Genomic DNA, 112734 nt, shown 5'->3' on the forward strand with positions numbered 1-112734 from the left:
ACCGACGACGCCGTCATGCCCACCGAACTCACCGCATAGCCTCAAACAAGAGATCACCGAGTGGCCGTCGATACACCACTCCAGCGGACGTGACCGGCCGCGGCACGCCGAACGGTCGCCCGATCCGCGAGCCGTGCGCGGTCGTGCCCCTTCTCGTGGCCTTCTCATGGTGCTGTCGAACACCGGCGGTCGGGTCGGTGGCCCTCGGCAGCGCGGGGCCCCTCGCGCCGAGCGCGTGACGATCCGTCGGATGAGCAACCGACTCGGCCCAGGTGACCTCACCGACCCACCGGAACGCGGCCCGGCCGGTGCCGACACCCTGACCGTGGACGTGAGGAACGCCCATGGCTCGCGTCACAGTGACACTCCGGCCGCGCACCCGCTCACCGCCGTGACCGGCGCCGGGCAGGCCGTCAGGCAGCTGCGAGCCCCAGACAGGACGAATGACGTCCTGCCTCACCGACTTGCCGACCCCGTTCGACCGGACCGGCCGGCACGAGGCATCCCCGCCGACTCCTCGTTGATCGTCGCTGGTCCGCTCCGCCGAGCGTCCGGGAGCGCCATCGACAACGCGTCGCACCTCGCCGTCACCGCAGTGTCAGACATCCGTTCCTGAGCGGCTGAGCGAGAGGCGTCCGCAGACCCGGGGCGGTTTGCCGAGGCTCGCCGGCCGCAGCCACTTCACGTCACATGCGGCATTCGATCGATGCAATTTGAATATGCGTGCCAGATGTTGAATCTCAGCGTCATTTCCTGCCGTATTTACGGCAGGACGGCAGGGAGAATATTGCCGCCGGCCCGGCGTCCGAGTAGCGTGTCCGGCGATAGCGCATGAGGAATTCTTCGCGATTCCGATGAATGCAATGTGTCGCGTATGACAGCACCAGGAAGTGGGCCATGGGCAACGTTCTTTTTGTGGTCACCGGCGCAAGCTACTGGACCCTGCGAGACGGCCATCGACATCCGACAGGGTATTGGGCTGAGGAGTTCGCGGCCCCCTACACCGTGTTCACCGAGGCCGGCCATCAGGTCACTGTGGCGACACCGGGCGGTGTCATTCCCACGGTGGACACCATGAGCCTGCAGCCTCGCATGACCGGCGGCGAGGAGAACATGTACGCGCTGACGGCCGTCCTTGAGGAGGCGGAGCAGCTGCGTCATCCGGTGGCCCTGAAGGACGTAAACCTCGAAGACTTCGACACCGTCTACTACCCAGGCGGGCATGGTCCGATGGAGGATCTCTCGGCCGATGCGGACTCCGGGCTCCTCCTGCGCAGGGCACTCGCTTCAGGCAAGCCGTTGGCCATCGTGTGCCATGCTCCCGCCGCGATCCTCGCGACGCGCGACGAGCACGGTGACACGCCGTTCGCGGGGTACCGGGTGGCCGGCTTCAGCAACGAGGAGGAGGCCGGAGTCGGGTTCGCCGACGAGGCGAAGTGGCTCCTTGAGGACGAGCTGAAGAAGCTGCCCATGGACTACTCGCGTGGACCTGCCTGGGAGCCGTACATCGTCGTGGACCGCAACCTCTACACGGGGCAGAACCCCGCGTCGTCGGGTCCCCTCGCGCAAGAAGTCGTGAAGGCCCTGTCGTGACATACCTCAACAACAGGGCGCGACTGTCGCCCACCGGAGGCACATCGTGAGCGAAACCTCTGGCCCCACGATCACCGGGGTCCATCACCTCTCCTTCACCGTCACCGATCTGGAACGCAGTCTGGACTGGTACCAGCGCCTGTTCGGGGCCGAGCGGGTGGACTACAAGTTCGTCCATCTCCACCGTGAGAGCACCGGTTACGGGATCCTTCTTGTGACGCCGGTGTCCGGAGTCGTGATCGGGCTCCATACGAACACGGGCAATCGGCACGAGGGCTTCGACGAGGCTCGCACCGGGTTGGATCACATCTCCCTCCAAGTCGGTTCGCGCGCCGACCTGGAGGCGTGGTCGACCTGGCTGGACGAACTGGGCATCGAGCACACGCCCATCAGGGACCAGACCGAGCCGTTCGTCTATTCGACGGTCGTCTTCCGTGACCCGGACGATATCCAGCTTGAGTTCGTGGCTGTCGGCTGAGAACCACAGCAAGAGCCGACCTTCGCGGAGAGCAGCGGCGTGGCCAACGATCTGTGAAGCTGCTCCGGGTAAGACCCATCGTCGATCGGACGGCCGCTGATCGGGCGGCCGCTCGAAGCGGTGCTGGATGCCGGCTTGGCTTCAGCACCGCTCACGAGCGCTCACGACCGAGGGGCGCCCAAGCCGGATGTGATCGAGTACTTGTCGCCGAGCGGCAAGGCTCTTGGATGCAGATGGGGGAGGAAGACGAGCCACCGCTCGTCGTCGTACCGCGGCTGCGGTTGGTCGTGGAATCACTGAGCTTCTTCGAGCTGGCCACCGATCAGGTGACGGTTCCGGAGCGCAACGAGCGAGGCCCCTGGGCTGTTGATCGAGATGCCTGACGTCTCAACAACGCTGCTCGGGGGCCTCGTTGGTCATCCATCCTGCCGCACTCGACCTGCCACATGCGCTCGTGGAGTGGGTGACGATGCCCGTCGTCAGTCGTGAGGGCGACCGTCGCTGCACGTTGCGCCCGTCCCAGCGTGCGATGGTGGCACGGGTGTGCCTGCGCGAACACACCACCCTTGCGAAGACCGCTGCCGGGTTCGGGATCAGTGAGTCCACCGCCCATGCCTACTTACACCAGCGCGGTCATCCACCTGGTCGCCGAGCGTGTGCCGGGTCTGTTGAAGGTCTTGCGCGAGACCGATGCGGACTTCGTCCTGCCGGACGGCACGGTCGCCGAGTGCGACCGGGTCGGCGACGGACGATCCGACTACTCCCACAAGCTCCGCCGGCACCGGGTGAATGTGCAGGCAGTCAGCGACCCGGACGGCCAGCTGCTCAGGAACTCCCCCTCACCGAGAAGTCCGTCAACCGGGCCCTGGCCGCGGCACGTGCACCGGTCGAACGCGGCGTCGCACACCTGAAGTCCTGGCAGATCTTCCGTAGATCCCGCTGCAGCCCCAACCGCATGACGTCAATCGCCAAAGCCGCCCTCACCCTGGAGCGGCAAACCTGAAGCTCAATGAGCCGAAACCATCGAGTCCCTGTCAGGAATGGGCCCGATCCCAGAAGCGGGATCCGTCGCCGTCGTCGGCGCCCCGTCCGGCTGCCGCGACGCCGGGCCGCACCGGCAACGGTCACTGGTCCGAACGCGGCCAACCGCCGCTGCTTGCGCCCCCTGTTCTCCCGCTCCGCGCGGTCGGTGACGAAGCGCCCTGAGCCGTCCCGGAGCCGCTTGCCCTGGATGGCGGCGCGAGGGCCTGATCCGCCTCCAGGCACTGCTCGCGCTCGCCCGGCGCTCGACGCGCTCTGGGCGATGCCGCGTGGCAAAGGGCCCTGTGACCCGCCCCACCAGTCACACTGGCGGCTTGACGCGAGCCAACAAGATCTTTCTTGGTCATCGGCGCCGGTGCCGCTCGGACGCTGCACCGACGTGATTACTGCTCCTGACTGGGCTTTGCTGTCCGTTCGGCCGATTCGAAGCGCCCGGGATCGGCGCACGGGCCACCGCCGCCATCGAATTCCAGGCAGCTCCGCTCAGGTTGCGGGGGTAAGCGGGGACTCCGTCCCGCGGCGTTCTGATGCCGACCTGCTGAGCTGCCGCCCTCCGATCTCGTGGATCCGATCCTCTGGCAGGCGTCGTGGGGTAAGTTGCAACTGCGTTCGCGTTTACCGCCGTTCTTTCCCCACGGCGGACTTCCCTCTCCCATTTATAGAGAGCGACAACGGCCCGCGCCTTCTCGGTACTCCTTGACTTAAGGAAACGTTTACGGAACCAGGATTCCTTCGCAGATATGTGGGCACGCACCATGTCGACAATACGATCTTCACGGGAGGGAGGAATGTCAAATATCGGCGGATCTCGCCTGACGCTTCCCTCAGGGGAGGGACCGTATGCATACCTGATTATGTCATCCTTAATTCTTTCGTCTGACGTCCTTCTTCCCCCTTCTCGATGACTTCCCCGCCCGATGTCTTCGACAAATCGTGATCCCTGCCCTGCAAGCCGCCCAGAATCGGCGGGCACAACACGTGTCTTCGAGGCCGGACCCGGCGGGACGGGTCGCTGACCTGACAACCCGGAAGAGACCAGCGGAGATGTCAAAGGTGCTGGACCATGTGACTCGGAGGCGGAAGGCATGGAAGATTCCGTGGACTGATCGACCGCCGTGAGGCGAATCGGCCGAGGGCTCTTTATTTCAGAACTATTTGCATCTGTTGGCACGCTCGGCGTGTCCCAATTGCCAGACTCAAGCGGTGCCGAACCCCGCATCTCGGCCTTCAGCTCGTTCGGCTTCGGAGGAGGCGGAGGCGGCGTCGAACCCCGCATCTCGGCCTTCAGCTCCTTCGGCTTCGGAGGAAGCGGAGGCGGAGGCGGCGACCAACCCCGCATCTCGGCCTTCAGCTCCTCCGGCTTCGGAGGAAGCGGAGGCGGAGGCGGCGACGAACCCCGAGGTTGAAGCGACGTCTCACCTGGCGTTGTCATGCTGTCTCTCCGAACAGTCCTTGCCGCTCTGGCGGCTGTGCCAATTGAGTTGACGTGTCGTTATGACTACGGCTTCGGACGGCGGACGGTTCTGATGAGTCGCGCACAAAACCGCAAGCCGGCATCGCAGGGTCCGTGGAACGGTCTCTGTTGCCGCAAGAAGATCACCCGCGCCGACGCACCGCACAAGTCAGTGCAGGAGCCCGTGCGCCAACCAGAGACTGACCTCGTGCGGGCGTCCTTCTCGGAACATCTCGGGAATGTCCCTGCCGCGTGCGATTGTCTCTCTGGCCAGCGTGGTCACGTCCGGCTCCCAGCCGTGGCCTCGCAGCCACTCGCCCGGCGACACATGCGGGCCGCCCTGGAAGAAGCTCACGATACGGCCGATGACGGCAGCCTCCACGTCATCGACCGTGGTCACGTCCTCCGGGCCCGGATTGCTCTCGAAGTACTCAAGTGCGATACGACTGCCCGGCGCGCTGAGGCTCGTCACGCTGTCGAGCAGGCGGGCGCAGTCCTCCGGCGCGAGGTACATGAACAGGCCCTCGACAATCCACATGGTCGGCCGCTCGGGGACGAAACCGGCCTCGCCCAGCTTCTCGCCCCAGTGACCGCGCAGGTCGGCGTCGACCGGACGGCGCTGACTGCCGGGCTTGAGCCGGGCACTCTCCAGCACTGACTCCTTGAACCGCAGCACGGGCTCCGTGTCGACCTCATACACCACTGTGTCGGCCGGCAGGCCCAGGCGGACGGCCCGTGAGTCCAGTCCGGCGGCGAGGATCACGACCTGGCGTATGCCGGCCGCGACGGCGGCGAGCGTGCGCTCGTCGTAGTAGCGTGTGCGGACCGCCAGGTAGGTCGCCAGCATGTACCAGGCCTCGGTGAGGTCACCGGTGTCGTCCTCGGGGCCCGTGGGCAACGCGTCGGGGTCCGTGCGGGCGGTGCGGCGCACCAGGTCGACCACCGCGGTGGCGAGCGGGTCGTCGAAGAGGCGGTCCTCCCGGAGGCTCTCGACGGCTCGCATGTGCGCCGTCAGCAGGGCCGTCCATCCGATGTCCGGCGGCAGCGTCTGTCCCCGGTCCTCATCGAGGTCTCCGGACTGTCGCGACACCTCATGTTGCTGCATGTTTCGTTCCATTCGTACGCGTGTTTCGACAGGGTCGTGAGCTTGCGCTCCGCCGGACCGGCGCCGGCTGTGGCGACCGGTCACTCGGTCACCGGAATCGATGCGGCGGCCCGACTCACCTGGGAAATTGCCACGGTGTACAGGATCAGACCGGCTGAGGTGAGCACGAAGCCGGCCCACACCGTGGAGAGCGTGCCCCACCCGGCGTCGAGCGTGAACGCGCCGCCGATCGCCCCCAGCGAGTTGGCCAGGTTCAGGGCCGCCAGATTGAGCGCACCCATCAGAGTCGGCGCGTCGGGCGCGAACCCGGTCAGACGGACCTGGACGGTGGGAATGGCGAACATCATGGTCGCACCGACGCCGAACAGGGCCGGCAGCAACAGGGCCACGTTGCTGCCGAAAAGGCCGATCAGCACCAGGAGCACGAGCACGCCGGCGTAGCCGCACACGATGCCGCGGCTCTCGAACCGGTCGGCGACTCGGCCGCCGAGGTAATTGCCGACGGTCATGCCGACGCCGAAGACGGTGAGCGCGATCGGGATGAGTGAGGCGTCCTGACCGGCCGCGTCCGTGACGAACGGGCCGATGAAGGTGTAGACGGCGAAGATGCTGGAGATGCCGAGAGCCGCGACGCCGACCATCAGCCACACCGCGGGCCGGCGGAGGGCGCCGAGCTCGCGGGCGACCGAGCCGCCTCGCAGGTCGTCGGTGCGGGGAACCCAGGCGAACAGCGCCAGGGCCGCCAGCACACCCAGCGCGACCACCGTCCAGTAGGTGGCCCGCCAGCCGGCCGTCTGCCCGATGTAGGTGCCCAGCGGTGCCCCGGCGATCGTCGCGATGGTCAGGCCGCCCATGACCGTCGCGAAGGCCTTCCCGCCCTTGCCCGGTCCGTACACGTAGCCGGCGACCACCGCACCTGCGCCGAAGTACGCGCCCTGCACGCTTCCGGTGATGAAGCGGAACACGACGAGCAGCACGATGTTCGGCGCCAGAGCGGAAAGCAGGTTGCCGGCCAGGAACAGTGCCATCAGCCCGAGCAGGAGGGAACGCCGGTTGACCCGTGCCGCGAGCAGGGTGATCGCCGGTGAACCGATCACGACACCGAACGCATAGGCGGTGATCGCATATGTGGCGACGGGCAGGGACACACCAAGGCTGGATGAGAAGAGCTGGATGATGCCGTTGCTGCCGAACTCACCGGTGCCGATCGCGAAGGTGCCCAGCGCCAGGGCGAAGAGGGTGTGTCCCCGATGCCGGATCGCTGTAGTGGCTGTGGTGTGACGGTGCTCCTCGGCCTTGCATTGCTGGTCATAGGCTGTCTGTTGCATGAGCGCACCGTAGTCGCGGCGAGTGGACGAACAGTTGACGAGCGGCTCTCCCCGTTCCCCGGGAGGATGTCCGCCAGAGCGGACCAGGCCCGCGCAACACCTGGGACGGTCATGTCGTGCCGACGTCTAGAAAGCATCCACTCGGCAGGAAGACGGCCTCTCTAGTGTGCCTGTCGGTGCGTGCGGGCGGTGCGTAGGCGCTTACGCGACTGGCCGCACCTGGGCACGGTGGGCGAGTGGGATACGGCCGAGCTGCCGCAGGCACCTTTGACTCCCCAACCCACGAAAGACGAGGCACGAGAATGACCGAGTTCACGACACCGGACGGCGCGAGAATCTTCTACAAGGACTGGGGCTCCGGACAGCCGATCGTCTTCAGTCACGGCTGGCCTCTGTCGTCCGACGACTGGGACGCCCAGATGCTCTTCTTCCTTCACCACGGGTTCCGCGTGATCGCCCATGACCGGCGTGGCCACGGGCGTTCCACCCAGGTCGACGGTGGCAACGACATGAACCACTACGCCGACGACCTGGCAACCCTCACCGAGCATCTGGACCTCCACGACGCCGTGCACGTCGGGCACTCGGCCGGCGGCGGCGAAGTCGCACGCTACATCGGTCGTCACGGTGAGAGCCGCGTTGCCAAGGTCGCGCTGATCGCGGCCGTGACCCCGTCGGTGATCCAGACGGCCGACAACCCGGCCGGCGTACCCAAGGCCGCCTTCGAAGGCCTGCAGGCCCAACTGGCGGGAAACCGCTCCGAGTTCTTCCGGGCCGTCCCGTCCGGACCGTTCTACAACTTCGACCAGCCGGGCGTCGAACCGTCCGAAGCGGTCATCGCCAACTGGTGGCGGCAGGGCATGATGGGCGGTGCCAAGGGTCAGTACGAGTGCGTCGACGCGTTCATCCACGAGGACTACACCGAGGACCTGAAGAAGATCAGCGTCCCGGTCCTGATCATGAACGGTGACGCCGATCAGATCGTCCCGTACGCCACGTCGGGCCCCCGTGCCGTCGGTCTTGTTCAGCACGGCGAACTGAAGACCTATGCGGGCCTGCCGCACGGTATGCCGACAACCCATGCGGACACCGTCAACAAGGACCTCCTGGCGTTCATCCAGTCCTGATCGTGCCCGGGCCATGCACAAGGAAGGAGTCGTAAGGACATGGGGAATCAGGACCTGCGGAAGGTCCTCGTCACGGGAGCCGGTACCGGCTTCGGTTACGAGGCCGCGATGCGCTTGGCCGAGAAGGGCTTCGACGTCATCGCCGCCGTCGAGATCTGGGCCCAGGTGCAGACCCTGAAATGGCATGCCGCCGAGCGGGGGGTCAAGCTGCGGGTGGAGAAGCTCGACGTGACCGATGACGGTGATCGCCGCAAGGCTCTCGGCTGGGGCGTGGAAATCCTGGTGAACAACGCCGGAGTCGGCGAAGGCGGCTCGACGGTCGACATTCCCGCGTCGAACATCCGGCACCAGTTCGAGGTCAACGTCACCGGGCCGCTGCTCCTCACTCAGGGCATCGCCAAGCAGATGGTCAAGCGCGGCACCGGGCGAATCGTATGGGTGTCGTCCCGGGAGGGCCTGAACGTCAACCCCTTCACCGGTGTCTACGCCGCTTCCAAACACGCGGTCGAGGCCATCGCCGAAACCATGGCCTATGAGCTGCAGGAGTACAACGTCGAGGTCGCGACGGTCAATCCGGGACCCTTTCTGACCGGCTTCAACGACCGGATGTTCCAGACGTGGGAAAGCTGGCAGGACGATCCCTCGCAGCGGCTCTTCGATTACTCCGAGCTCGCGTTCCCGCGGGCACAGTTCGATCCCGAGGCTGTCTACCGGACCCTGACGGCCGTGGCCGCCGGAGAGGTCAACCGTTTCCGCAATCTGGAACCGGCCTCGATGCTGGACGAGACCAAGCACCTCCAGCAGGTTCCCTGGGAGCGCACGGTCACCGATGGCCTCGGCACCCGGCACCCGGCCATCCAGCATTCCTATGAGATGCAGCCCGAGACCCCGGTCTCGGACTGATCGCTCTCCGGACACTTGCGAAGAGTCCGTCTGAGCGGCTTCAAGACGCAGTGCCGTCCCGTGCCTGAGGAGTTCCGCAGTGAACGCGAGAGCGTGCGGAGCCGTGGCCCGGGACGGCCGGCGCACATGAACGAGACCTCACAACGTGCGGAAGGGACACCCCGTGCCCATCAAACCGGGCATCCTGCAGGATCGTTACCGCAACCGCGGCACAGCGTTCTCACTGGCTGAGCGTGCGCAGCTCGGGATCACCGGTCGGCTGCCGGCCGCTGTGGAGAACCTGGACCAGCAGGCCGCGCGCGCTTACGCACAACTGCTGGACCAGCCCTCGGACCTGCACAAGTACATCTACCTCAACCGGGTTCACAACGAGAACCAGGTGCTGTATTACAAGCTGCTGAGCGACCGCATCGCCGAGTTGCTGCCGGTGGTCTACGACCCTACGGTGGGCGATGCCGTCCAGCAGTGGTCGACGGCCTTCCGCGACTCACGGGCGGTTTATCTGTCGGTCGACCGACCGGAGGACGTGCGGGCCTCCTTCGAGTCGCTCGGGCTCGGCGCGGACGAGGTCGACCTGATCGTGGTGTCCGACGCGCAGGCGATTCTGGGCATCGGCGACTGGGGCGTGAACGGCACCGAGATCTCTATCGGGAAACTCGCCGTCTACACGGCCGCGGCCGGCATCGACCCCGACCGGGTCATCGCCGTCAACCTGGACGTCGGCACGGACAACGAGCAGCTGCTCAACAGCCCGCGATACCTCGGGAACCGGCACGCGCGAGTGACCGGCAAGCGGTACGACGAGTTCATCGACCTGTACCTCCGGACGGTCTCGGAGCTCTTTCCGGACGCTCTGCTGCACTTCGAGGACTTCGGGCCGTCGAACGCACGGCGGATCCTGGTCGAGAACGCCGAGAACTACCGGATCTTCAACGACGACATGCAGGGCACGGGGGCCATCGTCATGGCCTCGGTGTTCTCGGCCCTGCAGGTGACGAAGGAACGATGGTCGCAGCAGCGGCTCGTGGTCTTCGGTGCCGGTACCGCGGGAACCGGCATGGCCGACCAGATCCACGCGGCGATGGTGCGCGACGGCGCGACACCCGAGCAGGCAACCAAGAACATCTGGCTGGTCGACGTCCACGGCCTGGTGACCGACGACATGCCCGACCTGCCGGACTACCAGCAGGTGTACGCACGATCCAAGTCGGACGTCACCACGTGGTCCGACGGTGAGATCGACCTTCTCACCACCGTCGAACGTGTCAGGCCGACCATCCTCATCGGCACCTCGACCGCCCACAACGCGTTCACCGAGGACGTCGTGCGCGCCTTGGCCGCGGGCGTCGAGCGTCCGATCCTGCTGCCGCTGTCGAACCCGACGAGCCGCATCGAGGTCATGCCGTCCGACGCGCTGCGGTGGTCCGAGGGAAGGGCCCTGATCGCCGTCGGCATCCCTGTACCGCCGGTGGAGTACAACGGCACCACCTACACGATCGGTCAGGCCAACAACGCGCTCCTCTATCCCGGGCTCGGACTCGGCACCATCGTCGCCGGTGCCCGTCACGTGACCGACAACATGCTGCTGGCCGCCGCCGAGGCGGTCGCCGGCCAGGTCGACATGTCGCGTCCGGGGGCGTCGCTCCTGCCTCCGGTCGCCGATCTGCGGGCATCCTCCGCGACGGTCGCGGTCGCCGTCGCCCGTGCCGCGGCGCTCGACGGCGTCGCGACGAAGTCCCACGCCGATCTGGTCCGGGCCGTCCAGGACGCCATGTGGGAACCGGTCTATCCCACCGACGTCGTGGCGGGACAGCCATGAGCGACGAAGCTCAGCCGGTACCGGCGATGAGGGACATCCCCATCGGGATCCGGGCGAGCGGAGGGCGGAGGGAATTCGACAGCATGGGCACCGTCGAGGTGCCGGGAGACCGCTACTGGGGGGCGCAGACGCAACGATCGCTCACGCACTTCTCCATCGGCGGCGACCGTATGCCCAAGGAGGTGTACCACGCCTACGGATACGTGAAGAAGGCGGCGGCGCTCGTGAACGCCGCCGCGGGCCGGCTGCCGACGTGGAAGCAGCAGGCCATCGTGCGGGCCGCGGAGGAAGCCATCTCAGGTGCGCTCGACGAGCACTTCCCCCTCTTCGTCTGGCAGACGGGGTCGGGCACCCAGAGCAACATGAACGTCAACGAGGTCCTCGCCAACCGTGCCTCGCAGTTGCTCGGCGGCACACCCGGGACCCAGAGGCCGGTCGCCCCCAACGACGACGTCAACATGGGGCAGTCGAGTAACGACAGCTTTCCGACGGCGATGCACATCGCCTCGGTGCAGGAGATCGACGACCATCTCCTGCCCCAGGTCCGTGAACTCATCGCCGCCATCGAGGCCAAGGCCGGCGCGTGGGCGGAGGTCGTCAAGATCGGCCGTACCCACCTTGAGGACGCGGTACCTCTGACGGTGGGCCAGGAGTGGTCCGGTTACGCCGCACAACTGCGTGCCTGCGTCGTGGACATCGAGCACAGCCGGGAGGAGCTGCTCGCCCTGGCCCTGGGCGGCACCGCCGTCGGTACGGGGCTGAACGCCCCAGAGGGCTTCAGCCGTGATGTCGCCGCCCAGATCGCCACGTTGACCGGCAAGCCGTTCGTCACAGCCGAGAACAAGTTCATGGCTCTCGGGTCGCTCGACGAGATGGTGCGGGCGCACGCGGCACTGCGCGGGCTGGCCGTCGCCCTGATGAAGATCGCCAACGACATGCGGTGGCTGGCCTCAGGCCCGCGTACCGGATTCGCCGAACTGCTGCTGCCGCAGAACGAGCCCGGCTCCTCGATCATGCCGGGCAAGGTCAACCCGACCCAGTGCGAGGCGATCGTCATGATCGCGATCCAGGTTCTCGGCAACGACTCCGCGGTGTCCTTCGCCGGCAGTCAGGGAAACTTCGAACTCAACGCGATGCGTCCGGTCATCATCAGCAACTTCCTGCACTCAGCGCGGATTCTCGCCGACGGCATGGAGAAGTTCCGGGTCTATTCCGTCAGCGGCACACGGCTCAACCGGAGCAAGATCGCGCAATACGTGAGCGAGAGCCTGATGCTGGTCACGGCACTGAGCCCGGTCATCGGCTACCAGAACGCCGCGCACATCGCCGAAACAGCACTCGCCAACGGCCAGACACTGAAGGAGGCGGCCCTGGCCAGCGGCCACGTCGACGAGAAAACGTTCGACTCTTTCGTCGACCCTCTCTCCATGGTCGGCCGCGGAGTTGCCGGCGCCTGATCCGCGGCTGCCGGCCTGACCTCTGCCCTGCAGAACCACCCGAAATGAACGAACTAGAAAGAGAGCAAACCGATGTCTGCACTGTCTCGTTTTCGTAGACCGCGTATGTTCATGGCCGCTGCGGCTGTCGCGGCATCGCTGACGTTCGTCGGTTCCACCCATGCGGGGGCGGTTGCCGCAGGGCCTGCTCACGGAGCCGGACCGATTCGATGCACGGCTCCGGGACACCAGCCGATCACCGTGGTGTTCGTGCACGGAGCGTGGGCGGACTCCTCCAGCTGGAACGGCGAACTCGCGGAACTGCAGCGCGCGGGATGCGCGGTACGCGCGGCGGACAACCCGGTCGAGAACCTCACCACCGACTCCGAGAAGGTCGCCGCCTTCGTGCGCACCATCCCCGGCCCGGTGCTGCTGGTCGGCCACTCCTACGGCGGGGCGGTGATCAGCAACGTCGCGGCAGAGGTCGACAACGTCGTGGGGCTCGTCTACGTCGACGCCGCCGCGCCGGCCGTCGGGGAGCCGCTGAGCGCGCTGGACGGGAGCACCTCGGTGATCGCCACGAAGCCCGCCTCCGAGCTCTTCGAGCAGGTTCCCGGGACACCGGACGGGAACACGAACCTGCTTCTCACACAGGACGCTTTCGTGAACTACTTCGGCAACGACCTGCCGAAGGCGCAGGCACGCCGGCTGTGGGCCTCCCAGACCATGGCCGCGACCCCGGCCATCGACACGCCTTCACGCTACGCCGCATGGCAGACCCTGCCGTCCTGGTACTTCATCTCCACCGGAGACCAGATCATCACTGCGGAGTCCGAACTCGCCATGGCACGTCGCGCACACTCGCACGTGACCGTCTTCCACGGCGGCTCCCACCTCACCCTCGTCTCGCATCCCAAGGCAGTGACGGCAGTAGTCGGCAAGGCGCTGTCGACATTGCTCGCCGCTGGCCGCTGACAGCTCTCCCGCGGTAGCGCGCAGAGGCAGCTCATGGCAGTGTCCGGTCCGCCCCTTCACTCGGATGAGCAGGTAGGGACCACAATCCCCTTACCACTGACTGCGCATAGTGATGCGGCGGACCGGAGCACTGTGGGCGGGTGCGCACCTGCGGCCGCTCGGGAAATGACCAGCACAGCAGTCCCGGGCGGCGACCAGATCGTGGGAGGCGGGTCGGGCAGCCCAAGCGTGGCCGCCGACGGGACGTGACCGCCACCGAGCGGGCGTTTGTCCACCCTGGTCGCCGACCGGGCACTGGCACCGTCTTCCAGGCGCACCGTCGTCGAGCAGATCACGAACGATGCGCACCGACGACGCGCGCAGATCGGCCGATGCGCCCGGTCCGACGGCCTGGAGAAGCAGGTGTTCGACGAGGTCGGCCGCCCTGCTCTCCCCCCCTCCGATCCGCGTCGCCGTGAACACCGACGCGCACCGGACGACGCTGACTTCCTGCGGGTCACCGGTCTGACCGAGCTCCCGACAAGACCTCCCGCTCGCCAAGCCGCAGATTCTCGCGCCGAAACAGACGGCCGCCGTCCAATACGCACCCCTCTGCCCCTGACGGCACCAGCGTCCGGAGAAACGCCCTGCAGGCCACCGAATCACATCGAGCCCGCGGTGCCCGCCGCAACTGGATCTGGACAGGCCAGAAACGGCATCACTTGAAGAAGCCAGTGACAGGCCTCACTTGTGGGTTCCGAACTTTGTCCCCGAAGAATGCATCAGAGACTCATAGAACATGGTGCCATTTTCAGCGAACTCGGCCGGGATGGAGTCAGGCGAATGATGTTTCGGAAGGCGAAGGCCTCGTATGCCGCACACCACGAAGTGCTCGTCCGCGCCCTTTACGATGCGCACGGCAAGGCCTTACTCGCCTACGCCAAGCGGCTGACAAACGACCAGTTGACTGCCGAGCAGATCACCCAGGAGACGCTGGTCCGTGCCTGGCGGCAAACCGAGCTCGCGGCCCTCCACAGCCGATCCCTGCGCGGTCGTCTCCTCACCATGGCACGGAATATCATCGCGGAACGCCACTCAGCGGAGGACACGAGTCCACTCCAGACCCCTCATGCGTCACGGCGGGCGGTGCCGTCTGTCTCCCGATGACACTTCAGGCAGGCTCGGCCGACAGCCGGATATGCGCATGCGGGGAGTGAGTGACGGTTGTCCGCCCTTCGGCATCTGCCGAGACCGGTCACGAAGGTGCGCAGGGCGGCCAGGTCTCCGCCCTGGACCGGCTGCCGGGATCCGACGGGAGTATCCGCCTCGACACCTGGAATGCTCAGCTCACGAGACAATCTGCTGGACGGCCGGCGAAGGGTATGGGCCCGATCAGCCGATCTCCGAGTCTGAAGTACCGTCACCGGCTGAGGTTGACCGCGACCGCGGTCACGACGTGTTGGACGTGAGCCTTGTTTTCGCGGCGGTAGCGGTACTGGCGCATGCCGTGGCCGTTGATGGGAGAGCGATTCCTGGGTCTGCCGTTCGGTCCGCGACGCGGACTGGACGTCGTAGAGATCGCGCGGTAATAAGGAGACCTTGCGGGCGTCGGTGCGGGTACAGGCAGCCTTCACCGGGGACTGCCGGCAGTCGTCCGGGGCAAACTCGACATTGACGTAGGGCGCAAGGGACAGCGGTGCCTACCAGCGGCGGTTCACCTTGCCCTGCGGGCAGGTGACCTGCTTGGCATTCCAGTCGATGGCAAGGGCTTCGCGACAGACCGTTGAGGTGGTCGCGCCCGCCGGGCGACCAACCTGCACGCCGCCCGCCTGAGCAGGGAAAACGAAGCGTCTATCCGACGCGATTGTCGTGATCAGCGGCTCCGGATTCCAAGATCCCCGACAGCGTCAGGCACTGAGCAGCCCTGCCGAGGTTGAAAAGAGATCCAGGTTGAAAAAGGCTCAATTAGCCGCTGCAAGGCCTACGCCAGCCGCGACTGATGATAACCAGTCTGCCGATTAGCGGCTTGCGGAGAACCAACTTGCTGATAGCCAGCCCGCGGATAACCGGCTTGCCAATAACCGGTTCGGTAGTCGGACCTGGGCGCGCTGTTCGGTACTGGCCGATACGCCGACGCGGCAGATATCGAGATGGCATTTCTTGGGTGCCACCTAGCAGCGCTACCAGGATGTACAGGATTCATATGGGCCGCCGCGGTGTGAGCCGCCATGGGCGCAGGAGCCGGGCGTAGCCGCGCCGGCGCAGAAAAGACGTTACTCAAGGCGGTCCTTTTGCTTTCTGCATCAGCCAAGCGTTCGCGCGGCCAGAACTCTGTCGAAAACCGTAGCGTATTTTCAGCTCCACTCTGAAGTCCAGGGCTGCGCAATAATCTCGCGCGATATCACAGCGTCATTCTCATTGTCAGTCCACTCGACCAATGGACGCATGTCGTTCGAATCCAGATATCGCATGAGTAGAACTGCTTTTCTCCACTCGCCTGACCGGGGGTCCTTCATCTGGACCAATTCACCCCTCTTGAATCCGTGCGGATATTCCACTCCCTGATACTTGCACCACAGGAAATGATCTGTCTCCGACAGGCATAATGTTCCGTCGACCGGCATCGGCATTTCCTTCTCCTTCGCATGTGAGACACCCTCACCTACACTACGAAGTCCATCCGCGAGGAGTTCACTCGCGCAGGGGACTGACAGAATATGACTCGCGGGTGAGCGAGGTCTTTCAGAGGGCCCTGAACGGGTGACGGATTCGATGCCGATGACGGCTGCCATGTGGGCGTGAGCGGTACCCAGGGGAGATGCCGTACCCCGCCTTGTCCACGGACTCGTGCAAGGCCGCCGTCAAGTCGAGGACCTTGCCTGCCGCCGACGTCCGCTCGGTGGGCCACATATCCGACTGCGTCCAGGCCGCGGTGGCCGGACCGAATCAGAGCTGAAGATCACTGGATGAACGAGCGCGTTTGTGAAGTCAGGACGGCGCGGCCGAACACCATGGCCACTGCGCTCAACCCGGCTGGTGGCACATCGTCTTCGTGCCGGATGCCGAACATCGAAGCATGGGGGGCTGGCTCGGTTAGGAACGAGCCAATCCCCCGTTCACTGTTCGCAGCGCCGCTGGACAGTCGTCTGTCCACAGGGAGTAAGCGGCGGCGAACAGGTGCAACCGGCCGGAGCACACCTTGAACGCTCCGCGTCCGGTCTTCCGCCGTCAGGTGCGGCGGAAGACTTGATGCTTCCGTGGCCCGGGCCTGGCGGCACCGGGCCACGGCGGTGTTCTTCCGCGCCACGAACGCCGAAGACCCCGGACGCCGGGGGACGCTGTCTTCACGTCGGGGGAAACGCTGCAGACAAGCAATCCGGCGTCTACCTCGTACTACGGGGCAGATGCGCGAGAAGTTCTCTGCCACGGGATGTTTTTCGATCCGTGCGGAACACGTCCTGGAGCACGGCCGGCCACGGTGGGTTCGGGACTTCCCGGAGCCCGCCGAACCTGCGTCGTCCTTGTCGGCTCGCCCTGCTGCTCATCCGCTCCGTGATCACCGCGTGGTTCCCCAGCGTGACGCCGGAGGAACATCATCTGCGTCGCGAGGCGGAGTTCGGGAGGTCAGGAAGGGGTGACCGATACGAACTTCTTACCCTGGTCGTTCTCGACCACGACTTCCTTGACCTGTTGCGGATCGATCGCGGCCGCGCCGTCCAGTCCTCCCTTACCGGCCGGCGGAAGTGTCGAAGCCCCGTCCTTTTCGGGGACCACCCAGCTCAGGGCCGTCTCCCGGTGCCCGTCTGTTGAGACCACGACGATCCGGCACCGTTCGCCTGCGGGCACCCCGAGTACAGCGGCGTTGACCTTGACGTAGTCCTGGGACGGAGTGAGCTGTATCCGCATGGACGCCTTCGTGGTGGAGTCCCTGGCGGACGCAACCCGCACACCGGCCGTGTTCGAAGTCGGCGGCGGGGCCGCCGCACTTGCCGTCGAACCGCTGCTCCCCACCATGAAACCGCCGAAGAAAAGCGCGGCCGCGGACGCGGCGACCCCCACACCCACGGCAACGAATCTGTGACGCCAAGCGCTGGCCTGCTCGGCGCGGACCTGCCGAAGGGTGCGCTGGAGAAGTAGTTCGCCGTCTTCGGGGGGACCTTCCAGGAACGCCTCGGGCGGCACTTCTCCGAGGGCCGCTTCCATCTCCTGCAATGCCGTGAGTTCCATCCGGCATTCCTCGCAGTCAACAAGGTGTTCGTCCAGTGCCAGGCGCTCGTCGATGCCGACGATGCCCAGCACGTACGCGCCGATTTTCTCGCCGCTCGGATGCTGTCGTGTGCTCATGCCGCCCCCACCTTTCGAGAGGTCAGGCCGTTGTCCGCGCCCGTGTTGGCGTTGCCGCCGTAGAGCTTGCGCAACGCCTTCAGCGCGTGGTGGGCCCGCGACTTGACGGTACCCTCCGGTATGCCCAGGCGTCCGGCCGCTTCCGCTGCTGTCCGGCCCCGATAGTAGATCTCGACCAGGACCTCGCGGTGCTCGGCCTTGAGCTGCTGCAGTGCTTCCAGCACGACTACCGAGTTGACGACTTTCTCAGCGTGGTCCTCAAGCAAGGGGGCCGGCGAGGCGGACTCGGCCACCTCACTGGGTCTCGCCGCCTTCGCCCGGTAGCGGTCGGTGGCGATGTTCCGGGCCACCGTGAGCAGCCAACCGCGCAGGGAGCCCTGCGGGTTGCTGATGACCTCCGGATGTTTCCACGCCCGGATCAGCGTCTCTTGCACAATGTCCTCCGCGGCTGCGCGGTCGCCGGTCAGTCGTGTCGCGTATGCCAACAAGGCGTTGCCGTGTTCCGCATACAGCGTGCGAATCAGGGCTTCATGGGTCGTGGCCTGTGGGCCATGAGACCTGAGGATCGCCATCTAGTCACTCCATCCCCGGGGGTTCACACGTCATACGCGGCACCGGATGAGGTCAGGTCTAATGGCGGTCAGTGATGTAGATCACATAAATTGAGCCGTCGATTGGGCTCCCCGGAAGGTCGAGGGTGGGTCGCTTCCGGGTGAGGGCCGCCTCGGCGATGCAGCTGGGCCCGAGGCCGAGACGAGCGAGCGCGATGAGCCGACCGGCAGCGAGCAGCGGAAGTTGCAGCGGGGGGACGGGGGAGACGGGCCGTAGCCACTTCTGGCGCTGCCCGGCGCGAGCGGCCGGTCGGCGTTGTGCCCCTCGCCGGTCGCAGCCGTTCCGTGTGAAGTGGCCGGGACAGCGCAACGCCGAACCCACAGCTGGATCACGATCGGCGGGCCGTCGACTGCGCTGCCGGGCACTGGGCACGCATGGGGTCCAGCCAAGGTGAGCTCAAAAGCCGCCACGGGATGATCTTGATCTTCTCGGCCTTGTCGCACTGGACGTGATCACGCGGGCGCGTGTGGCGCCTCTGTATGGGCTGGGCTTGTCGAGTGGGGTGGGGATGACCTCGATCGAGCGGACAGCGTATCCGCGGTTCAAACGGCTGATCACCGCGGGTGAGCTGCATGTGTTCTTCACGCCCAGCGAGGAGGAGCGGGCCTGGATTGAGGAGGTCACGGACTCCGACGAGCATCAGCTCGCGCTGCTGGTGGCTCTGAAGTCGTATCAACGGATGGGCTGCTTCCCCAAGGCGCACGACGTGCCGGACCAGGTGGTGGAGTTCGTGCGCCGGGCGGTGGAGCTGCCGGAGAGCACGCTGTCGGTGTATGCCTCTGGCCGCACGGCGGAGCGGTACCGGTCGTGGGTGCGTGAGCGGTGCGGGGTGCGCTACGACGGCCAGGCCGCCCGCAGGCTCGCGGAGGAGACGATGCGGGTGGCTGCGGCGTCGAAGAACAATCCGGCTGATCTGATCAACGTCGCGCTGGAGAAGCTGGTCGAGGCCAACTTGGAGATACCGCGGGTACCGGGATCCGTACAGTGGCCGCGCACGTGCCCGCTTGCGCCCCCGGTGAGCGGCCTGGCCGGATTTCTTGGCCTTCACCCCCGGTGTCGGCTGCGAGTGACCCTAACGAGCATGCCGGGTCGGCTGGGTCGCCCGTTCCAGGGCCCACGGTCAGGGCGCCTGCCTCTCGTAGATGTCGTGGCCCAAGGCCAGAAGCAGAGGCGAGGTGTCGTCCGGGGGCGCGGGGAAGTCGGCCACGGCAAGGTCGACCTGCTCTTCGCAGCCTCTCCGCGCGCACTCGCAGGAGAAGGGCAGCACGACATCCGACGTGTCCCCGAACGCCCGCGCCCACGAGCGGGTGAAAAAGGTCTGGTACTGAACGACGAAGGCACGGTTGGCGTAGCGGAGAAGCTGCCGCCGGTCCGACTGGCTTGTCGCCACCGGCCCGTGAGCGAGCACGTCGGCGAAGTGTCCTTCGACCTCCGTGACGACGTGCTCCAGACCGCACGAACCGTCGACCACCACGACCCGCCCCCCGAATTGCCTCACTCCGCCACGATCACTTGGCCCAGGTGCTGGTAGAACTCCCGCACGCCGGGGTACAGGTCACGCTCGTCGAGCCGGTCACGCTGCAGCTCTGGCGTCGGCACGAGCCATAGGGCCGGGCCGCTGCCAACCACCTCTGGCGTGATGGGTGTGCCCTCGGCAATCGTCAACGGCGCAGCAGGCAATGCCCGGAGGTCGTCTTGGACCATGGGGCCGCGCACGTGGTGCAAGGACATCGCGAGCCGGTCCTCCACGGGCGCTGACCAGCGGTCCGAGACCGGCATCTCCTCGTACCGGATCGCGGCTGGATGACCCGCGGCAATCGCCCGGTCGCGGTGTTCCCAGGTGTGAGTGTCGGCGTTGTACCAGCGCAGTCCGTGGCGCCGGGCGAGCAACCGGGCGACCTTGGTCTTGCCCACGCCAGGCGGCCCGCCCAGCCACATCACGGATTCCAGACTGTTCGTCACCTGCCGCTCCTGGAAGTGTCGGGCGAGGCCGTCGGCTGCCATCGCCAGCCAGCGACATGCAGCGTCTCCGCACGATCGATGACGATCTCCTGGCGCAGTCTCTTCTCCTCCTCGTCGTGGTAGGCCGCGGTGACGGTGTGCTGCCCGGGGTGCTTGCGGTAGAGCTCGCCCGGCTCGGGCTGCATCCATCCCCGGCTAACCGCCTCGCAGAACAGGAGGAGGGCGGCATCCTCGAAGGCCGGGATCGCGGGCCAGCCGCCCACTAGACGCACAAGGTCCGTACGGGCGGTCAACGTGGTACCCATCACCGGCAGTTCACCGCGCCTGGCACCGTCCAGGAGCGCCCGCTCCGGCAACAGCCCCGGGCCCGGGTCGTACGGACCTCGTTCCAGATGACCGTCAGCGTGGAGATCCAGGCACGGAGCAACCGTCCAGCCATAAGCCGGATTGGCCTCCAGAATCTCGATGTCGCGGGAGAGGGTCATCTGATCGGGCAGCAGATCGTCACAGTCGACGCAGCGCAGCAGCATTCCGGTGGCACGCGCCAACCCCAGCGTGCGGGCCTGTGCGGCGCCACCCCAGCGGCCGGCACCCTTGGAGATCCACGGTGCGTCCGGAACGGTTTCCAGCGGCCTACCCGTCCGCCCGTCCTCCTGCACCACCCACTCAAGCCGCCAGCCGGCAGGCAGCTTCTGCGCGCGCAGGCACTCGTATAGTTCGCATATATAGGCGCACCCGCTCTCGTGCACGGGCGTCAGAACAGTGATCGTAGGCATCAGAAAGCACAACGCGGACAAGGGGTGACTGGTTCAGCGGACAGCAGGATGCGAAGGGCGTGCCCGTCCCGGAGATCGCCAAGAAGCTGACCATCAAGACGGGCAAGAACGCAGGCCAACATCCCCCCGTCGCCTCCGTCTACCGGGCGCTCGCCGAAGCGGAGGAGACCGACGCACCGGCCGGGCCGGAGAGCGTCGCCCCGCGTCGGCCCACGAGGGTGGACCTCACCGGCCCCGGCAGCGGCACCGACCCCGAGCTGATGGACCGCCTCCAGCGGCAGGTCCTCGGCGGCGCCACCGACGAAGTGACGGTCACGCTCGTTGAGCAGACCGAGGACGGGACGGACGACGTCGTGGCGGCGCTGCTGGCGCAGGCCCGGCGCGAAGGGGAGGACACGTGATCCGGACACTGCACCGCACGAAGGGGCCGGGCGTGCTCGGAGCCGAAGGCCCCGGCCACAGCGGACCGTTCGGCCGTTGGCCCGAAGACAGTGAGGACCAGGACCCGGGCGAGCCCACCAGTAGGCCGATGCCTACCGCATCCTGACCAACCACCTACCTCGAGATCATCCCGTGGCGGCTTTTGGGCTCACCTTGGCTGGGCCCCGCATCCGTGGCTCCGGCACCGAAAGCGGTCCAGGACCACGGTTCACGCGCCGCAGGCACCGACACTCCTGAAGAGCCGGCTGTCGCTGAGTCGAAGCTCCGTTCCGGGTGGGCTCACACGGGGATGGAAGGGACCACCCGAAACGGCTCTTCACCCCATCATCACGTGTGTAGGCGCCGAACCGTTCACGTCGGATCACCCCGTCCCAGAAGTGCGCCTCTGACCTGGCATGATGCGCCAGAAGAAAGAGTCCGAGCGGACACACGTCGTAGGCGGTCGGCAGCCCGCACAACTAGCGAAGACCGGGCCGAGAACGCCGTCTGTCCAAGCTCGTTCACATACTTCACGCGAATGCCGGCGCCCCTGACTTCCCGTCACCACCGATAGAGAGACAAGGCCCCACGAAGCATCCACTCGACAGGAAGTCGCTCCCGCTACGGTCTCGGTCAGAACGTGTCGAGCGCACCTCTGAGACCGCGAGAACGGAAGCCCATGGGACCCGAATCCGAGCAGCGCCCCCGTCCTGCCGCTGATACCGAGCGGGCCGCCATGCCCCGGTCCTCTCCGCGCGGAGCACATGCCCGATATCTCGTTCGACCCAAGCACGGGCCGATCCTGGCCCGGCTGTACCTGCCCCCACAGAATGGCGGGAATCAGCTGCACTCGATGCGAGAGTGGGATTTCGGGCCGTTCTCCTACATCCGCAGCCTGCGGTTGGGGCCTGCAGCGGACCATCACGGTTTCCGCTGCCATGCGCGCGGCGGGCATGTGGGCAGCCTTCTCCACGCCACCCATTACTCGGACGAATTCTCCGGCGTCTCGGGCGGCGTCCCGGACAACGGTTCCGTGGTCGCACATTTCATCCGCTCGGGCTGGGCACGATTCGAGAACGAGACGACGTCCGTCACCCTCCGGCCCGGGCAAGTGGTGTTCAGGGACACTACGAAGCCCTGGCGATTCTGGTTCGGTCCAGCGACCAGGTCACGCACCGTGGTCGTGCCACTGGACCAACTCGTCCGCCACGCGGTGGTGCCGGGGAAACTGCCTGAGATCGTCGTGACGGACGCCCGTCTCGCCGAGGTCAGGCTGCTCACCGGGTTCCTGGATCTGGCAAGGGGTTTCGGGGACGACGCCCTTTCCCCTCTCGGGCGCAGCATCACCCAGGACGTTGGAATCCAGTTGCTGGCCGGCGCGATGGGCGCCGCACGGGCCGCCGATGCCGGCGAACACTCGAACGTGGTACTGGCTGCGGCCCGCCGGTTTATCGCCGAGCATCTCGACGACCCGAACCTCGCCCCGGCCGTGATCGCTCAGGGGGTGCATCTGTCGGTGCGGAGCCTGCACCGGGCGTTCGAAGACGCCGATGACTCCGTCATGGTGTATGTGCGTCGTCAACGCCTACGGCGGGCACGCATTGACCTGATGGCACCCGGCGAACGGGTGGCTGACGTCGCCGCGCGTTGGAGATTTTCGGACACGAGTCATTTCATCCGGCATTTCAAGGCGGCCTACGGCATCACACCAGCGGCGTTCATCAAGGAGAGGGGCCGACTCGGCGGCGGTACGGCGGCGAACGGTGCGGTTTCAGATCGTCGCAGCCTTGCGGAGTGACGATGGGGCGGTAGGCGGGAAGCCTCAGCAGGGCCTGAACGAGGAGATCCTGTCGTTCCAGTTCAGGACGCTGCCGCCCTTGATGAAGGTCACCTTCGTGAGGTCGCCCGCGGAATCCCCGGCGGGGAACACCACGTAGGAGCCCCCATAGTTGGTGTCCTCGTAGAAGCACATCTTGACGGGGACGGACTGGATCGACGATATCGCGTCGTTCCAGGAGCCGACGCCGACGGCGCTCGTCTTCAGATTGGAGATCGTGGTGGGTACATTCGCGCAATTCCCGTAGCCCGTGTCCCTGCAGACAGTGATGGCAGTGGCCGCACCGGCGGAGCCCGGAACAGCGAGGGTGATACCGGCAGCCATGACTCCGATTCCAGCCAGGGCAGACAATGTCGTCTTGATCTGCATTCTTCTTCCTTCGGTACTTGGTCTGTTGCCGCATCCGGATCGTAGAACTGATCCTTCGTTGCGCAGTGCCAGCTTGAATAGAATGCCGACGCCGCAACGTGGAACGTAGGTGCCTCAGTTCTCCACGACACCCTCTGACCGAGCTTCTACGGTATTGCTCACAGCGCCGTCCGACGCCACTCCGCAGATCAGTTGAATTACCGACACAATGGTCCGGGTCGGAAAAGTGCCATTTCCCCGCCAACCCGGCGGCGCTTGCGCTGAGCTCAGCCAGAGCAGGCCGGGCTGCAGACGAGTTCGGGCCGCACGCCGGGTTCAGTACGGGACGTGGCGCAGCGGACGTCCTTGGCCTTTGAGGATGCCCCGTTTGCTGCGCACGCGAATCGACCCGCATTCGACCCCACCGACTTGAGCACCACCGGCACTCCACGTTGACCTGCGCACATATCCATGCGAGGGAACCAAGGGTTGTACCAGCGGTTGTACGCGTACTCGTGCCCGGGGTGCGGTTCGACCATGGTGATGAGGGCGTGGCCCGGCCGGACGCCGTACGGCCCCACGGCGGCGAGTTCCGCGTACACCTGACTGCGCGTGTCGTTCTCCGTGTGCGTCGAGTCGCCTGTCATGACTCCGGTCTAGCTGACTCGGCGTCAGATTACGAGAGGGCGGCCGGGCCGGTCGACGTTGTGAAGATATTGTTTAACTAGCGTGAAATTGACGGGCGTTGTCGGCGCTGGCGAGAATGCGGATCACCTCGCTGTGACCAGAGCGAGTGCAGTGACGCGGGGTTGGGCCACGCCGTCTTCCGTTGGCCTGCGCACACCCCTCACGCACGTCCACCTCCCACACCTAGTTTCCGCAAGGGCACACCGTGACGCGCTTCTCACGCTCCAGAACGTCGGCCACCCTCGCCGCGACGGCCTTCCTCGCCGCCGCGCCCCTCGCCGGGGCCACGACCGCGAGCGCCACCACCGCGAGTGACTGCCAGACGGCCACCGTGCAGTACCGCATCGTCGACGCCGACGGAAACCCGGTCGGCGCCGACTGGACCTCCCAGGGCGGCTTCCACCAGTGGGACTCCGCCCCCGGCACGGTCGAGGTGCGCCTGGCCCCCGGGCAGAACGTCGGCGCCGGCTGCACGTACCCGGTGTCGCTGGCCGAGTACACCACCGAGGGCTCCAACTGGTACACCTCCGGCCACCAGACGCTCGTCGACCACGCCACCGTGTACCTCACCGCCGACGACGTCGCGGGCGGCGACGACGCCAAGCAGACCTGGCAGAAGCTGGCCGTGAAGAGCCCCGACTGCTACGGACAGATCGACCTGTACGGCGACGACGTCGTCTACGACGGCAAGTCGGGGGACGGGCACGGCCCCGCACCCTACGAACCCGGCAACGTCGTCACCCCGTACCACCTCATAGCCGCCTGGAACGGCGGCGACAAGGCGTGCACCCCCGACCAGCCGGAATCCCCCACGCCCTCCGCGTCGACACCGGCCAGCCAGCCGCCCGCCCCGGAGACCTCCGCGCCATCCACCCCGACGCCCTCCACCCCCGCGTCCTCCACCCCGCCGGCCTCCTCCTCCACCCCGCCCACCACGTCCCACGTGCCCCCGATGAAGACGCCGCCGCCCACCACCCCGGCACCCTCGCCCAGTACCAGTACCCCGCCGCTGGCCGAGACCGGTGCCAGTTCCTCGACACCTCTGATCGCCGGCGGCGCCGCCCTGGTGATCGCGCTCGGCGCCGGCACGCTCTTCGCCACCCGCCGGGCCCGCAAGTCCTGAGCCGCCCCGTAAGGCCGTGACCATCCGCCGGCTCCGCCCCCAGGGCGGAGCCGGCGCCGTTTTCCGGTCCGCCGTCCCTCCCCCCTTCCACCCTCCCGCACCCACCCCTACCCTGACGGACCGTCAGACACAGTGGGCGAACCGGAGGTCATCGATGTCGCTGCTCACAGGCAAGACCGTCGTCGTCTCGGGAGTCGGCGCCGGACTCGGACATCAGGTCGCGGCGGCCGTCGTACGGGACGGCGGGAACGCGGTACTGGGTGCGCGGACCGAGGCGAACCTCGCGAAGAGCGCGGCCGGGATCGATCCGGAGGGCACCCGGACCACGTACCGGCCCACCGACATCACCGACGAGAGCCAGTGCGAGGCGCTGGCCGCGCTGGCCCGGGAGCGGTTCGGCGGGATCGACGCGGTGATCCATGTCGCCGCCTGGGACTCCTACTTCGGCGGGGTCGAGGACGCGGACTTCGCGAGCTGGGCGTCGGTGATCGACGTGAACCTGCTGGGGACGCTGCGGATGACCCGGGCATGCCTGCCGGGGCTCAAGGAGGGGGGCGGCGCGGTCGTCTTCATCGGCACCCAGTCCGCCGTCGCCGCGCCCACCCAGGTGAAGCAGGCCGCGTACGCCGCCTCCAAGGGTGCGCTGACCAGCGCGATGTACTCGCTGGCGCGGGAGCTGGGGCCGTACCGGATCCGGGTCAACACCGTACTGCCGGGCTGGATGTGGGGGCCGCCGGTGCAGGCGTACGTCCAGTTCACCGCGCACACGGAAGGGGTGCCGGAGGACGAGGTGCTGGGCCGGCTGACCGGGCGGATGGCACTGCCCGAACTGGCGACGGACGGGGACGTGGCGGACGCGGCGGTGTTCCTGGCCTCGGATCGGGCGCGGGCCGTCACGGGCCAGTCGCTGCTGGTCAACGCGGGGGAGCTGATGCGCTGAGGGACTGGTTCCAGCCACTCCCACTGTTCATACTCATGAATCAAGGTCAGGAAGACGAACGATTTTACTCTCCCTTGACCTTACGCCCGCTTGTCGTGCCCGCGTAACGGAACCCACGATGAGCGGGCACTTCGCGGCCTTCCCCGTTCCCACTCCGCTTATGCGAAGTGCCAGCCAGCTGAGCGGAGTTCAGTAGGCGGACCCTGGAAGGGGGGCGCATGAACGGGCTCGACTGGGCCGTGCTCATCGGCTACTTCGGTGTGATGGTCGCGATCGGCGTCTGGTCGCACAAACGCGTGGACAACGTCAGTGACTTCTTCACCGCGGGCGGCAAGATGCCGTGGTGGCTGTCCGGCATCTCGCACCACATGTCGGGCTACAGCGCGGTGATGTTCACCGGGTACGCGGGCATCGCCTACACCTACGGCGTGACCTCGTTCGTCACCTGGTCCTTCCCGATCGCCCTCGGCATCGCGATCGGCTCGAAACTCTTCGCGCCGCGCATCAACCGCCTCCGCTCCCGCCTGCACGTGGCGTCCCCGCTCGAATACCTGAAGAACCGCTACAACCTCTCCACCCAGCAGGCGCTGGCCTGGTCCGGCATGCTGCTGAAGATCGTGGACGTGGCGGCGAAGTGGGCGGCGATCGCGACCCTGCTCTCCGTCTTCACCGGGGTGACCCTGAACCAGGGCATCCTCATCACCGGCGCGATCACCGCCGTCTACTGCACGATCGGCGGCCTGTGGGCGGACGCGCTCACGGAACTCGGCCAGTTCGCCATCCAGTTGCTGGCCGGCATCTCGATGTTCGTCGCCGTCGTCCTCAAGCTGAACGACAAGGGCATCGGCATCTTCGACGCCTTCGACCAGCCGGCCCTGCACGGCCACGACAAGCCGCTGGTCGGCCCCTACGGCACGGTCTTCCTGCTCGCCTTCCTCTTCATCAAGCTCTTCGAGTACAACGGCGGCATGCTCAACCAGGCCCAGCGCTACATGGCGACGGGCAGCCCGAAGGAGGCCGAGCGCGGCGCCCGCCTGTCCGCCGCCCTCTGGCTGGTCTGGCCGGTGGTCCTGTTCTTCCCCATGTGGATGTCGCCGCTCCTGGTCCACGCCCAGAAGCCGGACGGCTCCGACTCCTACGGCCTGATGACCGAACAGCTCCTGCCGCACGGTCTGCTGGGCCTGGTCATCGTCGGCTTCTTCTCCCACACGATGGCGATGTGCTCCTCCGACGCCAACGCCATCGCGGCCGTCTTCACCCGTGACGTGGCCCCGGTCCTCTCGCAGCGGGCGCGGGCCTGGGACCAGCGCTCGGGCCTGATCGCGGCCCGCATCACCACGGTCGTCTTCCTCGGCCTGTCCATGACGGTGGCCACCCAGGTCAACTCCCCCACCTTCAAGGACATCATCACCATCGTCATCAAGTGGGTGGCCGGCCTGATGGGCCCGATCGCGATCCCGATGATGCTGGGCCTGCTCCGCCCCTTCCGCCGCTCCGGCCCGACGGCCGCGCTCACCAGCTGGGCGGCGGGCCTGCTCGCCTTCTGGCTGGTCAACTACCCGATCAACTGGAACGTCGACGGCGGGGTCCCGCTCCAGTACCAGGTCTCGGTCCCGCTGGCCGTCTCCCTGGTCCTCTACATCCTCATCGGCTACCTGAAGCCGGAGGACACCCCGGAACGCCTGGCCATCATCGAGACCGTGAACACGGACGGGGACGGCGCGGCTGCCACCGCGGTGCCCGCCGGGGCCGGAGCGGGAGCCGGGGAGGGCGTGCCGGCACCGTAGGGGTACCGACGGAGGGCTCAGCCGCCCCGCGGATACCGCGCGAGCCACCCTGGAGCAGCACCCGCCGGGTTGTGCAGGGCCGGCCCCTGGGTCATCTCCATCGCGAAGTCGTCGGCGAGTTCGAGGACGGTCTGGCGGCCCTCCAGTTCGGCCACCCAGGCCGGCGGGAGGGCCGTCTCGCCGTGCAGGGCGCCGAGGAGGCCGCCGGTGAGGGCACCCGCGACGGCGGAGGGCCCGGCCTGGTTGACGGCGAGAGACAGCCCGTGCCGTACGTCCTCCCCCACCAGCGCGCAGTACACGGCCGCGGCCAGCATCCCGTCCGCCGCCCCGTCCCCGGTCAGCTCCTCGACCCGGGCCGGGGAGGGCATCCCCTGCCGTACGGCACCGAGCGCGTGCTGCAACGCGTCCGACACGGGCTGGTGCCCCGGCCGGGCGGCGAGCAGGGCGAGGGCCTGCTGGACCGACCCGTCGAGGGACTGGCCGCGCGCCAGTCCGTGCACGATCACCGCGTACGCACCGGCCGACAGACAGGCGGTCGGATGCCCGTGCGTCTGCGCCGAGCACTCCACGGCGAGCTGCACGACGAGCTGCGGCTCCCACCCGACGAGCAGCCCGAACGGCGCCGACCGCGCGACGGCCTCGGGCCCCATGTCATCCGGGTTCTTCGGCGCCTCCAGCGTCCCCATCCGCTCGTCCCCGAGCCCGAGCAGCAGCGACCGGGTCGGCTCCCGCCGCGCGTAGAGCCACTCCTCCCGCGCCAGCCACCCGTCCTCCGTCCGCCGCTCGTCCGGCCCCCAGTCCCGCTGGGTGGCCGCCCACCGCAGATAGGCCCGGTGCAGGTCGGTGGGCGGATGCCAGGCTCCGGTGTCCCTCCTCACCTGGGCCCTTATCAACCCGTCCACGGTGAAGAGAGTCAGCTGCGTGTGATGAGTGACGGTCCCGCGCCGCCCGTACCCGAACCCGAGATCGACCAGCCCCTCGGGCCCGTAGGCGGCCCGTATCTCCTCCAGCGTCAGCCCGTCCACCGGCCCGCCGAGCGCGTCCCCCACGGCCGTACCGAGGAGCGTCCCGCGCACCCGGCTCCGGAAGTCCTGCTGCTCGACACGGCCCCAGACGGCACCCGACGTCACACTCACCACCACGACCTCCTCACGGGCACCGTCCGTACATACGAGCGCACTGCACTGTAATCGACCGGGAACGGTCCGTTCAGGGGACAGTTAGGTATGCGAAGTGTGGGTTGTGTGGTCCCTAGTGGACGGTTTTCGGCCAGGCCAGATCGGACGAAGAGGTGACGCTGCGGCGACCCATCGGGGGGAGACTGGTGCTGCGGCAACAACTCGACCACCTGTTGGAAGTCGGCAAGTTGAGGCACGTCACGATCCAGGCGATGCCCACGGACCGCGAGGACCACGCGGGTATGGGCGGCTCGCTCCAGCTGGTGAAGCTCCGGGACGGCAAGACACTGCTGGGAGAACAGGCATGACCCCCACCGCGCTGAACTGGTTCAAGAGCAGCTACAGCAGCAACGACGGCCCCGAGTGCGTGGAAGTGGCCATATCCCCCGCCGACACCACCGTCCACGTCCGCGACTCCAAGGACAAGGAGGGCGCCCGCCTCGCCTTCGGGGAGTTCTCGTGGGCGGCTTTCGTCTGCGGTGTCCCTACACGTCCCCGCGCATGACCCGTTTGAGCTCGGCCAGACCTTCGCGGTAGGGCTGCATCGCCTCCTGGTACTCCTCGGACTCGGCGTCGAAGTCGCGGGTGGCGAGGGTGTCCCTCACCTGACGCAGCTGCTGCAGCACCGCTCGGGCGGCCACGGCCACCGGCTCGGACGCGATGATCTCCAGTTCGCTCAGCAACGACTTCGGGTCCGCGTGCTGGGGATCGTTGTGGAACGCTTGGTGAACGGCGAAGTCCCGACGTCCGCGCGACCCGGGCTGGAAGGCGGCGATGGTCATGCGGCTGTGGGTCCGCTCAAGGGCGTTGAGGTAGCGGACGTAGGTGCTGCGCCGGTGCTCGTCGCGACGGTGTGCGGCCTCGCGGCGGGAGCGGACCGAGTCGGTCATGAGCGTCGCGGCGATTCCGGACATCGCGCCGAGGACGGCGACCGCCAGCGTCCCCCACTGCTGCATACCGGCAGGGTACGGGCGCCCAGAAGGCGGGGTCCAGACTGCGCATCTTCCGTGTCCGGAAGGCGAGTTCAGGCATCTCCCATGCGCTGCCGGACCGCGGTCCGGTGGTCCAGGGCCCAGGGATACTCCGGGTTGAGCGCAAGGGCGCGGTCCAGGTCCGCGAGGGCCTCCTCGTGGCGGCCGAGGTTGGACAGGGACACGCCCCGGCTCGCGTAGGCCGACGCGTAGCCGGGGTCGAGTTCGAGGGCGCGGTCGTAGTCGGCCAGGGCCTCCTCGTCGCGGCCGTTGACGCGCAGCGCGTCGCCGCGTTCGCAGCGGCCCCAGGCCCAGTCGGGTTGCAGGGCGAGGGCGCGGTCGAGGTCGGCGAGGCGGCGGGGCTGGTCGCCGAGGCCGCGCCAGACGCGGGCGCGGCGGGCGAGGGCCCAGGCGTAGTCCGGCTTGAGTGCCAGCGCGCGGTCGAAGTCGGCGAGGGCGGCGTCGAGGTCGCCGTGGCGTTCGTGGGCGGCGCCTCGGGAGGCCCAGGCGAACTCGCTGGTGGGGTTGCGGACGATGCCCTCGCTCAGGTCGGCGACCGCCGCGTCGTGGTGGCGGGCCAGCCGGTGGTGCTCGCCGCGGAGGATGACGTTCCACGGGTTGTCCGGCTCCAGTTCGAGCACCCGGTCGAGGTCGGCGAGCGCGCCCCCGTAGTCGCCCGCTGCGCCCCGGGTGACGGCCCGGCCGCGGTGAGCCCGCACCAGGGAAGGGTCCAGGGCGAGGGCGCGGTCGTAGTCCTCCAGGGCCCGCTCGTGGTCGCCGTCCCGGGCGAGCGCGTCGGCGCGCAGCGCCCAGGCCGTCGCCCGCCACGGCTCGTCGCCGCGGGCGCGGCCGAGCAGCAGCCGGAGCAGTCCGGCGAGCCCGCCCCCGGCGAGCGCCCCGGAGAGGTCGCCGCCCCAGGGCCGTACGGCCTCGGCGTCGGCGTCCTCGCCCGCCTCGGTCAGGAGCCGCACCCAGGGCCGTACGGCGTCGTCGCCGTAGGCGCAGGCGGCGACGACATCGGCCAGAGCCCCGGAGAGCGCGGCGCGGGGTCTCGCGCACAGCAGGTGGTACGACTCGCCCAGCCGGAGTGCCCGCCAGCCCTCGTCCGCCCACAGCTCCTCCGGACGCAGGTCGGCCTCGGTCTCCGTGCGCCGCCTGCCGTACGACTCGGCGAGCCGGGTGTGCCGCTCGGCCCAGCCCTGAGGTGAGCGCAGTCGCTGGAGCCGGAGCATCGGCGCCCGTACGACGTCGTGGTACTGCAGCCGCCCCCCGCGCTCGCTGACGAACGGCATGCCCCGCAGCCATGCGAAGAGCGCGCCCGCCTGGTCCTCGGGGCAGTCCACGGCGGAGCGGAAGACATCCTCGTCGAGCCGCCGGGGCAGCGCGCACGCCAGCGCGGCCGCTCTCCGTACCGGGTCCCGCTCCCATTTCAGGAACCGGTCGACCGCCGTGGCGCTCGGGTCCCCCACCTCCCCGGGGCCGACGGGCCCGGACTCGGCCAGCGTGGAGACGAGCACGGGCAGCCCGCCCGTCAGCCGCAGGACCTCGGCGACCACCGGTTCGTCCCGCACCCCCTTGTCCGCGAGAAGCCCCCGGGCCTCCTCCTCCGTGAACGGGCCGAGCGGCAGGTCCGCCCTGAAGTCCGCGAAGCTGCCCCAGCGGGCCGTGTCGAAGGAGTGCTGGCCGGAGGTGACCACGACGACGTTGGCGGGGAGCGCGCCGTACCGGTCCGTGGTCATCACGTCGTGCAGCCAGGGGTCGAGGAACGGGCCGGTGCGCTCGTAGGTGTCGAGGAGCAGGACGATCCAGGGCACGGCGTCGGCCACGGCCGCCAGCTCCGTCAGGAGTACCGGGGTGAGCACCCGCTCGGGGGACAGCACCAGTTGGGCGTCCTCCTGGCTGCGGAACCGGGCCCGGAGCCGGTCGGCGCCCTGGGCGAGGCGGTCCGTGTCGAGGGCGACGGCGAAGGCACCGGCCACCGGGACCATCCCGAGCCCGACCTGCGCGGCCCGTGCCACGGCCAGGCTCCCCGCCGACGGCCCCTCCCGTTCCTCAGGGCCGCCCATCGCCAGGGCGGCCTCCGCCTCGTGCCGCCGTTCCCGGTGCGCGGCCAGCAGCCGCTCCAGCTCCCTGAACCGCCGCCCCTGCACGGCGAACTGACGTGCCATCACCGTCAGTGCCTCGGGCACGCCGGCCACGCCCTCGTCGACGTACGCGGTCAGCGCCCCGGCCTCCCGGGCGATCTGCTCCAACTCCCTTACCAGGCGGCTCTTCCCGACGCCGGCAATGCCGTGCACATGGAACAGGAACCGGTGCCGCTCGTCCTCCGGCGCCAGTTGGAGGTTGCGCCGGAACGCGGCCCGCTCCTCGGTCCGGCCGACGAACCCGGCCCTGCGGCGCCGCCCGATCAGCTCCTGCATCGACGGCCGTGTCGGCCCCATCCGTGCCTCCCCCGCAGTCGGCCCACGGTGAGTCTGGCAGAGACCGCTGGGCCCGGACGAAGCCGCCTGGATCACTGGCTGGTTCTGCCCTCTTGCCGAAGGCTTCCGATGACTCCTATTTTTTGAGCGACTGCTCAAACCGATCGTACGACGGTGCCGGGAGGGTCACCTCCCTCCTGGACGTCTTCAGACGAAAGAAGACGGCATGACCAGCGACAGACGTGCCTGGCTGCTCTTCGCGGGATGGTTTCTGACCGGAGCCTGCTACCTGCTCGCCCTCCTCACCGTGCTGTCGGTCGGGATCTTCGTCCTGCCGATCGCCGTGGCGGGCACGGTCGTACTGGCCACGCGCCGGGACGGCTCCCGGGGTCTGCCCGGCCTGCTGTCCGGTGCGAGCCTGCCGCTGTTCCTGCTCGCCTACCTCAACCGGCACGGCCCCGGCACCTACTGCACCGCCTCGGCCGGCGGCAGCAGTTGCACCGAGGGCCTGCTCGACCCGTGGCTGCTGCTGGCCGTCGGCCTGCTCGTCCTCGGCGCCGGACCCGCGCTGTTGCTCACGATCCGACGGCGGCCGGTGCACGGCTCCGCGCCGAGCCCCTCCCGGTAGCGGAGTCACCTGACATGCTGCACGCATGTCGACACCGACCCCGCAGCCGCATGCGTCCGTCGAGGCTCCCGGCCCCTCCGTCAACGGCCTGCGCCTGCGAGCGCGTCGGGTGAGCCGGGAGGTCCGTGACGGCGGACGGATACTGAACGACATATCCGTCGATGTCGCCCCGGGGCAGCTCACGGTGATCGCCGGGAGCAGCGGTGCGGGCAAGACCGTGCTGTTGCAGACGCTGGCCGGACTGAGCGCGCCGAGCGGCGGCGACGTGCTGCACGACGGGGCGCCCCCCGGGCCGCCCGGGCCGGACTTCGGGTTCGTCCCGCAGGAGGACATCATCCACCGCGAACTGCCGCTGCGCCGCACTCTGGTGTACGCGGCGGGTCTGCGGATGGCTCCGGGAACGCCGGCCGGGACCGTGCTGGAGACCGTCGACCGGGTACTGGTCACGCTCGGTCTGGCGGAGCGGGCGGAGACCCCCGTGCGCGCGCTGAGCGGCGGCGAACGCAAACGGGCCAGTATCGCGGTCGAGTTGCTCACCCGGCCCCGGGTGCTCTTCCTCGACGAGCCGACGTCCGGGCTCGACCCGGTCACCGGCGCGGCCCTGCTGCGCACCCTGCGGGCACTCGCCGAGGACGGCACCACCGTCGTGCTGACCACGCATGTCCTCGCCGATCTGCTCCGCGCCGACCAGGTCGTGTTCCTCTCCGCCGGTGGCGAGGTCGCGTACGCGGGCGACCCGGCCGCCCTGTTCGAGGCCTTCGGGGTCGGCACCGCGGAGGAGGTGTACGAGGCGGTGGCGGGCGGCGCACGCGTCGAACGGTCCGGAGGCGGCGACACCCCGGGGATTCCTGATGCCGTGTCACCGGCCGGGCGACCGAGGCGGGTCGGCGTCCTGCGCCAGTGGGCGCTGCTGACCCGGCGCGGTACCGCGCTGATGCTGCACAACCGGCTCTCGGTCGCCGTCCTCACGGGCTCGCCGGTGATGATCGTGGCGATGTTCGCGGTGCTGTTCCGGGCCGGCGCGTTCGATCCGGCGGCACCGGATCCGGGCTCCTCGGCGATGATCATGTTCTGGATCGCGTTCGGCGCGTTCTTCTTCGGGCTGACGTACGGCCTGCTCCAGATCTGCACCGAGCTGCCGGTCCTGCGCCGTGAGTGGCTCGCGGGGCTGCGGATCGGGCCCTACGTCGCCTCGAAGCTGACGACCATGCTGCCGGTGCTCGCGGTCGCGGACGGGCTGTTGCTGGTGGTGCTGCGTGCCCTCGACCGGCTGCCCGCGACGGGCTGGGACACGTACGGATCGCTGTTCGTGTCGAGCGTGCTGGCCTCGGCCGCCGCCCTCGCGCTGGGGCTGCTCGCGTCGGCGGCGGTGTCGGAGCCGGGGCAGGCCACGCTGATGCTGCCGTTGCTCTGCTTCCCCCAGGTGCTGTTCTCGGGCGCCTTCGTGCCCGTGCCCCGGATGACGGTGGCCGGGAAGGCGATCAGCTGGGCGATGACCAACCGGTGGGCGTTCGAGGCGCTGGGCAGCGGGGTGGGTCTCGAGTCGCTGTGGCGGGCGGGCGGCTCGCGGCTCGGTCCGCCGCTGCTGGCGTCTTACGGGGATTCGTTCGGGCATCCGGCGAGCCGCGGGTGGGTGATCCTGGCGGGCTTCACACTGGTGTTCCTGGCCTGGACGTGGGTGGTTCTGGCCCGCAAGTGCCGGGACGGGGCGGCGCGGAGCCGGGCGGGGCGGTGATCCCCCTTCTTGACGGCACCGGCTCAGCAGCTCTCCCGTGCGGCCAGCCCGGCCGCCGTCGGCACCCGGTCCCGGTAGGTGCCCGTCACGAACGCCAGGAACGCCTCGATGTCCCTGGGCTGGGACGACACGCCCAGGGAGACCCGGACGGCGCCCGCCGACGGCAGCTCCAGGAGCTCCAGGTACTCGTCCAGTGAGGCGACTTGTGTGTCGGCCGCCGAGCGCAGCCGGGTCAGGGGCAGGTCGAACGCCTCCTCTCCGGCGCCCGGATTGCAGAAGCAGCCCGTGCGCAGGGATATGCCGTGGGCGGCACTGTCGCGGGTGACGACGCGTTCGTCGACGACACGGCCGTCCGCGCCGAGCACGTTCAGCGCGACCGTGCCACCGCGGGCCGCGTCGGGGCGGTCGGTGCCGTACACCCGCACCAGCGGCGAGCCGTCGCTGTGCCGCAACGCCCGCAGACCGGTGAGCAGTTGGCCGGTGAGAGCGGTGACGTGGGCGTGTATGCGGTCCATGCCGATGCCGTCGATCCAGGCGAGTCCGGCGGTCACGTCCGGCAGCGACAGGAAGTTGACCGTGCCGTCCTCGAAGGCGGCCTCGTCGGCGGCGAGTACGTGCCACTGGGCCTGGGCGCTGACGGCGTAGATGGTGCCGCCCGAGAACCAGGGGCGGCGCAGCCTGGCGAGGGCCGCGCGGCGGGCGATCAGGCTGCCGACGCCGGTGGGATGCCCGAAGACCTTGTACCAGCTGACGGCGGTGAAGTCCGGGTGGTGGCGGCTCAGGTCAAGGACGTTGGTCGGGGCGAAGGCCGCCGCGTCGAGCAGGACGTCGTAGCCGTGCGCCCGGGCGGCGGCGATCCAGTCCAGTGAGTGCTGGACGCCGGTGAAGTTGCTCTGCGCCGGATAGGCGAGCAGGCCGCCGGCGCCTTTGCCCGGGCCGGGCGGGGACAGGGCGGCGAGCAGCCGCCGCTCGTCGATGTGCAGGCCCGGTACGTACACGGTCGCGGCACCCCGCGCCCGTGCGTACTCCCGGAGGCCGTTGACCGAGTTGTGGTTGTCGAGCGACATCACGAGCCGGCTGCCGCCCGTGAAGGGGTACGCCTCGCCGACCAGCCGCAGGGCACCGGTCGCGTTGGGGGTGAAGATCACGGCGTATTCGCCGGGGTCGGCGTTGAAGTGGCGGAGCACCGCCTGCCGGGCCTCGTCCAGCAGGAGCCCGGAGGCGCGGGAGGCGGGGCTCTCGGAGTGCGGGTTGCCGAACAGTCCGCCGGTGATCCGCCGGGCGCTGCCCATGACGAGCGAGCGCGGGGGGAGTCCGGCGCCGGTGTGGTCGAGGTAGGTGTGTCCGCCCTCGTCGAGGTAGCCGAACTCGCGCGTCCGCAACTCCGCGAAGCCGTCGGCGTTTTCCGCGTCGCGCATGCGTCCGCCGACGTCTGCCGTATCCATGTGGACCCCCCTCGCATGAACCTTCGGCAACGGTATCCGCGTACGAGCGGTTCGCCGCCGCGGCACGACGTCGGCCCGCCCGGAAACAGCTGAACAGGGGCTGTGGACGGCCGGGTTGGGAAGGAACGGTGCCGGGGAAGGGAGATGGCATGTCCACCTCCCACGCGCCTCGTGCGCTTCCGCTTGCCGCTGCCGTCCTGACCGGAACGGTCGCCCTCTACATCGCCCTGGTCGCTTTCGGGAACATCACCGACTTCGGCACCAACCAGGCCTTCGTCCAGCATGTGCTGGCCATGGACACGACGTTCAAGGACGACGACCTGATGTGGCGGGCCGTCACGGACAAGGGGCTGGAGAACACCGCCTACGTCCTCATCATCGCGTGGGAGACGCTGGCCGCGCTGGTGCTGATCGCCGGTACCTGGCTCTGGGTACGCCGTGACGACGTCCGCGCGCGGCGCGTCTCCACCTACGGTCTGCTGATGCTCGTCCTCCTCTTCGGTGCCGGGTTCATCGGGATCGGCGGCGAGTGGTTCTCCATGTGGCAGTCCAAGACCTGGAACGGGCTGGAGGCGGCGACCCGGGTGCTGGTGCTGACGGGGCTCGCGCTCGTGGTCGTCCAGTTGAGCCCCTCGGATCAGGAGGGATAGGGCGCCGCCTCGCGGGCCGCGCGGAGGGCGGCCGTCCACCAGGACAGCTGGTCGAGGAGGGTCCTGGCGTAGCCGGGGGCCGCTGGATCGAGGGGGCGGCCGTCCTGCCACGCGGAGAAGTAGTTCGGGAAGGCCAGGCCGTCCCGGACGGTCACCGCGTGCAACTCCGTGAGCACGTTCTCCAGATGGAGCACCGCGTGTCTGCCGCCGGCCGCGCCGCCGTAGCTGGCGAACGCGACCGGCTTCGCCGTCCACTGGGTGAAGTGCCAGTCGACGGCTGCCTTCAGCGACGCCGGGTAGCTGTGGTTGTACTCGGGGGTGACGATGACGAACGCGTCCGCCATCGCCAGGGCCCTCGTCAGTGCGCTCATTCCGGCGGGGCGGGGGTAGGCGTCGCCCGCGTGCTTCGGTGACTCCGCCGGCAACGTCAGCGGGATCTCGTACGCCGCCAGATCGACGACCTCCACGTCGAAGTCACCGTGCGCGACCGCCTGTTCGGCCACCCAGTCGGCGACCACCCGGCCGAACCGGCCCTCCCGGACGCTGCCCACCAGAATCACCAGCCTGTGCGTGTTGTTGTCCATGGCCGTCAGCCTGCGACCGCGGCACCGGCGCAGCCAGACCGGGCTCAGGCTGGCCCCCGCAGGGCCACGCTGAGGGAACTCCGGTCCGCCTATCCTCGGTCGCATGGGGACACCGTTGGGGGACTTCGTCCGGGCGAAGCGGGACAGTATCCAGCCGGAGGCGCTGGGGTTGCCGGAGCGTGGGCGGCGCCGGTCGCCGGGGCTGCGGCGGGTCGACCTCGCCAACCGGGCCGGGGTGAGCGTGGAGTACCTGACGCGCATCGAGCAGGGCCGGGACCGCAATCCGTCGGTGGCCGTCGTCAACGCCCTGGCGGACGCGCTCAGCCTCGATCCCGCCGAGCGGGCCCATCTGCGCTACCTCGCGAAGATCACCGGCGGTGAGTGCGTCGCGCATCCGCGGCCGGCGCCGCCGCGGCGCGCGGTGCGGCCGGCCGTCCTGGAGACCCTCCGCCTCCTCGAACCCGGCCTCGCCCTGGTCACCAACCGGCTCGGTGACATCCTCGCCCGCACCGGTGCGTACGAGGCGGTGATGGGCGGGACGGGGCTCCTGGACGCCGAGGTGCCCAATCTCACCCGGTACGTCTTCACCGACCCCCGCGCGCGGGAGCTCTTCGCCGACTGGGACGCCGTCGCCGACGAGCAGGCCTTCGACCTGTGGCTCGGGCCCTCGGTGGAGAACAGCGAGTGGTTCACGGCGGAGCTGGCACCCGCCGCCGGGGCCGACTTCACCCGGCGGATCAACCGGCACGTGGTTCCGGCCCGTGGGGTCCTGCGGCTGCGGCATCCGTCGGGGGCCGGGCTTCGGCTGCGGCGCGAGACGCTCGATGTCACCGAGGACGCGCAGCAGCTGGTCGTACTCCATCCCGCCGACGCGGAGACGGCCGAGGCCGTCGAGCGGCTCCGGCGGCCTCAGCGGCTCCGTGCCATCTCCTGACGGTTGTCCGGTCACCGCCACGCCAGGCGGCTACCTGACCACCGTCACCTTGGTGTCCGGCTCCGTACCGAACGTCCACAGGGCCGCGCCGTCCGCCGTGTGCATCCGGATGCCGCTGGTCTGCTTGCCGGCGGCGGGCGGCGGGGAGGAGCCGTCGACCGCGTTGGAGAAGGCGATCGACAGCCCCGATTTGGCCGCGAAGTAGAGGATGTGCTCGATCTGGACGCCGTCCGACCCGGTCGTGGCCGCCAGGGTCTTGGAGATCGTGTAGGTGCCGGGATCGGGGCTGACCGTCCCCGGCCACACCGTGAACGTGCGGGTCGCCTTGTCGCTCGCGTCGACCGTCCACACCCGCTTGGCGCCCAGCGAGTAGACGATACGGCGGCCGGTGCCGGAAGCCGCCGGCACGGCGGGGGCCCTCGTCGGCGCCGGTGACGTGGAGGGGTGGGCGCCCGCCGACGCGCTCGCCGACGGGCGGACCGCGGCGGCCGTGGGGTGCGGCCCCTTGTCGGCCTGTACGGCGAGGAGGACGACGGCCACCGTCGCCCCCGCCGTCAGACCGGTGACCCACACCCAGGAGGGCAGCAGTCGGGCAGCCACGGGTACGCATCTCCTCCGCTGTGAGCGCTCTGAGGCCCCCTGCCTGTTCGCACAGGGGTCGGATCATCGTACTGTGCGCCGCCCGCCCGCCCGACGGCTCAGTCCAGCACCGGCAGCAGCTCCGGCAGGTGCCCGTCGGAGGCCTCCGCCGCCCGCTGCCGCTCCTCGGAGACCGGCCCGTACAGCGTCGTACGCGGCCTCGCCGGGCGCCCGGCGGCCTCGGCCACGGCGACGAGGTCGCGGACCGACTTGTACGAGCCGTACGACGACCCCGCCATCCGCGAGATGGTCTCCTCCATCAGCGTCCCGCCGAGGTCGTTGGCTCCCGAGCGGAGCATCTCCGCCGCGCCCTCCGTGCCCAGTTTCACCCAGCTTGTCTGGATGTTCGGGATGTAGGGGTGGAGGAGGAGACGGGCCATCGCCGTCACCGCCCGGTTGTCGCGCATCGTCGGGCCCGGCCGGGAGATGCCCGCCAGGTAGACGGGTGCGTTGGTGTGGATGAAGGGCAGCGTCACGAACTCCGTGAAGCCGCCGGTGCGCTGCTGGATGCCGGCCAGGGTGCGCAGGTGGCCCAGCCAGTGCCGGGGCTGGTCGACATGGCCGTACATCATGGTGGAGGAGGACCGGATGCCCACCTCGTGCGCGGTGGTGATCACCTCGATCCAGGTGGCGGCGGGCAGCTTGCCCTTGGTGAGGACCCAGCGGACCTCGTCGTCGAGGATCTCCGCCGCCGTCCCCGGGATCGTGTCAAGCCCCGCCTCCTTCGCCGCGGTCAGCCACTCGCGGATCGACATGCCGGTGCGGGTGGCGCCGTTGACCACCTCCATCGGCGAGAAGGCGTGCACGTGCATGCCGGGGACGCGTTCCTTGACCGCCTTCGCGATGTCGAAGTACGCCGTGCCGGGCAGGTCGGGGTGGATGCCGCCCTGCATGCAGACCTCGACCGCGCCGACGTCCCACGCCTGCTGCGCCCGGTCGGCGACCTGGTCCAGGGAGAGCGTGTAGGCGTCCGCGTCCGTGCGGCGTTGCGCGAAGGCGCAGAAACGGCAGCCGGTGTAGCAGACGTTGGTGAAGTTGATGTTGCGGGTGACGATGTAGGTGACGTCGTCGCCGACGGCGGACTTCCGTACGTCGTCGGCGATCCCGGTCAGCGCGTCCAGCGCCGGGCCGTCCGCGTGGAACAGGGCGAGGGCCTCGGCGTCCGTCAGCCTGGTGGGGTCGTCGGCCGCGGTCGCCAGGGCCGCGCGCACGTCCGTGTCGATGCGCTCCGGCGCCATCCCGGGGGCGGCCGCCTCCCGCAGCGCGCCCCAGTCGCCGTACACCTCGTCGAAGTCGTCGCGCCGGTCGGTCGTACGGCCCTCGGAATCGATGGCGGTGTGCAGATCGGTACGGCCGGAGGCGACGAAGACCTCCTCCGGCTCCTGCCAGGAATGCCCTTCGACCACCGCGTCCGGCACCGCGAGGCCCGTCTCCGGGTCCGCCAGCGCGGCCACGTGCGGGCGCAGCCGCGGGTCCAGCCAGGGCTCGCCGCGGCGGACGAACTCCGGGTACACACAGAGCCGTTCCCGCAGCTCGAAGCCCGCGGCCGCCGACTTCTCGGCCAGCTCCTCGATCTGCGGCCACGGCCGCTCGGGGTTGACGTGGTCGATGGTGAGCGGCGACACCCCGCCCCAGTCGTCGATACCGGCCGCGATCAGCCGCTCGTACTCGCTGTCGACGAGGTTGGGCGGGGCCTGGATGTTGCCCGCCGGCCCCATGACCAGCCGGGCCACGGCCACGGCGGCCACCAGCTCGTCCAGTTCGGCGTCCGGCATGCCGCGCATCGCCGTGTCCGGCTTGGCGCGGAAGTTCTGGATGATCAGCTCCTGGACACCGTGGTACGACCGGGCCACGCGCCGCAGCGCGAAGAGGGACTCGGCCCGCTCCTCGTACGTCTCGCCGATGCCGATCAGGATCCCCGAGGTGAACGGCACGGAGGAGCGGCCGGCGTCCTCGAGGACCCGCAGCCGGACGGCGGGTTCCTTGTCCGGGGAGCCGTGGTGCGGCCCGCCGGGCTCGGACCACAGCCGGGTCGCGGTCGTCTCCAGCATCATCCCCATGCTCGGCGCGACCGGCTTCAGCCGCTGGAAGTCGGTCCAGGACATCACCCCGGGGTTGAGGTGCGGCAGCAGGCCGGTCTCCTCCAGGATGCGGATGGAGATGGCCCGGACGTAGGCGATCGTGTCGTCGTAACCGTGCGCGTCGAGCCACTCGCGCGCCTCCGGCCAGCGGTCCTCGGGCTTGTCGCCGAGGGTGATCAGGGCTTCCTTGCAGCCGAGGGCCGCTCCCTTGCGGGCGACGTCGAGGACCTCGTCCGGGGACATGAACATCCCGTGCCCGGCCCGGCGGAGCTTGCCGGGGACGGTGACGAACGTGCAGTAGTGGCACTTGTCGCGGCACAGGCGGGTGAGGGGGATGAAGACGCTCTTCGAGTACGTGATGACACCGGGCCGGCCGGCCTCTTCCAGTCCGGCGTCGCGGACCCGGGCGGCGGACGCGGCGAGGTCGTCCAGGGCCGCACCGCGCGCCTGGAGCAGGACGGCGGCCTCGGAGACGTCGAGGGCGACGCCGTCCCGGGCGCGTTTGAGGGCGCGACGCATGGAGTTCTCGGTGGGGCCGGTTCCGGGGGTCGCGGAAGTCGTCATTCTTTGAGCATACGTTCGGGTTCGGCGGGGTCAGTGAGGGCTGCGGTGCGTGGGTACGTGCCGGTGCGGTGTGGCTGGTCGTGCGGTTCCCCGCGCCCCTTCATTCAGGGGCGCGGGGATCTGCGCGACCAGCCACGACGCACCCGCACCCGGAGACTCGGCGCACCCCCCTCACAGGTACTCCCCGTACGCGTCCAGCGCCCCCAGCACCTCCGCCTCCCCCGCCGGAGGCAACTGCACCACGACCTCCTCGATGCCCAGCTCGGCATAGTGCGCGAGCTTTCCGGCGCTCGGGAAGACGGCGTACGGCACCACCTGAAGCGCCGCCGGGTCACGTCCCGCCTCGGCCCACACGCCGCGGAGCACCGGCAGCGACTCGGTGAGCCCGCGCCCCCCGATCGGCATCCACCCGTCCGCGTACTCGGCGATGTGCGCGAACAGCTTCGGCCCCGCCGACCCGCCGACCAGCGTGCGCGGCCCGGCGACCGGCCCGCGTGGCTTCTGGACGGGCTTGGGGTACGCGGACGACGCCCGTACGCTCCCGAACTCCCCCTCGTAGGCGGTGGGTTCGTCCGCCCACAGGGCCCGCATCAGGGCCATCCGGTCCCGGGTCAGCTCCCGCCGCGACCGCCACCGCACCCCGTGGTCCGCGGCCTCCTCCACGTTCCAGCCGAAGCCGACGCCGAGCGTGAAGCGGCCGCCGGACAGGTGGTCGAGGGTGGCGATCTGCTTGGCGAGGTCGATCGGATCGTGCTGGGCGACCAGGGTGATGCCGGTGCCGAGGCCGAGGTCCTCGGTGACGGCGGCGGCCTGGCCGAGGGCGACGAAGGGGTCGAGGGTACGGCCGTACTCGCGGGGCAGGTCGCCGCCCGCCGGGTACGGGGTGGTCCGCTCGACGGGGATGTGCGTGTGCTCGGGCAGGTACAGCCCGGCGAACCCGCGTGCCTCCAGCTCACGGGCGAGCCGGACGGGGGCGATGGTCTCGTCGGTGAGGAAGATCGTGACGGCTATGCGCATGCCCCATCAGTACCGGGAGTGGCTCGATATGTCCATACCGACTGGTCGGCATCACACGCCCCGCCTTTCACACGGCTATGCACATGACAGACGGACGCCTGTGGATTCCCTCTCCTTCCGTGGGAGTTCACGTCCGGACGGGAGAGTGAGCGGCATGTGTGAGGACACGCACGGCATCGGCAGACGCGCGCTGATCGTGACGGGCGCGGCCACAGCCCTTACGTTGGGAAGCGTGAGCTTCGCGGCGGCGGACGGTCAGGACCAGGGGACCCGGAAGACGGCGACCGTGAGCGGCACCCTGCCGCCCGGCTGCCCGGACTTCGTGTACGTACCGGTCGAAGTGCCCACCGGCGTACGGGAGATCAAGGTCTCCTACACCTACGACAGGCCGAGCGTCCCGGCCGGCACCACGGGCAACGCGCTCGACATCGGCCTCTTCGACCAGCACGGCACCGAACTGGGCGGCAAGGGCTTCCGGGGCTGGTCCGGCGGCGCCCGCACGGAGTTCTTCGTCCGCGCCGACGACGCGACCCCCGGCTACATCCCCGGCCCGGTCGCCCCCGGCACCTGGTTCGTCGCCCTCGGCCCCTACACGGTGGCCCCGCAGGGCCTGTCGTACGAGCTGACGATCACGCTCACGTACGGCGAACCCGGCACCCCCGTCCGCCCCGTCTACCCCCCGTCCCGGGCCAAGGGCCGCGGCCGGGACTGGTACCGCGGCGACTGCCACCTGCACTCCTGGTACTCCGACGGCCGCCGCACCCCCGCCGAGATCGCGGCCCTCGCCCGCGCCGCCGGCCTGGACTTCATCAACTCCTCCGAGCACAACACCCACTCGTCGCACGCCCACTGGGCGGACCAGGCCGGCGACGACCTGCTGATCATGCTGGGTGAGGAGATCACGACGCGGAACGGCCACGTCGTCGCCCTCGGCACCGACCCGGGCACCTTCGTCGACTGGCGCTACCGGGCCAGGGACAACCGCTTCGGCCACTTCGCCCAGCAGATCCACAAGGCCGGCGGTCTCGTCGTACCCGCACATCCGCACGCCACGTGCGTGGGCTGCGCCTGGAAGTTCGGGTTCGGGGACGCGGACGCCGTCGAGGTCTGGAACGGGCCGTACACCCCCGACGACGAGGTCGCCCTCGCCGCCTGGGACGCCACGCTCGTCGCCTCGGTACGGAACAACCGGCAGTGGCTGCCCGGCATGGGCAACAGCGACGCCCACCGTGACCCGGACGCCGTCGGCTCACCCCAGACCGTCGTCCTCGCCGACGACCTGAGCCGCGAGGCGATCCAGGCGGGCCTGCGCGCGGGCCGCTCCTACATCGCCGAGTCGAAGAACGTGACGCTGAGCTTCACGGCGACGGGCGGCCGCGGGGAGCGGGCGGGCATCGGCGAACGCCTGGCCGTCGCCGCCGACACCCCGGTCACCGTCCGCCTGGAGGCCTCCGGCGTCCCCCGCTGCACGGTCCGCTTCATCACCGACGAGGGCGTCCTGCTCACCAGCGACCCGCTCCCGGTGGCCGGCTCGGGCGTGGTGGAGTGGCAGACGACCCCGTCGTACGCCGCCTACGTCCGCGCGGAGATCCGCCACGAAACAGCGGCGGGCCCGGTCCCCGGCGCCCTGGCGGCCCTCACCAACCCGATCTTCCTGGGGCGGTGAGGCCGCAGCGCCCCTTGGGGGCGCGGGGAACTGCGCGACCAGCCACGACGGCGCCGCAGACGACAGACGGCAGACGGCAGACGGCAGACGGCAGACGGCAGACGGCAGACGGCAGACGGCAGACGGCACATCGCGGCGCCCCCAAGCGGAGCGCTCAGCCGCGGCCGTCCCGTCCGCGCTCGCTGCGCCGCAGTGCGCGCCGCAGTTCGCGGCGCTGCTTTCCCGGCAGGGTGGCGGCCAGTTCGCCCACCGGGGAGACGTCGTGGCAGGCACCGTCCCGGCCGCCCCGGCACCACCACACCGGCGGGCCGGCCGCGTCCGTCGCACCCCCGTACCAGTCGTCGGCGGTCCCCGCGGGACGCGAATGCATGCCGAGCCTGTGTTCCCCGCAGACCGGCCAGACCTGCCAGAGCAGCTCCATGACGGTCTCCTGCGCCGCCTCCGCGACCACGGTCAGCACGGTCATCTCGTCGTCCGGCTCCAGCGGGTCGTCCTCCTCGGGGTCCCACGCGTTCACCGCGTTGCCGTGCCAACGGCCGTCGGGCATCGCCACGTAGACCCGCCCCCTGTCGACCCCGCCCGGGGGAGGAGACTGCCCGGGCGGGTCGACCAGCAGTATCAGCGGGTCCTGCCCCGGCAGGGTCGCCGTCAGGTCGCGGTTGACCACGGCGAGCGCGGCCTCCAGTTTCGGCCACTCACCGGGCTCGACCGGCCTGGGTTCCGGGAGCTGTGGCCGGTCGTGGCCAGGACCGATGCGGGAGTACGAGAAGTGGTTCACCGGCGCATCGTGCCATCCGCGCCGAAACTCGCGTGCCCCGGCCGCCGAACCTCTCTACGCTTCCCGCCATGGACAGCACCTGGGCCCCGGGTCTCGTCAACGTCGTGGACGTCGAAGCGACCTGCTGGGCCGGTGCCCCGCCGCCCGGCGAGGTCAGCGAGATCATCGAGGTCGGGCTGACCGTCGTCGACCTGGCGGCCGGTGAGCGACTCGCGCGGCACCGGATCCTGGTGCGGCCCGCCCGGTCCACGGTCAGCGAGTTCTGCACGGAGCTGACCGGCCTCACCCAGCCCGAGGTCGACCGGGGGGTCACCTTCGCCGAGGCGTGCCGGCTGCTGGCGGCCGAGCATGGCGCGGGCGCCCGGCCCTGGGCCAGCTGGGGCGACTACGACCGCCACCAGTTCACCCGGCAGTGCCAGGCCACCAGGACGCCCTACCCCTTCAGCCGCCGGCACACCAATGCCAAGGCCGCCTTCACCGAGGCGCACGGTCTGCGCAAGCGCCCCGGCATGGCACAGGCCCTGGAGATCGCCGGCCTGCGGCTCGAAGGCCGGCACCACCGGGGCGAGGACGACGCCTGGAACATCGCGGCCCTCGTGCTGCACCTCTCCGCACAGGGCCGCTGGCCGGCCCCGGCGGAACACCTCGCCTGACGCCATGGGGGAACTGACGGAGCTCGCGGAGTGGGTCGCGCTGATCGACGCGTGCGTCGAGCCCATCGCCCGGAGGCCGGTGGATCTCGCGGACCCCGACTGGGTGCGGAAGATGCGGGAGGGCCCGCATCCGCTGGACGAGGCGGGGATCCGCCCGGAAGCCGAGGCCGCGCTGCGGGACATCCTCACCCGCTACGAGGCGGGCGACGACGGCGTCCGGACCGCCCTGCGAGCCCTCCTGGAGCGGTGTCACCATTTCACCTGGGCGACGGCACTTCCCGCCGAGCCGACGCCCCAGAGCTTCCGGCAGCGGCTGCTGCAGCTGTCGGCCGAGGACCAGGTCCCCGACCCCCGGGACATGATGCTCACCCTGCACGACCTGTGCGGCCAGGCCCGGGACGCCGGGGTCGACATCCGGCCGCTCCTGCTGGAGGTGGCCGAACTCTCCAGCGACGCCGACAAGTACGGCATGGGTTCCACCCGGCACATCCTGCTCCGGGCGGCGGGACGGGAACCCTGCGGGCTCTGGTGAGAGGAACCGATCAGTCCACGACCTGCGGATCACGGAAGTAGTACACGACGGTCACGCCCATCCCCGGCGTGTGCGTGTAGACGACCGTGATCGCCTCTGCGGAGTCCCGGGCAAGCGGGGTGGTGTACGTGTACTCCACGGACGGAGGCCGCCACCCGGGGATCTCGCGGCCGGTCGCCGGGTTCCGGGCGATGGCGGCGAGCGCCTCCCGGACCGCTTCCCGCTCCCCCTCCGTCAGGTCACCGAACGCCTTCCTCGCGGGCTCGGCCTCCTCCAGTGGGACTTCTTTCACCCGTCGCCACCTGCGGCTCGCGCGTCTTCCAGAGCCGTCATGATCTCGGCCGAGTTCCTGATCAGGACGCGGTGCCGAAAGGCGCGGACCACCGCCGCCGCGCCTGCGAAGTCATTGGTCGGGGAGGCTCCTACGGCCGCCGCCAACTCCGCTTCGAAGCGCTCGCGATCGCCCGGGAAGCCGTAGCGGCTGAGCGCGCTGCGCAGGTCGTCCACGGTCCGGATCTCCGGAAGGGGCATCGCTCCCCAGCCGTGCTCGGGCTGTGCGCTCATGATCAGCTCCTGAGGGACGGACATCGCTCCAGCTCCCAGTATGGCCCTGGTCACCACGCCGCCGCCCCGGCTCCGCACTCCGCCCACATCAGCTTGCCGCCCTTCGAGGTGCCCAGCTCACGGAGCACCGACGCGCCCCACCTGTCCGCGCACGCCCGCACCAGGGGCAGTCCGCGGCCGTGCTCGGCGTCGGGTGGGGGCGGTGGGGCGGGGGCGGTCGAGAAGCCGGGCGGGACGTGCGGGTCCGTGTCCCATACGGTCACGCGGAGGCGGCCGGTGTCGGCCGAGCGGAGCCGGAGGGCATACGGCCCCTTCGTGTGGCAGTGCGCGTTGGCCAGGAGCTCCGCCGCCACCAGCTCCGCGGTCGGGGCCAGCTCCGGGATCCCGTGCGCGGCGAGGACCAGTCTCAGGGTGCCCCGTGCGATACGCGGTGCGCGTGGATCGTGCGGAAGGTGCAGGGTGTACGCCCAGGGCGGGGATACGGTGGCCATGGGAAGTCTCCGGTCGCAGAGGGGAGTTCGACAGGTGCCTGGTGTCTGTGCCGTGGCGTCCCACGGTGCGCTTCCAGGCGCGGCGCCTGGGAACGACGATAGGGGCTCCGCAAAGCAGCTTTGCGAGCTTTCGAAGGATCTCCGTCTCATCTCCCTCGTGTGAGTGACAAGCCCGCTGTACGCCCGCTAGGAGGAAGCACTCATGACGCCAAGGCCCGCGCCGACGGCCCGACGCGTCCGGCTCGCCACCGAGCTGCGCAAACTCCGGGAGCGGGCGGGCCTGACCTCCACCGAGGCGGCCCAGATGCTCGGTACCAGCTCGGGTCAACTCAGCAATGTGGAGTCGGCCAGGTTCGGAGTGAGCCCCGACCGCGTCCGGGCGATGGCCAACCTCTACTCGTGCACGAACCAGCCCTACGTCGACGCCCTCACCGACATGGCCGCGGAGAAGACACGCGGCTGGTGGTGGGAGACGTACCGCGAGGTGCTTCCCTCCGGGCTACTCACCCTCGCCGAACTGGAACACCACGCGACAGCTGTCCGTACCGCCTTCACCGCTCACATCCCGGGCATGCTCCAGACCGCCGAGCACGCCCGGGAGATCTTCAGCAAGGCGATCCCGGCCCCTACCCCGCCGGAAGTCGAGCACCGCGTCTCACACCGCATCAAACGTCAGGACGTGGTGTTCCGGGAGGACCCGAATCCGTACAGCACCGTCATCCACGAAGCCGCCCTGCACATGCGGGTGGGGGGCCGGAGGGTAGCCCGCGACCAGCTCAAGCACCTGATCAGCATGAGCCTGCGGGAGCACATCACCCTTCGGGTGCTTCCCTTCGACGTCGGAGCCTTCCCGGGATCAGGCCAGTCCATCAACTACCTGTGCGGGCCCGTGGCGGAGCTGGACACCGTACAACTCGACCAGTTCCACGGTCCCGTTCTGCTGGACGCCGAGGCCCACCTGGAGAAGTACCGACGCCTCCTGGACGTCGTCGAAGCCACCGCCCTCAGCCCTGAGAAGTCCCGCGACCTGATCCACGCCATCATCCAGAACATGTGAGGAGCCGGCATGCCCACACACCCCTGGCGGAAGTCGTCCTACTGCCAAGAAGGAGAGGCCTGCGTCCACATATCCACCGACCCCGGCTCCCCCGCCCTCGTCCGCATAGCCGACGCCGCCCCGCCCCGGAGCGTCCTCACCGTCGGCGCCAAGGCCTTCGGCGGTCTTCTCGACATGCTGAAGTCGTCCGGCGGGCGGTGACCGCGCCGGCCGCCGGATGACCGCGGCCGGCGGGGCGACCCCCTGCGCGGTCAGCGCACCGGCAGGGACCGGGTGTGCTCGATGCGGACGGCGTCCAGGGCACGCGGGTTCAGGCCGAGCAGCCGCAGCATCGTCGGCGCGATCTGCGTGGTCCGCACCGGGGCGTCGACGCGCACGGAGTGCGGGGTGCCGGCGCCGTAGACGACGAGCGGCACGTCACGGTCGTCGGCGGCTGCTCCGCCGTGCTCGGCGATCTTGCTCTTGCCGCCGGTGTAGACCACGCCGTACCGGCTGATGCCGAACACGTCGGGCACGCGCGAGTCGCCGGGCCGGGCGTGGAAGTACCGGGCGGCCTCCGTACCGGCGTACACGGTCTTCAGGCCGCTCGCCGTGAACGGCTTGGCCGCTCCGTCGATACCGTTGCCGGTGCCCGATTGGGCGAGCAGGTAGGCCTTGGCGAACTCGGTGGCGGCCTGGGAACGGTCGTTGAGCCACAGCAGCATGGCGTCGTCGTCCACGGCGTGGGCGACCAGGTCACCGGCGCCCGGGTGGGCGTCCTTCCAGGCGGCGTTCAGCCCGTCGAGCAGCGGCCCGTCGTCGATGCGGGTCAACGCCTTCGGGTCGGTGGGCGACTGGCCGTGCTTGGCGGACAGGATGACGGTCGTGCTGCCGTCGAGGCCCTGCTTGTGGATCTCGTCGAGGAACGTCCCGACCTCCCGGTCGACGAAGGCGAGGTTCTTCGCGAGCAGCGGGCCGGGGATGCCGGGCGTGGTGTAACCACCCGCCAGGCCGTCGGAGGCGGGGAGCTTCTGGGCGGTGGACACGGACTGGAAGTTCATCCCGAAGACCGCCGGGACGCCGGTCCTGCGGGCGCCGCTGTGGTCGTACCCGTCGATCTCGTCGAGGACCGCCTTCACCTTGTACGCGTCGTACTGCTCGGTGGCCGCGTTGTCCTTCGTCCAGTCCTGGCCGGCCGGGTAGCCGATGGCCTGGCTGTTGATCTCGGGGGCGAACAGGTCCTGGATGCCGTCGCCGGACGGCCCGTCGAGGATTTCGTAGGCGACGTGCTTGTCCGACCACGCGGTACGCAGCCCCGCCTTGCGGGCGACGTCGAAGACCGTGTTCACCTTGAGGTAGGAGTGCGGGTAGACCGGCTTGCAGGTCTTCGGGTCGACGGGCAGCTTCGCCGGGTCGATGAGGGCGGCGGCGTCACCGGTCATGTTCAGGATGCTGCCGGGCAGGCCGGACAGGCCCTGGCCCGCGTCGAGGGAGTTCTGGTTCTTGTCGAGGTCCTCGGTGAGGTCGACCTCGGCGCCCGGCCTGACGCCCGCGCAGTCGGTGGTGCCGGCCGGGAGCAGGGCGTTGCTGTAGGTGTCGTCGTAGTAGACCCCCGTGACGCCGGGGTCGCCGCCGGTCAGCTGGCCCACCATGCCGGGGAAGGAGTCGGACGGGACGGTGGTTCTGGCGTGGGTGTACTCCACGCCCCCGCCGGCCAGGCGGGCGAGCGCGGACCGCGGGTGCCGGGCCACGTACCAGGCCAGGTCGGACTGGTGCAGGCCGTCGACCGACAGCAGCAGGACGTGCCGGGAGCGGGACGCTGGGGAGGCCGAGGCGGGACCTGCTGTCGCGGCGGTCAGACCGCCGACGGCGGCGAGCGCGGCGGCGGCGGCCGCGACAGGACGGAGGGGGTGTCGGAACACGGTGGTTCTCCTCGAAACTGTGCGGAGCTTGTGACCCTGCGGGTGACGCACCGACATTCGAAGAGGAGAACGTGTACGGAACCGGACCTGCGTGCCCGATTCTGTCAAAGAACGTCATGTCGGCGCGCAAAGCCCACCGACCGGGTCACGAACTCCGACGACCTGTAGCCCACCTCGGAAACAGAGGAACGATGTCCGACCGCAGATTCCGGATCACCACAGCCTTCCAGCGGCATGTCGCCAACCCGCTGAGCCGCCTCATGCCCTTCCAGACGCTGCTGGAGACCACCGGGCGGGTGTCCGGGCAGGCCCGGCGGACGCCGTTGGGCGGGCGGCGGGTCGGGGACTCGTTCTGGCTGGTGTCGGAGTTCGGGACGAAGTCGCAGTACGTGCGGAACATCCAGGCCGATCCGCGGGTCCGGGTGCGGATCGGCGGGCGGTGGCACTCCGGCACCGCCCACCTGCTCCCCGACGACGACCCGGTCGCCCGGCTGCGCACCCTGCCCAAGGGCAACAGCATGGCCGTGAAGGCCCTGGGCACACAGCTCCTGACGATCCGGGTCGATCTCACCGGCTGACCGGGCGCGCCCCGAACGGAAGCGCCCCGAAGGGGCGCGGGGAACTGCGCGACCAGCCACGACGGCGCCGCAGTCGGCTGACGGCAGACGGCACGTCGCGGCGCCCCCAAGCGGAGCGCTCAGCTCGCCTTGTAGAACGCGTACGTCGCCGCGTACGGCACCGAGACCTGGTCCGTACCGGTGCACGCCGCCGCCGGGGCCACGCCGCCCTCCGTGTCCAGGCGCTGGACGTAGGTGACGCCCTCGAACGTGCCGGCGCCGCGGGTGGCCGTGGCCTTCAGGAGCAGCTCGGGTACGGCACCGTCCTTCGCGGAGGTGGCGACCGCGGAGGCGTTGACCGCGCTGCCGTCGACCGTGGAGACCCAGACCGGGCCACGGGAGTGCAGGGCGACCGGGCGGTGGGCGCGGTCCCGCTTGTCGGAGAGGGTGGCGGCGGGCTCCAGGAGCTTCCAGGCGCCGTCCGTGCAGGTGTAGGTCTGCACGCCGTGCGCGGAGTAGACGCCGGTCAGCTTGTTGCCGTCGGGGACGGCGAGCGCGGCGGGGGCGTGGACGGCCGGGAGGCGGGCGGGCTGCGCGGAGTAGGCCTGGACGGCGGTCGTACCCGCCAGCGTTGCGGCGGCCGCGGCGGCGACGGCCGTGGTGGTCAGGGCGATCTTCTTGGCGAGCTTCATGGAGTGGGCTCCAAGGATGTCGTGCGTGTTCCGGGACGGGAGAGCGGCCGGACATCGACGATCCGGAAACCGGCCGTCCCCCTTGTCATGTCCGGACGCTACGGATCCGCCACCGCCTGCGGAGCCGATTGCCCGATCCCTGCCCGCACGGGACACCACGACGATCCCCAAAGGGCAAGTGAACAGCCCTGGTCGACACCTCACCCCGGCCAGACGATCGCCTGCACCTCGCTGTAGGCGTGCAGGGCGTAGGAGCCCACGTCCCGGCCGACCCCGCTCTTCTTGAAGCCCCCGAAGGGTGCCTCCATGTTGCGGCCCACCGTGTTGATGCCGACCCCGCCCGCCCGCAGCCGCCGGGCCACCCGGAAGGCCCGGGCCATGTCCCCGGACCAGACGTAGTCGATGAGGCCGTAGTCGGAGTCGTTGGCGAGGGCGATGCCCTCCTCCTCGTCGTCGAAGGGGACGACGGAGACGACCGGCCCGAAGATCTCCTCCCGCGCCACCCGCATGTCGTTCGTGCAGTCGGCGAGGACGGTGGGCGGCACGTAGAACCCCCGCTCCAGCGGCGGGCGTTCGCCGCCGGCCACCACCGTCGCGCCCTCCTTCCTGCCGAGTTCGACGTACGACTCGACGCGCGCCCGGTGCTCGGCGGTGATCAACGGCCCGACCACCGTGTCCGGCGCGGCCGGGTCGCCCACCCTCAACCGCCCCGCGTACGCGGCCAGTCCGTCCACCAGCCGGTCGTACAGTCCGCGCTGCACCAGCACCCTCGTCGGCGCCGTACAGATCTGCCCGCTGTAGAAGGAGAAGGTGGTGCCGATCCCGGCCACCGCCGAGCCGACGTCCGCGTCCTCGAGGACGACCGCCGCGCCCTTGCCGCCCAGCTCCATCAACTGGCGTTTCATGTCCCGCCCGCACACCTCCGCGATGCGCTGTCCGACGGCCGTGGACCCGGTGAAGCTCACCATGTCGACGTCGGGGGAGGCCACGGCCGCCTCGCCGACGGCGGTGGACCGTCCGGAGACGACGTTCACCACGCCCGGCGGGGCGCCCGCCGCCTCCAGCGCCTCCGCCATCCGGTAGACGGAGAGCGGGTCCTGCGGGGCCGGTTTCACCACCACCGTGTTGCCCATCGCCAGCGCCGGAGCGACCTTGCCGGCCGGGTTGGCCCACGGGTTGTTGTACGAGGTGATGCAGCTGACCACCCCGACCGGCTGGCGCACGGCGAGCGCGCCCATCACGCCCGCCTTCCCCATCGGCCCGGCCTCGTTGATCTGCGGCGGGATCGCCCACTCCGCTGGCTCGGCGGTCGCGTACCGGCGGAACCGGGCCACCGCCACCCCCACCTGCATCGCCCGCGAGGTGGCGGTGGTCGCGCCCGTCTCGGCGCGGGCCAGGTCCGCGTACGCGCCCAGCTGCCCGCGGATGAGGTCGGCGGCCCGGCCGAGCACCGCCGCCCGCTCCCCCGCCGGCGTCCGCGACCAGCCCTCGAAGGCCTCCCGGGCCGCCGCACAGGCGGCCAGCACCTGGTCGGGGGAGGCCTCGGGGGCCCGGCCGACGGTCTCCTCCGTCGCGGGGTCGACGACCTCGTAGTACCCGTCGTCGGGCGCCACCCACCGGCCCCCGACGAACAGCCGCTGCCCGTCCGCCGCGGCGCTCGCCTCGCTCACCGGGTGCTCACCGTCCTGGTGTCCCGCCCGGAGCGCAGCACCCTGCCCGGTACGGCCCCGCTCACCACGTCGTCCCGGATGGCCTCGACGCCGTTGACCCAGACCGCCCGCACCCCGATCGCCTTCGCGTCCAGGCGCGGACTGTCTCCCGGCAGGTCGTGCACCAGGGTGGCCTGGCCGGCGGCGATCCGCTCCGGGTCGAAGAGCACGAGGTCCGCATGCCAGCCCTCCGCGATCCGCCCCCGCTCCCGCAGCCCGAAGAGCCGGGCGGGATCGTCGGTCAGCATCTTCACGGCCTGTTCCAGGCCGAGCAGCTTGCGGCCGCGCAGGCAGTCGCCGATGAAGCGGGTGGTGTACGGCGCCCCGCACATCCGGTCCAGATGCGCCCCCGCGTCGGACCCGCCGAGCATGACGTCCTCGTGCTGCCAGGTCTCGGCGCGCAGCGCCCAGGAGGCCGGGTCGTTGTCGGTGGGCATGGGCCACAGGACCGTACGGAGGCCGTCGGCGGCGCAGATCTCGACCAGGGTGTGGAAGGGGTCCTGGCCCCGCTCCTGTGCTATGTCACGTACCACCCGGCCCGACAGCCCGGCGTTCGCCTCGCTGTACGTGTCCCCGATGACGTACCGCCCGAAGTTCGCCAGCCGCCGGAAGACCCCGGCCTCCTTGGACTGGGCGCGCGCCAGCATCTCCGCCCGTACGTCCGGATCGCGCAGCTTCTCGATCCGCTCCGGGACCGGCAGCCCGAGTACGGGCCCCCACCCGGGGATGAGGTTCAGCGCGCAGAAGGTCCCGAGCGACATGTTCATGGGCGTCAGGATCGGCATGGTCAGCGCCACGACCCTGCCGCCCGCCTTCCGCGCCCGCTCGCTCGCCCGGAGCTGTCGCGGCACCCGCTCCGGCACGGCCGCGTCCACGGTCAGCACGTTCCAGTTCAGGGGCCGCCCGGCCACCGCGCTCATCTCGGCGAACAGTTCGATCTCGGCGTCGCTGAACTGGTCGAGGCAGCCGGCGACGATCGCCTCGATCTGCGTCCCCTCGTGCTCCCCGACGGCCTTCGACAGGGCCAGCAGCTCGGCGGGGAGCGCGTGCCGCGAGGCGACCGGCTGCCCGTCGCCGTCGGAGTGGGTGCTGGACTGGGTGGTGGAGAAGCCCCACGCCCCCGCGTCCATGGCCTCGTGCAGCAGCCGGACGATCTCGGCGAGCTGCTCCTCACTCGGCTGCCCGCCCACCGCATCCGCCCCCATCACGTACCGGCGCAGCGCACAGTGCCCCACCATGAACCCGGCGTTGACGGCGATCCGCCCTTCGAGCGCGTCCAGGTACTCCCCGAAGGAGTTCCAGCTCCAGGGCGCCCCCTCCTCCAGGGCGACCAGCGACATGCCCTCGACCTTGGACATCATGCGGCGGGTGTAGTCGGCGTCGCCGGGGCGGGCGGGGTTGAGCGGGGCGAGGGTGAAACCGCAGTTGCCTGCCGCGACCGTGGTCACCCCGTGGTTCAACGAAGGTGTCGCGTACGGGTCCCAGAAGAGCTGGGCGTCGTAGTGCGTGTGCGGATCGACGAACCCGGGCGCGAGGACGAGCCCGGCGGCGTCCTCACTCGTACGGGACTCCTCGGCGACGGACCCGATGACGGCGATCCGACCGTCACGGATACCGACGTCGGCGGTGAAGACGGGCGCGCCGGTGCCGTCCACGACGGTCGCACCCTTGATGACATGATCAAGCATGGGGCTCCCTTTCCAAGGCGGGCACCTGCCCTACCCGAAGGGGCGCGGGGAACTGCGCGACCAGCCACAACGCACCCGCACCCCGCAACGGCGACTACGCGGCACCCCGGAATCGGGTCGTCCGGTGCACAGGATCCGTGTCGATCTTCGGAATCACGTGCTCCCCGATCAGCCGAATCGTCTGCAGCGTCTCCTCCTTCGGCACCCCCACCGGCAACCCGAAGCTCAGCTGATCCGCCCCGGCCTGCTCCCACCGCTTGCACTGCCGCAGCACCTCGTCGGGGTCACCGCAGATCAGCAGCTCCTCCTCGACCAGCAGCTCCACGAACTCCGGCGTGTACTCCGGCAGCGTCTCCGGCCACACCGGGAACCCCTCGGGCCGCGGGAAGGTGTCGTGGTACCGGAACACCAGGGACGGCAGGTAGTGCAGCCCGCCGGACGCGGCGATCCGGATCGCCTCGTCGTGCGTGGGCGCGCAGATCGCCGTCGTCGTCACCATGACGTTGTCGTTGACGAAGTCCCCGACCGGCTCGGCGTTCACGATCGCGGTCTTGTACTGCTCGAGGACCCACTCCATGTCGGAGACCTTCTGGATGCTGAACCCGAGCACCCCGAGCCCCTTCTTCGCCGCCATGGCGTACGACGGCGGCGACCCGGCCGCGTACCACATCGCGGGGTGCGACTTGCCGTACGGCTTCGGCAGCACCTTGCGCGGCGGCAGCTGCCAGTGCTTGCCCTGGAAGCCGACGTACTCGTCCTGGAGCCACATCTTGGGGAACTCGGCGATGGTCTCCTCCCAGATCTCCTTGGTGTAGTTCATGTCGGTCACACCGGGGATGAACCCGAGGATCTCGTGGGAGCCTGCGCCGCGTCCGCTGCCGAACTCGAAGCGGTTGCCGGTGAGATGGTCGAGCATGGCGACCTTCTCGGCCACCTTGACGGGGTGGTTGACCTGGGCGAGGGGGTTGAAGATCCCGGAGCCGAGGTGGATCCGCTCGGTGGCGTGGGCGAGGTAGCCCAGGTAGACGTCGTTGGCGGAGAGGTGGGAGTACTCGTCGAGGAAGTGGTGCTCGGAGGCCCAGGCGTACTTGAAGCCGGACTGGTCCGCCTGGATGACGTACTCGGTCTCCTCCATCAGTGCCTTGTGCTCGGCCAGCGGGTCGGTCTCGGCTCGCTTGCCCACGTATCCCTGTACAAAGAGCCCGAATTCCAAGGCGGTTCACCGTCCCATATTTCCTGACGCTCCGTCAGATACCGTTCGTTGGCCGACTGTCGCACCGGCCGCCTCCACCGTCAATAGCTGACGAGCCGTCAGATGACGCTGACCCCCGCCAGCCATCCCCCGTCGATCACGAACGGCTGCCCGGTGATGTACGAGGAGTCGTCCGAGGTCAGGAAGAGCGCCAGCCTGGCCACCTCCTCCGCCCGGCCGATCCGGCCCAGCGGCACGAGCTTGCGGTACAGCTCGTCCAGCGCGCGGCTCGTCTCCGCCGGGTCGGCGGTGGGGTCGAGCCGCGCCGGGTTGGACATCGCGGTGTCGATGGCGCCCGGGCAGATCGCGTTGACGCGTATCCGCCGGTCGGCGAGTTCCAGCGCGGCGACCCGGGTGAGCCCGAGCACCGCGTGCTTGGTGGCCGCGTAGGTGCCCACCGCGGCCATCCCGGTCAGCGCGGTGTAGGAGGCGGTGTTGACGATGGTCCCGCCGTCGTCGAGCTCGGGCGCCACCGTCTTCATGCCCAGGAAGCAGCCGACCTGGTTGACCTGCACGACCTGCATGAACTCGTCGAGAGGCGTGTCCACGAGCGCGTTGAAGCGCAGGATGCCGGCGTTGTTCACCAGCCCGTCGAGACGGCCGTACGCCCTCTTCGCGGCGGCGACGGCGGCCTGCCACTCCTCCTCCGCCCCCACGTCCAGGTGGACGTAGTGCGCCCCGATCTCCTTGGCGAGGGCCTCGCCCAGGTCGTCCAGCACGTCGGCGACGACGACTCTCGCGCCCTCCGCGACGAAGAGCCGCGCCTCCTGCTCGCCCTGTCCGCGCGCCGCCCCGGTGACGATGACGACCCGCCCGTCCAGCTTGCCCATGCCACTCCCTCAGGTCAGAAGGGGCGCGACGTCCGCCCCGAACGCCTCGATCTGGTCGATGAGTTCGGCCCGGCTCCGGCTGCGGAACCGCACCTGGATCTGGTGCACGCCCATCGCGCCGTACGCCCGCAGCGACTCGGCGAGGGCCGCCGGGGCACCGCTGAGGGTGCGGCGGCCGACCTCCCAGCCGGGCGTGCCGACGTACAGCGGCTCGGTGATCGCGCCGACCGTGATCGGCTCCTCGACGCCCGCCTCCGCGCGCAGCCGCAGCAGCCGTTCGATCTGGGCCGGGAGCCGGTCGCGCGGGTCGCCCTGCGGCAGCCAGCCGTCCCCCTTGAGCGCGGCCCGCCGTACCGCGGCCGGCGACGACCCGCCGACCCAGACCGGCACCCGTTGCTGCGCGGGCCGGGGCCGCTGCCCGAGCCCTTCGAAGTCGTAGAACTTCCCGTGATGGGCGGGGAACTCGTCCGCCCCCAGAGCCGCCCGCAACGCGTCGATCGCCTCGTCCAGCACGGCCCCGCGCTGCCCGAACTCCACCCCCAGCACCTCGAACTCCTCCCGCACGTGCCCGGCGCCGACACCGAGGACCAGGCGGCCGCCGGAGAGGTGGTCGAGGGTCGCGTACTGCTTGGCGGAGAGGAGCGGGTGGCGCAGCCCGACGACGGCGACGTGGCTGAGCAGCCGGACCCGTTCGGTCACCGCGGCCAGGTGGGCGAGGGTCGCCACCGGGTCGTACCAGACCGTGCTCATGGCCTCGGCCAGCCGGTGCGGAATCGCCACGTGGTCGCAGACGGCGAGGTAGGCGAAGCCGGCCCGGTCGACGGCCCGCGCGATCTCGACCAGGTCCGCGGCGCCCGCCCCGGCCTCCCAGCCCTCGGCGTAGATCGTGGACTGGGACTGGACCGGGAGCTGGATGCCGTGGTCGAGGGTCACCGGGGACCGCCCCAGAGGCCGTCCGCCGTCAGCCCCAGCAGCTCGATCGCGTTCCCGCGGACGATCCGCTCGACCACGTCGCCGGCCAGGTGGCCCATCTGGGACTCGCCGACCTCCCTCGACTTCGGCCAGGTGGAGTCGGAGTGCGGGTAGTCGGTCTCGTAGAGCACGTTGCCCAGACCGATGGCGTCGAGGTTCTTCAGGCCGAAGGCGTCGTCGAAGAAGCAGCCGTAGACGTGCTCGGCGAAGAGCTCGGACGGCGGCCGGTGCACCTTGTCGGCGACTCCGCCCCAGCCCCGGTTCTCCTCCCACACGACGTCGGCGCGCTCCAGGATGTAGGGGATCCAGCCGATCTGGCCCTCGGCGTACATCACCTTCAGGTTCGGGAAGCGCTCGAACTTGCCGCTCATCAGCCAGTCGACCATCGAGAAGCAGCAGTTGGCGAAGGTGATGGTGGAGCCGACGGCGGGCGGCGCGTCGGCCGAGGTGGAGGGCATCCGGCTGCTGGAGCCGATGTGCATGGCGACGACCGTGCCGGTCTCGTCGCAGGCGGCCAGGAAGGGGTCCCAGTCGTCGGTGTGGACGGAGGGCAGCCCGAGGTGCGGGGGTATCTCGGAGAAGGCGACGGCGCGGACGCCGCGGGCCGCGTTGCGGCGGACTTCGCGCGCCGCCAGCCCGGCGTCCCACAGGGGGATGAGGATGAGCGGGATGAGCCGCCCCTGGGCCTGCGGGCCGCACCACTCCTCCACCATCCAGTCGTTGTAGGCCTGGACACAGAGCAGGGCCAGCTCGCGGTCCCCGGCCTCGGTGAAGGTCTGCCCGCAGAAGCGGGGGAAGGTCGGGAAGCAGAGCGCGGACTGGACGTGGTTGACGTCCATGTCGGCGAGCCGCTGCGGCACGTCGTACGACCCCGCCCGCATCTGCTCGTACGTGATCACTTCGAGCTTGATCTCGTCACGGGAGTAGCCGACGGCGGTGTCGAGGCGGGTGAGGGGGCGGTGCAGGTCCTCGTAGATCCACCAGTCGCCGATGGGGCCGTCCTCGCCCGGCCTGCCCATGACCGGCTTGAACCGGCCGCCGAGGAAGCTCATGTCCTTCAGCGGGGCCCGGACGATGCGCGGGCCGACGTCCAGGTACTTCTTCGGGAGGCGGGACTGCCAGACGTCCGGCGGCTCCACGGTGTGGTCGTCGACGGAGATGATCAGCGGAAAGGTGCCGTCCTGGGTGTCCATGGCGCTCACGGTAGCGCCGATCTGACGAACCGTCAGCTATGGGGGTGACGGTTCGTCAGGCCGGTGCGGCGCACTCGGTCTCCGCGTTCGCCGAACCCGGCACGGAGGACGCCGACCGACCCGCGGAAACGTTCCGCCAGGAGTCGGGCCTGCTGGCGGCGGCCGTCGCCGTGTGAAGGCCGTGTGGACCACCGCGTGTCGCCCTGTGATCGGCGTCTCCCCAGGCTGACGCAACCCGCCCGGACAAGGCAGACTGACGGGGTGAAGCGGGATGTCTAGGGGGACGGGCATGGACGGTGGACCGCGGGTGCCGGAGCAGCGGCGCGCCTCCTCCTCGGCGGAGGCCGCGGCGTTGCGCTTCAGTGTGCTCGGTCCGGTGCGCGCCTGGCGCGCCGGGGAGCCGCTCAACACCGGCTCCCCGCAGCAACGCGCCCTGCTTGCGGCCCTGTTGCTGCGCGAGGGCCGGACGGCGACCGCGGCGGAGCTGATCGACGCGCTGTGGGGCCCCGAGCCGCCGTCGCAGGCGCTGGCGGCGGTGCGCACGTACGCGTCCCGGCTGCGCAAGATCCTGGACCCCGGGGTCCTGGTCAGCGAGTCCGGCGGCTACGCGGTGCGCGGGCTGGGCGAGGGCGCCCTGGACGTGGCGGCGGCGCAGGACCTGGCTGCGGTGGCCGAGAAGGCGCGCGGCGCCGGGGACCTGGGGCAGGCCCGGGAGGCGCTGAACCGGACGCTCGCCCTGTGGGACGGAGAACCACTGGCCGGGGTGCCGGGCCCGTACGCCGACGCCCAGCGCACCCGGCTGGAGGAGTGGCGGCTCCAACTCCTCGAATCCCGCCTGGACATGGACCTGGAGCTGGGCTGCCACGCGGAGGCCGTCTCGGAGCTGACGGCACTCACCGCGGCCCACCCCCTGCGCGAACGCCTCCGCGAACTCCTCATGCTCGCCCTGTACCGCAGCGGCCGGCAGGCGGAGGCCCTCGCGGTGTACGCGGACACCCGCCGCCTGCTCGCCGAGGAACTCGGCGTCGACCCGCGCTCGGGCCTGCGCGACCTCCAGCAGCGGATCCTCCAGGCCGACCCGGCCCTGGCCGAGCCCTCCTCCCCCGCTCCGGAAACCCCGTCCGTCCTCGTCCGTCCCGCCCAGCTCCCGGCGACGGTCCCCGACTTCACCGGCCGCTCCGCCTTCGTCACCGAGCTGAGCGAGGTGCTGGCGTCGGCGGAGGGCCGGGTGATGGCCGTATCGGCGCTGGCGGGCATCGGAGGCGTCGGCAAGACGACCCTCGCCGTCCATGTGGCCCACCAGGCCCGGTCGGCCTTCCCTGACGGGCAGTTGTACGTCGATCTGCAGGGCGCGGGCACCCGGGCCGCGGAACCGGAGACGGTGCTCGGCGCCTTCCTGCGCGCCCTGGGCACGGCCGACTCCGCGATCCCGGACTCGCTGGAGGAGCGGGCGGCGCTGTACCGGTCCGTGCTGGACGGACGGCGGGTGCTGGTCCTGCTGGACAACGCGCGGGACGCGGCGCAGGTACGGCCGCTGCTGCCGGGCACGGAGGGCTGCGCGGCGCTGGTGACGTCCAGGGTGCGGATGGTCGACCTGGCGGGTGCCCACCTGGTGGACCTGGACGTGATGTCCCCGGACGAGGCGTTGCAGCTGTTCACGAAGATCGTCGGTGCGGAGCGGGTGGCCGCCGAGCGCGAGGCCGCCCTGGACGTGGTCGCGGCCTGCGGCTTCCTCCCGCTGGCGATCCGCATCGCGGCCTCCCGGCTGGCGGGCCGCCGCACCTGGACGGTCTCCGTGCTCGCGGCCAAGCTCGCCGACGAACGCCGCCGCCTGGACGAGCTCCAGGCCGGAGACCTGGCGGTGAAGGCGACCTTCGAACTGGGCTACGGCGCCCTGGACCCGGCCCAGGCGCGCGCCTTCCGCCTCCTCGGCCTGGCCGACGGGCCGGACATCTCGCTGGCCGCGGCCGCCGCGATGCTGGACCTCTCCCAGGAGGACACCGAGGACCTCCTGGAGGCCCTCGTCGACACCTCGCTCCTGGAGTCCGCGGCTCCCGGCCGCTACCGCTACCACGATCTCGTCCGCCTCTACGCGCGTGCGTGCGCGGAGCGGGACGAGTGGCCGCCCAGCGAACGGGCCGCGGCGCTCTCCCGGCTGCTGGACTTCTACCTGGCGACGGCCGCCGGGGTCTACGCCCTGGAGCGGCCCGGCGACCGGTTGGTGGACCACCTGGCCACCCCCCTGCGCCCCGGTCTGGTCTTCGCGGACCGACACCGCGCGCAGGACTGGCTGTACGCGGAGGCGGTGTCCCTGCTGGCGTGCGTACGGCAGTCGGCGGGCTCCGGGCTCCTCGCGCGCGCCGTCGACGTGCTGTGGGCCGCCGTGGACCTGGCCGAGTCCGGCACCAACTCCAAGGAGTACGCCGGTGTCGCGGCGTCCCTGTGCACGGCGGCGCGCCGCGCCGAGGACCCGCGCGCCGAGGCCCGGGCCCTGATCACCCTGGCCTACGCGCACAGCGTCACCGGCCGGTTCGACCTGGCCGACGAGGAGGCCGGCCGGGCCCGGGAGCTGACCACCGCGTCCGTCGACCCGCTGGCGAGCTGCTGGTCGTCCAACATCCTCGGAGTGATCGCGGTCTACCAGAGCCGCCACGACGACGGCGAGGCCCACCTCAACCAGGCGATCGAGAACTTCCGCGCCTGCGACGACCGCCCCGGCGAGGCGAGTGCCCTGTGCAACCTGTCCCGTGTCCACCTGGCCACCGGGCGCACCGAGAGCGCGGTGACGCTGGCCCGGCAGGGCACGGAGATGTACGACGCCATGGGGCACGCCCTGAAGGGCGCCAACGGCCGCTACGCCCTCGGCCTCGCCCTGACCAAGCACGGTGCGCTCACCGAGGCGACCGCCCGGCTGCAGGAGGCTCTGGAGGTGTTCCGGGACAGCCGCCAGCGCCTGTGGGAGGGCATGTCGCTGTTCCGGCTCGCCGAGGTCGATCTGGCCGCCGGGCATCCGGGGCAGGCAGCCTCCAGCGCCGAGGCCGCGCTGACCGTGCTGCGTGGCATCGGCGGTGACTGGCGGCGGGCCAACGTGCTGGTCGTCCTCGGGCAGGCGCTGAGCGGCATCGCGCAGCCCGGCCGGGCCCAGGTCTGCTGGCGCGAGGCACTGGACCTGTTCGAGGCGCTCGGCGCCCCGGAGGCGGACCAGGTCCGTGCCCTCCTCCAGCCGCTCGCGATGGCGTAACCCGGACCGGCCCCGCCGCCCGGGCCCCGGCGGCCGGACGGGCGGACACGGCCGCGCGGACGTTCATCGTTCGTTTATCGCCGTCCGTCACTCTCGTGGTGTCGTTCCGCCGCGTCGGGGGGCAGACGGGACGACCTGGACCGTTGCACTACGGTGAGCGGTCACGACGCCTGTCCGGCGGATCTCGGGGGAACCGCCGGACGGGCGGTCTATTTCAGGGCACCGAACTGTCAGGGGAGGCAGTGAACATGAGCGACGGCAACAGCACCGACAACATCCACGCGACGGGCACCGAGGACGAGACGACCGTCACCACGGACAACATCCACGCGACGAGCGAGCCGCTGGCGACGGGGAACCCGTTCAAGGCGGACGAGGAGGTGGTGGAGGCCGGCACGGGAACCGTCCACGCCGACAACATCCACGCCACGGGCGAGACCGCCTGACAGGACCACATCGGGACGGGGATCGGCCGCGGCGGCGCGGAGGGGGAGCCGTCGCGGCCGGGGTGTGTCCGGGCAGCCGCCCGCCTAACCGGCCCGCAGCTCCCCCTTCACCACCTTCCCGCTCGCGTTCCGCGGCAGTTCCGCCACGAACTCCACCGTCCGCGGCACCTTGTAGTTCGCCATCTCGCGGCGCGCCCAGGCGATCAGGTCGTCGGCCGTCAGTACGGCCCCCGCCCGCCGCACCACGAACGCCTTGCCGACCTCGCCGAGCCGCCCGTCCGGTACGCCGATCACCGCCACGTCCGCCACCTCCGGGTGCAGGCCCAGCAGTTGCTCTATCTCCGCCGGGTAGGCGTTGAAGCCGCCGACGATGAACATGTCCTTCAGGCGGTCGGTGATGCGGAGGTTGCCGGCCGGGTCCAGGACGCCGACGTCGCCGGTGCGCAGCCAGCCGTCCGCCGTCAGCGTCTCGGCGGTGGCCGCCGGGTCCTCGAAGTAGCCGCGCATGACGTTGAAGCCGCGGACCAGCACCTCCCCGGTCTCGTCCACCCGCACCTCGGTGCCGGGTATCGCACGCCCCGACGTCGACGCGATCACCGTCGGGTCGTCGCCCCGGCGGCACATGGTGACGATCCCGCTCGCCTCGGAGAGGCCGTAGGCGGTCAGGACCGTCTCGACGCCGAGTTCGCCGCGCAGCTGTTCGACGAGGAGCAGGGGTACGACGGCCGCTCCCGTCACCACCAGGCGCAGGGCGGAGAGGTCGTGCGCGTCCCGCGCGGGGTGGTCGAGGAGGGACTGGTGGAGGGTCGGCGGGCCGGGCAGCACGGACACCCGCTCCGCCGCCACGTTGGCCAGGACCGTCGCCACGTCGAAGACCGGCTGCGGGATCATCGTCGCCCCGCGCATCAGGCACGCGATCACCCCGGCCTTGTAGCCGAAGGTGTGGAAGAAGGGGTTGACGATCAGGTAGCGGTCGCCGGTGCGCAGGCCCGCCAGGTCCGCCCAGATCTCGTACGCCCGCAGGGTCTGGGCGTGGGTGATCATCGCACCCTTGGGACGGCCGGTCGTACCGGACGTGAAGATGATGTCGGAGAGGCAGGATCCGTCCAACCCGGCCGAACGGGACGCGACTTCACCGGCGCCGACCCCCTCGCCCGCCGCCAGGAAGTCCTTCCAGGTGCGGAAGCCGACGGGTGCGTCCTCCGACAGCACCACCACGTCCCGGAGGGACGGCAGCCCCGGAAGGGGGCCGCTCCCGCCGCCCTCGCCCGCCGCCCTCCGCAGCGACGCCACGTACGACGTGCCCAGGAACGTCCCCGTCACGAACAGCAGCCGCGCCCCGCTCCTGCGCAGCACGTCCGCCGCCTCCGCGCCCTTGAAGCGGGTGTTCAGCGGGACCAGGACCCCGCCGGCCGACACCGCGCCCAGCGCCGCGACGATCCAGTCCAGGGAGTTCGGGGCCCAGATCCCGACGCGGTCGCCCGCCTCGACGCCGGCGGCCAGGCAGGCGGCCGCCGCCCGTTCCACCCGGGCGCCCAGTTCGGCGTACGAGATCCGGGTGCGGCCGTCCACCACCGCCTCCACGTCCGCGTACCGCTCCGCCGCCGACCGCACCAGACCCGGCACGGTCTCCCACTCCATGTCACCGCGCACAACCGGCCTCCCCGGACGCATAGCTGACTGACCGTCAGATTAGCTGTAGCCTGACGACCTGTCAGCAAACCCCGACAGCCGTGGAGGTACGGGCACATGGCCGGTCTCAGAGGCGTCAAGGACGCCACCGCCATCGTCGGGATCGGGCAGACCCCCTTCGCCAAACGCCTCGACGAGGACGAGAAGACCCTCGCCTGCCGGGCCGTCCTCGCCGCCCTCGACGACGCCGGCATCGCACCGGGCGAGGTCGACGCCCTCGCCTCCTTCACCATGGAGGAGACCGACGAGGTGGAGCTGGCCAAGTCGGTCGGCTTCGGCGACCTGACCTTCTTCAGCAAGGTGGGATACGGCGGGGGCGGCTCCTGCGCCACGGTCGCGCACCTCGCCGCCGCGATAGCCAGTGGGCAGGCGAGCGTGGGCGTGGCATGGCGGTCGCGGAAGCGAGGCTCCGGCCCCCGGCCCTGGACCAACACCACCGTCCAGCTCCCGACCCCCGCCCAGTGGACCCGGCCCTCCGGGCTGCTCCGGCCCGCCGACGAGATAGCCATGCTCACCCGCCGCTACATGCACGAGTACGGCGCGACCCGCGACCACCTCTTCAACGTGGCCCTCGCCTGCCGCAACCGCGCCAACCAGAACCCGGCCGCCGTCATGTACGACCGCCCCCTCACCCGCGAGATGTACATGACCTCGCGGTGGATCAGCGAGCCCCTCTGCCTCTTCGACAACTGCCTGGAGACGGACGGCGCGCTGGCCTGTGTGGTGGTGAGCAGGGAGCGGGCCAGGGACTGCCGGCGCAGGCCCGTCTACATCCACTCGGCCGCCCAGGGCCTCCCCGCCCAGCACCACGGCATGGTCAACTACTGGAACGACGACCCCCTCACCGGCCCCGCCTGGACCGCCGCCCGCCATCTGTGGAAGCACGCCGACCTCACCCCCGACGACGTCGACGTCGCCCAGATCTACGACGCCTTCACCGCCCTGATCCCGCTCTCCCTGGAGGGCTACGGCTTCTGCGGGAGAGGGGAGGGCGGGGCGTTCACCGAGCAGGGCGCCCTGGAGATCGGCGGCCGGCTGCCCGTCAACACCGGGGGCGGCGGGCTCTCCGAGGCCTACGTCCACGGCTTCAACCTCATCACCGAGGGCGTCAAACAGCTGCGCGGCACCAGTACCGCCCAGGTGCCGGACGCCGCCACCTGCCTGGTCACCGCCGGCGAGGGCGTCCCCACCTCCGCCCTCCTCCTCACCAACCGGAGCTGAGATGCTGCGACCGGTCACCGACACCGACGGCGCGCCCTTCTGGGAGTACGCGGCCCGCGGCGAACTCCGCGTCCAGGCCTGCGCCGACTGCGGCGAACCCCGCTTCCCGCCCCGCCCCTGCTGCCCGCACTGCCAGTCCTTCGCGAGCGAGTGGCGGCCGACGAGCGGGCGGGGCCGGATCTGGTCGTACGTCGTCCCGCACCCGCCGCTGCTGCCGGAGTACGCGGCCCAGGCGCCGTACAACGTGGTGGTCGTGGAGCTCGACGACGCGCCCCGGGTACGGATGGTGGGCAACGTGGTGAGCGCAGCAGGGGCGCCGCTCGACTCCCTGCCCCTGGACCGGATCCGGATCGGCGCCCGGGTGCAGGCGGTCTTCGCGGACGGTCTGCCGCAGTGGGTCCTGGAGCGGCCGTGAGCCTGCGGCTGGAGGCGGACAAGGAGAGCGGGGTCGCCGTCGTCACCCTCGACCGGCCCGAGCGGCTCAACGCCATCGACCTCGCGACGGCCGGTGAACTCTCGGCCACCTGGCGGGTGTTGCGCTTCGACGACGCCGTACGGGCCGTCGTGCTCACCGGGGCCGGCGGGCGCGCCTTCAGCACCGGGCTCGACCGGGACGCCGTCGTGCCGCAGCCGTCCTCGCCGTACAGCCAGGACGATCCGCTGATCGCCGTCGGGCCGAAGTCGAACGACCTGTGGAAGCCGGTGATCGCCGCGGTGGCCGGGATGGCCTGCGGAGGTGCCTTCTACCTCCTCGGCGAGTGCGACTTCGTCGTCGCCGACGAGACCGCGGCCTTCTTCGACCCGCACACCTCCTACGGCATGGTCAGCGCGTACGAGTCGGTGCTGATGGCGCAGCGGATGCCGTACGGGGAGGTGGCCCGGATGGTGCTCATGGGCAACGCCGAGCGGGTGGGGGTGCGCAGGGCGTACGAGGTGGGGCTGGTGTCCGAAGTGACGGCCGCCGGGGAGGCGTTGGCGGCGGCCGTGCGGTGCGCGACCGTGATCGCCGGGTATCCGACGGAGGGGGTGCAGGGCAGCGTGCGGGCGCTGTGGGCGGCGAAGGGGGCGGACCGGGAGCGGGGGTGGGCCCAGGCCCCGCACCTGATCACGCTGGGCAACCTGCCGGACGAGCGGCAGGCGGAGCTGTTCGGCAACCGGGCGCGTACGGCGCCGCGCACCCGCTGAACCGCCGCGTGGCGGCGTCCGGCACTCGGGCGTAACGTTCGCTGCGGGAGCCGACTCCCACCCCGAGCGACGGCCGCCGTGCGCAGCCCTTCCGTGCGACTACTGGCGCGACGGCCGTCCCGGGTTCGACCGGGGGAGCGGCTGCATGTACGTGGGGGCTTGTCGCGCAGTTCCCCGCCCCCCTCAGGGGGCGCTGATGCAGCGCCCCTGTTTTCAGGGGCGCGGGGGACTGCGCGATCAGCCCCCACGGCGCCGCAGTGGCCCTACGACGCGCGCCCCCGCTGCGCTCACGCGGTGCGGGCCGTCCCCGTCCCCTTCTCGGCGTCCAGGGCGTACACGCACCGGTCCTTGCTGCACGCGTACACGACCCCGTCCCGCACCACCGGCGACCCGGTGATCTCCCCGCCGGTGGCGAGCTTCCACCGCAGCCGGCCGTCGTCGGCCTTCAGCGTGTACAACAGGTGGTCCGTCGAACCGAAGTGGATGCGGCCCTCGGCCACCGCCGGCGCGCCCACGACGTCGCCGCCCGCCTGGAAGCGCCACTTGGGGGTGCCGGTGACCGCGTCCAGGGTGTACAGCCCCTTGCCGCTGCCGACGTGGACGTGGCCGGCGGCGACGAGGACCGGCTCGATCGAGGCGCGGGCCTCCGTCGCGATGCGCCAGCGGTCGCGGCCGTCGGTGGCGTCGAGGGCGTACACGGTGCCGAGGTAGTCCGCGAGGTAGATGCCGCCCCCGGTGACGGCGGGCCCGGGGACGTGGGCGGGCGGGGAGAGGAAGACGGCCGGCGCCTCGAAGTGCCAGCGGACGCGGCCGCTCGCGGTGTCGAGGGCGATGACGCGGGTGCCCGCGGAGGCGTACACGAAGCCGTCGTCGGCGTGGGTGAGACGGACCGGGACGCCGCCGCAGGAGGCCGCGTCGCCGATGGGGTAGGACCAGCGTTCGTCGCCGGTACGCGCGTCCAGCGCCCGCAGGCGCGCGTCCTGCCAGACGTACACCGTGCCGTCGTGCAGGGAGGGGCCGGACTCGGGGGCCTCGAAGTCGGTCTGGGCGCCGGACAGCTCCCAGAGCTTCTGCCCGCTGGAGGCCTCCCAGGCCTGGACGCCGCCGCCCCGGGTGCCGGTGACGAGGGTGCCGCGGTCGGCCTTGAGCGAGTACACCCAGGCGTCCGTGGACAGCCGCCACAGGTCGCCGCCCTCCCGGGCCTCCAGCGCGAACAGGGTGGGGCCGTCGGAGGCGTGGATACGGCCGTCCGCGACCGCCATGGACCAGGCGACGTCCCGCGTCTTGAAGCGGCGGCGGCCGGTGGCCACGTCGAGGGCGTGCACCTCGAAGGAGGTGACGTAGACGAGGTCGCCGTCGACGGCCGGGGTGCCCCAGACGTCGTTGGACATCCGGAACCGCCAGGGCCGCCAGCCGGAGGCCGTCTCCGGGGGCAGGGCCGGGGCCGCCGGTACGGCGGGGTCGGCGCCGTTGACGCCGGGGTGCGGGCGGGACCAGCTGGCCACCAGGCCGGCCTCGGGCGGAGGGGCCTTCACGGCGGCGGCACGGGCGTCGGCGACCCGCGGCCCGGGGCCGATCGGCACCGGGGCGCCGGCGAGGCGGACCGGCCCGGTGTCGGGGCCGGGGGCGCCGACGGGGACCGGGGCCGGGACCACGGGGTCGTAGGAGGGCGGCGGCGGGACCGCGAGGCGGCCGGCGCTGCGGGCGCCGGCCGGGCCGGCGGAGGGTTTCACGGCCGGGCGGCCGCCGCGGCGGGACTCGATCAGCCCGACCGCCTTCTCGGGCAGCCAGGCGGACGCCGTACCGCTGTCGTCGGAGCCGGAGCCGAACAGGTGGGGGGCGAGCTGGGCCTGGAGGTCGGCCGGGTTGGGGCGGGCGGTGGCCTCCATCTGCATGCAGGACTCGATGAGGGGGCGCAGTTCGTCCGGGAGGCCTTCGAGGTCCGGGCCCTCGCGGAGCAGCATGAAGACGGTCTCGACCGGGTTGGCGCCGTGGAAGGGCGGGTGGCCGGTGGCGGCGAAGACGAGCATGGAGCCGAGGGAGAAGACGTCGCTCGCGCCGGTGACGCTGCGGGAGTCCTTGGCCTGCTCCGGGGACATGTAGGCGGGGGTACCGACCGCGACGTTCGTCATCGTCAGCCGGGTGTTCGAGACGCCGGAGGCGATGCCGAAGTCGATCACCCGGGGGCCGTCCTCGACCACGAGGACGTTGGACGGCTTGAGATCGCGGTGGACCAGTCCGGCGCCGTGGATCGACTGGAGCGCCTCGGCGACGCCCGCGGCGAGCCAGCGGACCGCCTGGGCCGGGAGCGGCCCGCAGTCGTTCACTATCTCCTCGAGGGAGGGCGCCGGCACGTACGCGGTCGCGAGCCACGGCACCGCGGCGCGCGGGTCGGCGTCGACGACGGCCGCCGTGTAGAAGCCGGAGACCGCGCGGGCCGCCTCCACCTCGCGGGTGAAGCGGACCCGGAACAGCTGGTCCTCGGCGAGCTCGGTCCGTACCGTCTTGATCGCCACGCGCCGCCCGGACGCCGAGCGCGCCAGATAGACCAGCCCCATGCCGCCGGCCCCCAGCCGTCCCAGCACCTCGAACGGCCCGATCCGCCGCGGATCGTGCTGCGTCAGCTGATCCACCACTTGCCTGCCACCTCCCCGTACGGGCCCCGTCCACCCACATATGTACGCGACCCCGTGCAGCGTCTCACCACCGCACCGCCATGGCGGCACGCACCCCGATTCTTCCTGGCCCGGGCACAGGTTGCGAACCCGGCGACCAATCGGGGTGTCTCATGACAAAGTGAGACATTTGTCCGCCAAGAGCCGCCCGTTTCCGGCCTCAGCGTTCCAGCAGCGCGAAGAACGCCCCCTGATTGTCGGTCACGACGGCCACTTTTCCGTACGACGTCTCGAAGGGCGGCGCCTGGACCCGGCCGCCCAGCTGCTGCACGGCCCCGGCCGCGGCCGCCACGTGCCCGGTGCGGAAGTGGACGACGAACTGGGAGGGCATCCCGGCCGCGAACACCTCGGTCACCGGGGCGCGGCCGAAGTCCGGGGCGGCGCCGGTGCCGAAGAGCGCGCCGGTGAAGAGGCGGCCGTAGAAGGTGTTCGCCGCCTCGATGTCGTTGGTGTAGAGCTGCGCCCAGGCGAAGGTGCCGGGGGCGTGCCGGACGCCGAAGCCGGGGTGTGCCGCGGCCTGCCAGAGGCCGAAGACCGCGCCCGTGGGGTCGGCGGCCAGGGCGGCGGTGCCGAGGTCGCGGACGGGCACGGGGTCGTTGACGATCTGGCCGCCGGCGGCGACGATCCGGCGGGCGAGGTCCCGGATGTCGGGGGCCGCGAAGTACACCGTCCAGACGGTGGGCATCCGGCCGTCCCGCTTCCGTGCCAGCCTGGCGACGGCGGCGCCGCCCAGCCGGGCCCACACGGCCTGCGGACCGGCGTCCTCGAAGGTCCACCCGAAGAGCCCGCCGTAGAACCGCTTGCCCGCCTCGACGTCGGGGAGCTGCACGTCCACCCAGCAGGGGACGCCCTCCGCGTATCCGGATGCCCTGTTTTCGGCCATGTCGTCAAAGTAACCGCCCGGCCCGCAGCGCGCAGACCAGCCGCACCGGCCCCTATACACCCGTGCACCCCATTTGCAGTCGGCCGAATCGCGCTCCGATCACCCCTCGGTAAGCTGACGGCATGACAGGACAAGTGCGTACCGTCGACGGCCGCGTGGCCGGCCGGCGTGGGCAGGCGACCCGGCAGAAGCTGCTCGACTGCCTCAGCGAGATGCTCAGCTCCTCCCCTTACCGGGACGTCAAGGTCATCGATGTCGCCCGGAAAGCGGGCACTTCGCCCGCGACCTTCTACCAGTACTTCCCGGACGTCGAGGGCGCCGTCCTGGAGATCGCCGAGCACATGGCCACGGAGGGCGGTCAGTTGACCGAGCTGCTGGCCGGACGCTCCTGGGTCGGCAAGGCCGGCTGGGCGACCGCACAGGAACTCGTCGACGGTTTCCTGGAGTTCTGGCGCAAGAACGACGCGATCCTGCGCGTGGTCGACCTCGGGGCGGCCGAGGGGGACAAACGGTTCTACAAGATCCGTATGAAGATCCTGAACTCGGTGAACAACTCCCTGACCGACTCCATCGCGGAGTTGCAGTCCAAGGGCAGGGTCGACAAGGACGTGAACCCGGCCGCCGTGGCCGGTTCGCTGGTCGCCATGCTCGCGGCCGTCGCCGCGCACCAGAAGGGTTTCCAGACCTGGGGCGTGAAGCAGGCCGAACTCAAGCCGAACCTCGCGCTGTTGGTGCATCTGGGCGTGACCGGGAAGAAGCCCACGAAGTAGCCCGCGCCCCGGGTCCTGTCTGGCAGGCGGTGGTTCACGTGCAGCGGTGAACCACCGCCTGTCGTCCTACGCCGGCAACGGCCGGTCCCGCACCACGTGCTTCATCACCAGCGTCGAGGTGAGGCGCTGCACGCCCGGCAGGGTCGCGAGCCGCTCGTCGTAGAGCCGCTGGAAGGCGGCGAGGTCGGCGGTGGCCACCCGCAGCAGGTAGTCGGGCTCGCCGAACAGCCGCTGTGCGTCCAGCACATGGGGGATCTCCACGAGCGCCCGCTCGAAGTCGGCGACCGTGTCCCGGTCTTCCTGCCGCATGGACACGAAGACCAGCGCCTCGAAGGTCAGCCCCACGGCGGCCGGGTCCACCACCGCCCGGTACCCGCTGATCGCCCCCGCCCGCTCCAGCTCGCGCAGCCGCCGGTGGCACGGCGAGACGCTCAGCCGCACCCGCCCGGCCAGCTCGGTCACGGTCAGCCGCCCGTCCTGCTGAAGCTCGGCAAGGATTTTCCGATCCACGTCGTCCATGAGCAAGATTCTCCCCCCAAACCGGCACTCCCGAGCAAATTTTGGGAACTCTTTCGAGCCTGTCACACTCTCATGTCCCTTTCCATGGACACCGGACGCCTCCTCTCCTTCCTCGCCGTCGACCTGCTGCTGGTGTGCGTGCCGGGCGCCGACTGGGCGTACGTGATCGCCGCCGGGGTGCGCGGCCGCTCGGTGCCGCGCGCGGTGGCGGGCCTGGTCGCCGGGTACGCGCTGCACACCGCGCCGGCGGTCGCGGGGCTCGCGGTGCTGGTCGCCCGGTCGCCGCAGCTGCTCACGGCCCTGACCGTGGCAGGCACCGGATACCTGCTGTGGCTGGGCTGGGGCGTGCTGCGCCGCCCGATGGTCCCGCAGGAGGCGGAGGAGGAGGCGGCGGACGGGCCGCAGGGCTTCTGGCGGGGCGCCGCGATCAGCGGCCTGAACCCGAAGGCGCTGCTGCTCTACCTCTCGGTACTCCCCCGGTTCCTGGTCACGACGGGCGCCCACCTCCCCGTGGCCGCCCAGACCGCCGTGCTCGGCGCCCTGCACATGGCCGCCTGCGCGGCCGTCTACCTGGCGGTCGGCGCCCTCTCCCGCGCCCTGCTGTCCGCCCGCCCCCGGGCCGCCCGCGCGGTGACCCGGACCTCGGGGGCGGCGATGCTGGGCATCGGGGCGCTGCTGCTGGGGGAGCGGCTGTTCTGAGCGCTCAGCCGCTCCCCGGTTCGTCAGCGGCGGTCCAGTGCGGTGGTCGACTGGGCGGCCAGGTCGGCGGGCACGCTCGTCCTGGTCGTGCAGGGGGCGCCCGCGCCGGGGGCGGTGGCGGTGTCCGGGTATGCGCAGACGGTGCGTTCGGTGCCGGTGCCGGGGTCCTTCTGGCCGAAGGACTCGGGGGCGCGGCCGTGCTCGGTCCACGCCTCCAGGGCGTCCAGGAGCCGCGACCGCGCGTCGGTGGTGCCGGTGAGGTCCGGCTCGGTGTGGCCGACGCCCGGGAAGTAGAAGGTGCGGACGAAGGAGCGGGTGCCCCGGACGCCGTAACGGTCGTACAGGCGCTGCTGGTAGTTGTAGGAGTTGAACGGCAGGATCAGGGGGTCGTTCGTCCCCGTGTAGGAGAGGATCTTGCCGTTGTTCTTCCGGACCTTGGACAGGTCGGTGCTGTCGGTGGCGGCGGTCTTCTCGAACTTGCGGTACGACGCCTCGAAGAACCGCGGGAAGTTCTCCATGGTCAGGTTCCTGCGCCAGTCGTAGGCCGGATCCTGCTCCAGCCAGTTGCGGAGGTAGGTCTCGATCAACGGGCTCATGGTGTTCCCGCCGGGCAGCAGGACCGAGAAGGTGGTGCCCCGGGTGATGCCGCCCCACAGCCAGTTGCCGTGGGCGTCGCGCGGGCCGTCCCAGATGAGGTCGACGGCCTCGGCCTCCCGGGCGGTGAGTCCCGTGACCTCGCGGGCGTCGAAGGCGCAGCGGCGGGGGTCGGCGACGACCCCGTCGGTGACGCCGTCCTCGGGGTCGCAGGCGGCGACGGCGGCGGCGTTCGCGGCGTCGCTCTTTGCGGGTGACAGGCCGCCGGGGCCGAGGAGTTCGTTGACGACGACCGCGGGCCAGGCCTCGCCGATGATGAACCGGTTCCAGTTGACCGCCGGGTAGCCGAGCAGGAAGCCGTCGTACTCGTCGCCGTACTTCTGGGCCATCTCCCAGCCCTGCCGGCCGCCGGTGGAGCCGCCGACCCAGTAGTTCCGCTGCGCGGCCCGGCCGTAGTAGCTCTTCGCGAGGGAGAGCGCCCAGACCGTCTGCTCGTGCAGGCTGCGGTCGATGAAGTCGTCGACCTGCGGGGTGTTCAGCTCGCCCGAGGGGGACAGCACGAAGCCGCCGCCGGCCTCGCCGCAGCCGGGCTGTGCGTTGGCCTCGCCGGTCCTCGGATCGGTCGCGTCGCACCAGGCGGAGCTGTGGCCGGTGTCGGTGACCGAACCGACCTCGCCGCGCCGGACCGGCACGCCGAGGTCGCCGAGGTCACCGCCGTACCCGCCGCCGCCGACGTTCAGGACCCGGCCGTTCCAGGCGCCCGTGTAGGTGCCGCCCGCTCCGGCGTCGGCGGTGCTGAGCGGGAGGGTGACGCGGACGTTGATCGCCCGGGTGGGTACGAGGTCGACCTGGCAGTAGGCCGGGAGCGTCGCGGTGGCGGGCACGAGCTCGGAGCTGATGCTCTTGACGTGGGAGTGCGCGAGCACCGTCCGCGCGAGGCCGGCACAGCGGGGGCCGGCCTCGGCGCCGGCCGGCTGCACGGCGAGCGCGGACACCGCCACCGTCACGGCGGCCACGAGGCAGGCCGCCGGCCGCAGGGACGCGAGCGGATCACGTGTGTTCATTCGTCGGCCTTTCGGGGTCGGGAATGCGCAACGCGTCATCCCAGCCTCCGGCCGCCCGACGGCGGAGCGCGGGTGCCGCTCCGCGGAACGGCCGACGTGAACACCGACGGCCGTACGGCACGGGGGGGGAGTCCCTCGGCCGCGGGTGCGTGGGGGCTCCTCGCGCAGTTCCCCGCGCCCCTGAAAGCAGGGGGCGCTGCAGTGCGCGCCCCTTTAGGGGCGCTGGGGGTACCCCCGGCCGAAGGCTGGGGGAGGAACTGCGCGACCGGCCACGACGGCGCCGCGGACGGCAGACGGGGGATCGCGGCACAGCCGCGGAGCGCTTTACCTCCGGGTCAGGCGGAAGATACGGATCTCCCGGTCCACCCGCTCCTGGTAGGCGGCGTACGGCGGCCAGAACACCAGGAGCCGGTGCCAGGCGTCCGCCCGTTCCGCCCCCTCCAGCAGGCGCGCGGTGACCGGGATGTCGCGGCCCTTCCAGCTGATCTCGGCGTCGGGATGGTGGAGGAGGTTGTACGTCCAGGCGGGATGGCCGGTGCGGCCGAAGTTGGAGCCGACGAGGAGCCAGCCTTCGCCCTCGGGCATGCACGCCAGCGGCGTACGGCGGGGCCGGCCGCTGCGTGCGCCGGTGGAGGTGAGGATCACCCCGGGCAGCATCTGGGCGCTGAGCAGCACCCGGCCCCGGCTGAGCCGGTGCACGGCCCGGTCCAGGGCCGGGACCACGTGCGGGGCCACCTTGGCGAACCCCCGGGTGGCGGACACCCTCTGTACCAGCCGTTCGCCGATCACACCGCCACCTCCGCGCGCTCGAACAGCCCGGCCGAGTCGGCCGCGTGCGCGCGCAGCCGGTGGCCCGGCCCGAACAGCAGCTCGTCCCCGGCGGCCCGCTTGAAGTACAGGTGCGCCTCGTGCTCCCAGGTGAACCCGATCCCGCCGTGCAGCTGGATCCCCTCCCCGGCGGCGGTCCGCAGCGCCTCCAGCGCCTGGGCGAGCGCCAGCCCGCCCACCGGTTCCCCGTGGACGGTCGCCCAGGCCGCATAGTAGGCCGCCGACCGGGCCGCCCGCACCGCCACGTACACGTCGGCCAGCCGGTGCTTGACCGCCTGGAAGGACCCGATCGCCCGCCCGAACTGCTCCCGCTGCTTCACGTACTCCACGGTCCGCTCCAGCGCCCGGTCCGCGGCTCCCACGGCCTCGGCCGCGAGCACCGCGGCCACGAAGTCGCCGAGGTCGGCGAGGGCGGCCCGGACGTCTGTCTCCTCGTCGGGGCCCAGCAACTCGGCCTCCACATCGCGCAGTTGTACCCGGCCCTGGCCGCGGGTGGCGTCGAGACTGGTCCGCCGGGTCCGTACGACCCCGGCCGCGTCGCCCGCCACCAGGAAGAGGAGGACGCGCGAGCGGGCGTACCCGCCGGTGTGCGCGGGGACGAGCAGCAACCCGGCGCCGTGCCCGTCCAGCACCTGGTCGGCCTCCCCGTACAGCCGCCACCGGTCCCCCGTGCGCCGCGCCTGGACGCCCCCGGCCCGCCCGCCGCCGGCCCAGTCGGCGCCGCCCGGCCCGGTGAGCGCGAGGGCGGTGCCGAGCCGGGTGCCGGGGACGGCGAGGGCGGCGGTGAGGCCGCCGTCGGCGATCCTCGGGAGCAGTTCGGCGCGCTGGGCGTCGGTGCCGAGGGCGAGCAGCAGCGGGGCGCCGAGGACGGCGGTGGCGAGGAACGGGGTGGGGGCCAGGGCCCGCCCCAGCTCCTCCGCGGCGAGGGCGACTTCCGTGCGCGTGCAACCGGCGCCGCCGTACGCCTCGGGGAGGGCGAGGCCGGGCAGGCCGAGCTGTTCGCCGAGGGCGGTCCACAGGCCGGGGTCGTACCCCTCCGGCCTGTCGACGGCGGCCCGCACGTCCTCCGTACCGCAGCGCTTGTGGAGCAGTTCACGCAGGGCGCGCCGGATCTCGTCCTGCTCGTCGGTGAAGCGGGCGTCCATGACCGTACCTCCTGACGATCTGACGGCCCGTCATGCTAGGGGCGTCGGATGCAGATGCACAGGGGCGGGGTCCAGCCTATCTGATGTACCGTCAGATTCATGACTGGACCCCGCAAGGTCGCCGTGGTCGGTGTGGCCCTTTCCGACTGCGGCCGGGTGGACGAGGCCACCCCCTACGCCCTGCACGCCCAGGCGGCCCGGCGCGCGCTGGCCGACGCGGGCCTCGCCCGGGAGTCGGTGGACGGCTTCGCCTCGGCGGGGCTGGGCACCCTGGCGCCCGTGGAGGTGGCCGAGTACCTGGGCCTGCGCCCCACCTGGGCCGACTCCACCTCCGTCGGCGGCTCGACCTGGGAGGTCATGGCGGCCCACGCGGCCGACGCGATCGCCGCGGGCCACGCCAACGCGGTCCTGCTGGTGTACGGCTCGACGGCCCGCGCCGACATCCGGGCGGGGCGGCGCACCGGGAACCTGTCCTTCGGCGCCCGCGGCCCCCTGCAGTTCGAGGTCCCCTACGGCCACACCCTCATCGCCAAGTACGCGATGGCCGCCCGCCGCCACATGATCGAACACGGCACCACCATCGAGCAGTTGGCCGAGGTCGCGGTGCAGGCACGGGCCAACGCGGCACTGAACCCGGACGCGATGTTCCGCACCCCGATCACCGTCGACGAGGTCCTGTCCGGCCCGATGATCGCCGACCCGTTCACCAAACTGCACTGCTGCATCCGCTCGGACGGCGGCGCGGCGGTCCTGCTGGCGGCCGAGGAGTACGTACAGGACTGCCGGACCGCCCCGGTGTGGGTCCTCGGCACGGGCGAGTGCCTCTCCCACGCCACGATGTCGGAATGGGAGGACTTCACGGTGTCCCCGGCGGCGACGAGCGGTCAACTCGCTTTCCGGCGAGCCGGGGTGACGCCCGCCGACATCGATTTCGCCGAGATCTACGACGCGTTCACCTACATGACCCTCGTCACCCTGGAGGACCTCGGCTTCTGTGCGAAGGGCGAGGGCGGGGCGTTCGTGGAGAAGGGACGGCTGCGGGTCGCGGGCGGGGAGCTCCCGGTGAACACGGACGGCGGCGGCCTGTCGGCCCAACACCCCGGGATGCGCGGGCTGTTCCTCCTGGTGGAGGCGGTACGGCAGCTGCGCGGCGAGGCCGGGGACCGGCAGGTGCGGCGGGCGGACGGGGGGCTGCCGGAGCTGGGGGTGGCGTCGGGGACGGGGGGCTGGTTCTGCTCGTCGGGAACGGCGGTCCTGGGGCGGGGATAGCCGCGAAGGCGGTCCCTCTCCGGTCGGCGGCAACTTTTCGCGCGACGGCGGCAACCTCTTCCGCCCCGGTGGCAACTGTCATACCGGAAGCTTCGATGTTCGAAGGACGTGCACCGCCGAATCGCGTAAGGATCCCTCCGTGGCCTCCTCCTCACATCGCCGCCGCGCGCAGCCGAAGCCGGACCGGGACTTCGCATGGCGCCCGGTCCGCGGCCCGTTGCTCGCGGTGGCCGCCGTCGCCGCCGTCGCCCTGGTCGTGACCCTGGTCGTGGCCTTCCGCCCCGGCGCCGCAGCCGACGCCACCGGGCAGGACCGGGCGGTCTCCGGAGCCGCGTCGGACGCCGTGACGAGCGCGGCGGCGACCCCGAAGGCCCCGTCGCGGAAACCGTCCGCGACACCCACGCCGACCCCCACGCCGAGCGGGCACACCACCCCGACGGCATCCGCGTCCGCACCGGCGGCCCCGTCCGCCGCCCCGGCCCGGCGCTCGGCAACCGGTGCCTCCTCCGCCACCACCACGGCCCCCGCGGCCGGCCGGATCCGCCCCGGCACCACCTACCAGGGCGTCGCCACCTCCTACGACGTCGGCAACGGCGACGGCGCCTGCTCCTACGGCCCGACCTCCGACGTGATGACCGCGGCCATGAACACCGCGGACTACGAGACGGCGAAGGCCTGCGGCGCGTACGTGTCCGTCCGCGCGGCGAGCGGTACGGCCATCACCGTACGGATCACCAACGAGTGCCCGGCACCCTGCGCGGTCGGCCAACTCGACCTCAGCCACCAGGCGTTCGCGAAGCTGGCCCCGCTGTCGGCGGGCCGGATCGCGATCACCTGGAGCCTGCTGAGCCCGGCCACCTCCGACACCGTCTCGATCCGCTACAAGACCGGTTCCACCCAGTACTGGTGCGGCATCCAGGCGATCGGCCACCGCAACCCGCTGGCCCGCCTGGAGGTCCGCACCGGCGGCGGCTGGCTGGCGCTGACCCGCACCGCCTACAACTACTTCCTCTCCGAACAGGGCACCGGCTGCGGCGGCGAGATCCGCCTCACCGACATCTACGGCGAACAACTCACCGTCCCGGCCCTCGCCGTACGCCCGGACGTGGTCCAACGAACCGGGGTCCAGTTCACCCGCCACTGAAGCGCCCCGAAGGGGCGCAGCACCCGACCGACGACCCGCCCCCCGGCGACCCGTCCAGCGAAGCGTCTAGCGGGCCGGCACGATGCGGTGGCCCCGCCTGGGTTCGGGTCCGTCGAGGAGTGCGACGCCGATGTGGTGGCGGCTGCGCACCCACGCCGTGGGCGTCATGACGAGCCCGACGACCGCGACGAGCACGCTGGCCGAGAAGAGGGCCGGCAGCGCCCTGCCGCCCTCGTGGACCGCATAGCCGAGGGCGGCGACGGAGACGAGCAGGGAGAACCCCGAAACCGCCGCCCACCCGTTCCGCACCCGCCGGGTGCGCGCGTGGTCGGCGACCTCGGCGAGGACGGCCGCCGTACAGACGGGACACTCCAGCTCGACCCGGTCCCGCCCCTCGGCCGGCCGCACCAGCCGAAAGTCGCGGGCGGCCCAGGTGACGGCCCGTGTCCTGCGCCGTCCGGCATCGCCGTTTAGGTGGCGTACGGCCACTTTCACGGTCTTCGGTCCCCTCATGCCGGACAGTGTGGGGCCGGGGCACAGGTGTTCGCAGCGGTTCGCCCGGTTGTGCTCCGGGGTTTGGCCGCGAGGCCCCGGGACCACCGCACGAGGTCGCTGATGACACGGTTGCGGGAGGTACCGAGTGATACTCGGCACATGGCAGCAACGGATCTTCACGCGCTCCTGAAGTCGCTCCGCGTCTGGCACCCGGAGGCCACGGAGCTACGGCCCTTCGACCCGGCGGCGGCTCCGGCGGAACCGCTCCCCCTCTTCACCACGTGGTTCGCGGAGGCGGTGGCGGCCGGGCAGCCGGAGCCGCACACCGTGTCGCTGGCGACGTCGGACGAGGAGGGCCGGGCGGACGTACGGATCGTGATGCTGCACGGCGCGGACGCGCACGGCTGGTCCTTCGCGTCGCACGCGACCAGCCGCAAGGGACACCAGCTGAGCGCCCGCCCGTACGCGGCCCTGGCCTTCTACTGGCCGGTGCTGGGCCGCCAGGTCCGGCTCCGCGGCCCGGTCACCGCGGCTCCCGCGGAGGAGAGCCAGGCCGACCTGCACGCCCGTTCGACGGGCGCCCTGGCGGCGGCCCTCACCGGCCGCCAGAGCAGCCCCCTGTCCTCGCTGGAGGAACTGCGCACGGAGTCGGAGGCGGCCTGGCGACGCGCCCACGCCGACCCGGCCGCCCCGTCCCCGACCTGGACCCTCTACCACCTGCGCCCCGACGAGGCGGAGTTCTTCCAGGGCGACCCGGACCGCCGTCACGTCCGCCTCCGGTACGTGGCGGAGCCGGACGGCGGATGGCGCAGGGAACTGCTGTGGCCGTGAGCGCCGGCGCTCGGGCCGCGAGGCCCCGCAGACGGCAGACGGCAGACCACGGCACCCCCACCGGATCGCTCAGGCCCCCACCCCGAAGTCGTACACCGCCCAGTCGGCCACCTCCCGGTAGCCGATCCGCTGGTAGAGCGCGTTGCTCGTCGGGTTCGCGAGGTCCGCGAAGAGCAGCACCTCGGCGGCGCCCGCGGCCAGCGCCGCCCGGCCCACCTCCGTCGTCACCGCACCGGCGTACCCGCGGCCGCGCAGCTCCGGCGGCGTGTAGACCGGCGCGACCCGGACCTGGCCGGCGACCGCCAGGGTCACGCCGGCCATGGAGACGGGGGTGCCGTCGGGTGTCTCCCAGAGGGTGACGCCGCCGTACGAGAGCCGGAAGTCGGCCCACTCCGCGGCGTCCCGGCCGGCCCGCAGGCCCGCGTCGGCCACGAACCCCTCGTACCAGCGGACCAGCAGCTCCCGGTCGGACGCGCCGGCCGGCCGCGCCCGGCCCTCCGGCGCCGGGGAGGGTGGCGTCAACCCGGCCAGCCGGTACAGGCGTTGCAGCTCGTGCAGCTTTCCCGGCACCCCCGTCCGGCGTTCCCACTCCGCCACGAACGCCTCCGCCGTGGCGCGCTCGGCGGAGATCCCGGACACCGGGTGGCCGAGGGCGAGCAGCCGCTCGACCAGCGCCTCGGTCTCGTCGGCCGCGAGGCGGGTGACGTGCAACGCGTACGGGGGCGTGTGGAGCAGCGCCGCGGCCACCCCGCCGTCGCCGCGGGTCAGGAAACCGAAGAACGGGGGGTCGTCGCCGTACGCCTGCGGGCCCCGCAGCCGGAGCTGCGCCGTCACCGTGAGGTGAACGGTGTACAGGTCCGGGCGGGAGTGCAGGAAGTCACGGGCACGGGCGAGGAATTCGTCGACGTCGGCGGTGAAGTGCCAGGCGGGGGCGGGGGATTCGGGGGCCATGGTCGATGGTGGCCGCGGATCGCCGTGCTCCGCACGCGAATTAATCCCGTGCCGGGGACCGGGGCGGGGCCGCGAGCGGGGTCCGGTCCACGTCCGGGCTCGGGTCCGTGGCCAGGCGGGCGTGCAGGTGTACGTCGCGGAAGGCGTCCTGCCGGCCGGCCTCGAACATCGCGCCCCGCAGCGTCCCCTCGTAGCCGTAGCCGCACGTCAGGGCTATTCGGCAGGACGCGTCATGACCGAGGGCGTGGCCCAGTTCGAGGCGGTGGAGGTCCAGTCCGGCGAAGGCCCAGTCCGTCGCCAGGGCCAGGGCGCGGGTGGCGACCCGGCGGCCCCGGGCCTCGGGCAGCACCCAGTAGCCGACCCGGGCGGTCCGGAACGTGTGGTCGATCATGTTGACGCCGACATGGCCGAGGGTCGTACCGCTCTCCGCGTCCGTGATCCGGAACGGCTCGCAGGTGGCGTCCGCCGCCTGCCTGCGCAGGACCGCGCGGGCACCCGCGAGGTCGCTCACCAGGGTGAGCGGGGTGTTCCAGCGACGGAAGTCCGGGTCGGTACGGGACCGTAGCCACGCCTCGACCTGCGCCTCCGCGTCCGGGTCCCAGCGGTCGAGCCGCAGACCGTGACCGTGCGGGGTGGCGTCCGGGCGGCGGGCGGCGGGCTGTTCGTCGGTGAGGGCCATGGGGCCATTCAAACGCGTGCGCCGGGCGAGACCCCAGCGGGTTGCCTCGCACGGCCCGGCCGGCCTCAGCGCGGCGGGGCCGGTGCCGGGCGGAACACCGGTGCCCCCTCCCGGAAGGCGACCTCCAGTTCCAGCCCGGCGCGCAGGGCCCCCGGGTCGGCGGCCACCAGTTCCGTCATCATGCGCGGGCCCTCGGTGAGGTCGACCACGGCGGGCACGTACGGGACGCGGTCACCGAAGGGCGGGAGGTCGTTGCGGTGGACGACGGACCAGGTGTAGAGGGTCGCGCGGCCGGTGGCCCGCTCCCAGGTGACGTCCTCGCTCCAGCAGTGCGGGCAGAACTCCCGGGGGTAGTGGTGGGCCCGGCCGCAGGAGCCGCAGCGGCGGAGCAGCAGCCGGCCCTCGGCCGCCGCCTCCCAGTAGGGGCGGGTGAAGGCGTCCGGTTCGGGGCGGTCGTACCGCGGGGGCCGGCTGCGTATGCCGTCGGAACTCGTCGCGTCCATGAATCTGACGTTACGTCAGATCCTGAAGCGCAGCCCAGTCCCGGATGGGCAAAACCTGTGCGTTTCCCGTGACCCTGTGGGCCCCCCGTGAGATCCCGGGAAATTGTTGACGATTTTGTCGCAGCGAGATTACGTTCGCAGCCGCAAGGCCAAGGAGCCCGATACGAGAGGCAGCAACGTGAAGCACAGGGCAGTCAAGCGCAGGACCGTGGTCATGGGGATCGGCGCCACGGCCGGTGTCGCGGCAGTCGGCGGTGTCGCCCTCAGCGCGCAGGCGTCGAGCAGGTCCTCCTCGTCCTCGGACTCCCTGACGTTCGACCCGGACGGGTACGCCAAGCTGACGACGACGATCACGGACACCGAGGGCACCGAGCACGATGTGACCTACCACTTCTGGAAGGCGATCACCTACGTCGCCAACCCGGTGGACGCCACCTACCAGTCCCTGATCGTCAGCGCCCCGGTCGAGATCGACGGCACGGCGGTCGACCCGACGAACGCCCCGATCCTGCTCGCCAACTCCATCGGCGGGTACATGCCCTCCTCCGTGGCCGACGCCACCGAGGTCGGCGGCGGCGGTTCCGCGACGGGCGGCGGCGCGGCGCCGAGCGGTGCGCCCACCGGCGCGGCCCCCAGCTCCTCCGCGGGCACGGCCTCCAACGCCAACGGCAACACCAACGCCACCGGCGGCGCCACCGCCGGCAACCAACTGCTCGCGCTGGCCGCCGGGTACGTCGTGATCGAGCCCGGCGCCCGCGGCCGTACCCTCAAGAACTCCGACGGCGAGTACTACGGCACCGCCCCGGCCGCGATCGTCGACCTCAAGGCCGCCGTCCGGTACATCAGGGCGAACAAGGGCCTGATCCCCGGCGACGTCGAGCGAATCGTTTCTGCAGGCACCAGTGCGGGCGGCGCCCTCTCCTCGCTGCTCGGCGCGTCCGGCGACAGCCCGATCTACGACAAGTACCTGAGGGAACTCGGCGCGGCCGACGCCTCCGACGCGATCTTCGCGGTCGGCGCCTGGTGCCCGATCACCGACCTGGAGCACGCCGACGGCGCCTACGAGTGGAACTGGGGCACCAACGACCTCTCCACCGGCAAGCAGGTCGACCAGTCCGTCTCCAAGGACCTGAAGGCGCAGTTCGCCGAGTACCAGGCGGGCCTGAAGCTGCGCGGTCTGGACGGCTTCGGCCCGCTGACCGCCCGCAACTACGACGACTACCTGGTCGAGCAGTACCTGCGGCCGTCCGCCACGAAGTACCTCGCCGCCCTCTCGGACTCGGACCGGGAGACGTACCTGGCGAAGAACACCTTCATCACCTGGTCCGGCGGGAGGGCCGCCTTCGGCTGGGACGACTTCCTCACCCACGTCGGCGCCCGCAAGAAGGACACCCCGGCCTTCGACGCCTTCGACCTGTCGGCCGGCGAGAACAATGAATTCGGAGCGGGTACGACCGAGACCCGCCACTTCACGGCGTACGGCGCGAAGAATGACACCACCGGACTCAGCACCAAGCGGGTCGCCGCCGACATCCCCGAGAAGCTGAACCTCATGAACCCGATGTACCACCTGGTGGAGAAGGTCAACGACCGCCGCTCCAAGCACTGGTGGATCCGCCTCGGCACCAGCGACTCCGACACCTCGCACGTCATCTCCGCGAACCTGGCGGCCCGCCTGGACAACCTCGGCGACGACGTCAACCACCTCTACTACTGGGACGAGGGTCATGGCGCCAACACCGACCCGGGCGACTTCATCACCTGGATCGCCACGGTGACGGGCTACGGCAAGAACAAGAAGGGCAAGCGGAATTAACAGGCCGCCGCGGAAGTAAGAAGCTCTCACCATCGTGATGGCGCTCTCGAAGCCGCGATAGCCTCCCCGAACGCGGTGGCCTTTTTCCCGTCTGTCCAAGGACACCGCCCACCCGTGACGTCGGGCCCAAGCGCACCGGGGCCCGACGTCACGGGTCTTTCTCATTTCCACCCCATGAGCACCGGATGAGGTGGGCTACGTCACAAGCCCCACTCACTTCTCCTACGGGTGTGATCAATCCGCAACCAATTCCGGTCTTGACCGAGACCCATCAACGTGAAGCGTGATTACGCTCCCGCTCATGGCCGCATTTCCCCCCACCGTTTCGCCCGTCTACGTCATCGGCGCAGGCCCCGGAGGGCTCGCCGCCGCGTACGCGCTGCGGGTCCGGGGCATCCGTGCCGTGATCCTGGAGAAGTCGGACGACGTCGGCGCGTCCTGGCGCCGCCACTACGACCGCCTCCACCTCCACACCACCCGGCGCCTGTCCGCGCTCCCCGGGCTGCCCGTGCCGCGCCGCTTCGGCCGCTGGGTCTCCCGTGACGACGTGGTGCGCTACCTGGAGAAGTACGCCGAGCACCACGAGCTGGAGATCGTCACCGGCGTCGAGGTGTCCCGCGTGGAACGCTCCCCCGACGGCGACGGCTGGCTGCTGCACGCCTCCGGCGGACGGGAGCTGACCGGCTCCGCGGTGGTGGTCGCCACCGGCTTCAACCACACCCCGCGCATCCCCGACTGGCCGGGCCGGGACGGCTTCCGCGGCGAGTTCCTGCACGCCGGGGCGTACCGCAACGCCGAGCCCTTCGCCGGCCGGGACGTCCTCGTCGTCGGCCCGGGCAACACCGGCGCCGAGATCGCCGTGGACCTGACCGAGGGCGGCGCCTCGCGGGTGCGGCTGGCGGTCCGCACGGTCCCGCACATCGTGCGCCGCTCCACCGCCGGCTGGGCGGCCCAGTACAACTCCATCCTGGTACGACGGCTCCCGACCGCCTTCGTCGACCGGCTGGCCCGCACCATGGCCAAGGTCAGCGTGCCCGACCTGGCCGCGCACGGCCTGCCCCGCCCCGACAGCGGCCTCTACAGCCGGGTGAAGCAGGGCGCCATCCCGGTCCTGGACGTCGGGCTCATCGAGGCGGTGCGCCGGGGGAAGGTCGAGATCGTGGCCGCCGTCGACGGTTTCGCGGACGGCGAGGTCGCCCTCGCCGACGGCACCCGCATCTCCCCCGACGCGGTGATCGCCGCGACCGGATACGTCCGCGGCCTGGAGGACCTGGTCGGCCACCTCGGCGTGCTCGACGACCGCGGCCGCCCGGTCGCCCACGGCCCGCGCAGCCCGAAGAACGCCCCCGGCCTCTACTTCACCGGCTACACCAACCCCATCAGCGGCAACATCCGCGAGATGGCCATCGACGCGGAGAGGATCGCGAGGGCGGTCGCCAGGGCGGCCGCGAGGACGACCGCCGAGCGGCAGCGGCAGGCCCGGTCCGAGCGGCAGCCGACGGCGTAGGCAGCACGGTCGCGGGCGGCGTGCGTTGAGCGGCCGGGGGCGGCGTGCGCCGAGCGGCCGGGGGCGGCATGGATAGCCCCAACCTCCTTGCACAGCAACCCCGTTGCGCGTGTGACGCATGCGACGTGTGCCGTTTGTTACCGGCGGTAGCATCCCGCCCGTGCCCGGGACCAGAATGTGAGCCCTGCTCAACTTTCCGGTTCCACCCCTCTCGCCCAGCACGGAGGACGCACGTGGCACGTGAAAGACAGCTCTCCCGCCGGACCTCCCCGCGGCTCTCCCGCCGTTCCCTCCTCGGCAGTGCCGCCGCCGGGGCCGTCGGCCTCACCGCGGTCTCCGCGGGCACCGCCTCGGCCGCCGCGTCCCGGACCGTCGACGTCGCGATCGTCGGCGGCGGCATCGCCGGGCTCACCGCGGCCCGCGACCTGGTGGCCGGCGGCAGGTCGGTGGCCGTACTGGAGGCCCGGGACCGGGTCGGCGGCCGGGTGGTGAACCTGAAGCTGGCCAACGGCGGCTTCACCGAGGGCGGCGGTGAGTTCATCGGCCCCACCCAGAACCGCATCAAGGCCCTCGCCGACTCCCTGGGCGTGGCCACCTTCACCACGTACAACACGGGGAACAACCTCCTCTACAAGGACGGCAAGCGCACCCCGTACGACACCAGCGGCCTGCTCGGCTCGGTCCCGCCGGTGGACGCGGCAGGGCTCGCCAACGCGGCGATCGTGCAGTCGGAGCTGGACAGCATGGCCGCGCAGGTCCCGGTGGACGCGCCGTGGACGGCCGCCAAGGCCGCCGAGTGGGACAAGCAGACCTTCGAGAGCTGGCTGAACGCCAACGCGGTCATCCCCTCCGCCAAGTTCCTGCTGGACCTGGCGTGCACGTCGATCTTCTCGGCCCAGCCCCGCGAGCTCTCCCTGCTCTACGTCCTCTACTACATCGCCGCCGCCGGGGACGAGTCGAACGCCGGCACCCTGGAACGCCTCACCGACACGGCGGGCGGCGCCCAGGAGTCCCGCTTCGTCGGCGGCAGCCAGCAGGTCCCGATCAAGCTCGCCGCGACCCTCGGCGACCGGGTGGTGCTGAGCGCGCCGGTGCGCTCGATCGCCAAGTCCGGCGGCGCGTACGTCGTCACGGCCGACGGCATCACCGTCAACGCGACCCGGGTCGTGGTCGCCCTGCCGCCCCCGCTGGCCGCCCGCATCACCTACGACCCGCTGCTCCCGGCCGCCCGCGACCAGCTAACCCAGCGGATGCCTATGGGCTCGATCGGCAAGGCCGTCGCCGTCTACGACACCCCGTTCTGGCGGGCCGACGGCCTCAACGGGCAGGCGGTCAGCGACTCCGGAGTGGTCCGCTCGACCTTCGACAACTCCCCGCCGGACGGCTCCTACGGCGCGCTGATGGGCTTCATCGAGGCCGACGAGATGCGGGCGCACGACGCGGCGGGCGAGGCCGACGTCAGGACCGCCGTACTGGCCGACTACGCCAACTACTTCGGGGACAAGGCCAAATCCCCCACTTCCTTCGTGCTGCAGCGCTGGGACAATGAGAGCTTCTCGCGGGGCGGCCCGGTGGCCTACGCGCCGCCCGGGGTGCTGACCGGGTACGGGGCCGCGCTGCGCGAGCCGGCGGGCGGGATCCACTGGGCCGGGACGGAGACGTCGACGTTCTGGACCGGGTTCATGGACGGGGCGGTGCGGTCGGGCGAGCGGGTGGCGAAGGAGGTGCTGGCCGCCCTCGGCTGAGAAGAAGAGCTGCTTCGGCGCTCAACTTTGCGTGCAGACCAGTTCCTGACGCAGCGTCAGTTCAGTAATCTGACACTGCGTCAGGTAATTGTGCTGTCACACAGGAGCGGGCGGAACGATGCTTGGATCAACCCACGGCACCCTCACCACCGACTCCCGCCGGGCCCGGGTCATCGCCTGCGGTGAGCAGCGTCCCGGTCCCGCCGTCCACGGCCGTACGGCCGACTCGGGCGACGCGGACGCGCTGGACGTCAGCGGACGGCCGCTGTACGCGGACGTACCGGATCTGGACAGGTTCTTCCGCCCCGAGTCCGTCGCCGTGATCGGCGCCTCGGACGCCGAGGGGCGGCCCAACACCGGCATCACCCGGCAGCTCCTCGACTGGGCCGGGCGGGTCGGGGCCCGGGTGCACCCGGTGCATCCGACCCGGCCGTCGGTCTTCGGCATCGACTGCGTGCCCTCCGTCGCCGACCTGCCCGAGCAGGTCGACCTCGCCGTGCTGCTGGTGGCCGACCCGCTGCCGGTGATCGAGGAACTGGCCGAGGCGAAGGTGCGGTTCGCCGTGGCCTTCGCCTCCGGGTTCGCCGAGACCGGCGAGGAGGGCGCGGCGGCGCAGACCCGCCTGGCGGCGGCCGTACGGCGCTCCGGGCCACGGCTGCTCGGCCCGAACACCAACCTGAACGCCTTCGAGCGGTTCCGCGACGACCTGGACGGCCCGGCGATCGCGCTGATCACCCAGTCGGGACACCAGGGCCGGCCCGTCTTCGCCGCCCAGGAACTCGGCATCCGGCTCTCGCACTGGGCGCCGACCGGCAACGAGGCCGACCTGGAGACCGCCGACTTCATCTCCTACTTCGCCGAACGCCCCGAGGTCGGCGCCATCGCCTGCTACGTCGAGGGTCTCAAGGACGGCCGCGCCTTCCTGCTCGCCGCCGACCGCGCGGCCCGCCGCCGGGTGCCGGTGGTCGCCGTGAAGGTCGGCCGCACCGAGGCCGGCGCCCGCACCGCCGCCTCCCACACCGGCAAGCTGACCGGCGCGGACGACGTGGTCGACGCGGCGCTGCGCCAGTACGGCGTGATCCGCGTCGACGGCCTCGACGAACTCCAGGACACCGCCGCCCTGCTGGCCCGGGCGCGGGCGCCGCGCGCCGACGGGGTGGTCGTCTACTCGATCTCGGGCGGCACCGGTGCGCACGTCGCCGACCTGGCCGCCGGCCTGGGACTGAAGCTGCCGGTGCTGTCCGAGGCCCGGCAGGCCGAGCTGCACCAGTGGATACCGGAGTACCTGAGCGTGGCCAACCCGGTCGACAACGGCGGGCACCCGGTGGGCGACTGGCGCGGCCGGAAGATCATCGACGCGATCCTCGCCGACCCGGAGGTCGGGGTGCTGGTCTGCCCGATCACCGGGCCCTTCCCGCCGCTCAGCGACAAGCTGGTCCGGGACCTGGTCGACGCGGCCGAGGCGAGCGACAAGCTGGTGTGCGTGGTGTGGGGCTCGCCGGTCGGCACCGAGCCCGCCTACCGCGAGGTCCTGCTCGGCTCCTCCCGGGTGGCCACCTTCCGCACGGTCGGCAACTGCCTCACCGCCGTCCGCGCCTACCTCGACCACCACCGCTTCGTGAGCGACTACCGCTCCCCCTTCGACGAGGCGCCGCGCACCCCGTCCCCCTCCTACCGCAAGGCGCTCGCGCTGATGCGGCCGGGCCGGCAGCTGAGCGAGCACGCGGCGAAGCAGCTGCTGCGCGCGTACGGCATCCGGGTGCCGCGCGAGCAGCTGGTGACCAGCGCGGCGGCGGCCGTGCGCGCGGCCGGACTGGTCGGCTACCCGGTGGTGATGAAGGCGTCCGGCGGCCAGATCGCCCACAAGACGGAGCTGGGCCTGGTGAAGATCGGCCTGACCTCGGCCAGCCAGGTGCGGGACGCGTACCGCGACCTGACGGACATCGCCCGCTACGAGGGGGTCGCCCTGGACGGCGTACTGGTCTGCCAGATGGTGGAGCGAGGCGTGGAGATGGTCGTCGGGGTCACCCACGACGACCTGTTCGGGCCGACGGTGACCGTGGGGCTCGGCGGGGTCCTGGTGGAGGTCCTGCACGACGCCGCCGTACGGGTTCCGCCGTTCGGCGAGGACCAGGCCCGGGACATGCTCGCGGAGCTGCGCGGGCGGCCCCTGCTGGACGGGGTCCGGGGCCAGCCGCCGGCCGATCTCGAAGCCCTCGTCGAGGTGATCCTCCGGGTCCAGCGGATGGCCCTGGAACTCGGCGACCAGCTCGCCGAGCTCGACATCAACCCGCTGATGGTGCTGGAGCAGGGCCAGGGCGCGGTGGCGCTGGACGCGCTGGCGGTGTGCCGCTGATGGACACCGTCCGGTACGTGACGGCGGAACGGGTGGCCCACCTCACCCTCGACCGCCCCGACGCGCTCAACGCCCTCACCCCCGACCAGCGCGACCACGTCATCCACCTCCTCGGCGAGGCCTCGGCGGACCCGGGGATCGGCGCGGTGGTCGTCACCGGCACCGGTCGCGGTTTCTGCGCGGGCGCCGACCTGCGCGGCAGCGGCGGCACGGCCGAGCGCGTGCCGGGTGACGTGGCCCGCACCATCCGGCTCGGCGCCCAGCGGCTCGTCGCCGCCGTCCTCGACTGCGAGAAGCCGGTGATCGCGGCCGTCAACGGCACCGCCGCCGGTCTGGGCGCGCACCTCGCGCTCGCCTGCGACCTGGTCCTGGCCGCCGAATCGGCGCGTTTCATCGAGGTGTTCGTGCGGCGCGGCCTGGTCCCCGACGGCGGCGGCGCCTACCTGCTCCCCCGCCTGATCGGCCCGCACCGTGCGAAGGAGCTGATGTTCTTCGGCGACGCGCTCTCCGCGCCGGAGGCCGAACGGCTCGGCCTGGTCAACCGGGTCGTACCGGACGCCGACCTGCCCAAGACGGCCCGCGACTGGGCGGCCCGCCTGGCCACCGGCCCCACCCGTGCGCTGGCTCTGACCAAGCAGCTGGTCAACGCGTCCCTGGACACCGACCGGGCGTCGGCCTTCGCCGCCGAGGCCGCGGCCCAGGAGATCAACATGACGACCCGGGACGCCCAGGACGGGGTGCGGGCCTTCGTGGAGCGCAGGAGCCCCGATTTCCAGGGCCGATGACGGCGATACCGGGCCCCTGCCCCTTCCCATCTGACGCCCCGTCACTTTCAATGAAGAGGTGATGGGACACGCAGGGGCGGCCGCGGCTGCCGTCCGCTATCTGAGGTCGGTTCCCGCGGCGGGGCCCGTGGAGGCGCTGCCGCGCCCGGAGTTGCGGTGCGTGCACGCGGACGAGCGGGCGCCGATCGAGCAGACGGAGTTCCGGCGCGTGCTCGGCACCTTCGCGACCGGGGTGACCGTGATCACCGCACCGGCCGCCGAGGGCGAGTCCGCCCCGGCCGGCTTCGCCTGCCAGTCCTTCTCCTCCCTCTCCCTCGACCCGCCCCTGGTCTGCTTCATGGTCGGCCGTACGTCGGCCACCTGGCCGCGCATCGCGCGCGCCGGCGTCTTCTGCGTCAACGTCCTCGGCGCGGGCCAGGGCGAGCTGTGCCGCGCCTTCGCGGTGAGCGGCGCGGACAAGTTCGCCGGCGTCGCCCACGACGCGGCCCCGGTCTCCGGCTCCCCCCGGCTGACCGGCGCCGCCGCCTGGATCGACTGCGCGGTCCACGCGGTCCACACGGGCGGCGACCACCTGATCGTGGTCGGCCGGGTGACCGCCCTGGGGACGGGCGAGGACCCGGACCGGGCGCCGCTGCTGTTCCACCGGGGGCGGTTCCGCTGAGCCTTCTCCCGCGTGCGACCGGCTATCCCGCCTGCCATTCCCGGGCGCTGGCCGCGTAGACCGTGCGGCGGGCCCGGTTGAGGTTGCCGAGCGGCCGGAACTCCGCCGGGGCGTGCCAGGGGTTGAAGGCAAGGGTGTCGACGTGATCGCGGACGGCCTGGCCCGCCGCGCCGAGCAGGTCCTGCGCCGGGATGGTCAGCGTGGCCACGCCGAGCCAGGGCGAGTCGCGTTCCTGCCACTGCACCGCGCCGTCCTCGATGGGGGTGAGCCGCTCGTCGACGAACTTCTGGACGTCCAGGGCGAACCGGACGGGGGCGCCGCTCAGCCCGGCCGCGAAGCGGGTCCGCAGTCCGTCGGCCGGATCCGCCGGCGGCCCGGCAGCAGGAGCCGAACCGCCGAGGGGGCTGAGGCGGAACCGTACGGGACCCGCGTCGCCCCACAGGACGGCCCCCCGGCTCCAGTACGACTCCTGCGCCAGGCCTGGTGACGGGCGGTTGGCCTTCCTCAGGTTGCCGAGGATGCGTGCGGTCTCCGACGGGCCGAACTTCAGCAGCATGCGGGGCAGCACAAGTGGCCTGGGTCCGGCGCCGATCCTGGCGATCTCGACGAACTGGGTGGCGTCGCGGGCGTGGGAGACCGGGTAGCTGGTCATGAGCAGGTCGTGCTCCCTCCCGCCGGGCAGCCTGATCTTCAGGGCCGCGCCGCGGAGATCCGGGCTGCTGTCGGCGCGGACGACGCCACTCGCGTTGGACAGCCGGACGGTCACCGGGAACCGGGCGCCGGGGGTGAAGTCGCCTGCGCACAGAGCGGCGGGGAGATCGCCCCGGAAGGCGAGTTCGGCGTTGTCCACACCGACGACGATCTTGGCGTGGAAGGTGCGGCGGGAGACCTGCGAGCCGGATTTTCGCCGGTTGGCCCGCTGGACGTCCACGATGACGGCGGCAAGGTCGTGGAAGTGTCTCTCCTCGGCCTCGGGTGAGCCTCCGTGGTAGATCTCGCGCCAGTCGGGCCGGGGGCCGGGCGGGGAGCCCGCTGTCTCTGTCACCACGCGTTGTCCTCCGCTGCGGATGGGCCGGTCATATCGGTCTCCTTGTCGTATCGGCCGGTCAGGCGAGCCGGGCGTTGTGCGTGGCGGTGTCGACGACGTCGTCCAGGCGGCCGGCGAAGACCTGCCGTGCCGCGCTCAGGGTGAACCCCGTGGCGGTCCTGGCGGGCACCCGGGCCGGGATCGCGAGCGCGTAGGGGTCGACGAGGACGTCGACGACGACCGGACCCCCGGTGTGGGCCAGCGCGGCCGCGAGCCCGTCCGCCACCTCGCCGGGGTCTTCGATGCGGATGCCCCTGGCGCCCATCGCCTCGGCGACGGCGGCGAAGTCCGGGGTCGCGAAGTCGGTCCCGTACGGCACGAAGCCGGCCTCCTGCTGCTCGATCCTGACGAACTCCAGGCCGCTGTTGTTCAGCACGATGTGCACGACCGGAAGCCGGCGCTGCACCTCGGTGAGCAGGTCGCCGAGCGCGAGCATGGTGAACCCGCCGTCGCCGCACAGCGCGATCGTCTGCCGTCCGGGGAAGGCGAGCTGCGCACCGAACGCGCCGGGCGACGCGGTGGCCATCGACGCCCACGAGAACGATCCCAGCAGCCGGCGCCGCGGCCCGTACCTGATGTGCCGGGCCGCCCAGATCACGGGGGTGCCGGTGTCCGCGAAGAACAGGGCGTCCTCGTCGGCGAGGTCGCTGAGGACGGTGGCGACGTACTCGGGCCGGATCGGCCTGATGCGCGGCCCTTTCTCCGTGTAGTGCCGCATCCTGCGGTGGAACCGTTCCGTCTCCTCCACGCAGCGGGCGAGGAAGCCGCCGTCGGACTTCGGCTCGACCAGTGGCAGGAGCGCGTCCACGGTCGCCCGCACGTCACCGGCCACGGCCAGGTCGACCGGGGCGCGCCTGCCGAGGCGCTCCGGTTCGTGGTCGACCTGGATGATCCTGGTCTTCCCGTGCGGCAGGAACTCGCTGAACGGGAAGTCGGTACCGAGCATCAGCACGACGTCCGCGTGGTGCAGTGCGTGATGGCAGCCGCCGTAGCCGAGCAGCCCGGTCATGCCGACCGCGTTCGCGTTGTCGTGCTCCAGGAACTGTTTGCCCTTGAGCGAGTAGCCGACCGGGGCGCTCAGCTTCCCGGCCAGCGCGGTCACTTCCGCATGCGCACCCTCGCAGCCGTAGCCGCCGAAGACCGCCACGGTACCGGCCTCGTTGATCAGCTCGGCCATGGCGGCGAGGTCCTCCGCCCCGGCCGGTGCACGGACCGGCCGGGGCAGCCGGATCTCGTAGCGTTCCTTCGGCGCGCTCGCCGCCGCGACGTCACCGGGCAGGGACACGACCGCGGGTCCGCCCCGGGTCACCGCTGCCGTGACCGCCGAGGTCACGACGTGGCGGAGCTGCGCGGGGTTGACCAGCCGGGACACGTACACCGCCGAGGTGGCGAAGAAGCGGTACGGGTTGAGCTCCTCGACGGTCTCGCTGTCCAGCAGGCCGGTCTCGGTGTCGCCGGCCAGGACGATGACGGGCACCCGCTCCTTGCGGGCGTCCAGCATGCCGTTGACCAGGTGTACGACCCCCGGTCCCGCCGTCCCGCAGACCACGACGGGCTGCCCCGTCAGCCGTGCCTCCGCGACGGCGGCGAAGACGCCGAACTCCTCGTTGCGCACATGCACGAAGTCGACCTGGCCGTTGCGGCGCAGCGCGTCGATCACCGGGTTGAGCGCGTCGCCCACGATCCCGTAGCAGCGTCGCACCCCGGCGCTGACCAGCATTTCCCACAGGCCGTCGGCCACTGTCCGGGACATTGCACACCTTCCGTTCTCGGAGGTCGGCCGGTCACACCGGGTCGCCGGTCGCGGAGTCGAGGACTCCGGGGCGCGGGTCCAGCGCCCAGTCGAGGGCGAAGTCGGCCACCGCCTCCCACCCGGGCTCGCCGCAGGTGAAGTGGTCACGCCCCTCGAACACGGTGTGCGCGGTGATCGCCGCCGAGTGCTTGACGTTCTTCTCGTAGTTCTGCCGCTGGACGACGGGGGGCAGGATGTGGTCGCTGCCGCCGGAGACGAACAGCAGCGGCGCCCGGTCGTCGTCGGCGAAGTCGAAGGTGGTGGCCGCGTGGCGGGTGACGGCCGCGAGACCGCCCTGGAAGAGGATGCGGGCCGGCGTCGGCACCGCGTAGCGGTCGTAGGCGCGCCGCGAGGCGTCCTCGTCCAGGGTGTTGGTGAACGCGTAGTGGAACTGCTCGGCCGTCAGCGGGACGGCCCGGTGGACGTTCGCCGGGTCCTTCAGGACCGGCAGCACCGAACGGAGCTCGGACAGGGGCATCGCGTTCACGCCCTTGACCGCTGCGCCGTCGAGCGACACCCCCGCCGCCCCGAGCCCGGCACCCACCAGCAGCTGGGCGAAGGTCCCGCCGAACGAGTGCCCCATGATGATCGGTGGAGTGTCCAACTCCTGAATGAGGCCGGTGAGATGGTCCAGCACCTCGCGGACCCCGACGCCGGCGATCGCGGAGGCGTCCTTCCGGAGCGCCGCGACCCCGGCCTCCCCGGGCTCGATCCCCGGGTAGCCGGGCGTCAGCACGGTGAATCCGCGCTCCTCGTACCGGGTCACCCAATGCTCCCAGGCGAGCGGCGTCATCCACAGGCCGTGTATCAGGACGATCGTGTCCGGGGCCGTCGTCATGCCCGCATCTCCTCCATCGCGTTACGGGTGCCGGCAGGGCGGGAATCCCGGCTGCGCCGGACCCTGCCGCCCGGCCAGCGTGGCACCTGCCTGGTTGTGCACGGGGACAAGAAGTCGGCCCGCCGTTGGGCGCCATGACGGCGCCCGGGTACAGGGGGGTTCCCCGTAACCGGCGCGGGGCCGGCCGGTGCGGTCGCGCGGCCTGGTCACGCGGAGCGAGGCGCGGTGCTCGCGCCTGTCGTCTCCGCCCGGACGACCGCCAGCCGGGCCAGCTCCCGGTGGGCATGCCGGTCGAGGTCGAGGCCGGACAGCTTCTCGATCCGGTTGATCCGGTAGAGCAAGGTGTTGCGGTGGGCCGGGAGGGCTGCCGCGGCCGCCGTCCGGTTGAAACCGTGCGCGACCAGGCACGTCAGTGTCTGCGACAGCGTTCCGGAGGGATCCTCGGCATCGAGCCGGCCCAGTACGCGCCGCATGACGCCGTCGGCGAGCTGGGGGGAGTTCGCGAGCATGACCTCCGTCAGGAAGTCGTCGAGGCGGATCCGTCCCCGGCGCCCCGCCCTGCTCCCCAGGGTGACCAGGTCGTGCAGGGTGCCGACCGTTTCCGCGAGTGCCGCGCGGCCGGTGGCCGACTCGGCGGCGAGGACCAGCGCGCTGTCGGCGAGGAAGTCCGTCCAGTCGAACCCCGGCCGGGTCAGGCCGGCCACGCGGTGCCCCTCCGCGCAGGCCAGCGCCCCCGCGGTCCGCAGACGCGCCGCCAGGCCGGCATGGGCGGCGGCCGAACCACCGTCGAGCGCCGTCACGAAAGGGCGGTACGGGCCGGCGAGATCGAAGCCCAGCCGTTCCGCGCGGTCCAGGTCCTCGACGGTCGTCGCCGACCGGGCGCAGATCCGGGCGAACAGCGCTGCCGCACGGGAGTTGCCGTCGGCGGACGGAAGCTCCCGCTGGTCGGCGAACGCCCTCCGCACGGTCGTCAGGGCGATGTCCAGGAACGCCCACGCCACGTCCAGCTGCGGCATCAGCCATACCCTGTCCTCGGCCGGGCTGAGCTCCAGCAGCGCGCTGCACACCGCGCGTGCCGCCCCGGAGCAGGCACGGAAGGCGTCCTCGGCGACGAGGCCGTGCCCGGCCGCGGCGCGCGCTGCCTCGTAGAGTTCCGACAGCATGTCCCCGACAGGTTCCTGCCCGCTCAGCAGCCAGTTCCTGATCAGTTCGACGCTGCGGCGGATCATGTCCTCCCGGGACCCGGCCCGGCAGCCATGGCCGGGTATCCGGCCGGTCGGCGCATCTGCCAGGCCGCGGGCTACCTGATGCGCCATCAGGTCGAGGTCCAGGCCGTGGAGTACGCTGCGCAGCCGACCGGCCGCCGCGGAGCAGGCGTCGGCGCGGGGCATGGCGTATATGCGCGTCACCTTCCGGAGGGCTCGATGCGGTCCGGCGTGCCCCGGCTCGTGTGGCGGCCTGTGCGGCCGGAGGCTGCGTTCACCGTCGGCCCCGGTGATCAGCGGCCTTGTCCACGCCGCGGGCGTGCGTCGGGCGGCGGGAGCAGGAAGCGCCACGCGTTCAGCACCCCGCTGACGAACGCCACGGCGGAGGCCGGCAGCAGCAGGTAGAGGCCGGCGTCGTGGCCGAAGGCCAGCAGGACCCCGGCCGCCACGAACAGCAGCATGACGACCACGTTGGTGTCCCGGCGGTCGAAGATGTCGGTCAGCCGCCCGTCGTCGACGGCCGACCCGCGCTTGTTCCGCCCGATGGCCAGCAGGCTCAGGCTGGCGCCGATCCCCATGACGATGAGCTCGGCGCCCAGCACCCGGTCGGGCTGGCCGGGCACGAGCAGGACGGTCGCCATGAGCAGCGGCGCGATGAACAGCACCAGGGTCTGCGCCGCGCCCGCCCGCAGGCCCGGGTGCCGGGCGATCCGGCGGGCGTCCACGGACACCGCGACGAACAGCAGCCCGGTGAGGGCGGCGCTGGCTCCTCCGGTCATCACGGCGAAGCTCTCCCAGTCGGCGGAGACGCTCATACGCCGTGCACCCCGGGCAGCGACGGCCGGCCCCAGGCCCGGAGCCGGGTCCGGGGCCGGTGGGCCGCCGGCGGCCGGGCGCCACGCGAAGCGGCTTCCCGGACACGTCCGGGGGGCGTCCCGGCCGGCAGCCGCCGGAGAGTCGCCTCCGGAGTCCCGACCGGCCTCCGGCGCGGATCAAGCTCGGACACAGGCTCCCCCTCCCGTACTGGTGTTCTGCCGTCATTGAACGCCCTGACGCCTTGTGCCCGGGCACGAATCCGCGCCCGGTTTTTGGAAAACCGCCCACCGGGAGCGCCGATAACTTCGCCGCATGCACAAGAGCCCCCTGGCCCGCCTGGGCCGTTCCTGGACATGGCACCTGCTCTTCGGGCTGGTCTCGATCGGCTCCGGCGTCGTCGCCGTGGCCTGGCCCGGTCCGACACTGGTCGTGCTCGCGGTCGTCTTCGGCGTACAGCTGGTCGCCACCGGGGTGTTCCGCCTGGTGGGATCGGTGAGCCTGGGCGCAGGGGACACCGCCCGCGCCCTGACGGGAGTTCTCGGCGTGGTCAGTCTGCTGCTCGGGCTGTACAGCCTGCGGCACGTGCTGATCACGGTGCTCGCGCTCGGGCTGCTGCTCGGCATCTACTGGATGGTCGACGGTTTCACGGCCGTGTTCGTGGCGCTGGACCGTCCCGGTCTGCCCGGACGCGGCTGGAACGTCTTCATCGGCCTGCTCGGTGTCCTCGCCGGCCTGATGCTGCTGACCTGGCCGCAGCTGTCGCTGCTGACGCTGGCGTTCCTGGCCGGCCTCTGGATGATCATGCTCGGCGCCATGCAGCTGGGCCTGGCCCGCCGGCTGCGGGACACCGTGCGGACGGCCTAGGGGCTGTCGGGGCCGGCCGACCCCAGGTCCGTGCCGAGCGCCTCCCAGGTGACCGCGAGCAGGACGAGGGTGCGGTCCCGCTGATCCCTGAGAGACAGGCCGGTCAGCTTCTCGATCCGGCCCACCCGGTACAGCAGCGTGTTGCGGTGCACCGGCAGCGCGGCCGCGGCCGCCGTGCTGTCGAAGCCGTGGGCGGCGAGGCAGCGCAGGGTGGCCGCCAGGTCCACGGCGTCGGCACGCTCCAGCGGCCCGAAGACCCGCCGGACCATCCGGTCGGCGATCTCCGGGGCGTCGGCGAGCAGCAGTTCGGGCAGGTGGTCGTCGGCGCGCACCCGGCCCCGGCGCCCGGACCTGGCCCCGATGGCGATCAGTGCACGCAGCCCGTCGGCCGCCGCTCCGAGCCGGCCGCGGGCCAGCGGCTCGTCCTCGGCCAGCAGCAGCCGCGGGTCTTCGAGGAACACCGTCCAGCCGAATCCGGGCGGTGTCAGCCCGGTGACCCGGAGCCCCTCGGTGAAGGCCAGCGCCCCCGCCGCACGCAGCCGGAACGCGAGATCGGCGTGCGCGGCAACCGATGCCCCGGCGAGCCGCGCGGTGAACGGCCGGTACGGCTCCACCAGGTCGAAGCCGAGCCGGGCGGCCCGGTCCCGGTCCTCGATCGTGACGGGCAGCTGGGCGCACAGCCGGTCGAACAGGGTACGGGCGCGCCGGTCACCGGCCGTGGACGGCGCGTCCTCCTGGTCCGCGTAGGCCCGTGCGAACACCTCCACGACCAGGTCGAGGTAGTCCTCCAGACAGCCCCAGACGGTCTCCGAACGAGCGAGCAGCAGCGCCCGGTCGTCGTCCGTCGCCAGATCCAGCAGCGCCTCCCAGAACATGCGCGCGCCGCGGCGGTAGACCAGGATGCTGTCCTCGATCGGCTGCCCGGATATCGCGCGGGCGCGCAGGAACTCGTGCAGCTCGGACCGGAGGTAGTCGTCCGGCGGCGAGCCGTTGACCAGCCAGCGCAGGACGAGGTCGACGTTCCAGCGCACCACCGCGGCCCGGTCCACCGGCCACTGGAAGTCGGTGTAGGCGGGGAGCCGACCGAAACCGGCCTCCATCCTGCGCACCACGACGCCCACGTCGAAGCGCTGAAGAACACCCCGCAGGTCACCGTCGGCGCTGCCCGCGCCGGCTGGGCGATGCACGTTCACCCGACGATCCTTCCACACGGCGCCGGGCTCCCGCCCCGCCACCGGAGCGCGGGACGGGACCGGAGCGCCACGCGGGGCCGGCGAAGTCCGCTGCGGTTCGCAACGCGCCCCGAAGGGGCGCCGGGGTTCCCCCCCTCGACCAGCCACGACGGCGCCGCAGACGGCAGACGGCGCATCCATCGCAGCACTTCCGGCGGAGCGCCTGGCCTAGGCCACCACGGCGCCGAGTCCGCCCACGGGGGCCACCGGCCGTCGCCGGATCACCAGGGCCATCAGGGCCGCCGCCGCGCACAGGGCGCCGGAGGCGTACCAGACCATGTCGTAGGTGCCGAAGACGTCGCGGGCGACGCCGCCGAGGTAGGCGACGAGGGCCGCGCCGACCTGGTGGGAGGCGAGGACCCAGCCGAAGACGATGGCGCTGTCCTCGCCGTACTGCTCCCGGCACAGGGCCAGGGTGGGCGGGACGGTGGCGACCCAGTCGAGGCCGTAGAAGATGATGAAGAAGACCATCGAGGGGTGGACCGCCGGGCCCAGCAGCATCGGCAGGAAGAGCAGGGAGACGCCGCGCAGGGCGTAGTAGACGGCGAGCAGGCGGCGCGGTTCGAAGCGGTCGGTGAACCAGCCGGAGGCGATCGTGCCGACGACGTCGAACACGCCGATGACCGCGAGCAGCGAGGCCGCCGTGGTGACCGGCAGGCCGTGGTCGTGGGCGGCGGGCACGAAGTGGGTCTGGATCAGGCCGTTGGTGGACGCCCCGCAGATCGCGAAGGTGCCGGCGAGCAGCCAGAAGGGGCCGGTGCGGACGGCGGAGGACAGCACGCCGAGGGTCCTGCGGGCCGCCCCGGTGACCGGTGCCGGCTTCGGTACGAACTCGGTGGCGCCGTACGGCTTCTGGCCCACGTCGGCCGGGTGGTCGCGCAGCAGCAGCCAGACGAAGGGCACGACCGCGAGTGCGGCGAGGGCGACGGTGACGGCGGCGGGGCGCCAGTCGTGCGTCTCGACCATCCAGGACAGCAGCGGCAGGAAGATCAGCTGTCCCGAGGCGGAGGCGGCGGTCAGGATGCCGCTGACCAGGCCGCGCCGGGTGGTGAACCAGCGGTTGGTGACCGTGGCCGCGAAGGCGAGGGCCATGGAGCCGGAGCCGAGGCCGACCAGCAGGCCCCAGCAGAGCATCAGCTGCCAGGCCGCCGTCATCCACACGGTCAGGCCCGAGCCGATCGCGATGACGGTCAGGGCGACGGCCACCACCCGCCGTATGCCGAAACGGTCCATCAGGGCGGCCGCGAAGGGCGCGGTGAGCCCGTACAGCGCGAGGTTGACGGAGACGGCCGCGCCGATGGTGCCGCGCGACCAGCCGAACTCCGCGTGCAGGGGGTCGATGAGCAGGCCGGGCAGGGAGCGGAAGGCGGCCGCGCCGATGATCGTGACGAAGGTGACGGCGGCGACGAACCAGGCGCGGTGGATGCGCGGCGAGCGGGTCGGCTTCGCGTCCTGACGGGCTGCTGCGGCTTCGGTTGTCTGGGTCACGCCACAAATATCCGGCCGGCGGGTTCACTCCATCGAGTGGCCCGGAGGACAGTATTCGCTAGGATCGGGCCATGAGCAGTGACCCCGGCTTCCGCCCGCACCGCGTCGTCGTCCTCGCCCTCGACGGCCTGCTCCCCTTCGAGCTGGGCATCCCGCACCGCATCTTCGGCCGTCCCAAGGACGCCCGGGGCCGCCATCTGTACGAGGTCGTGACCTGCTCGGTCCGCCCGCCCGGCCCGGTCGAGACCGACGCCGACTTCGCGATCCACGTGCCCAACGGCCCCGAGACGCTGGCCACCGCCGACACGGTGATCATCCCGGCGTCGTACGAGCTGGGCCCGGTCTTCGAGAAGGGCGTCCTCACCCCCGAGCTGGCCGCCGCCCTCGCCCACATCCGCCCCGGCACCCGGCTCGCCTCCATCTGCACCGGCGTCTACGTCCTGGCCGCCGCCGGCTACCTCGACGGCCGTCCGGCGACCACGCACTGGGCCGAGGCGGACCATCTCCAGCAGCTGTTCCCGCAGCTGGAGGTGGACGCGGACGTCCTCTTCATCGACGACGGCGACATCCTCACCTCCGCCGGGGTGGCCGCCGGCATCGACCTGTGCCTGCACATGGTCCGACGCGACCACGGCACGGCCGTCGCCAACGAGGTGGCCCGCCGTACGGTCGTCCCCCCGCACCGGGACGGCGGCCAGGCCCAGTACATCCACCGCCCGGTCCCCGACCCCCAGGTCGCCACCACCACCGCAGCCCGCGCCTGGGCCCTCGGCCGCCTCCACGAGCCCATCCAGCTGCGCGACATGGCCGAGCAGGAGGCCATGTCGGTACGGACCTTCACCCGCCGCTTCCGCGAGGAGACCGGCGTCAGCCCCGGTCAGTGGCTCACCCGGCAGCGCGTCGAACGCGCCCGCCACCTCCTGGAGTCCAGCGGCCTCTCCGTCGACCAGGTGGCCCGCGACGCCGGCTTCGGCACCGCCCAGTCGATGCGCCAGCACCTACAGGCAGCGCTCGGCGTCACCCCGACCGCCTATCGCCGTACCTTCCGCACCGGGACGGGCGACCCCGGCAGCCCCGACAGCCCCGGCGTCGTCGGCGCCCCGGGCTGACCTCCGAGCCCGCCGCGCCTCGCCCCACCAGCCGACCGCGCTGAGCACCAGCGTCACGCCGACCCCGGCCAGCACGGCCGTGGACGGCGCCACCACCCGCAGCAGCGCCCCGGCGAGGGAGCCGGTCACCGCGTAACCGGCGCCGGCAGCCGCGTACATGACCGCGTACCCGGCGGCCAGGGCACTCGGCGGGAGCACCTCGCGCAGCGACAGGTTGCGGGTGAGCATCGCGGCCGACTGGAACATGCCGCCGAGGACGAGCACGGCCGCGATCCCCGCGGCGCGCGGTACGAGCGCCGCGATCGTCACGCAGAACGCCGTGCCGGCCATCAGCAGCACACTGCGGGTGCGCAGCCGTCCCGGCCAGGCGCGCAGGCCGTGCAGGAACGCGCCGAGCCCGCCGCCGACCGCCATCCCGGTCAGCAGCGGACCCGACCAGCCGACGTCGATTCCGCGCTGTTCGAGCAGGGCGGGCAGCACGAGTTCGGACAGCCCGAGCAGGGTCAGGCTGGCCGCGCCCGTGACGTACACCGGCCAGGCGCCGGCCAGCACGCGCACGAGGGGCGCGGCCGTCCGCCCGGCCGTGCCCCAGGCCGGCGGAAGGAGCCACAGCCCGGCCGCCGACGCGGCCATGAGGGCGGCGGCGAGCCGCAGCGGGGCGGCGGGGGCGGCACCGAGGGCCAGGCCGGCCACCGCGGCCGGGGAGACGGCCCACACGGCGGACGTCAGCATCGACTCGACGGACAGTGCCTGCGCCGCCGCGTGCTCCGGGACCAGCGCGGTGAGCAGCGTGCGCAGGCCCCCGGTGGCGGCGGCCGGCGCGGCACCGGCGACCCACGCGAAGGCGGCGAGGACGGCCGGCGGCGGGTCCGGGAAGCCACCGAGCCCCGCGAACCCGGCGGCCCCGACCGCGAGCCCCACGGCCAGCTGCACCCGCACCCGCTCCGGACGCAGCCGCATTCCGAGCACGGGCGCCCCCACGATCTCGCCGACCACATAGGCCGCCGCGAGCAGCGCGCCCAGCGAGTAGCCGCCGGCCCGCTCCCGCACCAGGAAAACCAGGGCCAACGGCGCCATGGCGACCGGCATCCGGGCCCCCACGGCGGTCCCGGCCCAGACCAGGACCTGCTTGGACGCGACGTCACGGTAGGTCATGGGACGACGGTAGGGGGCGGGACCGACAACGCCGAGAGGTTTTCCCCGGGCTGTGGAGAACCCCGTGCGCGCTCACCGGAAGGTGAGCACCCCCCGGGCCACCCGCCCCGCCTCCGCGTCCGCCCACACCTTCTCGAAGTCCTCGACCGGGTACGTCTCGGTCACCAGCTCGTCGAGCAGCAGGCTTCCTTGGCGGTACAGGCCGGCGTAGAGGGCGATGTCGTGCTGCGGGCGCGAGGAGCCGTACCGGCAGCCCAGGATGGACTTGTCGAGGAACATCGAGGCGACGACGAAGGACGCCTCGGCGGTGGCGGCGGGCGTGCCGAGGAGGACGGCCTGGCCGTGGCGGTCGAGGAGGTCGACGGCCTGCCGGACCAGCTCGACCCTGCCGACGCACTCGAAGGCGTGGTCCACCCCGGTCGGCAGCAGGTCCTTCACCGCCTCCGTCGAGGTCAGGAAGTCGGTCGCGCCGAACTGCCGGGCCACCTCCTCCTTGGCCGGGTTGGCGTCCACGGCCACGATCCGCAACGCGCCCGCGATCCGCGCGCCCTGGATGACGTTCAGGCCGATCCCGCCGGTGCCGATGACCAGCACGGTGTCGCCGCGGTCGACCCGGGCACGGTTCAGGACGGCGCCCACACCGGTCAGCACCCCGCACCCGATGAGGGCGGCCGACGTCAGGGGGATGTCCTTCGGGATCCGTACCGCCTGCACGGCCTTGACGACCGTCCGTTCCGCGAAGGCCGAGTTGCACGCGAACTGGTACACGGGCCGGCCGCCACGCGTGAACGGCTTCTGCGGGCGCCCTATCGCCTTGCGGCACATGGTGGGCCGGCCCCGGTCGCAGTCGGCGCAGGCACCGCAGTTGGCGAGCGTGGACAGGGCGACGTGGTCCCCCGGCGCCACATGGGTGACGCCCACACCCACGGCCTCCACCACGCCGGCACCCTCATGGCCCAGCACCACAGGAACGGGGAAGGGTATGGTCCCGTCCACCACCGACAGATCGCTGTGGCAGAGCCCGGCCGCCGACACCGCGACCAGCACCTCACCGGGCCCCGGCTCCCGCACCTCCAGATCGTCGACTACCTGCACCTGCTTGCCGTCGAACACGACCCCACGCATCACGACTCGCCCCCCTTCGGTTCCCTCGGCAGACCGAGCACCCGCTCGGCGATGATGGTGCGCTGGACCTGGTCCGAGCCGCCGTAGACGGTGTCGGCCCGGGAGAAGAGGAACAGGTGCTGGGCGGCGTCCAGTTCGTACGGTGCGGCGGCCGACCAGCCGGCCGGGCCGACGCTCGCGGCCGCGCCCCGCACCAGCACCGCGAGTTCGCCGAGCCGCTGGTGCCAGCCGCCCCACAGCAGCTTGGCCACACTGGGCGCGCCGGGCTCAGCGGCCGAGTTCCCCAGCGTCCGCAGGGCGTTCCACCGCATCACCCGCAGCTCGGCCCACTGCCGCACCAGCCGATCCCGTACGACGGGATCGTCGGCGGCCCCGTTCTCCACGGCGTCCCGCACCACCCGCCCCAACTCCTGTGCGAACCCGATCTGCTGGGCGAGCGTGGACACCCCGCGCTCGAACCCGAGCAGGCTCATCGCGACGCGCCACCCGTTGCCCTCGCCTCCGACGACGTGCTCCACGCGCGCGTGCGCGCCGTCGAAGAAGACCTCGTTGAAGTCGCTGGTGCCGGTCATCTGCCGGATCGGGCGGACCTCGACGCGGCCCGGCTGGTCCATGGGCACGAGCAGGAAGCTCAGCCCGTGATGGCGCCGCGAGCCCGCCTCGGACCGTGCCAGCACGAAACACCAGTCGGCCTCGTGCGCGAGCGAGGTCCAGATCTTCTGCCCGGTGATGCGGTAGCCGTCCCCCTCCCGCACCGCCACGGTCCGCACCCCGGCGAGATCGGAGCCCGCGCCGGGTTCGCTGTATCCCTGGCACCACAGCTCCTCCCCGGCGGCGACGGCCGGCAGAAAGCGCGCCTTCTGCTCACTGCTGCCGTGCGCGATGAGCGTCGGGGCGAGCAGGTTCTCCCCGATGTGCCCGGAGCGGGGCGGCGCGGCCGACCGCGCGTATTCCTCGGCCCAGGCGACCTGCTGAGTGAGCGTCGCGGTCCGGTTCCCGTACCCGCCCTCCGCCCACCCCAGCCCGATCCACCCGTCGGCCCCGAGGGTGCGCTCCCAACTACGCCGGTCCACCCCGGACTCGGCATGCGCACCCAGCCAGGTCCGGACTTCACTGCGAAACACCTCGTCCTCCGGCACTGCGCCGAAATCCACGGTGACCTCCAGAGATGCGTGGGGACTACGGCCCGTACGAAAACCGCCGGTGACCACCGCGGTGGCTGATCGCCGTCGCGGCGGAGAAAGGAAGGGTGCCGACGGGATGTGGGCACTGATGACCTGGCGGACCGGGACTGCGAACGCAGGCGTGGACAGCCGCCCCAGGGGCGCGGGGAACTGCGCGAACACCCCCCGCGGCGCCGCACCCGCGCACCCACCGCACACCCCCACAGGGGCGCGGGGAACTGCGCGAACAGCCGCGACGGCGCCGCACCCGCACACGTGCCGCACCCCCTGCCCACTAGGCGTTCGGCCGGCTTCCCGTTCGCGCGGCCGCCTCCATCGCCGCCAGTCGTGCCAGCATCGGCATCGGATCCGTGCCCACGCTCCCGGGCAGCGCCTCCGCGATCCGTTCCGGGGTCCAGGAGCCCCCGTCGGCGTACGCGGCCCGCAGCTCCCTCGGCTGGGCCCACACCGCGATCTTCGGTCCGGCGACCGTGTAGACCTGCCCGGTGACCCCCGCGTCCCGCGCCGCGTCGGACAGCAGGTAGACCACGAACGCGGCCACGTCCTCCGGCTCGCCGATCTCGGCCAGTTCCATCGGCACGCCCGCCGACATCCGGGTCCGGGCCACCGGCGCCACCGCGTTCGCGGTCACCCCGTACTTGTGCAGGCCGAGCGCCGCGCTCCGCACGAGCGAGATGATCCCGCCCTTCGCCGCGCTGTAGTTGGCCTGCGAGACCGAGCCCTGGTGGTTGCCGCTGGTGAATCCGATCAGCGTGCCGGCGCGCTGCCCCCGCATCACCGCCGACGCCGCCCGGAACACCGTGAACGTGCCCTTGAGGTGGGTGGCGACCACCGGGTCCCACTCCTCCTCGGCCATGTTGAACAGCATCCGCTCGCGCAGGATCCCCGCCACGCACACGACCCCGTCGAGCCGGCCGTACGACGACAGCGCCGTGTCCACCACCCGCTGCCCGCCGGCCATCGTGGAGATGTCGTCGGCCACCGCGACCGCGTCCCCGCCCGCCGCCTCGATCTCCTTGACGACGGCCTCGGCGACCTCGCTGGTGGGCGAGGCGCCGTCGACCGAGACGCCGTAGTCGTTCACGACGACCTTCGCCCCCTCGGCCGCCGCCGCCAGCGCCACCGCCCGTCCGATACCGCGCCCCGCACCCGTCACGGCGACGACCTTGCCTGCCAAGAAGTTCCCCACGCCCGGCCCCTTCCCGCGGTTTCTGACGGACCGTTAGATTTTATGGCGCGTCGGATGTGCGGACACAAGCCCCGGGGAGGACCCAGATGCCAGCGCCGTCATCTCATCCCGCGTTCCACGACATCGCCAAGCGCGTCAACAACTGGGGGCGCTGGGGCGCCGACGACGAGATCGGCACGCTGAACCTGATCACCGACGAGGTGGTGCGGGAGGCGGCGGCGACGGTCCGGACCGGGCGGCGCGTCCCGCTCGCCCTGCCGCTCCAGCAGGACGGCGTGCAGACCGGGATGATCCCCGGGCGGGTCAACCCGCTGCACGCCATGGTGCAGATCAACCAGGAACTGTTCGGCCCGGGGACCGTCGCGTGCAGCGACGACGCCGTGACCATGGGACTGCAGGCCGGCACCCACTGGGACGCGCTCACCCACGTCTCGCACTCGGGCAAGCTGTACAACGGCCGCCCGGCGCACACCGTGACCGCACACGGCGGTGCGGAGTTCAGCGGGATCTCGACGGCGCGGCACATCGTCTCGCGCGGGGTGCTGCTGGACGTGGCACACGCGCGTGGCGTGGACCGGCTGGCGGGCGGCCACGCGGTCACCCCGGACGACCTCGACGCCGCCGAGGAGTTCGCCGGGACGACCGTGCGCGGCGGCGACATCGTGCTCGTCCGGACCGGACAGGTGCAGGTGTACCTCGCGGGGGACAAGCACGCGTACGGCTATCCGTCGCCGGGCCTCTCGGTGCACGCCCCGGAGTGGTTCCACGCGCGCGACGTGGCCGCCGTCGCGAACGACACCCTGACGTTCGAGATCTTCCCGCCCGAGATCGAGGACCTGTGGCTGCCCGTGCACGCCCTGGACCTGGTCGAGATGGGGATGCTGCAGGGGCAGAACTGGAACCTCGAAGAGTTGTCCACAGCCTGTGGAGAAACCGGCCGGTACGCGTTCCTGCTGTCGGCGATGCCCGAGCCGTTCGTCGGGGCGACGGGCACTCCGGTCGCCCCCGTGGCCGTCCTCTGAACGGCACCCGTCCGGAAGCCGGTGTCACGCCCGACGGGGCGTGACACCGGCCCTCCCCCATTCCCCCCTGAATCCGGACGGCTGCGCGCACCGGCCCGCCCCGAGCCCGGTCCCGCGCGCCGCCGTCCGGCTCGACCCACACTCGGCGAGGACATCCGTCACCCAGACCCTCGCCGTCCCCTCGCGGCGAATCGCAGACCTCAAGCGTGAGCAAACCGTCACAAGGCGTCAACACCCGTACGGGGTTTTACGACTTATGCCCCGGTTCGCGATGGGCGCGCACGGATGCAAACCCCGGCGCATGGCCGCACACCGGGATCACACCGCCTCGAAGGCCAGCCCTTCGTACGAGGCCAGACCGCCGCCGTACGCCACCGCCGCGCCCTGCCGGGTTTCCGAACAGCGGTCGAGTTCGCACCAGATGCGCTTGCCGGCGCCTTCGGGGCTCCAGCCCCAGCGGTCGGCGAGCCCGTCGACGAGGGCGAGACCCCGGCCGCCGGTCGCGTCGCCGTCGGCGCACCGCGGCACGGGCGCACGGTCGCTGGCGTCGGCGACCTCCAGCCGCACGGTGACCGACTCGTCGGCGCCCCCGCGGTCCGCACCCGGCAGCGAGAGCCGCAGCACGGCCGGACAGCCGGTGTGCACCACGGCGTTGGTGACCAGCTCGGAGACGAGCAGGATCAGCGTCTCGGCCAGCGGCTCGTCCGCCGCTATACCGGACCCGGCGAGGCGCGAGCGGGCCCACCTTCTGGCCCGCCCGACCTCCGTGGGGTCAGGCCGGATCTCCAGCTGCACTTGAAGCACCTGCACCGCTCACACCATCCGAACCGGCGGACACATGAACCCGCACCGAGCGAGCGCCGCGACGAGTGCCGCGACGACAAGGACGGCGAGGGCCACGATCGTAGCCATTTTCTGCATGGCCAGAACAACGGCCAGAGCAAGGGTCACGGAACGTGATTCCCTTACGAGACAGCATGGTTGACGTACAGTCACCCCAACAAGCGCTTCGGGCATATTCCAGCGCGAAGGAGTACGCCCACGGCATACTGTGCGACGCTCGCGGCGGGGAGTCGAACAGGCGGGGGCGCAAGCCCTTACCGCCCTGCGAGTGGCGGTGCGCACCCCGAGCGGCGGGGCCGCTTCGACGGCTCCGCCGGCATGGCTCGTCCTCGGAACCACTCGCATCCCACAGAAGGTACCCGAGGGGACAGCCGACTCCAGGCCGTGACGAGTCACGCGTTGGACACAACCCGGTATCAACGCTCAGTGATTCCGGTATGCCACAATCCGCGACATCCGGGTCGCTCGAACCCATGATTCCGCAGGCCAGGGCCGTTTCGAACGCTCAACCGAGCAACTCCGCGGCGAGCAATTCCTCACTCTCCGTATTCACTCCACCACGCTGCGCCCGTACCCATGTCCGTTTCAGATGCAGATGCACCTCCGACTCCCACGTGAAGCCCATCCCGCCGTGCACCTGGAGGCAGTCCCGGGCGCCGCGCACGGCGGCCTCGTCGGCGAGCAGCCGGGCCGCCGCGATGTCCACGGGGTCGGAGGTGACGGCGGCGGCGTAGACGGCCGCCCGCGCGGTCTCGGCGCGCACCAGCATCTCGGCGCACAGGTGCTTGACCGCCTGGAACGCCCCGACGGGCCGGCCGAACTGCACGCGCGTGCGGGCATGTTGCACGGACAGCTCGCACACGCGCGTGGCCGTGCCGAGCTGCTCGGCGGCGGTGAGCAGCACGGCGACCGGGTCGGGGGCCCCCGAGGCCGGTCCCGGGACCCGGTGCAGGGGCGTCAACGGGTCAACCGAGCGCACGGGTACGGCCCCCGACGCGTCCCCCGTCACGGCGTCCGCGTCGGCCAGCCACTCCACCAGGCCGCCGTCCACGCGGGCCACCACGGCCTCCCCGGCGGCCGCACCGGGCACGTCGGCCGCCGCGAGGTGGGTGGCCACCAGCGGTCCCGGCAGCAGCGCCCGCCCCGCCTCCTCGAACACCAACACGGCCTCGGGCAGCCCGAGTCCGACCCCGCCGTCGGCCTCCGGCAGCCGCAGCGCGAAGAACCCGGCGGCCCCCAGCTCCCGCCACAGGCCCCGGTCGAGACACCCGGGTCCGTCGGCGGCCGCCCGCAGCGCCGCGCCGTCGAACCGGCGCCCGAGCAGCTCCCGCATGCCCTCCCGCACCGCCTCCTGATCACGGGTCAGTCGAAAGCGCACGTCCGTTCACCGCCCCTTCGGCAGCCCGAGGATCCGCTCGGCCACGATGTTCCGCTGGATCTGCGAGGTCCCGGCCGCGATGGTGTACGAGAGCGAGGAGAGCCGGTCGAGGACCCACGCCCGGTCCAGGTCGAGCGCGTCGGGGCCGAGCACGGCGGCCGCCGCGTCGTACAGCTCCTGCCGCGCGTGCGAGTAGCGCAGCTTGAAGACCGAGCCGCCGACGCCCGGCACGCCCCTGCCCTCCGCCTCGCTGACGTTCCACTGGGTGAGCCGCCACAGCGCCCGGAACTCGGCGTTCAGGCGGCCGAGGCGACGGCGCAGTTCCGAGTCGTCCCAGGTGCCGTTCTCGCGCGCCACGCGTGCGAGGTCGCCCAGGACCCGGCGGCAGGCGACGACCTCGCCGACGAAGGCGGTGCCGCGCTCGAAGGAGAGGGTCACCATGGTGACGCGCCAGCCGTCGTTCTCGGCGCCCACCCGGTTGGCCGCGGGCACCCGCACCTCGTCGAGGAACACCTCGGCGAACTCGGCGGACCCGGCGAGCGTGCGCAGCGGCCGCACGGTGATGCCCGGCGCGTCCATGGGCATGGCCAGCCAGGTGATGCCCCGGTGCCTGGGCGCCTCCGGGTCCGTGCGCACCAGCAGTTCGCACCAGTCGGCGACCTCCGCGTGCGAGGTCCAGATCTTGGAACCGCTCACCACGTAGTCGTCGCCGTCGCGCCACGCGCGCGTGCGCAGCGCCGCCAGGTCGGAGCCGGCGTCCGGTTCGCTGAAGCCCTGGCACCACACCTCGTCGCCGCGCAGGATCGGCGCCAGCCAGCGGGCCCGCTGCGCCGCGGTGCCCTCGGCGGCGATGGTGGGGCCCGCGTGCAGCAGACCGACGAAGTTGGCGCCCACATAGGGCGCGCCGGCCTTCTCGGTCTCCTCCAGGAAGATCAGCCGGGTGGTCGGGGAGGCGTCCCAGTGGACGTCGGCGTACCCGGCGTCGTAGAGCGTGCGCTGCCAGCCGAGGTCGTAGGCGCGGCGGCCCGGCCAGTCCTCGGGTCGCGGCTTCGGCGGGAGGCCGGGCAGCGCCTTGGCGAGCCACTCCCGCAGCCGCGCCCGGAAGTCCTCCTCCTCGGGCGTGTACGACAGGTCCACCGGCAGACACCCCCACGGAGCTGATGGTGCGTCAGACTGCGTCAGACATCGCAGGCTAGCCCCGCGCCCCTGGACCGACAAGGCAGCAGGACCTACGATCTGACGACTCGTCAGCTACAGGATTCCGCTGGGCAGGGGGACGCCATGAACGCCGCCGCACACGAGTTGAGTACCTCCCGCACCCTCTGGGACCTGGTCGCCCGCCGTGCCGGACTCACTCCCGACCGGCCGGTGTTCCTCCAGGGCGACCGCGCCCTCTCCTTCGGCGGGCTGCGCGCGCGTGCCGAGCGCGTCGCGGCCGGGCTCCACGGCATGGGCGTGCGCCCCGGCACGGTGGTCGCCTGGCAGCTGCCGACCCGGATCGAGACGGCCGTGCTGTCCTTCGCGCTGGCCAGGCTCGGCGCCGTGCAGTCGCCCGTCATCCCCTTCTACCGGGACCGCGAGGTCGGCTTCGCGCTGCGCGAGTCCAGGGCCGAGTTCTTCGCGGTACCGGGCGTGTGGCGCGGCTTCGACCACACGGAGATGGCGCGGCGGCTGGGCGCGAAGGGGATCTTCGAGGCGTACGACGACCTGCCCGACGGCGATCCGGCCGTGCTGCCCGCCCCGCCCGCCGAGGGCACCTCCGTCCGGTGGATCTACTGGACCTCGGGAACCACCTCCGACCCCAAGGGCGTTCTGCACACGGACCGTTCGCTCATCGCGGGCGGTTCGTGTCTCGCGCACGCGCTGCGGCTCACCGCGGACGACGTGGGCTCCATGGCGTTCCCGTACGCGCACATCGCCGGCCCCGACTACACGGTGATGCTGCTGCTGTACGGCTTCCCGGCGGTGATGTTCGAGCAGTTCGCGCTGCCGGACGCACTGCCGGAGTACCGCAGGCACGGGGTGACGGTGGCGGGCGGGTCGACGGCGTTCTACGCGATGTTCCTGGCCGAGCAGCGCAAGCAGCCGGGGGTGCCGGTGATCCCCTCGCTGCGGCTGCTGGCCGGCGGCGGGGCGCCCAAGCCGCCGGAGGTCTACCACGCGGTGGTGCGCGAGATGGGCGTGCAGCTGACGCACGGGTACGGCATGACCGAGGTGCCGATGATCACGATGGGGGCGCCGGACGACACCGCGGAGAACCTGGCGACGACCGAGGGGAAGCCGCCCGAGGGCATGGAGATACGGATCGCGGAGGGCGGCGAGGTGTGGCTGCGCGGCGAGGCGGTGTGCCAGGGGTACCTGGATCCGGCGCAGTCCGCCGCGGCCTTCGACGAGGAGGGCTTCCTGCGCACCGGCGACCTGGGCCGGGTGACCGGGACCGGCCATCTCGTCCTCACCGGGCGGCTCAAGGACGTGATCATCCGCAAGGGCGAGAACATCTCGGCGAAGGAGATCGAGGACCTGCTCGCCGCACACCCGGTGGTGGCCGACGCGGCGGTGGTCGGACTGCCGGACGCGGAGCGCGGGGAACTGGTCTGCGCGGTGGTCGAACAGCGGCCGGGCACGGTCGCGCTGACCCTCCCGGAGGCGGTGTCGTACCTGCGCGCGGAAGGGTTGTCGGTGCACAAGCTGCCGGAGCGCCTGGAGGTGGTGGACGCCCTGCCGCGCAACGAGACGCTGCGCAAGGTGCTCAAGTACAAGCTGCGCGAACGGTTCTCCGAGGTTCCCGCTCCGGCCCCCGGGAGCGCTACTCGGGGATCGTGAAGTAGCGGGCGAACGCGGGGACGATCTCGGCCTCCGCCACGTTGCCGTCGCCGTCGGTGTCGAGGCCCGACGCGATCGCCTGCGCGAGGTCCGGGGCGACCCCGAGGACGCGCAGCACGCGCGCGGTGTCGGCGACGGTCGCCGCGCCGGTGCCCGCGTCGTCCGCGAGGGCCAGGGCCGCGTGCAGGAAGGGGCGGGCGATCTCGCCGAACCGCTCGGGGTTGTCGTGCAGCCGCTTGACCGCGCCGCTCACGAACTCCTGGCGGGTGATGCGCTGGTCGCCGTCCCGGTCCGCCATGCCGGCCATGCCCTGCCAGAAGGCCTCCGCACCGGCGTACAGGGCCTGGCCCTTGTCGGAGCGGGCGGCGGCGCCGAACTCGGCGAGGAGTGCCTTGGCCGCCGAGTTGAAGTCCTCGCGGTCGATCC

General features: G+C 71.4%; 100 protein-coding genes and 2 pseudogenes (1 of these 102 only partly in view). 49 read left to right on the top strand and 53 right to left on the bottom strand.

Translation table 11 applies throughout. The features are described from left to right. The first annotated feature begins 897 nt into the window (after positions 1-897). From ACFY6U_RS25570 to ACFY6U_RS25585, 4 genes and pseudogenes are all read left to right on the top strand, one after another. Positions 898-1593: a type 1 glutamine amidotransferase domain-containing protein gene (locus ACFY6U_RS25570; protein WP_385684949.1), complete on the top strand. Its 696-nt coding sequence runs from the start codon at positions 898-900 to the stop codon at positions 1591-1593. Between the two features lie 46 nt (positions 1594-1639). Further along, positions 1640-2071 carry a VOC family protein gene (locus ACFY6U_RS25575; RefSeq protein WP_390041802.1) on the top strand — a complete coding sequence of 144 codons (432 nt, stop codon included), beginning with the start codon at positions 1640-1642 and terminating at the stop codon, positions 2069-2071. Positions 2072-2298: 227 nt separating this feature from the next. Beyond that, complete coding sequence (locus tag ACFY6U_RS25580; RefSeq protein WP_390041804.1) at positions 2299-2454, top strand: hypothetical protein; 156 nt, start codon at positions 2299-2301, stop codon at positions 2452-2454. A gap of 29 nt (positions 2455-2483) precedes the next feature. Next, positions 2484-3074, top strand: a pseudogene (locus tag ACFY6U_RS25585) (transposase family protein). A gap of 1660 nt (positions 3075-4734) precedes the next feature. Here ACFY6U_RS25585 and ACFY6U_RS25590 read toward each other — a convergent pair. Together ACFY6U_RS25590 and ACFY6U_RS25595 are read right to left on the bottom strand one after the other, a co-directional pair. After that, positions 4735-5670 (bottom strand): SAM-dependent methyltransferase, encoded by a 936-nt coding sequence (locus ACFY6U_RS25590; RefSeq protein WP_390041806.1) that lies wholly within the window; start codon positions 5668-5670, stop codon positions 4735-4737. Between the two features lie 80 nt (positions 5671-5750). After that, positions 5751-6998 (bottom strand): MFS transporter, encoded by a 1248-nt coding sequence (locus ACFY6U_RS25595; RefSeq protein ID WP_360248889.1) that lies wholly within the window; start codon positions 6996-6998, stop codon positions 5751-5753. A 302-nt stretch (positions 6999-7300) separates the two neighbouring features. Here ACFY6U_RS25595 and ACFY6U_RS25600 point away from each other — a divergent pair, with 302 nt between their 5' ends. From ACFY6U_RS25600 to ACFY6U_RS25625, 6 genes are all read left to right on the top strand, one after another. After that, the gene (locus ACFY6U_RS25600) at positions 7301-8125 is read left to right on the top strand and encodes an alpha/beta fold hydrolase (protein ID WP_390041809.1); all 825 of its coding nucleotides are present in this window, start codon (positions 7301-7303) and stop codon (positions 8123-8125) included. 39 nt (positions 8126-8164) lie between these two features. Beyond that, a complete protein-coding gene (locus tag ACFY6U_RS25605) occupies positions 8165-9028 on the top strand; it encodes an SDR family oxidoreductase (protein WP_360248895.1) in 864 nt (287 codons plus the stop codon). Between the two features lie 163 nt (positions 9029-9191). Then, positions 9192-10847, top strand: coding sequence for an NAD-dependent malic enzyme (locus tag ACFY6U_RS25610; protein ID WP_390041811.1), 1656 nt, complete (start codon positions 9192-9194; stop codon positions 10845-10847). A 26-nt stretch (positions 10848-10873) separates the two neighbouring features. Further along, entirely contained in the window at positions 10874-12304 is a 1431-nt protein-coding gene (gene fumC / locus ACFY6U_RS25615; RefSeq protein WP_390042423.1) for a class II fumarate hydratase, read from the top strand. Positions 12305-12553: 249 nt separating this feature from the next. Then, positions 12554-13258 (top strand): alpha/beta hydrolase, encoded by a 705-nt coding sequence (locus ACFY6U_RS25620; RefSeq protein ID WP_390041813.1) that lies wholly within the window; start codon positions 12554-12556, stop codon positions 13256-13258. Between the two features lie 822 nt (positions 13259-14080). Then, entirely contained in the window at positions 14081-14404 is a 324-nt protein-coding gene (locus tag ACFY6U_RS25625) for a sigma factor (protein WP_390041815.1), read from the top strand. 2457 nt (positions 14405-16861) lie between these two features. On the opposite strand, the gene ACFY6U_RS25630 is transcribed toward ACFY6U_RS25625, so the two are convergent. Together ACFY6U_RS25630 and ACFY6U_RS25635 are read right to left on the bottom strand one after the other, a co-directional pair. Then, positions 16862-17581, bottom strand: coding sequence for a zf-HC2 domain-containing protein (locus ACFY6U_RS25630; protein ID WP_360248908.1), 720 nt, complete (start codon positions 17579-17581; stop codon positions 16862-16864). Next, on the bottom strand, positions 17578-18153 hold the full coding sequence (locus ACFY6U_RS25635) for a sigma-70 family RNA polymerase sigma factor (protein WP_360248911.1): 576 nt from the start codon (positions 18151-18153) through the stop codon (positions 17578-17580). Before ACFY6U_RS25635 ends, ACFY6U_RS25630 begins: the two co-directional genes overlap by 4 nt. 548 nt (positions 18154-18701) lie before the next feature. Here ACFY6U_RS25635 and ACFY6U_RS25640 point away from each other — a divergent pair. Beyond that, the gene (locus ACFY6U_RS25640; protein ID WP_390041817.1) at positions 18702-19724 is read left to right on the top strand and encodes a DUF4158 domain-containing protein; all 1023 of its coding nucleotides are present in this window, start codon (positions 18702-18704) and stop codon (positions 19722-19724) included. On the opposite strand, the gene ACFY6U_RS25645 is transcribed toward ACFY6U_RS25640, so the two are convergent. Both ACFY6U_RS25645 and ACFY6U_RS25650 read right to left on the bottom strand, forming a co-directional pair. After that, positions 19688-20155: a hypothetical protein gene (locus tag ACFY6U_RS25645; protein ID WP_390041818.1), complete on the bottom strand. Its 468-nt coding sequence runs from the start codon at positions 20153-20155 to the stop codon at positions 19688-19690. The two genes, ACFY6U_RS25640 and ACFY6U_RS25645, sit on opposite strands and share 37 nt — an antisense overlap. After that, positions 20152-20904 carry a GltA gene (locus ACFY6U_RS25650; protein ID WP_390041820.1) on the bottom strand — a complete coding sequence of 251 codons (753 nt, stop codon included), beginning with the start codon at positions 20902-20904 and terminating at the stop codon, positions 20152-20154. The genes ACFY6U_RS25645 and ACFY6U_RS25650 overlap by 4 nt, the downstream gene beginning before the upstream one ends. 86 nt (positions 20905-20990) lie before the next feature. On the opposite strand from ACFY6U_RS25650, the gene ACFY6U_RS25655 reads away from it, so the two are divergent. Next, positions 20991-21332, top strand: a complete 342-nt coding sequence (locus tag ACFY6U_RS25655; protein WP_390041822.1) for a hypothetical protein — start codon at positions 20991-20993, stop codon at positions 21330-21332. 872 nt (positions 21333-22204) lie between these two features. Next, complete coding sequence (locus tag ACFY6U_RS25660) at positions 22205-23149, top strand: helix-turn-helix domain-containing protein (protein WP_390041824.1); 945 nt, start codon at positions 22205-22207, stop codon at positions 23147-23149. A 24-nt stretch (positions 23150-23173) separates the two neighbouring features. Here ACFY6U_RS25660 and ACFY6U_RS25665 read toward each other — a convergent pair whose 3' ends face one another. Next, positions 23174-23557 carry a peptidase inhibitor family I36 protein gene (locus ACFY6U_RS25665; protein WP_390041826.1) on the bottom strand — a complete coding sequence of 128 codons (384 nt, stop codon included), beginning with the start codon at positions 23555-23557 and terminating at the stop codon, positions 23174-23176. Between the two features lie 871 nt (positions 23558-24428). On the opposite strand from ACFY6U_RS25665, the gene ACFY6U_RS25670 reads away from it, so the two are divergent. From ACFY6U_RS25670 to ACFY6U_RS25680, 3 genes are all read left to right on the top strand, one after another. After that, on the top strand, positions 24429-25346 hold the full coding sequence (locus ACFY6U_RS25670; RefSeq protein WP_390041828.1) for an LAETG motif-containing sortase-dependent surface protein: 918 nt from the start codon (positions 24429-24431) through the stop codon (positions 25344-25346). Positions 25347-25500: 154 nt separating this feature from the next. Next, complete coding sequence (locus ACFY6U_RS25675; protein WP_390041830.1) at positions 25501-26286, top strand: SDR family oxidoreductase; 786 nt, start codon at positions 25501-25503, stop codon at positions 26284-26286. A 218-nt stretch (positions 26287-26504) separates the two neighbouring features. After that, positions 26505-28073 carry a sodium:solute symporter family protein gene (locus ACFY6U_RS25680; RefSeq protein ID WP_390041832.1) on the top strand — a complete coding sequence of 523 codons (1569 nt, stop codon included), beginning with the start codon at positions 26505-26507 and terminating at the stop codon, positions 28071-28073. A 17-nt stretch (positions 28074-28090) separates the two neighbouring features. Here ACFY6U_RS25680 and ACFY6U_RS25685 read toward each other — a convergent pair whose 3' ends face one another. Continuing rightward, positions 28091-29209, bottom strand: coding sequence for an ADP-ribosylglycohydrolase family protein (locus ACFY6U_RS25685; RefSeq protein WP_390041834.1), 1119 nt, complete (start codon positions 29207-29209; stop codon positions 28091-28093). A 149-nt stretch (positions 29210-29358) separates the two neighbouring features. On the opposite strand from ACFY6U_RS25685, the pseudogene ACFY6U_RS25690 reads away from it, so the two are divergent. Both ACFY6U_RS25690 and ACFY6U_RS25695 read left to right on the top strand, forming a co-directional pair. After that, positions 29359-29532, top strand: a pseudogene (locus ACFY6U_RS25690) (Scr1 family TA system antitoxin-like transcriptional regulator); the annotation flags it as partial. Positions 29533-29555: 23 nt separating this feature from the next. Next, complete coding sequence (locus ACFY6U_RS25695) at positions 29556-29756, top strand: DUF397 domain-containing protein (protein ID WP_390041835.1); 201 nt, start codon at positions 29556-29558, stop codon at positions 29754-29756. Here the strand turns inward: ACFY6U_RS25695 and ACFY6U_RS25700 are convergent. Both ACFY6U_RS25700 and ACFY6U_RS25705 read right to left on the bottom strand, forming a co-directional pair. After that, entirely contained in the window at positions 29737-30207 is a 471-nt protein-coding gene (locus ACFY6U_RS25700; RefSeq protein ID WP_390041837.1) for a hypothetical protein, read from the bottom strand. The two genes, ACFY6U_RS25695 and ACFY6U_RS25700, sit on opposite strands and share 20 nt — an antisense overlap. A 68-nt stretch (positions 30208-30275) precedes the next feature. Beyond that, positions 30276-32663 carry a tetratricopeptide repeat protein gene (locus ACFY6U_RS25705; RefSeq protein ID WP_390041838.1) on the bottom strand — a complete coding sequence of 796 codons (2388 nt, stop codon included), beginning with the start codon at positions 32661-32663 and terminating at the stop codon, positions 30276-30278. Between the two features lie 205 nt (positions 32664-32868). Between ACFY6U_RS25705 and ACFY6U_RS25710 the strand changes: the two genes are divergently transcribed. Both ACFY6U_RS25710 and ACFY6U_RS25715 read left to right on the top strand, forming a co-directional pair. Further along, positions 32869-33270 carry a hypothetical protein gene (locus ACFY6U_RS25710; protein WP_390041840.1) on the top strand — a complete coding sequence of 134 codons (402 nt, stop codon included), beginning with the start codon at positions 32869-32871 and terminating at the stop codon, positions 33268-33270. A gap of 25 nt (positions 33271-33295) precedes the next feature. After that, positions 33296-35005 (top strand): ATP-binding cassette domain-containing protein, encoded by a 1710-nt coding sequence (locus tag ACFY6U_RS25715; protein WP_390041842.1) that lies wholly within the window; start codon positions 33296-33298, stop codon positions 35003-35005. A 23-nt stretch (positions 35006-35028) separates the two neighbouring features. Here ACFY6U_RS25715 and ACFY6U_RS25720 read toward each other — a convergent pair whose 3' ends face one another. Next, a complete protein-coding gene (locus ACFY6U_RS25720) occupies positions 35029-36450 on the bottom strand; it encodes an aminotransferase class V-fold PLP-dependent enzyme (protein WP_390041843.1) in 1422 nt (473 codons plus the stop codon). Positions 36451-36599: 149 nt separating this feature from the next. On the opposite strand from ACFY6U_RS25720, the gene ACFY6U_RS25725 reads away from it, so the two are divergent. Further along, positions 36600-37100: a DUF2165 domain-containing protein gene (locus ACFY6U_RS25725; protein ID WP_390041844.1), complete on the top strand. Its 501-nt coding sequence runs from the start codon at positions 36600-36602 to the stop codon at positions 37098-37100. On the opposite strand, the gene ACFY6U_RS25730 is transcribed toward ACFY6U_RS25725, so the two are convergent. Then, positions 37088-37684 carry an NADPH-dependent FMN reductase gene (locus tag ACFY6U_RS25730; protein ID WP_390041846.1) on the bottom strand — a complete coding sequence of 199 codons (597 nt, stop codon included), beginning with the start codon at positions 37682-37684 and terminating at the stop codon, positions 37088-37090. The two genes, ACFY6U_RS25725 and ACFY6U_RS25730, sit on opposite strands and share 13 nt — an antisense overlap. A gap of 103 nt (positions 37685-37787) precedes the next feature. On the opposite strand from ACFY6U_RS25730, the gene ACFY6U_RS25735 reads away from it, so the two are divergent. Next, complete coding sequence (locus ACFY6U_RS25735) at positions 37788-38618, top strand: helix-turn-helix domain-containing protein (protein WP_390041847.1); 831 nt, start codon at positions 37788-37790, stop codon at positions 38616-38618. A 30-nt stretch (positions 38619-38648) separates the two neighbouring features. Here ACFY6U_RS25735 and ACFY6U_RS25740 read toward each other — a convergent pair whose 3' ends face one another. The 3 genes from ACFY6U_RS25740 to ACFY6U_RS25750 all read right to left on the bottom strand — a co-directional run bounded on the left by ACFY6U_RS25740 (position 38649) and on the right by ACFY6U_RS25750 (position 42919). Continuing rightward, positions 38649-39218: a hypothetical protein gene (locus ACFY6U_RS25740; RefSeq protein ID WP_390041849.1), complete on the bottom strand. Its 570-nt coding sequence runs from the start codon at positions 39216-39218 to the stop codon at positions 38649-38651. 98 nt (positions 39219-39316) lie between these two features. Continuing rightward, on the bottom strand, positions 39317-41902 hold the full coding sequence (locus ACFY6U_RS25745; RefSeq protein WP_390041851.1) for a bifunctional FO biosynthesis protein CofGH: 2586 nt from the start codon (positions 41900-41902) through the stop codon (positions 39317-39319). A 171-nt stretch (positions 41903-42073) separates the two neighbouring features. Then, entirely contained in the window at positions 42074-42919 is an 846-nt protein-coding gene (locus ACFY6U_RS25750; protein WP_390041853.1) for an LLM class F420-dependent oxidoreductase, read from the bottom strand. 154 nt (positions 42920-43073) lie between these two features. On the opposite strand from ACFY6U_RS25750, the gene ACFY6U_RS25755 reads away from it, so the two are divergent. Then, the gene (locus ACFY6U_RS25755; RefSeq protein WP_390041855.1) at positions 43074-44585 is read left to right on the top strand and encodes a CehA/McbA family metallohydrolase; all 1512 of its coding nucleotides are present in this window, start codon (positions 43074-43076) and stop codon (positions 44583-44585) included. Positions 44586-44739: 154 nt separating this feature from the next. Here ACFY6U_RS25755 and ACFY6U_RS25760 read toward each other — a convergent pair whose 3' ends face one another. Further along, entirely contained in the window at positions 44740-45363 is a 624-nt protein-coding gene (locus ACFY6U_RS25760) for a hypothetical protein (protein WP_390041856.1), read from the bottom strand. Positions 45364-45431: 68 nt separating this feature from the next. Here ACFY6U_RS25760 and ACFY6U_RS25765 point away from each other — a divergent pair, with 68 nt between their 5' ends. Next, positions 45432-46016: an exonuclease domain-containing protein gene (locus ACFY6U_RS25765; protein ID WP_390041858.1), complete on the top strand. Its 585-nt coding sequence runs from the start codon at positions 45432-45434 to the stop codon at positions 46014-46016. A 4-nt stretch (positions 46017-46020) separates the two neighbouring features. Continuing rightward, positions 46021-46548 (top strand): hypothetical protein, encoded by a 528-nt coding sequence (locus tag ACFY6U_RS25770; RefSeq protein WP_390041860.1) that lies wholly within the window; start codon positions 46021-46023, stop codon positions 46546-46548. A gap of 10 nt (positions 46549-46558) precedes the next feature. On the opposite strand, the gene ACFY6U_RS25775 is transcribed toward ACFY6U_RS25770, so the two are convergent. From ACFY6U_RS25775 to ACFY6U_RS25785, 3 genes are read right to left on the bottom strand one after another with little or no spacing between them, the layout of a single operon-like run. Continuing rightward, positions 46559-46840 carry a hypothetical protein gene (locus ACFY6U_RS25775; RefSeq protein ID WP_390041862.1) on the bottom strand — a complete coding sequence of 94 codons (282 nt, stop codon included), beginning with the start codon at positions 46838-46840 and terminating at the stop codon, positions 46559-46561. Further along, positions 46837-47112 carry a hypothetical protein gene (locus ACFY6U_RS25780; RefSeq protein WP_390041864.1) on the bottom strand — a complete coding sequence of 92 codons (276 nt, stop codon included), beginning with the start codon at positions 47110-47112 and terminating at the stop codon, positions 46837-46839. Before ACFY6U_RS25780 ends, ACFY6U_RS25775 begins: the two co-directional genes overlap by 4 nt. A 50-nt stretch (positions 47113-47162) precedes the next feature. Then, positions 47163-47603: an ATP-binding protein gene (locus ACFY6U_RS25785; protein WP_390041866.1), complete on the bottom strand. Its 441-nt coding sequence runs from the start codon at positions 47601-47603 to the stop codon at positions 47163-47165. A 202-nt stretch (positions 47604-47805) separates the two neighbouring features. Here ACFY6U_RS25785 and ACFY6U_RS25790 point away from each other — a divergent pair, with 202 nt between their 5' ends. Beyond that, complete coding sequence (locus tag ACFY6U_RS25790) at positions 47806-48660, top strand: Scr1 family TA system antitoxin-like transcriptional regulator (RefSeq protein ID WP_390041868.1); 855 nt, start codon at positions 47806-47808, stop codon at positions 48658-48660. A gap of 9 nt (positions 48661-48669) precedes the next feature. Next, positions 48670-48861, top strand: a complete 192-nt coding sequence (locus tag ACFY6U_RS25795; RefSeq protein WP_390041870.1) for a DUF397 domain-containing protein — start codon at positions 48670-48672, stop codon at positions 48859-48861. 50 nt (positions 48862-48911) lie between these two features. Here ACFY6U_RS25795 and ACFY6U_RS25800 read toward each other — a convergent pair whose 3' ends face one another. Next, on the bottom strand, positions 48912-50561 hold the full coding sequence (locus tag ACFY6U_RS25800; protein WP_390041872.1) for an alkaline phosphatase family protein: 1650 nt from the start codon (positions 50559-50561) through the stop codon (positions 48912-48914). 191 nt (positions 50562-50752) lie between these two features. Here ACFY6U_RS25800 and ACFY6U_RS25805 point away from each other — a divergent pair, with 191 nt between their 5' ends. Further along, on the top strand, positions 50753-51139 hold the full coding sequence (locus tag ACFY6U_RS25805) for a nitroreductase/quinone reductase family protein (RefSeq protein WP_390041874.1): 387 nt from the start codon (positions 50753-50755) through the stop codon (positions 51137-51139). Positions 51140-51258: 119 nt separating this feature from the next. Here the strand turns inward: ACFY6U_RS25805 and ACFY6U_RS25810 are convergent, their stop codons facing one another. The 7 genes from ACFY6U_RS25810 to ACFY6U_RS25840 all read right to left on the bottom strand — a co-directional run bounded on the left by ACFY6U_RS25810 (position 51259) and on the right by ACFY6U_RS25840 (position 59454). Beyond that, positions 51259-51810 (bottom strand): DUF3455 domain-containing protein, encoded by a 552-nt coding sequence (locus ACFY6U_RS25810; protein WP_390041876.1) that lies wholly within the window; start codon positions 51808-51810, stop codon positions 51259-51261. Between the two features lie 200 nt (positions 51811-52010). After that, entirely contained in the window at positions 52011-53480 is a 1470-nt protein-coding gene (locus tag ACFY6U_RS25815) for an aldehyde dehydrogenase family protein (RefSeq protein WP_390041878.1), read from the bottom strand. Beyond that, positions 53477-55207, bottom strand: a complete 1731-nt coding sequence (locus ACFY6U_RS25820; RefSeq protein WP_390041880.1) for an amidohydrolase family protein — start codon at positions 55205-55207, stop codon at positions 53477-53479. Before ACFY6U_RS25820 ends, ACFY6U_RS25815 begins: the two co-directional genes overlap by 4 nt. 94 nt (positions 55208-55301) lie before the next feature. Next, positions 55302-56420, bottom strand: a complete 1119-nt coding sequence (locus ACFY6U_RS25825) for an LLM class flavin-dependent oxidoreductase (protein WP_351484111.1) — start codon at positions 56418-56420, stop codon at positions 55302-55304. 98 nt (positions 56421-56518) lie between these two features. Continuing rightward, positions 56519-57289, bottom strand: a complete 771-nt coding sequence (locus tag ACFY6U_RS25830) for an SDR family NAD(P)-dependent oxidoreductase (protein ID WP_390041882.1) — start codon at positions 57287-57289, stop codon at positions 56519-56521. A gap of 9 nt (positions 57290-57298) precedes the next feature. Next, positions 57299-58222, bottom strand: a complete 924-nt coding sequence (locus ACFY6U_RS25835) for an LLM class F420-dependent oxidoreductase (RefSeq protein WP_390041884.1) — start codon at positions 58220-58222, stop codon at positions 57299-57301. Then, positions 58219-59454 (bottom strand): amidohydrolase family protein, encoded by a 1236-nt coding sequence (locus ACFY6U_RS25840; RefSeq protein ID WP_390041886.1) that lies wholly within the window; start codon positions 59452-59454, stop codon positions 58219-58221. Before ACFY6U_RS25840 ends, ACFY6U_RS25835 begins: the two co-directional genes overlap by 4 nt. A 44-nt stretch (positions 59455-59498) precedes the next feature. On the opposite strand from ACFY6U_RS25840, the gene ACFY6U_RS25845 reads away from it, so the two are divergent. The 3 genes from ACFY6U_RS25845 (at position 59499) to ACFY6U_RS25855 (ending at position 63141) form a co-directional block, all read left to right on the top strand. Further along, positions 59499-59630 (top strand): hypothetical protein, encoded by a 132-nt coding sequence (locus ACFY6U_RS25845; protein WP_390041888.1) that lies wholly within the window; start codon positions 59499-59501, stop codon positions 59628-59630. Between the two features lie 113 nt (positions 59631-59743). Further along, positions 59744-62695: a BTAD domain-containing putative transcriptional regulator gene (locus tag ACFY6U_RS25850; RefSeq protein ID WP_390041890.1), complete on the top strand. Its 2952-nt coding sequence runs from the start codon at positions 59744-59746 to the stop codon at positions 62693-62695. Between the two features lie 248 nt (positions 62696-62943). Next, positions 62944-63141 (top strand): hypothetical protein, encoded by a 198-nt coding sequence (locus ACFY6U_RS25855; protein ID WP_390041892.1) that lies wholly within the window; start codon positions 62944-62946, stop codon positions 63139-63141. 84 nt (positions 63142-63225) lie between these two features. On the opposite strand, the gene ACFY6U_RS25860 is transcribed toward ACFY6U_RS25855, so the two are convergent. Further along, the gene (locus ACFY6U_RS25860; RefSeq protein WP_390042425.1) at positions 63226-64782 is read right to left on the bottom strand and encodes a FadD3 family acyl-CoA ligase; all 1557 of its coding nucleotides are present in this window, start codon (positions 64780-64782) and stop codon (positions 63226-63228) included. A gap of 108 nt (positions 64783-64890) precedes the next feature. On the opposite strand from ACFY6U_RS25860, the gene ACFY6U_RS25865 reads away from it, so the two are divergent. From ACFY6U_RS25865 to ACFY6U_RS25875, 3 genes are read left to right on the top strand one after another with little or no spacing between them, the layout of a single operon-like run. Next, positions 64891-66054, top strand: coding sequence for a lipid-transfer protein (locus ACFY6U_RS25865; RefSeq protein ID WP_390041894.1), 1164 nt, complete (start codon positions 64891-64893; stop codon positions 66052-66054). Position 66055: 1 nt separating this feature from the next. Continuing rightward, positions 66056-66469: an OB-fold domain-containing protein gene (locus ACFY6U_RS25870; protein WP_351484130.1), complete on the top strand. Its 414-nt coding sequence runs from the start codon at positions 66056-66058 to the stop codon at positions 66467-66469. Further along, a complete protein-coding gene (locus tag ACFY6U_RS25875; RefSeq protein WP_390041896.1) occupies positions 66466-67239 on the top strand; it encodes an enoyl-CoA hydratase/isomerase family protein in 774 nt (257 codons plus the stop codon). Before ACFY6U_RS25870 ends, ACFY6U_RS25875 begins: the two co-directional genes overlap by 4 nt. A 287-nt stretch (positions 67240-67526) precedes the next feature. Here ACFY6U_RS25875 and ACFY6U_RS25880 read toward each other — a convergent pair whose 3' ends face one another. Then, positions 67527-69875 carry a PQQ-binding-like beta-propeller repeat protein gene (locus tag ACFY6U_RS25880; protein WP_390041898.1) on the bottom strand — a complete coding sequence of 783 codons (2349 nt, stop codon included), beginning with the start codon at positions 69873-69875 and terminating at the stop codon, positions 67527-67529. A gap of 199 nt (positions 69876-70074) precedes the next feature. Further along, positions 70075-70797, bottom strand: a complete 723-nt coding sequence (locus ACFY6U_RS25885; protein ID WP_390041900.1) for a VOC family protein — start codon at positions 70795-70797, stop codon at positions 70075-70077. 122 nt (positions 70798-70919) lie between these two features. Between ACFY6U_RS25885 and ACFY6U_RS25890 the strand changes: the two genes are divergently transcribed. Next, positions 70920-71567, top strand: coding sequence for a TetR family transcriptional regulator (locus tag ACFY6U_RS25890; RefSeq protein ID WP_390041901.1), 648 nt, complete (start codon positions 70920-70922; stop codon positions 71565-71567). A 66-nt stretch (positions 71568-71633) separates the two neighbouring features. Here the strand turns inward: ACFY6U_RS25890 and ACFY6U_RS25895 are convergent, their stop codons facing one another. Further along, positions 71634-72086 (bottom strand): Lrp/AsnC family transcriptional regulator, encoded by a 453-nt coding sequence (locus ACFY6U_RS25895; RefSeq protein ID WP_390041903.1) that lies wholly within the window; start codon positions 72084-72086, stop codon positions 71634-71636. A gap of 84 nt (positions 72087-72170) precedes the next feature. On the opposite strand from ACFY6U_RS25895, the gene ACFY6U_RS25900 reads away from it, so the two are divergent. Continuing rightward, positions 72171-72785: a LysE family translocator gene (locus tag ACFY6U_RS25900; protein WP_390041905.1), complete on the top strand. Its 615-nt coding sequence runs from the start codon at positions 72171-72173 to the stop codon at positions 72783-72785. 23 nt (positions 72786-72808) lie between these two features. Here the strand turns inward: ACFY6U_RS25900 and ACFY6U_RS25905 are convergent, their stop codons facing one another. The 3 genes from ACFY6U_RS25905 to ACFY6U_RS25915 all read right to left on the bottom strand — a co-directional run bounded on the left by ACFY6U_RS25905 (position 72809) and on the right by ACFY6U_RS25915 (position 76416). Next, positions 72809-74443 carry a tannase/feruloyl esterase family alpha/beta hydrolase gene (locus ACFY6U_RS25905; RefSeq protein ID WP_390041907.1) on the bottom strand — a complete coding sequence of 545 codons (1635 nt, stop codon included), beginning with the start codon at positions 74441-74443 and terminating at the stop codon, positions 72809-72811. Positions 74444-74767: 324 nt separating this feature from the next. Continuing rightward, entirely contained in the window at positions 74768-75232 is a 465-nt protein-coding gene (locus tag ACFY6U_RS25910) for a nitroreductase family deazaflavin-dependent oxidoreductase (protein WP_390041909.1), read from the bottom strand. Continuing rightward, on the bottom strand, positions 75229-76416 hold the full coding sequence (locus ACFY6U_RS25915) for an acyl-CoA dehydrogenase family protein (RefSeq protein ID WP_390041911.1): 1188 nt from the start codon (positions 76414-76416) through the stop codon (positions 75229-75231). Before ACFY6U_RS25915 ends, ACFY6U_RS25910 begins: the two co-directional genes overlap by 4 nt. A gap of 99 nt (positions 76417-76515) precedes the next feature. Between ACFY6U_RS25915 and ACFY6U_RS25920 the strand changes: the two genes are divergently transcribed. Both ACFY6U_RS25920 and ACFY6U_RS25925 read left to right on the top strand, forming a co-directional pair. Beyond that, a complete protein-coding gene (locus tag ACFY6U_RS25920; RefSeq protein ID WP_390041913.1) occupies positions 76516-77685 on the top strand; it encodes an acetyl-CoA acetyltransferase in 1170 nt (389 codons plus the stop codon). 139 nt (positions 77686-77824) lie between these two features. Next, positions 77825-78829: an expansin EXLX1 family cellulose-binding protein gene (locus ACFY6U_RS25925; RefSeq protein WP_390041915.1), complete on the top strand. Its 1005-nt coding sequence runs from the start codon at positions 77825-77827 to the stop codon at positions 78827-78829. 66 nt (positions 78830-78895) lie between these two features. Here the strand turns inward: ACFY6U_RS25925 and ACFY6U_RS25930 are convergent, their stop codons facing one another. Continuing rightward, positions 78896-79342, bottom strand: a complete 447-nt coding sequence (locus ACFY6U_RS25930; protein WP_390041917.1) for a hypothetical protein — start codon at positions 79340-79342, stop codon at positions 78896-78898. Between the two features lie 141 nt (positions 79343-79483). Between ACFY6U_RS25930 and ACFY6U_RS25935 the strand changes: the two genes are divergently transcribed. Continuing rightward, positions 79484-80155: a pyridoxal 5'-phosphate synthase gene (locus ACFY6U_RS25935; protein ID WP_390041919.1), complete on the top strand. Its 672-nt coding sequence runs from the start codon at positions 79484-79486 to the stop codon at positions 80153-80155. A gap of 69 nt (positions 80156-80224) precedes the next feature. Here the strand turns inward: ACFY6U_RS25935 and ACFY6U_RS25940 are convergent, their stop codons facing one another. From ACFY6U_RS25940 to ACFY6U_RS25950, 3 genes are all read right to left on the bottom strand, one after another. Next, positions 80225-81106, bottom strand: a complete 882-nt coding sequence (locus ACFY6U_RS25940) for a GNAT family N-acetyltransferase (protein WP_390041920.1) — start codon at positions 81104-81106, stop codon at positions 80225-80227. 40 nt (positions 81107-81146) lie between these two features. Next, the gene (locus tag ACFY6U_RS25945) at positions 81147-81785 is read right to left on the bottom strand and encodes a GNAT family N-acetyltransferase (RefSeq protein ID WP_390041921.1); all 639 of its coding nucleotides are present in this window, start codon (positions 81783-81785) and stop codon (positions 81147-81149) included. A gap of 65 nt (positions 81786-81850) precedes the next feature. Continuing rightward, complete coding sequence (locus tag ACFY6U_RS25950; RefSeq protein ID WP_390041923.1) at positions 81851-82288, bottom strand: Zn-ribbon domain-containing OB-fold protein; 438 nt, start codon at positions 82286-82288, stop codon at positions 81851-81853. 214 nt (positions 82289-82502) lie between these two features. Between ACFY6U_RS25950 and ACFY6U_RS25955 the strand changes: the two genes are divergently transcribed. The 6 genes from ACFY6U_RS25955 to ACFY6U_RS25980 all read left to right on the top strand — a co-directional run bounded on the left by ACFY6U_RS25955 (position 82503) and on the right by ACFY6U_RS25980 (position 91158). Then, a complete protein-coding gene (locus ACFY6U_RS25955; RefSeq protein ID WP_390042427.1) occupies positions 82503-84104 on the top strand; it encodes a subtype B tannase in 1602 nt (533 codons plus the stop codon). 301 nt (positions 84105-84405) lie between these two features. Continuing rightward, on the top strand, positions 84406-85611 hold the full coding sequence (locus tag ACFY6U_RS25960) for a flavin-containing monooxygenase (protein ID WP_390041924.1): 1206 nt from the start codon (positions 84406-84408) through the stop codon (positions 85609-85611). 233 nt (positions 85612-85844) lie between these two features. After that, positions 85845-87356: a flavin monoamine oxidase family protein gene (locus ACFY6U_RS25965; RefSeq protein WP_390041926.1), complete on the top strand. Its 1512-nt coding sequence runs from the start codon at positions 85845-85847 to the stop codon at positions 87354-87356. A 118-nt stretch (positions 87357-87474) separates the two neighbouring features. Continuing rightward, a complete protein-coding gene (locus tag ACFY6U_RS25970; RefSeq protein ID WP_390041928.1) occupies positions 87475-89712 on the top strand; it encodes an acetate--CoA ligase family protein in 2238 nt (745 codons plus the stop codon). After that, a complete protein-coding gene (locus tag ACFY6U_RS25975) occupies positions 89712-90497 on the top strand; it encodes an enoyl-CoA hydratase/isomerase family protein (protein ID WP_390041930.1) in 786 nt (261 codons plus the stop codon). The genes ACFY6U_RS25970 and ACFY6U_RS25975 overlap by 1 nt, the downstream gene beginning before the upstream one ends. Before the next feature lie 61 nt (positions 90498-90558). Beyond that, positions 90559-91158, top strand: a complete 600-nt coding sequence (locus ACFY6U_RS25980; protein ID WP_390041931.1) for a flavin reductase family protein — start codon at positions 90559-90561, stop codon at positions 91156-91158. A 22-nt stretch (positions 91159-91180) separates the two neighbouring features. Here ACFY6U_RS25980 and ACFY6U_RS25985 read toward each other — a convergent pair whose 3' ends face one another. The 5 genes from ACFY6U_RS25985 to ACFY6U_RS26005 form a co-directional block, all read right to left on the bottom strand. Next, entirely contained in the window at positions 91181-92203 is a 1023-nt protein-coding gene (locus ACFY6U_RS25985) for a hypothetical protein (protein WP_390041933.1), read from the bottom strand. Between the two features lie 61 nt (positions 92204-92264). Continuing rightward, positions 92265-93998 carry a thiamine pyrophosphate-dependent enzyme gene (locus tag ACFY6U_RS25990; RefSeq protein ID WP_390041935.1) on the bottom strand — a complete coding sequence of 578 codons (1734 nt, stop codon included), beginning with the start codon at positions 93996-93998 and terminating at the stop codon, positions 92265-92267. A gap of 31 nt (positions 93999-94029) precedes the next feature. Next, a complete protein-coding gene (locus ACFY6U_RS25995; protein ID WP_390041937.1) occupies positions 94030-94875 on the bottom strand; it encodes an alpha/beta hydrolase in 846 nt (281 codons plus the stop codon). 206 nt (positions 94876-95081) lie between these two features. Beyond that, on the bottom strand, positions 95082-96284 hold the full coding sequence (locus ACFY6U_RS26000; RefSeq protein ID WP_390041939.1) for a PucR family transcriptional regulator: 1203 nt from the start codon (positions 96282-96284) through the stop codon (positions 95082-95084). A gap of 89 nt (positions 96285-96373) precedes the next feature. After that, positions 96374-96895, bottom strand: coding sequence for a hypothetical protein (locus ACFY6U_RS26005; protein WP_390041941.1), 522 nt, complete (start codon positions 96893-96895; stop codon positions 96374-96376). A 313-nt stretch (positions 96896-97208) separates the two neighbouring features. On the opposite strand from ACFY6U_RS26005, the gene ACFY6U_RS26010 reads away from it, so the two are divergent. Next, positions 97209-97760 carry a DUF308 domain-containing protein gene (locus ACFY6U_RS26010; RefSeq protein ID WP_351484173.1) on the top strand — a complete coding sequence of 184 codons (552 nt, stop codon included), beginning with the start codon at positions 97209-97211 and terminating at the stop codon, positions 97758-97760. On the opposite strand, the gene ACFY6U_RS26015 is transcribed toward ACFY6U_RS26010, so the two are convergent. Beyond that, positions 97757-98953: a PucR family transcriptional regulator gene (locus ACFY6U_RS26015; RefSeq protein ID WP_390041943.1), complete on the bottom strand. Its 1197-nt coding sequence runs from the start codon at positions 98951-98953 to the stop codon at positions 97757-97759. The genes ACFY6U_RS26010 and ACFY6U_RS26015 overlap by 4 nt on opposite strands. A 207-nt stretch (positions 98954-99160) precedes the next feature. After that, positions 99161-100480: an MFS transporter gene (locus ACFY6U_RS26020; protein WP_390041945.1), complete on the bottom strand. Its 1320-nt coding sequence runs from the start codon at positions 100478-100480 to the stop codon at positions 99161-99163. Positions 100481-100551: 71 nt separating this feature from the next. On the opposite strand from ACFY6U_RS26020, the gene ACFY6U_RS26025 reads away from it, so the two are divergent. Further along, positions 100552-101589, top strand: a complete 1038-nt coding sequence (locus ACFY6U_RS26025) for a GlxA family transcriptional regulator (RefSeq protein ID WP_390041947.1) — start codon at positions 100552-100554, stop codon at positions 101587-101589. Here the strand turns inward: ACFY6U_RS26025 and ACFY6U_RS26030 are convergent. From ACFY6U_RS26030 to ACFY6U_RS26045, 4 genes are all read right to left on the bottom strand, one after another. Then, complete coding sequence (locus ACFY6U_RS26030; RefSeq protein ID WP_390041949.1) at positions 101479-102744, bottom strand: MFS transporter; 1266 nt, start codon at positions 102742-102744, stop codon at positions 101479-101481. The two genes, ACFY6U_RS26025 and ACFY6U_RS26030, sit on opposite strands and share 111 nt — an antisense overlap. Positions 102745-102816: 72 nt before the next feature. Beyond that, positions 102817-103869 carry a Zn-dependent alcohol dehydrogenase gene (locus tag ACFY6U_RS26035; RefSeq protein ID WP_390041951.1) on the bottom strand — a complete coding sequence of 351 codons (1053 nt, stop codon included), beginning with the start codon at positions 103867-103869 and terminating at the stop codon, positions 102817-102819. Beyond that, entirely contained in the window at positions 103869-105023 is a 1155-nt protein-coding gene (locus ACFY6U_RS26040) for an acyl-CoA dehydrogenase family protein (RefSeq protein ID WP_390041953.1), read from the bottom strand. Before ACFY6U_RS26040 ends, ACFY6U_RS26035 begins: the two co-directional genes overlap by 1 nt. A gap of 304 nt (positions 105024-105327) precedes the next feature. Next, on the bottom strand, positions 105328-106242 hold the full coding sequence (locus ACFY6U_RS26045) for an SDR family NAD(P)-dependent oxidoreductase (protein ID WP_390041955.1): 915 nt from the start codon (positions 106240-106242) through the stop codon (positions 105328-105330). An 86-nt stretch (positions 106243-106328) separates the two neighbouring features. Between ACFY6U_RS26045 and ACFY6U_RS26050 the strand changes: the two genes are divergently transcribed. Next, positions 106329-107264 carry a cyclase family protein gene (locus ACFY6U_RS26050; RefSeq protein WP_390041957.1) on the top strand — a complete coding sequence of 312 codons (936 nt, stop codon included), beginning with the start codon at positions 106329-106331 and terminating at the stop codon, positions 107262-107264. A 318-nt stretch (positions 107265-107582) separates the two neighbouring features. Here the strand turns inward: ACFY6U_RS26050 and ACFY6U_RS26055 are convergent, their stop codons facing one another. From ACFY6U_RS26055 to ACFY6U_RS26065, 3 genes are all read right to left on the bottom strand, one after another. After that, positions 107583-108059 carry an ATP-binding protein gene (locus ACFY6U_RS26055; protein ID WP_390042429.1) on the bottom strand — a complete coding sequence of 159 codons (477 nt, stop codon included), beginning with the start codon at positions 108057-108059 and terminating at the stop codon, positions 107583-107585. Positions 108060-108612: 553 nt separating this feature from the next. Next, positions 108613-109485, bottom strand: coding sequence for an acyl-CoA dehydrogenase family protein (locus tag ACFY6U_RS26060; protein ID WP_390041959.1), 873 nt, complete (start codon positions 109483-109485; stop codon positions 108613-108615). A 6-nt stretch (positions 109486-109491) separates the two neighbouring features. Further along, positions 109492-110622: an acyl-CoA dehydrogenase family protein gene (locus ACFY6U_RS26065; RefSeq protein WP_390041960.1), complete on the bottom strand. Its 1131-nt coding sequence runs from the start codon at positions 110620-110622 to the stop codon at positions 109492-109494. 144 nt (positions 110623-110766) lie between these two features. Here ACFY6U_RS26065 and ACFY6U_RS26070 point away from each other — a divergent pair, with 144 nt between their 5' ends. Beyond that, on the top strand, positions 110767-112308 hold the full coding sequence (locus tag ACFY6U_RS26070; RefSeq protein WP_390041962.1) for a class I adenylate-forming enzyme family protein: 1542 nt from the start codon (positions 110767-110769) through the stop codon (positions 112306-112308). Here the strand turns inward: ACFY6U_RS26070 and ACFY6U_RS26075 are convergent. Beyond that, positions 112292-112734: the 3' portion of an EF-hand domain-containing protein gene (locus ACFY6U_RS26075; RefSeq protein ID WP_390041964.1), read on the bottom strand. It continues 70 nt past the right edge of the window; only the last 443 of its 513 coding nucleotides appear in the window; the start codon falls outside the window, past its right edge; the stop codon is at positions 112292-112294. The two genes, ACFY6U_RS26070 and ACFY6U_RS26075, sit on opposite strands and share 17 nt — an antisense overlap.

This window comes from Streptomyces sp. NPDC013157 (assembly GCF_042899865.1).
In the GTDB taxonomy this organism is placed as follows: domain Bacteria; phylum Actinomycetota; class Actinomycetes; order Streptomycetales; family Streptomycetaceae; genus Streptomyces.

Excerpts from the sequence above, each read along its gene's own strand:
- ACFY6U_RS25840 (WP_390041886.1), bottom strand. The coding sequence starts at position 59,454 with ATGGACACCCAGGACGGCACCTTTCCGCTGATCATCTCCGTCGACGAC.
- ACFY6U_RS25995 (WP_390041937.1), bottom strand. The coding sequence starts at position 94,875 with ATGACGACGGCCCCGGACACGATCGTCCTGATACACGGCCTGTGGATG.
- ACFY6U_RS25700 (WP_390041837.1), bottom strand. The coding sequence starts at position 30,207 with ATGCAGCAGTGGGGGACGCTGGCGGTCGCCGTCCTCGGCGCGATGTCC.
- ACFY6U_RS25980 (WP_390041931.1), top strand. The coding sequence starts at position 90,559 with ATGGGACACGCAGGGGCGGCCGCGGCTGCCGTCCGCTATCTGAGGTCG.
- ACFY6U_RS25590 (WP_390041806.1), bottom strand. The coding sequence starts at position 5,670 with ATGCAGCAACATGAGGTGTCGCGACAGTCCGGAGACCTCGATGAGGAC.
- ACFY6U_RS25905 (WP_390041907.1), bottom strand. The coding sequence starts at position 74,443 with ATGAACACACGTGATCCGCTCGCGTCCCTGCGGCCGGCGGCCTGCCTC.
- ACFY6U_RS25960 (WP_390041924.1), top strand. The coding sequence starts at position 84,406 with ATGGCCGCATTTCCCCCCACCGTTTCGCCCGTCTACGTCATCGGCGCA.
- ACFY6U_RS26035 (WP_390041951.1), bottom strand. The coding sequence starts at position 103,869 with ATGCGTGGGGTCGTGTTCGACGGCAAGCAGGTGCAGGTAGTCGACGAT.
- ACFY6U_RS25860 (WP_390042425.1), bottom strand. The coding sequence starts at position 64,782 with ATGGAGTGGGAGACCGTGCCGGGTCTGGTGCGGTCGGCGGCGGAGCGG.
- ACFY6U_RS25580 (WP_390041804.1), top strand. The coding sequence starts at position 2,299 with ATGCAGATGGGGGAGGAAGACGAGCCACCGCTCGTCGTCGTACCGCGG.
- ACFY6U_RS26030 (WP_390041949.1), bottom strand. The coding sequence starts at position 102,744 with ATGACCTACCGTGACGTCGCGTCCAAGCAGGTCCTGGTCTGGGCCGGG.
- ACFY6U_RS25735 (WP_390041847.1), top strand. The coding sequence starts at position 37,788 with ATGGGGACACCGTTGGGGGACTTCGTCCGGGCGAAGCGGGACAGTATC.
- ACFY6U_RS25940 (WP_390041920.1), bottom strand. The coding sequence starts at position 81,106 with ATGGCCCCCGAATCCCCCGCCCCCGCCTGGCACTTCACCGCCGACGTC.
- ACFY6U_RS25870 (WP_351484130.1), top strand. The coding sequence starts at position 66,056 with ATGCTGCGACCGGTCACCGACACCGACGGCGCGCCCTTCTGGGAGTAC.
- ACFY6U_RS25855 (WP_390041892.1), top strand. The coding sequence starts at position 62,944 with ATGAGCGACGGCAACAGCACCGACAACATCCACGCGACGGGCACCGAG.
- ACFY6U_RS25695 (WP_390041835.1), top strand. The coding sequence starts at position 29,556 with ATGACCCCCACCGCGCTGAACTGGTTCAAGAGCAGCTACAGCAGCAAC.
- ACFY6U_RS25805 (WP_390041874.1), top strand. The coding sequence starts at position 50,753 with ATGTCCGACCGCAGATTCCGGATCACCACAGCCTTCCAGCGGCATGTC.
- ACFY6U_RS25600 (WP_390041809.1), top strand. The coding sequence starts at position 7,301 with ATGACCGAGTTCACGACACCGGACGGCGCGAGAATCTTCTACAAGGAC.
- ACFY6U_RS25955 (WP_390042427.1), top strand. The coding sequence starts at position 82,503 with ATGGGGATCGGCGCCACGGCCGGTGTCGCGGCAGTCGGCGGTGTCGCC.
- ACFY6U_RS25680 (WP_390041832.1), top strand. The coding sequence starts at position 26,505 with ATGAACGGGCTCGACTGGGCCGTGCTCATCGGCTACTTCGGTGTGATG.
- ACFY6U_RS26005 (WP_390041941.1), bottom strand. The coding sequence starts at position 96,895 with ATGAGCGTCTCCGCCGACTGGGAGAGCTTCGCCGTGATGACCGGAGGA.
- ACFY6U_RS25915 (WP_390041911.1), bottom strand. The coding sequence starts at position 76,416 with ATGGACGCCCGCTTCACCGACGAGCAGGACGAGATCCGGCGCGCCCTG.
- ACFY6U_RS25810 (WP_390041876.1), bottom strand. The coding sequence starts at position 51,810 with ATGAAGCTCGCCAAGAAGATCGCCCTGACCACCACGGCCGTCGCCGCC.
- ACFY6U_RS25705 (WP_390041838.1), bottom strand. The coding sequence starts at position 32,663 with ATGGGGCCGACACGGCCGTCGATGCAGGAGCTGATCGGGCGGCGCCGC.
- ACFY6U_RS25780 (WP_390041864.1), bottom strand. The coding sequence starts at position 47,112 with ATGAGCGCACAGCCCGAGCACGGCTGGGGAGCGATGCCCCTTCCGGAG.
- ACFY6U_RS26025 (WP_390041947.1), top strand. The coding sequence starts at position 100,552 with ATGAGCAGTGACCCCGGCTTCCGCCCGCACCGCGTCGTCGTCCTCGCC.
- ACFY6U_RS25635 (WP_360248911.1), bottom strand. The coding sequence starts at position 18,153 with ATGGCGATCCTCAGGTCTCATGGCCCACAGGCCACGACCCATGAAGCC.
- ACFY6U_RS25640 (WP_390041817.1), top strand. The coding sequence starts at position 18,702 with ATGACCTCGATCGAGCGGACAGCGTATCCGCGGTTCAAACGGCTGATC.
- ACFY6U_RS25675 (WP_390041830.1), top strand. The coding sequence starts at position 25,501 with ATGTCGCTGCTCACAGGCAAGACCGTCGTCGTCTCGGGAGTCGGCGCC.
- ACFY6U_RS25660 (WP_390041824.1), top strand. The coding sequence starts at position 22,205 with ATGCGAGAGTGGGATTTCGGGCCGTTCTCCTACATCCGCAGCCTGCGG.
- ACFY6U_RS25975 (WP_390041930.1), top strand. The coding sequence starts at position 89,712 with ATGGACACCGTCCGGTACGTGACGGCGGAACGGGTGGCCCACCTCACC.
- ACFY6U_RS25605 (WP_360248895.1), top strand. The coding sequence starts at position 8,165 with ATGGGGAATCAGGACCTGCGGAAGGTCCTCGTCACGGGAGCCGGTACC.
- ACFY6U_RS25920 (WP_390041913.1), top strand. The coding sequence starts at position 76,516 with ATGACTGGACCCCGCAAGGTCGCCGTGGTCGGTGTGGCCCTTTCCGAC.
- ACFY6U_RS25830 (WP_390041882.1), bottom strand. The coding sequence starts at position 57,289 with ATGGGCAAGCTGGACGGGCGGGTCGTCATCGTCACCGGGGCGGCGCGC.
- ACFY6U_RS25950 (WP_390041923.1), bottom strand. The coding sequence starts at position 82,288 with ATGGACGCGACGAGTTCCGACGGCATACGCAGCCGGCCCCCGCGGTAC.
- ACFY6U_RS25755 (WP_390041855.1), top strand. The coding sequence starts at position 43,074 with ATGTGTGAGGACACGCACGGCATCGGCAGACGCGCGCTGATCGTGACG.
- ACFY6U_RS25935 (WP_390041919.1), top strand. The coding sequence starts at position 79,484 with ATGGCAGCAACGGATCTTCACGCGCTCCTGAAGTCGCTCCGCGTCTGG.
- ACFY6U_RS25595 (WP_360248889.1), bottom strand. The coding sequence starts at position 6,998 with ATGCAACAGACAGCCTATGACCAGCAATGCAAGGCCGAGGAGCACCGT.
- ACFY6U_RS25745 (WP_390041851.1), bottom strand. The coding sequence starts at position 41,902 with ATGACGACTTCCGCGACCCCCGGAACCGGCCCCACCGAGAACTCCATG.
- ACFY6U_RS25570 (WP_385684949.1), top strand. The coding sequence starts at position 898 with ATGGGCAACGTTCTTTTTGTGGTCACCGGCGCAAGCTACTGGACCCTG.
- ACFY6U_RS26050 (WP_390041957.1), top strand. The coding sequence starts at position 106,329 with ATGCCAGCGCCGTCATCTCATCCCGCGTTCCACGACATCGCCAAGCGC.
- ACFY6U_RS25710 (WP_390041840.1), top strand. The coding sequence starts at position 32,869 with ATGACCAGCGACAGACGTGCCTGGCTGCTCTTCGCGGGATGGTTTCTG.
- ACFY6U_RS25770 (WP_390041860.1), top strand. The coding sequence starts at position 46,021 with ATGGGGGAACTGACGGAGCTCGCGGAGTGGGTCGCGCTGATCGACGCG.
- ACFY6U_RS25765 (WP_390041858.1), top strand. The coding sequence starts at position 45,432 with ATGGACAGCACCTGGGCCCCGGGTCTCGTCAACGTCGTGGACGTCGAA.
- fumC (WP_390042423.1), top strand. The coding sequence starts at position 10,874 with ATGAGGGACATCCCCATCGGGATCCGGGCGAGCGGAGGGCGGAGGGAA.
- ACFY6U_RS25900 (WP_390041905.1), top strand. The coding sequence starts at position 72,171 with ATGGACACCGGACGCCTCCTCTCCTTCCTCGCCGTCGACCTGCTGCTG.
- ACFY6U_RS25795 (WP_390041870.1), top strand. The coding sequence starts at position 48,670 with ATGCCCACACACCCCTGGCGGAAGTCGTCCTACTGCCAAGAAGGAGAG.
- ACFY6U_RS25665 (WP_390041826.1), bottom strand. The coding sequence starts at position 23,557 with ATGCAGATCAAGACGACATTGTCTGCCCTGGCTGGAATCGGAGTCATG.
- ACFY6U_RS25970 (WP_390041928.1), top strand. The coding sequence starts at position 87,475 with ATGCTTGGATCAACCCACGGCACCCTCACCACCGACTCCCGCCGGGCC.
- ACFY6U_RS25790 (WP_390041868.1), top strand. The coding sequence starts at position 47,806 with ATGACGCCAAGGCCCGCGCCGACGGCCCGACGCGTCCGGCTCGCCACC.
- ACFY6U_RS26010 (WP_351484173.1), top strand. The coding sequence starts at position 97,209 with ATGCACAAGAGCCCCCTGGCCCGCCTGGGCCGTTCCTGGACATGGCAC.
- ACFY6U_RS25930 (WP_390041917.1), bottom strand. The coding sequence starts at position 79,342 with ATGAGGGGACCGAAGACCGTGAAAGTGGCCGTACGCCACCTAAACGGC.
- ACFY6U_RS25890 (WP_390041901.1), top strand. The coding sequence starts at position 70,920 with ATGACAGGACAAGTGCGTACCGTCGACGGCCGCGTGGCCGGCCGGCGT.
- ACFY6U_RS25720 (WP_390041843.1), bottom strand. The coding sequence starts at position 36,450 with ATGGATACGGCAGACGTCGGCGGACGCATGCGCGACGCGGAAAACGCC.
- ACFY6U_RS25850 (WP_390041890.1), top strand. The coding sequence starts at position 59,744 with ATGGACGGTGGACCGCGGGTGCCGGAGCAGCGGCGCGCCTCCTCCTCG.
- ACFY6U_RS25785 (WP_390041866.1), bottom strand. The coding sequence starts at position 47,603 with ATGGCCACCGTATCCCCGCCCTGGGCGTACACCCTGCACCTTCCGCAC.
- ACFY6U_RS25750 (WP_390041853.1), bottom strand. The coding sequence starts at position 42,919 with ATGCGCATAGCCGTCACGATCTTCCTCACCGACGAGACCATCGCCCCC.
- ACFY6U_RS25820 (WP_390041880.1), bottom strand. The coding sequence starts at position 55,207 with ATGCTTGATCATGTCATCAAGGGTGCGACCGTCGTGGACGGCACCGGC.
- ACFY6U_RS25730 (WP_390041846.1), bottom strand. The coding sequence starts at position 37,684 with ATGGACAACAACACGCACAGGCTGGTGATTCTGGTGGGCAGCGTCCGG.
- ACFY6U_RS25895 (WP_390041903.1), bottom strand. The coding sequence starts at position 72,086 with ATGGACGACGTGGATCGGAAAATCCTTGCCGAGCTTCAGCAGGACGGG.
- ACFY6U_RS25625 (WP_390041815.1), top strand. The coding sequence starts at position 14,081 with ATGATGTTTCGGAAGGCGAAGGCCTCGTATGCCGCACACCACGAAGTG.
- ACFY6U_RS25715 (WP_390041842.1), top strand. The coding sequence starts at position 33,296 with ATGTCGACACCGACCCCGCAGCCGCATGCGTCCGTCGAGGCTCCCGGC.
- ACFY6U_RS26070 (WP_390041962.1), top strand. The coding sequence starts at position 110,767 with ATGAACGCCGCCGCACACGAGTTGAGTACCTCCCGCACCCTCTGGGAC.
- ACFY6U_RS25945 (WP_390041921.1), bottom strand. The coding sequence starts at position 81,785 with ATGGCCCTCACCGACGAACAGCCCGCCGCCCGCCGCCCGGACGCCACC.
- ACFY6U_RS25630 (WP_360248908.1), bottom strand. The coding sequence starts at position 17,581 with ATGAGCACACGACAGCATCCGAGCGGCGAGAAAATCGGCGCGTACGTG.
- ACFY6U_RS25885 (WP_390041900.1), bottom strand. The coding sequence starts at position 70,797 with ATGGCCGAAAACAGGGCATCCGGATACGCGGAGGGCGTCCCCTGCTGG.
- ACFY6U_RS25725 (WP_390041844.1), top strand. The coding sequence starts at position 36,600 with ATGTCCACCTCCCACGCGCCTCGTGCGCTTCCGCTTGCCGCTGCCGTC.
- ACFY6U_RS25865 (WP_390041894.1), top strand. The coding sequence starts at position 64,891 with ATGGCCGGTCTCAGAGGCGTCAAGGACGCCACCGCCATCGTCGGGATC.
- ACFY6U_RS25990 (WP_390041935.1), bottom strand. The coding sequence starts at position 93,998 with ATGTCCCGGACAGTGGCCGACGGCCTGTGGGAAATGCTGGTCAGCGCC.